Annotated in this window: 109 protein-coding genes, 2 pseudogenes and 1 riboswitch; of the genes and pseudogenes, 32 read left to right on the forward strand and 79 right to left on the reverse strand. The window is 52.7% G+C overall.

Translation table 11 applies throughout. The annotated features are described in order from the left end of the window. The first annotated feature begins 113 nt into the window (after positions 1–113). Entirely contained in the window at positions 114–1,226 is a 1,113-nt protein-coding gene (locus NST23_RS21700) for a GerAB/ArcD/ProY family transporter (RefSeq protein WP_173597619.1), read from the forward strand. A gap of 29 nt (positions 1,227–1,255) precedes the next feature. On the opposite strand, the gene NST23_RS21705 is transcribed toward NST23_RS21700, so the two are convergent. Together NST23_RS21705 and NST23_RS21710 are read right to left on the reverse strand one after the other, a co-directional pair. Next, a complete protein-coding gene (locus tag NST23_RS21705; protein ID WP_173599200.1) occupies positions 1,256–1,948 on the reverse strand; it encodes a copper homeostasis protein CutC in 693 nt (230 codons plus the stop codon). A gap of 72 nt (positions 1,949–2,020) precedes the next feature. Further along, on the reverse strand, positions 2,021–3,028 hold the full coding sequence (locus tag NST23_RS21710; protein ID WP_328139435.1) for an asparaginase: 1,008 nt from the start codon (positions 3,026–3,028) through the stop codon (positions 2,021–2,023). A 279-nt stretch (positions 3,029–3,307) separates the two neighbouring features. Then, positions 3,308–3,351, forward strand: a riboswitch (PreQ1 riboswitch). Positions 3,352–3,447: 96 nt separating this feature from the next. On the opposite strand from NST23_RS21710, the gene queC reads away from it, so the two are divergent. The 4 genes from queC to queF are packed head-to-tail and all read left to right on the forward strand — an operon-like array spanning position 3,448 to position 5,878. After that, positions 3,448–4,116 carry a 7-cyano-7-deazaguanine synthase QueC gene (queC, locus tag NST23_RS21715; protein WP_122964726.1) on the forward strand — a complete coding sequence of 223 codons (669 nt, stop codon included), beginning with the start codon at positions 3,448–3,450 and terminating at the stop codon, positions 4,114–4,116. Then, on the forward strand, positions 4,116–4,604 hold the full coding sequence (gene queD, locus NST23_RS21720; RefSeq protein ID WP_274874226.1) for a 6-carboxytetrahydropterin synthase QueD: 489 nt from the start codon (positions 4,116–4,118) through the stop codon (positions 4,602–4,604). The genes queC and queD overlap by 1 nt, the downstream gene beginning before the upstream one ends. After that, positions 4,601–5,323, forward strand: coding sequence for a 7-carboxy-7-deazaguanine synthase QueE (gene queE, locus NST23_RS21725; RefSeq protein WP_255679159.1), 723 nt, complete (start codon positions 4,601–4,603; stop codon positions 5,321–5,323). Before queD ends, queE begins: the two co-directional genes overlap by 4 nt. Positions 5,324–5,383: 60 nt before the next feature. Continuing rightward, entirely contained in the window at positions 5,384–5,878 is a 495-nt protein-coding gene (gene queF, locus NST23_RS21730) for a preQ(1) synthase (protein ID WP_122964758.1), read from the forward strand. Positions 5,879–6,111: 233 nt separating this feature from the next. Here queF and NST23_RS21735 read toward each other — a convergent pair whose 3' ends face one another. After that, positions 6,112–7,167 (reverse strand): hypothetical protein, encoded by a 1,056-nt coding sequence (locus NST23_RS21735; RefSeq protein ID WP_122964723.1) that lies wholly within the window; start codon positions 7,165–7,167, stop codon positions 6,112–6,114. A 502-nt stretch (positions 7,168–7,669) separates the two neighbouring features. Between NST23_RS21735 and NST23_RS21740 the strand changes: the two genes are divergently transcribed. Both NST23_RS21740 and NST23_RS21745 read left to right on the forward strand, forming a co-directional pair. Next, positions 7,670–8,077 (forward strand): DUF6173 family protein, encoded by a 408-nt coding sequence (locus NST23_RS21740; protein ID WP_122964722.1) that lies wholly within the window; start codon positions 7,670–7,672, stop codon positions 8,075–8,077. A 243-nt stretch (positions 8,078–8,320) separates the two neighbouring features. Continuing rightward, a complete protein-coding gene (locus NST23_RS21745; protein WP_328139437.1) occupies positions 8,321–9,091 on the forward strand; it encodes an ANT(4')-I family aminoglycoside nucleotidyltransferase in 771 nt (256 codons plus the stop codon). A gap of 104 nt (positions 9,092–9,195) precedes the next feature. Here the strand turns inward: NST23_RS21745 and NST23_RS21750 are convergent, their stop codons facing one another. The 5 genes and pseudogenes from NST23_RS21750 to NST23_RS21770 form a co-directional block, all read right to left on the reverse strand. After that, complete coding sequence (locus NST23_RS21750; protein WP_328139439.1) at positions 9,196–10,062, reverse strand: pentapeptide repeat-containing protein; 867 nt, start codon at positions 10,060–10,062, stop codon at positions 9,196–9,198. Positions 10,063–10,389: 327 nt separating this feature from the next. Then, positions 10,390–12,135, reverse strand: coding sequence for a stage II sporulation protein P (gene spoIIP, locus NST23_RS21755; protein WP_309539147.1), 1,746 nt, complete (start codon positions 12,133–12,135; stop codon positions 10,390–10,392). Positions 12,136–12,324: 189 nt separating this feature from the next. After that, a pseudogene (locus NST23_RS21760) lies at positions 12,325–12,876 on the reverse strand (GNAT family N-acetyltransferase); the annotation flags it as partial. A 119-nt stretch (positions 12,877–12,995) separates the two neighbouring features. Then, positions 12,996–13,124 (reverse strand): hypothetical protein, encoded by a 129-nt coding sequence (locus tag NST23_RS21765; protein WP_255679161.1) that lies wholly within the window; start codon positions 13,122–13,124, stop codon positions 12,996–12,998. Positions 13,125–13,242: 118 nt separating this feature from the next. Then, positions 13,243–13,452, reverse strand: a complete 210-nt coding sequence (locus NST23_RS21770; RefSeq protein ID WP_173599208.1) for a hypothetical protein — start codon at positions 13,450–13,452, stop codon at positions 13,243–13,245. A gap of 180 nt (positions 13,453–13,632) precedes the next feature. Between NST23_RS21770 and NST23_RS21775 the strand changes: the two genes are divergently transcribed. Then, a complete protein-coding gene (locus tag NST23_RS21775) occupies positions 13,633–14,151 on the forward strand; it encodes an acyl-CoA thioesterase (RefSeq protein WP_122964716.1) in 519 nt (172 codons plus the stop codon). A 78-nt stretch (positions 14,152–14,229) separates the two neighbouring features. Here NST23_RS21775 and NST23_RS21780 read toward each other — a convergent pair whose 3' ends face one another. Both NST23_RS21780 and NST23_RS21785 read right to left on the reverse strand, forming a co-directional pair. Further along, on the reverse strand, positions 14,230–15,849 hold the full coding sequence (locus NST23_RS21780) for a peptide ABC transporter substrate-binding protein (RefSeq protein WP_340964562.1): 1,620 nt from the start codon (positions 15,847–15,849) through the stop codon (positions 14,230–14,232). Positions 15,850–15,934: 85 nt separating this feature from the next. Next, on the reverse strand, positions 15,935–16,420 hold the full coding sequence (locus tag NST23_RS21785) for a GNAT family N-acetyltransferase (protein WP_173597611.1): 486 nt from the start codon (positions 16,418–16,420) through the stop codon (positions 15,935–15,937). Positions 16,421–16,507: 87 nt separating this feature from the next. Here NST23_RS21785 and NST23_RS21790 point away from each other — a divergent pair, with 87 nt between their 5' ends. Further along, complete coding sequence (locus tag NST23_RS21790) at positions 16,508–16,684, forward strand: hypothetical protein (protein WP_167470308.1); 177 nt, start codon at positions 16,508–16,510, stop codon at positions 16,682–16,684. Positions 16,685–16,762: 78 nt separating this feature from the next. On the opposite strand, the gene NST23_RS21795 is transcribed toward NST23_RS21790, so the two are convergent. Genes NST23_RS21795 through NST23_RS21805 form a run of 3 tightly spaced genes read right to left on the reverse strand, consistent with a single transcriptional unit; the run spans position 16,763 to position 22,195 of the window. After that, positions 16,763–19,681, reverse strand: a complete 2,919-nt coding sequence (locus tag NST23_RS21795) for a WG repeat-containing protein (RefSeq protein WP_340964565.1) — start codon at positions 19,679–19,681, stop codon at positions 16,763–16,765. Positions 19,682–19,733: 52 nt separating this feature from the next. Then, positions 19,734–21,518, reverse strand: a complete 1,785-nt coding sequence (locus NST23_RS21800; protein WP_122964712.1) for a sensor histidine kinase — start codon at positions 21,516–21,518, stop codon at positions 19,734–19,736. Further along, positions 21,515–22,195 carry a response regulator transcription factor gene (locus tag NST23_RS21805; RefSeq protein WP_122964711.1) on the reverse strand — a complete coding sequence of 227 codons (681 nt, stop codon included), beginning with the start codon at positions 22,193–22,195 and terminating at the stop codon, positions 21,515–21,517. The genes NST23_RS21800 and NST23_RS21805 overlap by 4 nt, the downstream gene beginning before the upstream one ends. Before the next feature lie 126 nt (positions 22,196–22,321). Here NST23_RS21805 and NST23_RS21810 point away from each other — a divergent pair, with 126 nt between their 5' ends. Continuing rightward, the gene (locus tag NST23_RS21810) at positions 22,322–23,383 is read left to right on the forward strand and encodes an AI-2E family transporter (RefSeq protein ID WP_063230024.1); all 1,062 of its coding nucleotides are present in this window, start codon (positions 22,322–22,324) and stop codon (positions 23,381–23,383) included. A gap of 66 nt (positions 23,384–23,449) precedes the next feature. On the opposite strand, the gene NST23_RS21815 is transcribed toward NST23_RS21810, so the two are convergent. From NST23_RS21815 to NST23_RS21825, 3 genes are all read right to left on the reverse strand, one after another. Beyond that, positions 23,450–24,334 (reverse strand): NAD(P)-dependent oxidoreductase, encoded by an 885-nt coding sequence (locus NST23_RS21815; protein ID WP_173597606.1) that lies wholly within the window; start codon positions 24,332–24,334, stop codon positions 23,450–23,452. A 94-nt stretch (positions 24,335–24,428) separates the two neighbouring features. Continuing rightward, entirely contained in the window at positions 24,429–25,541 is a 1,113-nt protein-coding gene (locus NST23_RS21820) for an aminopeptidase (RefSeq protein ID WP_122964709.1), read from the reverse strand. Between the two features lie 129 nt (positions 25,542–25,670). Continuing rightward, positions 25,671–26,192 carry an MgtC/SapB family protein gene (locus NST23_RS21825; RefSeq protein ID WP_063230021.1) on the reverse strand — a complete coding sequence of 174 codons (522 nt, stop codon included), beginning with the start codon at positions 26,190–26,192 and terminating at the stop codon, positions 25,671–25,673. 382 nt (positions 26,193–26,574) lie between these two features. Between NST23_RS21825 and NST23_RS21830 the strand changes: the two genes are divergently transcribed. Further along, entirely contained in the window at positions 26,575–27,771 is a 1,197-nt protein-coding gene (locus NST23_RS21830) for a saccharopine dehydrogenase family protein (protein WP_173597604.1), read from the forward strand. Between the two features lie 65 nt (positions 27,772–27,836). On the opposite strand, the gene NST23_RS21835 is transcribed toward NST23_RS21830, so the two are convergent. From NST23_RS21835 to NST23_RS21925, 19 genes are all read right to left on the reverse strand, one after another. After that, a complete protein-coding gene (locus tag NST23_RS21835) occupies positions 27,837–28,703 on the reverse strand; it encodes a DMT family transporter (protein ID WP_122964707.1) in 867 nt (288 codons plus the stop codon). A gap of 70 nt (positions 28,704–28,773) precedes the next feature. Beyond that, entirely contained in the window at positions 28,774–29,049 is a 276-nt protein-coding gene (locus NST23_RS21840) for a EutN/CcmL family microcompartment protein (protein WP_122964706.1), read from the reverse strand. Between the two features lie 12 nt (positions 29,050–29,061). Continuing rightward, positions 29,062–29,871 carry a hypothetical protein gene (locus NST23_RS21845; protein WP_328139456.1) on the reverse strand — a complete coding sequence of 270 codons (810 nt, stop codon included), beginning with the start codon at positions 29,869–29,871 and terminating at the stop codon, positions 29,062–29,064. A gap of 4 nt (positions 29,872–29,875) precedes the next feature. Continuing rightward, the gene (pduL, locus tag NST23_RS21850; RefSeq protein WP_173599213.1) at positions 29,876–30,661 is read right to left on the reverse strand and encodes a phosphate propanoyltransferase; all 786 of its coding nucleotides are present in this window, start codon (positions 30,659–30,661) and stop codon (positions 29,876–29,878) included. Positions 30,662–30,671: 10 nt separating this feature from the next. After that, a complete protein-coding gene (locus tag NST23_RS21855) occupies positions 30,672–30,959 on the reverse strand; it encodes a BMC domain-containing protein (protein WP_122964703.1) in 288 nt (95 codons plus the stop codon). Positions 30,960–30,972: 13 nt separating this feature from the next. Next, a complete protein-coding gene (locus tag NST23_RS21860; protein ID WP_340964567.1) occupies positions 30,973–32,448 on the reverse strand; it encodes an acetaldehyde dehydrogenase (acetylating) in 1,476 nt (491 codons plus the stop codon). A gap of 69 nt (positions 32,449–32,517) precedes the next feature. Beyond that, positions 32,518–32,796, reverse strand: coding sequence for a BMC domain-containing protein (locus NST23_RS21865; protein WP_122964701.1), 279 nt, complete (start codon positions 32,794–32,796; stop codon positions 32,518–32,520). 2 nt (positions 32,797–32,798) lie between these two features. Further along, positions 32,799–33,188 (reverse strand): BMC domain-containing protein, encoded by a 390-nt coding sequence (locus NST23_RS21870; RefSeq protein WP_281869763.1) that lies wholly within the window; start codon positions 33,186–33,188, stop codon positions 32,799–32,801. A gap of 176 nt (positions 33,189–33,364) precedes the next feature. Then, on the reverse strand, positions 33,365–34,150 hold the full coding sequence (locus tag NST23_RS21875) for a DeoR/GlpR family DNA-binding transcription regulator (RefSeq protein ID WP_122964699.1): 786 nt from the start codon (positions 34,148–34,150) through the stop codon (positions 33,365–33,367). Positions 34,151–34,159: 9 nt separating this feature from the next. Continuing rightward, positions 34,160–35,272 (reverse strand): 2-aminoethylphosphonate--pyruvate transaminase, encoded by a 1,113-nt coding sequence (gene phnW / locus NST23_RS21880; RefSeq protein ID WP_122964698.1) that lies wholly within the window; start codon positions 35,270–35,272, stop codon positions 34,160–34,162. A 3-nt stretch (positions 35,273–35,275) separates the two neighbouring features. Next, positions 35,276–36,070, reverse strand: coding sequence for a phosphonoacetaldehyde hydrolase (gene phnX, locus NST23_RS21885; RefSeq protein ID WP_122964697.1), 795 nt, complete (start codon positions 36,068–36,070; stop codon positions 35,276–35,278). Between the two features lie 18 nt (positions 36,071–36,088). Next, entirely contained in the window at positions 36,089–37,789 is a 1,701-nt protein-coding gene (locus NST23_RS21890) for a putative 2-aminoethylphosphonate ABC transporter permease subunit (RefSeq protein WP_122964696.1), read from the reverse strand. Between the two features lies 1 nt (position 37,790). Then, the gene (locus tag NST23_RS21895; RefSeq protein WP_340964570.1) at positions 37,791–38,849 is read right to left on the reverse strand and encodes a putative 2-aminoethylphosphonate ABC transporter ATP-binding protein; all 1,059 of its coding nucleotides are present in this window, start codon (positions 38,847–38,849) and stop codon (positions 37,791–37,793) included. 53 nt (positions 38,850–38,902) lie between these two features. Beyond that, the gene (locus NST23_RS21900) at positions 38,903–39,958 is read right to left on the reverse strand and encodes a putative 2-aminoethylphosphonate ABC transporter substrate-binding protein (protein WP_280648512.1); all 1,056 of its coding nucleotides are present in this window, start codon (positions 39,956–39,958) and stop codon (positions 38,903–38,905) included. A gap of 233 nt (positions 39,959–40,191) precedes the next feature. Further along, a complete protein-coding gene (locus NST23_RS21905; RefSeq protein ID WP_340964572.1) occupies positions 40,192–41,187 on the reverse strand; it encodes a histidinol phosphate phosphatase domain-containing protein in 996 nt (331 codons plus the stop codon). Between the two features lie 249 nt (positions 41,188–41,436). Further along, a complete protein-coding gene (locus tag NST23_RS21910) occupies positions 41,437–42,306 on the reverse strand; it encodes a LysR family transcriptional regulator (protein ID WP_340964574.1) in 870 nt (289 codons plus the stop codon). Between the two features lie 89 nt (positions 42,307–42,395). Then, positions 42,396–43,046 carry a VOC family protein gene (locus tag NST23_RS21915; RefSeq protein WP_281869769.1) on the reverse strand — a complete coding sequence of 217 codons (651 nt, stop codon included), beginning with the start codon at positions 43,044–43,046 and terminating at the stop codon, positions 42,396–42,398. A gap of 191 nt (positions 43,047–43,237) precedes the next feature. Further along, complete coding sequence (locus tag NST23_RS21920) at positions 43,238–44,389, reverse strand: M20 metallopeptidase family protein (protein WP_122964691.1); 1,152 nt, start codon at positions 44,387–44,389, stop codon at positions 43,238–43,240. Positions 44,390–44,404: 15 nt separating this feature from the next. Beyond that, positions 44,405–45,832 carry a YfcC family protein gene (locus NST23_RS21925; protein WP_173597599.1) on the reverse strand — a complete coding sequence of 476 codons (1,428 nt, stop codon included), beginning with the start codon at positions 45,830–45,832 and terminating at the stop codon, positions 44,405–44,407. 100 nt (positions 45,833–45,932) lie between these two features. Here NST23_RS21925 and NST23_RS21930 point away from each other — a divergent pair, with 100 nt between their 5' ends. Together NST23_RS21930 and NST23_RS21935 are read left to right on the forward strand one after the other, a co-directional pair. After that, positions 45,933–46,070 (forward strand): hypothetical protein, encoded by a 138-nt coding sequence (locus NST23_RS21930; RefSeq protein WP_167470307.1) that lies wholly within the window; start codon positions 45,933–45,935, stop codon positions 46,068–46,070. Positions 46,071–46,509: 439 nt separating this feature from the next. Further along, positions 46,510–46,944, forward strand: a complete 435-nt coding sequence (locus NST23_RS21935) for a hypothetical protein (protein WP_173597598.1) — start codon at positions 46,510–46,512, stop codon at positions 46,942–46,944. 545 nt (positions 46,945–47,489) lie between these two features. Here the strand turns inward: NST23_RS21935 and NST23_RS21940 are convergent. From NST23_RS21940 to NST23_RS21960, 5 genes are all read right to left on the reverse strand, one after another. Then, positions 47,490–48,026, reverse strand: coding sequence for a hypothetical protein (locus tag NST23_RS21940; RefSeq protein ID WP_063230010.1), 537 nt, complete (start codon positions 48,024–48,026; stop codon positions 47,490–47,492). 137 nt (positions 48,027–48,163) lie between these two features. Then, positions 48,164–48,856, reverse strand: a complete 693-nt coding sequence (locus NST23_RS21945) for a DUF2306 domain-containing protein (RefSeq protein ID WP_173597597.1) — start codon at positions 48,854–48,856, stop codon at positions 48,164–48,166. A gap of 17 nt (positions 48,857–48,873) precedes the next feature. After that, the gene (locus NST23_RS21950) at positions 48,874–49,464 is read right to left on the reverse strand and encodes a TetR/AcrR family transcriptional regulator (RefSeq protein ID WP_122964689.1); all 591 of its coding nucleotides are present in this window, start codon (positions 49,462–49,464) and stop codon (positions 48,874–48,876) included. 121 nt (positions 49,465–49,585) lie between these two features. Next, complete coding sequence (locus NST23_RS21955; RefSeq protein ID WP_173597596.1) at positions 49,586–50,101, reverse strand: GNAT family N-acetyltransferase; 516 nt, start codon at positions 50,099–50,101, stop codon at positions 49,586–49,588. 134 nt (positions 50,102–50,235) lie between these two features. After that, a complete protein-coding gene (locus NST23_RS21960) occupies positions 50,236–50,628 on the reverse strand; it encodes a hypothetical protein (protein ID WP_122964687.1) in 393 nt (130 codons plus the stop codon). Positions 50,629–50,786: 158 nt separating this feature from the next. Between NST23_RS21960 and NST23_RS21965 the strand changes: the two genes are divergently transcribed. Further along, complete coding sequence (locus tag NST23_RS21965) at positions 50,787–51,755, forward strand: MraY family glycosyltransferase (protein WP_122964686.1); 969 nt, start codon at positions 50,787–50,789, stop codon at positions 51,753–51,755. A 75-nt stretch (positions 51,756–51,830) separates the two neighbouring features. Here NST23_RS21965 and NST23_RS21970 read toward each other — a convergent pair whose 3' ends face one another. From NST23_RS21970 to NST23_RS21980, 3 genes are all read right to left on the reverse strand, one after another. Next, positions 51,831–52,697, reverse strand: a complete 867-nt coding sequence (locus NST23_RS21970) for a GNAT family N-acetyltransferase (RefSeq protein ID WP_217022280.1) — start codon at positions 52,695–52,697, stop codon at positions 51,831–51,833. Between the two features lie 35 nt (positions 52,698–52,732). Continuing rightward, positions 52,733–53,452 carry a 3'-5' exonuclease gene (locus NST23_RS21975; RefSeq protein WP_122964684.1) on the reverse strand — a complete coding sequence of 240 codons (720 nt, stop codon included), beginning with the start codon at positions 53,450–53,452 and terminating at the stop codon, positions 52,733–52,735. A 153-nt stretch (positions 53,453–53,605) separates the two neighbouring features. Continuing rightward, the gene (locus NST23_RS21980; protein ID WP_328139467.1) at positions 53,606–54,265 is read right to left on the reverse strand and encodes a tetratricopeptide repeat protein; all 660 of its coding nucleotides are present in this window, start codon (positions 54,263–54,265) and stop codon (positions 53,606–53,608) included. 198 nt (positions 54,266–54,463) lie between these two features. Here NST23_RS21980 and NST23_RS21985 point away from each other — a divergent pair, with 198 nt between their 5' ends. Both NST23_RS21985 and deoD read left to right on the forward strand, forming a co-directional pair. Beyond that, complete coding sequence (locus tag NST23_RS21985; RefSeq protein ID WP_122964682.1) at positions 54,464–55,636, forward strand: MFS transporter; 1,173 nt, start codon at positions 54,464–54,466, stop codon at positions 55,634–55,636. A gap of 85 nt (positions 55,637–55,721) precedes the next feature. After that, positions 55,722–56,432, forward strand: a complete 711-nt coding sequence (deoD, locus tag NST23_RS21990) for a purine-nucleoside phosphorylase (protein ID WP_122964681.1) — start codon at positions 55,722–55,724, stop codon at positions 56,430–56,432. Between the two features lie 47 nt (positions 56,433–56,479). On the opposite strand, the gene NST23_RS21995 is transcribed toward deoD, so the two are convergent. The 7 genes from NST23_RS21995 to NST23_RS22025 all read right to left on the reverse strand — a co-directional run bounded on the left by NST23_RS21995 (position 56,480) and on the right by NST23_RS22025 (position 64,635). Continuing rightward, positions 56,480–56,716, reverse strand: a complete 237-nt coding sequence (locus tag NST23_RS21995) for a hypothetical protein (RefSeq protein WP_173597593.1) — start codon at positions 56,714–56,716, stop codon at positions 56,480–56,482. After that, complete coding sequence (locus tag NST23_RS22000) at positions 56,700–58,838, reverse strand: sigma 54-interacting transcriptional regulator (RefSeq protein ID WP_445662496.1); 2,139 nt, start codon at positions 58,836–58,838, stop codon at positions 56,700–56,702. Before NST23_RS22000 ends, NST23_RS21995 begins: the two co-directional genes overlap by 17 nt. Before the next feature lie 110 nt (positions 58,839–58,948). Then, positions 58,949–60,337, reverse strand: coding sequence for a putrescine aminotransferase (locus tag NST23_RS22005; RefSeq protein WP_217365725.1), 1,389 nt, complete (start codon positions 60,335–60,337; stop codon positions 58,949–58,951). A gap of 25 nt (positions 60,338–60,362) precedes the next feature. After that, positions 60,363–61,835, reverse strand: a complete 1,473-nt coding sequence (locus tag NST23_RS22010) for an aldehyde dehydrogenase family protein (protein ID WP_173597591.1) — start codon at positions 61,833–61,835, stop codon at positions 60,363–60,365. A gap of 161 nt (positions 61,836–61,996) precedes the next feature. Next, the gene (gene speB, locus NST23_RS22015; protein ID WP_173597590.1) at positions 61,997–62,941 is read right to left on the reverse strand and encodes an agmatinase; all 945 of its coding nucleotides are present in this window, start codon (positions 62,939–62,941) and stop codon (positions 61,997–61,999) included. A gap of 421 nt (positions 62,942–63,362) precedes the next feature. Further along, positions 63,363–63,905 (reverse strand): hypothetical protein, encoded by a 543-nt coding sequence (locus NST23_RS22020; RefSeq protein WP_173597589.1) that lies wholly within the window; start codon positions 63,903–63,905, stop codon positions 63,363–63,365. A gap of 22 nt (positions 63,906–63,927) precedes the next feature. Then, positions 63,928–64,635 carry an amidase domain-containing protein gene (locus tag NST23_RS22025; RefSeq protein ID WP_340964580.1) on the reverse strand — a complete coding sequence of 236 codons (708 nt, stop codon included), beginning with the start codon at positions 64,633–64,635 and terminating at the stop codon, positions 63,928–63,930. A 413-nt stretch (positions 64,636–65,048) separates the two neighbouring features. Here NST23_RS22025 and NST23_RS22030 point away from each other — a divergent pair, with 413 nt between their 5' ends. The 4 genes from NST23_RS22030 (at position 65,049) to NST23_RS22045 (ending at position 68,167) form a co-directional block, all read left to right on the forward strand. Further along, positions 65,049–66,407, forward strand: a complete 1,359-nt coding sequence (locus NST23_RS22030) for an APC family permease (protein ID WP_122964675.1) — start codon at positions 65,049–65,051, stop codon at positions 66,405–66,407. 37 nt (positions 66,408–66,444) lie between these two features. Next, a complete protein-coding gene (locus NST23_RS22035; RefSeq protein WP_173597586.1) occupies positions 66,445–66,738 on the forward strand; it encodes an SAV0927 family protein in 294 nt (97 codons plus the stop codon). A gap of 284 nt (positions 66,739–67,022) precedes the next feature. Then, positions 67,023–67,532 carry a GNAT family N-acetyltransferase gene (locus tag NST23_RS22040; protein WP_287102076.1) on the forward strand — a complete coding sequence of 170 codons (510 nt, stop codon included), beginning with the start codon at positions 67,023–67,025 and terminating at the stop codon, positions 67,530–67,532. 74 nt (positions 67,533–67,606) lie between these two features. Continuing rightward, complete coding sequence (locus NST23_RS22045) at positions 67,607–68,167, forward strand: cupin domain-containing protein (protein ID WP_122964672.1); 561 nt, start codon at positions 67,607–67,609, stop codon at positions 68,165–68,167. A gap of 92 nt (positions 68,168–68,259) precedes the next feature. Here the strand turns inward: NST23_RS22045 and NST23_RS22050 are convergent, their stop codons facing one another. The 9 genes from NST23_RS22050 to NST23_RS22090 all read right to left on the reverse strand — a co-directional run bounded on the left by NST23_RS22050 (position 68,260) and on the right by NST23_RS22090 (position 78,533). Further along, positions 68,260–69,891: an amidohydrolase gene (locus NST23_RS22050; protein ID WP_280648519.1), complete on the reverse strand. Its 1,632-nt coding sequence runs from the start codon at positions 69,889–69,891 to the stop codon at positions 68,260–68,262. A gap of 119 nt (positions 69,892–70,010) precedes the next feature. Next, complete coding sequence (locus NST23_RS22055) at positions 70,011–71,357, reverse strand: APC family permease (protein WP_122964670.1); 1,347 nt, start codon at positions 71,355–71,357, stop codon at positions 70,011–70,013. A 550-nt stretch (positions 71,358–71,907) separates the two neighbouring features. After that, positions 71,908–72,414 (reverse strand): hypothetical protein, encoded by a 507-nt coding sequence (locus NST23_RS22060; RefSeq protein WP_122964668.1) that lies wholly within the window; start codon positions 72,412–72,414, stop codon positions 71,908–71,910. A gap of 15 nt (positions 72,415–72,429) precedes the next feature. After that, positions 72,430–72,909 (reverse strand): hypothetical protein, encoded by a 480-nt coding sequence (locus NST23_RS22065; protein WP_141254237.1) that lies wholly within the window; start codon positions 72,907–72,909, stop codon positions 72,430–72,432. A gap of 284 nt (positions 72,910–73,193) precedes the next feature. Next, a complete protein-coding gene (locus NST23_RS22070; protein ID WP_328139471.1) occupies positions 73,194–75,350 on the reverse strand; it encodes a CocE/NonD family hydrolase in 2,157 nt (718 codons plus the stop codon). A 31-nt stretch (positions 75,351–75,381) separates the two neighbouring features. Beyond that, the gene (locus NST23_RS22075; RefSeq protein WP_122964665.1) at positions 75,382–76,425 is read right to left on the reverse strand and encodes a dipeptidase; all 1,044 of its coding nucleotides are present in this window, start codon (positions 76,423–76,425) and stop codon (positions 75,382–75,384) included. Positions 76,426–76,431: 6 nt separating this feature from the next. Next, positions 76,432–77,085, reverse strand: coding sequence for a helix-turn-helix transcriptional regulator (locus tag NST23_RS22080; protein WP_122964664.1), 654 nt, complete (start codon positions 77,083–77,085; stop codon positions 76,432–76,434). A 37-nt stretch (positions 77,086–77,122) separates the two neighbouring features. After that, positions 77,123–77,584, reverse strand: a complete 462-nt coding sequence (locus NST23_RS22085) for a RidA family protein (protein ID WP_122964663.1) — start codon at positions 77,582–77,584, stop codon at positions 77,123–77,125. A gap of 190 nt (positions 77,585–77,774) precedes the next feature. Then, positions 77,775–78,533 carry a TrmB family transcriptional regulator gene (locus NST23_RS22090; RefSeq protein ID WP_122964662.1) on the reverse strand — a complete coding sequence of 253 codons (759 nt, stop codon included), beginning with the start codon at positions 78,531–78,533 and terminating at the stop codon, positions 77,775–77,777. Positions 78,534–78,794: 261 nt separating this feature from the next. Between NST23_RS22090 and NST23_RS22095 the strand changes: the two genes are divergently transcribed. Beyond that, on the forward strand, positions 78,795–79,979 hold the full coding sequence (locus NST23_RS22095; protein ID WP_173599225.1) for a NupC/NupG family nucleoside CNT transporter: 1,185 nt from the start codon (positions 78,795–78,797) through the stop codon (positions 79,977–79,979). A 267-nt stretch (positions 79,980–80,246) separates the two neighbouring features. Here the strand turns inward: NST23_RS22095 and NST23_RS22100 are convergent, their stop codons facing one another. The 10 genes from NST23_RS22100 to NST23_RS22145 all read right to left on the reverse strand — a co-directional run bounded on the left by NST23_RS22100 (position 80,247) and on the right by NST23_RS22145 (position 89,685). Further along, positions 80,247–80,927, reverse strand: coding sequence for a hypothetical protein (locus NST23_RS22100; protein WP_287102856.1), 681 nt, complete (start codon positions 80,925–80,927; stop codon positions 80,247–80,249). Positions 80,928–81,009: 82 nt separating this feature from the next. Beyond that, on the reverse strand, positions 81,010–81,501 hold the full coding sequence (locus NST23_RS22105; RefSeq protein WP_287102855.1) for a hypothetical protein: 492 nt from the start codon (positions 81,499–81,501) through the stop codon (positions 81,010–81,012). 122 nt (positions 81,502–81,623) lie between these two features. After that, positions 81,624–81,941, reverse strand: coding sequence for a hypothetical protein (locus NST23_RS22110; protein WP_340964582.1), 318 nt, complete (start codon positions 81,939–81,941; stop codon positions 81,624–81,626). A gap of 156 nt (positions 81,942–82,097) precedes the next feature. After that, positions 82,098–83,528 carry a serine hydrolase gene (locus NST23_RS22115; RefSeq protein ID WP_328139474.1) on the reverse strand — a complete coding sequence of 477 codons (1,431 nt, stop codon included), beginning with the start codon at positions 83,526–83,528 and terminating at the stop codon, positions 82,098–82,100. Positions 83,529–83,531: 3 nt separating this feature from the next. Further along, the gene (locus NST23_RS22120) at positions 83,532–84,425 is read right to left on the reverse strand and encodes a serine hydrolase (RefSeq protein WP_122964660.1); all 894 of its coding nucleotides are present in this window, start codon (positions 84,423–84,425) and stop codon (positions 83,532–83,534) included. A gap of 71 nt (positions 84,426–84,496) precedes the next feature. Next, a complete protein-coding gene (locus tag NST23_RS22125; protein ID WP_328139476.1) occupies positions 84,497–86,131 on the reverse strand; it encodes a peptide ABC transporter substrate-binding protein in 1,635 nt (544 codons plus the stop codon). 279 nt (positions 86,132–86,410) lie between these two features. Beyond that, complete coding sequence (locus NST23_RS22130) at positions 86,411–86,692, reverse strand: DUF2325 domain-containing protein (RefSeq protein ID WP_063229985.1); 282 nt, start codon at positions 86,690–86,692, stop codon at positions 86,411–86,413. Positions 86,693–86,747: 55 nt separating this feature from the next. Then, positions 86,748–86,963: a YezD family protein gene (locus NST23_RS22135; protein ID WP_063229984.1), complete on the reverse strand. Its 216-nt coding sequence runs from the start codon at positions 86,961–86,963 to the stop codon at positions 86,748–86,750. A gap of 354 nt (positions 86,964–87,317) precedes the next feature. Next, positions 87,318–88,241: a phosphotransferase family protein gene (locus tag NST23_RS22140; RefSeq protein ID WP_328139478.1), complete on the reverse strand. Its 924-nt coding sequence runs from the start codon at positions 88,239–88,241 to the stop codon at positions 87,318–87,320. Between the two features lie 58 nt (positions 88,242–88,299). Further along, on the reverse strand, positions 88,300–89,685 hold the full coding sequence (locus NST23_RS22145; protein ID WP_328139480.1) for an aminotransferase-like domain-containing protein: 1,386 nt from the start codon (positions 89,683–89,685) through the stop codon (positions 88,300–88,302). Between the two features lie 125 nt (positions 89,686–89,810). Here NST23_RS22145 and NST23_RS22150 point away from each other — a divergent pair, with 125 nt between their 5' ends. Continuing rightward, positions 89,811–90,239 (forward strand): GNAT family N-acetyltransferase, encoded by a 429-nt coding sequence (locus tag NST23_RS22150; protein ID WP_281869736.1) that lies wholly within the window; start codon positions 89,811–89,813, stop codon positions 90,237–90,239. 48 nt (positions 90,240–90,287) lie between these two features. Here the strand turns inward: NST23_RS22150 and NST23_RS22155 are convergent, their stop codons facing one another. Further along, a complete protein-coding gene (locus NST23_RS22155; RefSeq protein WP_281869738.1) occupies positions 90,288–91,361 on the reverse strand; it encodes a CapA family protein in 1,074 nt (357 codons plus the stop codon). Positions 91,362–91,558: 197 nt separating this feature from the next. Here NST23_RS22155 and NST23_RS22160 point away from each other — a divergent pair, with 197 nt between their 5' ends. Further along, the gene (locus NST23_RS22160) at positions 91,559–94,174 is read left to right on the forward strand and encodes a LuxR C-terminal-related transcriptional regulator (protein WP_173597572.1); all 2,616 of its coding nucleotides are present in this window, start codon (positions 91,559–91,561) and stop codon (positions 94,172–94,174) included. A gap of 489 nt (positions 94,175–94,663) precedes the next feature. Here the strand turns inward: NST23_RS22160 and NST23_RS22165 are convergent, their stop codons facing one another. From NST23_RS22165 to NST23_RS22175, 3 genes are all read right to left on the reverse strand, one after another. Then, entirely contained in the window at positions 94,664–95,227 is a 564-nt protein-coding gene (locus NST23_RS22165) for a MarR family winged helix-turn-helix transcriptional regulator (RefSeq protein WP_122964653.1), read from the reverse strand. An 85-nt stretch (positions 95,228–95,312) separates the two neighbouring features. After that, entirely contained in the window at positions 95,313–96,083 is a 771-nt protein-coding gene (locus NST23_RS22170; RefSeq protein ID WP_173597571.1) for an SDR family NAD(P)-dependent oxidoreductase, read from the reverse strand. Between the two features lie 511 nt (positions 96,084–96,594). Then, complete coding sequence (locus NST23_RS22175) at positions 96,595–96,909, reverse strand: hypothetical protein (RefSeq protein ID WP_340964584.1); 315 nt, start codon at positions 96,907–96,909, stop codon at positions 96,595–96,597. A gap of 240 nt (positions 96,910–97,149) precedes the next feature. Between NST23_RS22175 and NST23_RS22180 the strand changes: the two genes are divergently transcribed. From NST23_RS22180 to NST23_RS22190, 3 genes are all read left to right on the forward strand, one after another. Then, a complete protein-coding gene (locus tag NST23_RS22180; protein ID WP_173597569.1) occupies positions 97,150–97,854 on the forward strand; it encodes a Crp/Fnr family transcriptional regulator in 705 nt (234 codons plus the stop codon). Between the two features lie 81 nt (positions 97,855–97,935). Beyond that, positions 97,936–98,604 (forward strand): peroxiredoxin-like family protein, encoded by a 669-nt coding sequence (locus NST23_RS22185; protein WP_173597568.1) that lies wholly within the window; start codon positions 97,936–97,938, stop codon positions 98,602–98,604. A 25-nt stretch (positions 98,605–98,629) separates the two neighbouring features. After that, a complete protein-coding gene (locus tag NST23_RS22190; RefSeq protein ID WP_173597567.1) occupies positions 98,630–99,469 on the forward strand; it encodes a DNA alkylation repair protein in 840 nt (279 codons plus the stop codon). A 1,918-nt stretch (positions 99,470–101,387) separates the two neighbouring features. Here NST23_RS22190 and adhP read toward each other — a convergent pair. Then, positions 101,388–102,401 (reverse strand): alcohol dehydrogenase AdhP, encoded by a 1,014-nt coding sequence (adhP, locus tag NST23_RS22195; protein ID WP_340964586.1) that lies wholly within the window; start codon positions 102,399–102,401, stop codon positions 101,388–101,390. A gap of 267 nt (positions 102,402–102,668) precedes the next feature. On the opposite strand from adhP, the gene NST23_RS22200 reads away from it, so the two are divergent. Genes NST23_RS22200 through NST23_RS22215 form a run of 4 tightly spaced genes read left to right on the forward strand, consistent with a single transcriptional unit; the run spans position 102,669 to position 107,855 of the window. Then, entirely contained in the window at positions 102,669–103,817 is a 1,149-nt protein-coding gene (locus NST23_RS22200) for an iron-containing alcohol dehydrogenase (RefSeq protein ID WP_122964648.1), read from the forward strand. A 9-nt stretch (positions 103,818–103,826) separates the two neighbouring features. Further along, a complete protein-coding gene (locus NST23_RS22205; protein WP_122964647.1) occupies positions 103,827–105,146 on the forward strand; it encodes a sensor histidine kinase in 1,320 nt (439 codons plus the stop codon). Next, complete coding sequence (locus tag NST23_RS22210) at positions 105,115–106,563, forward strand: sigma-54-dependent transcriptional regulator (RefSeq protein ID WP_173597565.1); 1,449 nt, start codon at positions 105,115–105,117, stop codon at positions 106,561–106,563. The genes NST23_RS22205 and NST23_RS22210 overlap by 32 nt, the downstream gene beginning before the upstream one ends. A 38-nt stretch (positions 106,564–106,601) precedes the next feature. Next, the gene (locus NST23_RS22215; protein ID WP_208715208.1) at positions 106,602–107,855 is read left to right on the forward strand and encodes a benzoate/H(+) symporter BenE family transporter; all 1,254 of its coding nucleotides are present in this window, start codon (positions 106,602–106,604) and stop codon (positions 107,853–107,855) included. Positions 107,856–107,992: 137 nt separating this feature from the next. On the opposite strand, the pseudogene NST23_RS22220 reads toward NST23_RS22215, so the two are convergent. Continuing rightward, positions 107,993–108,211, reverse strand: a pseudogene (locus NST23_RS22220) (short-chain dehydrogenase); the annotation flags it as partial. Positions 108,212–108,416: 205 nt separating this feature from the next. Between NST23_RS22220 and NST23_RS22225 the strand changes: the two are divergent. Continuing rightward, positions 108,417–109,397, forward strand: coding sequence for a helix-turn-helix transcriptional regulator (locus NST23_RS22225; RefSeq protein WP_173597564.1), 981 nt, complete (start codon positions 108,417–108,419; stop codon positions 109,395–109,397). Between the two features lie 8 nt (positions 109,398–109,405). Here the strand turns inward: NST23_RS22225 and NST23_RS22230 are convergent, their stop codons facing one another. The 4 genes from NST23_RS22230 to NST23_RS22245 all read right to left on the reverse strand — a co-directional run bounded on the left by NST23_RS22230 (position 109,406) and on the right by NST23_RS22245 (position 114,181). Next, positions 109,406–110,587: an MFS transporter gene (locus NST23_RS22230; protein ID WP_173597563.1), complete on the reverse strand. Its 1,182-nt coding sequence runs from the start codon at positions 110,585–110,587 to the stop codon at positions 109,406–109,408. A 197-nt stretch (positions 110,588–110,784) separates the two neighbouring features. After that, positions 110,785–112,206 (reverse strand): DHA2 family efflux MFS transporter permease subunit, encoded by a 1,422-nt coding sequence (locus NST23_RS22235; protein WP_412679182.1) that lies wholly within the window; start codon positions 112,204–112,206, stop codon positions 110,785–110,787. Positions 112,207–112,395: 189 nt separating this feature from the next. Further along, the gene (locus tag NST23_RS22240) at positions 112,396–113,175 is read right to left on the reverse strand and encodes a helix-turn-helix domain-containing protein (protein ID WP_173597629.1); all 780 of its coding nucleotides are present in this window, start codon (positions 113,173–113,175) and stop codon (positions 112,396–112,398) included. A 151-nt stretch (positions 113,176–113,326) separates the two neighbouring features. Then, positions 113,327–114,181, reverse strand: coding sequence for a LysR family transcriptional regulator (locus tag NST23_RS22245; protein ID WP_173597559.1), 855 nt, complete (start codon positions 114,179–114,181; stop codon positions 113,327–113,329). A gap of 135 nt (positions 114,182–114,316) precedes the next feature. On the opposite strand from NST23_RS22245, the gene NST23_RS22250 reads away from it, so the two are divergent. After that, positions 114,317–115,288: a DMT family transporter gene (locus NST23_RS22250; RefSeq protein ID WP_173597558.1), complete on the forward strand. Its 972-nt coding sequence runs from the start codon at positions 114,317–114,319 to the stop codon at positions 115,286–115,288. Positions 115,289–115,343 lie beyond the last annotated feature (55 nt).

Raw genomic sequence — 115,343 nt, forward strand, 5'->3', positions numbered from 1 at the left:
ACATTCCTTACAAGTTACAAGAACGGGTTCAGCTGATCTTCCGGGACGCGGTCGTTTGTCCCGCTACCCGCTTGGAAATAATAGGGAGATCACTCCACTGAAGGTGAAACCTCATGCAGAAGCCCGGAACGATCGGCACGCGCCAATTCACCATTCTGGTTACCCTGATTACGGTCGGAGATTCGATTCTGATCTTGCCGGCAGCCGTAGCGAAAGAGGCCTCCTACGACAGTTGGCTTTCCAGCATCATTGGTGTATTGGTTGGCCTGGCTGTCATCTATCTGTATTGCATAATCAGCCGTTTGCACCAGGAGCACACGCTGATCGGAAAAAACATACTCATTTTCGGGCGTTGGCTCGGTACGGCTTTATCCATCATGTTCCTTTTCACGCTGCTGATCAACGGCTCTGTTTACGTGCGTGCCATCGGCGATTTCATGACCGCGCAAATTTTGAAGGAAACACCGAGCGTTGCCGTCGTCATCCTTCTCGTGGCGTGCTCCCTGTTCGGTGTGCGCCTCGGCTTGGAGACTTTCGCGCGGACGAGCGAGATTTTTTACCTCTGGTTCGTCTTTACTTTTCTCTCGTTTTTTTTCTTGTTGGTACCACAGTTTTCCCTTCGCAACTTGCAGCCCGTTCTGGAAAACGGGCTTGCCCCAGTCATCAGCGGCTCTTTTTCTGTGATCGCCTACCCGTATACAGAGCTGATCGTCTTTTTAATGATTACCCCTTTCGTCGATGTTCCGCAAAAGCTCACTTCTGCTTTTTTGCGGGGAGCGATCTACGGCGGAATCTGCCTGATCACGATCATTTTGATGACGCTTTTGGTGCTCGGTCCGGTGTTGACTGCTACAGACAATTTCCCCAGTTACTCGCTGGCGAAGCGGGTTCATGTCGGCGAGTTTTTTCAGCGGCAGGAAGCCATGATGGCACTGATGTGGTTCGTCTCGATTTATTTCAAGGTCGTCTTGTACATGTACGGCTTTTGCGTAGGCATTCAGCAGCTTTTGAAACTGAAGGAATACCAGCTACTCACCTATCCTACCTGTCTGTTGTTTGTTGTAGGTGCCATCATCCTTTTGCCGAATGAAACATTTTTGCTTCAAGCCTACACATTTTGGCCGCTCTTTGATTTTTCTGTGGCGGTTGCCTATCCGTTGCTACTCGTCGTCTGGTACCACATCAGGCAGCGACTGCAAAACAAGCCGACTCCTCTGCAAAAGTGAGGGGTCGGCTTGTTTTCATGTCTTTGCTTCTATTCTTTTGGCAGGCATGCTCGCTTGATCGCAGCGACTCGCTCGCTGTCCACATAGCGCAAAGCTTGCCCCTCTTCCCTGGCTGCGGTACCGAAATGAACCTCTCGGACGCCAGTCAGCCCGATCAGCTCAGGCGCATTCGTCGCGGACAGCCCGCTCCCTGCCAAAATGGACAGAGTCGAGTTTTCCGTTTTGCGCACCAGCTCCGCGATGCAATCTGCGCCTTCCATGGCTGTACGTTTTCCCCCGGAAGTCAGGATCGTCTTTACTTGCGGATATTGCAACAAGATGTCCAAAGCTCCAAGCTGGCTCACCGCTTCGTCAAAAGCCCGGTGAAAAGTCACGTTCAGGCCGTTTGCCTCTTCCAGCAACAGCTCCAGTCCGTCACGATCCAATTGCTTGTCTGGCGTCAACATGCCAAAAACAACACCTGCCGCCCCTAGCTCGCGGACGACGCGCACATCTTCTTTCATGACACGCAGCTCGTCTTTGGTATAGCAAAAAGATTGGCTGTGCGGCCGCACCATGACATTGACAGGAATGGAGACAGCCTTGACCGCCGCTTCGATCAAGCCCCAGCTTGGCGTAAGCCCTCCCTCCAAAATGCCGGAAATCAGCTCTAGCCGATCCGCGCCGCCTCGCTCTGCGCGTTTTGCATCCTCCACCGAAGTCGCAATCACTTCCACCAGCATGTGATTTCTCCTCTCGTCCGTAGCTTTTATGGACATTGTACTGAGCGTCGCCACCGTTGCGCAAGTGCGCGCCTAGCATTTTTCCAGAACGAACACGGGCCGCTTTTCCCCGACGACCAACTGGTTATCGTTGACGATTTCTTTCGGGGCCAACGCATGCAACCTGGCAATGGTCTCCTTGTTGTTGTAATCGATCTGCTCCAAAATGTTGGCGATGACGAGCGGCCAAACCAGCTCTGAACCGTCCAGTACCTTCAGCGAGAAGCTGATTCGCTCCTTTTTCAGCGCAAAACCGTATACGCCCATCGCGCCGCCTTTGGCAATAATGTTCGGATCGGTCAGCAGAGCTGTGCAGATGAATTGGTGGCTGGCGATGATTTCCGGGTGGGCCGTCATCCAGCCCGTCACTTTTTCAACCGCCTGGCGATTTTCTTGTTCCGCAATCAGGTCGGGACAGGCCAGCTTCAAATAAGCGATCGCCAAATGCTTGAGTGGCAGGGCATAAACAGGAAAGCCGCAACCGTCGACAGCAAGGCCAATGTGCTCCTGCGGGTACTCGGCGAGACTGGCAAAAGCTGCCAGAGCCTCCTGCTGGGCCGGATGCTCCTGCTTGTAGTAATCGCTGGTCGTATAGCCGCGTTCCTTGGACAACGCCAAAAAGCCCAGATGCTTTCCTGCGCAGTTGTGAAAAAGTCTGCGCTTGGCTACACCTTGGGACAAGCAGGCGAACTTGGGCGCTTCATTTAATGGATACGTCGGGCAGGTTAAAAGTTCGTCTTCGCGAATGCCCGTTTTGGCCAAAATCGATTCCAGTCCTTCCAGATGATAGGCTTCACCGCGATGAGATGCCGCGAACAGCGCCGCTTCCCGACTTGTCAGCCCGAATCTTTCGTCAATTTTTTGCCTCGCTACCGGAATCGCCTGAAACGGTTTGGCAGCGGAACGCAGCAAGACAACATGCATCACTTCTCCTGCCGAATAAATGACCTGGCCGTGCTCATCCACGCCGCAAACGATGCCTGAATGAACATTTTCCAATATACCTCCGCGATACTCTTCTACTAATGGGACATCCCGCATTATTCTCACCCGTTCTGTTCTATTTTTCTAATTATTCCATTCGAAGGATAATTGATTGTAATAAAGGTAAAAATTCATTCATTTAAAGTATTAAAACCAGAATTATCCGTCTTTTTATATGCCGATTTTCTCCATTGGTGTTATTAAAAAATACTAGCAGTGACACCATATTCCGTCAATCGTTTTTTCGTTGCCGATTGCCCACGGCAGGCCAATCTATAGTATAATGGCTCAGGATGGCAGCCGCCATCAATCGCATACGAAATCCGCGCGACTGGCGCGGGAGAGGTTCGCGAACTCCCTCTATAAAAAACTAAGGTGGACAACAGTACCGATCCCTTGGTATTGTTTTGTTTTTTTGCAGGAGCAAGTTCAAGAACTCTCTTTCTTCCATTACGATACTGAAGGAGATGGAGAGCATGAAAAAGGAAAAAGCCGTCGTTGTGTTCAGTGGAGGTCAGGACAGCACCACTTGCCTGTTCTGGGCCAAGCAGCAATTCGGCGAAGTAGAAACGATTACGTTTGACTACGGGCAGCGGCACAAGCTGGAAATCGAGTGTGCCAAAGAGATCGCCCGGGAGTTGGGCGTAGCCAACACCGTATTGGACATGAGCCTGTTGAATCAACTCGCTCCCAATGCACTAACCCGCACAGACATCAACATCACCCAGGAGGAAGGCCAGCTTCCATCCACATTTGTCGATGGGCGCAATCTGTTGTTCCTGTCTTTTGCAGGCGTTTTCGCCAAGCAAAAAGGAGCGCGGCATTTGGTTACTGGCGTTTGCGAAACGGATTTTAGCGGCTATCCCGATTGCCGCGATGCGTTTGTCAAATCGCTCAATGTGACGCTTAACCTGTCCATGGATTATCCGTTTGTGATCCATACGCCGCTCATGTGGCTCGACAAGGCGCAAACGTGGAAGCTGGCGGATGAACTGGGTGCCTTCACCTATATCCGCGAAAAAACCCTCACCTGCTACAACGGCATCAAAGGCGACGGCTGCGGCGAATGCCCTGCCTGCCACCTGCGAAAAGCCGGACTGGACAAGTATCTTTCCGAAAAAACTCAATCCGGGGCCAACGTCTGATGAGCGCAAACTTTGACTTTCGCATCGTCGACCGCATGCAGACACTTGGCACCCATATTCAACAATCGCAGCTGCGCTACCATAACAAGCGCGTGCTGGTGAGCAAGGAGTTTACGTTTGACGCCGCCCACCATCTGCACGCCTACGAAGGCAAATGCAAAAACTTGCACGGACACACGTACCACGTCGTGTTTGGCATCAGCGGCTACCCGGATGAAATCGGGCTGGTCATCGACTTCGGCGACATCAAGCAAATCTGGAAGGAACATATCGAGATTTACTTGGATCACCGCTACCTGAATGAAATGCTGCCGCCGATGAACACCACGGCAGAAAACATGGTCGTCTGGCTGTTTGAACAAATGGAGCAGCAGCTTCAATCTGACGTCTATAGCGACCGCTACCGCGGCGCTCGCGTCGAATTTGTCCGCCTGTTTGAAACGCCGACGAGCTACGCCGAGGCGAGACGGGAGTGGATGATGGAGTGAGCATTCCCGTTCTGGAAATTTTCGGCCCGACGATTCAAGGGGAAGGCATGGTCATCGGGCAAAAGACGATGTTCGTCCGCACCGCTGGCTGCGACTACCGCTGTAGCTGGTGTGACTCCGCCTTTACGTGGGACGGCTCGGCGCGCGATGAAATCAAGCAGTTGTCCGTCGAGGAAGTCTGGGCAGAGCTAACGCGTCTGGGCCAAGACCGTTTTTCCCATGTCACCATCTCTGGCGGCAACCCGGCGCTTCTCGCAGGCATGGGCGAGCTTGTCTCGTTTTTAAAGGAACGCGGCATTCGCACGGCGCTGGAGACACAAGGAAGCCGCTGGCAGGAATGGCTGCCGCTGATCGACGACATCACGATTTCTCCGAAGCCGCCCAGCTCTGGCATGAACACGGATTACGCCGTGCTCGATCGCATCGTGGGCGCTCTGACGGAGCAAAAGCATCCGGGGCTGAGCCTGAAGGTCGTCGTGTTTGACGACGCCGACTTCGCATATGCGCGCGACATCCATCGACGGTATCCGGCGGTTCCTTTTTTCCTCCAGCCGGGAAATAGCGATCTCGTCAGCGCGGACACGCACGAACTGAGAGAAAAGCTATTGGAAAGCTTTGAATGGCTGATCGACCAGGCGATGGCCGCCCCCGATTTGAACGACGCGAAAGTGCTGCCGCAGCTCCACGCCCTGGTTTGGGGAAACAAGCGCGGCGTGTAGGCGTGTAAATGAAAAGCCAGGATTGGATTATAGATGAAAAGAAGCGAGGATGAGAAACCAATGAACGAACAACAACGCGACCTGTCTTCCCTCACCCTGCTGGGCAACCAGGGAACGACCTACAACTATTCATACGACCCGAGTGTACTCGAGTCTTTTGACAACAAGCACCCGTACCGCGACTACTTCGTCAAGTTCAACTGCCCGGAGTTCACCAGTCTGTGTCCGATCACCGGACAGCCGGATTTTGCTACGATCTACATCAGCTACATCCCGGATATCAAAATGGTCGAGAGCAAATCGCTCAAGCTGTACCTGTTCAGCTTCCGCAACCACGGCGATTTTCACGAGGATTGCGTGAACGTGATCATGAACGACCTGATCAAGCTGATGGACCCGAAATACATCGAGGTGTGGGGCAAATTCACTCCGCGCGGCGGCATCTCGATCGACCCGTACTGCAACTACGGCAAGCCGGGCACGAAGTATGAGGAGATGGCCAGCTATCGCTTGATGAATCATGATATGTATCCGGAGAGAGTGGATAATCGGTAGAGGTTGATGTTGGTTAGAGTGAGAAAACCCTTGATATGCAAGGGTTTTTCTTTGACCGTCGCTGCCGAGGTATATATTTAGATAGAAAATGCCCCAAGCAGTGAGGACTATTTTTAGTTTTGACTAGGTAAGACAACTACAAAAAATCCCTACTAAATAGTAGGGATTCCGTTATAACTAAGTCAAATCGTCATCAAATAAATGTAGCACTAATATCCTTCTAGCAAATTTTCTTATAAATCTGTCAAAATCAATTCAATGGTCCCACTGTTTAGTTTCGCTTGAGAATCAAGATTTCTATAATAATTAATATAATGGTTATGTCTAAAAACTATTCCTGCATCGTTATTGGTCACACGAACACCTGGTTCATAAACATAGTTTTTCTTTGCAGTCTGAGTACCTAAAGCAAAATCAACAACCCACTTAGTATAGTGAGATGAAAGGCTTGATTCATCAATAATATTTGCTGATTTCCTGTTGAAAGTCCAACTCACCGAGGGAACTAACCCTGACAATCCAACAATAACCGAAGTGTCTGTGTCAGTGGTATATGGTCCATATGAGCGGATTGTTTGTTCGTCAATTTCATCACCAAGATGTCTGTATCTCATTGCTAATTCACGAGTTTGATAATCATTCATAGGCTCTGTTTGATTGAAAAACTTAACATCCCAAACAGATACTTTCTTGCCACTTAATGTTGATATACCTCTTCTTGTATAATCTACGTTGCTAGTATAAACACCCGCTAATGTGTTTCGGTTATTATCTCTCACTCTGTATGTGTAAGAATCGGAATAAGTATCATCATCAGAACTTGCTGAGGCTTTTAATGAATTCATATTCCTTGCGCCTTTATTTTCAGCAAGTTCAACTTTTTCTTGAATTTCTTCACGAATTTCTTCTAAAGGGACTTCATCTAGTTGATCAAAGATATAATCAACGTGTCTAGTACCATCTTGTTTATAGACACCTACCCCCATCAGTTTTGGTGGCACTCCTTCATCTTCAGACGAACGATTTATTTTGAGTTCAGTCTTAATATAATCCTTTATATCTTTGGGATCTATTTCTTCACCTTCATTATGGATGAAGTAATAAGTTTCTTCGCTATCATTATTACTTAATGTTTTTAACGATTTTGAGGAACGAGACTCATCTAATGAGATTTCAACTATATCCATCTTTTTTTGTCGTTCTTTTGCTAATAGGTTGTCACTAAATCCAGGAGTTAACACTAATGTCGTAGCCAAACAGACACACAAAAAAGATGATAACTTTTTCATATTAATACCACCTTTTACCTTTTAATTTTTCTATGTTATTATATACATAAAATCCAAAAAAAGGAATAAAAACAAAAATGTTCAAATTATTAGAAGTTTTGATAATTATAGTTTTGGGATTTTTTACTGGGTTATTCTTTGGAGGAGATAGCAATATATTACTTGGAGGTATATTTTGGGCTTTAATATTTATTTTACTTAAACTATATGACAAATGAATCAATTGCCCTCCCCGGACGCATAGTCCATAAAAAAAGCGGCAACCAAGTTTCGTCAACAATCCGTCAACAATCCGTCAACAACTCACGTTTCGACAAGTACGAAACCCTTATACATCACTGGTTTAAGGCATATAGTTTGTAACCGGAAAAAGTCGACAATCGCTAGAATCGAGGGAAACTCCTTTCCTGACAAGGAGTTTCCCTTTTTTTATCCGAGCAAAATTTAATCTTTTTCAAATTATTTTCATAGATTATAATGTTTGTAAAAAGGGGGTATTGCTATGGCAGCCAACGAGTATAGCTTACCTACATCCCCAAATGCTGTGAAAACGAAAGAGCTTCCTGTATTTGAGGTACAGCCCGATCAAAATCTTGCGAGCGAATTTCACAAGCGCTTAATTCAAATGATTGCCGAATTTGAGATATCCCTGGATGAACAGCATGAAGTCGGGATGCGGCTGGTATCGTTCGGCCAAAATATCACCTTGCGCGTAGAAGGGATCGGCTATTTCAATCCCAGTCTGATTCGTTTTTTCGGAACAACAGAAGCAGGCGCCCCAGTCGAACTCATCCAGCACATCTCGCAAATCAGTTTTCTCTTGATGGCAGTCAACAAAGCAGACCCGGCAAACCCGCCCAAGCGGATCGGGTTCAGCGCTTCCGAAGAAACAAAAGAAGAAGACGTGTAACAACGTCTTCTTTTTGCATGGTCAGGGCATTCGGTCTTTGCTGGATGCGCCTGGGCAAAATATATTGTAAAAACATGGTAACCAAGTTAAAGTAGCGTATAAATAGGAACCTACCTTTTCTGTTGTTGGAGGAGATTGCTCATGCATCCCAAAAACATCCCTCGTTAAGCCCGCGGCCCTCCATTCGTGAGCATTTGTCCCATTCCCCCCAATTAAACTTAAACTCAAGGGAGATGCATACAAATGAGCATGAATGGACCAGTAAAAATATCTCGCACCGAAAGACTGCAAACCTGCAAGGAAATTGCCGCCCGATTGCACGAGGTTTACGGCGAAAAAGTCTTGGCGATCGGCGTCTATGGCTCGGTATCGCGCGGAACGGACGGCCCGTTCTCTGATATAGAGATGTTGTGCGTCCTGGAAGAGTCAGGCGAAGAAACGGATTTCAGCCACGAATGGTCTGCCGGACCATGGAAAGCCGAAGTGAATGTCATCAGTGCACATGTGCTTTTGGACATGGCTGCTACTGTCGAAGATGACTGGCCGCTGACCCATGGCCCTTTTTTCGCCCCGCTGAGTCTGTATGATCCGAAAGGCTTTTTTCAAACGTTGAAAGAAGCGGCGCACTCTCTTGCCAAAGAAGCGTTCACGCAGGCAATCAACAGCGTGCTTGTAGGTGAAATGTACGAGTTCATCGGGAAGCTGAGGAATATCAGCCTGGAAGGCCCCCGCACTTACCTCCCTTACCTGGCCATGCAATTTGCCCAATACGGCGCTATGCTGATCGGGCTGCACCAGCAGACGTTCTATTCGACAGGAGCCAAGGTACTGCCTGAATCGTTGGAACTGCCTGATCGTCCGGATGGCTACGACCAGATAGCGACAATGGTGATGGCTGGAGATTTGGCGGATTCGGGCAAAATCGTCGCGGTCTGCGAGCGGTTTTGGAACGGACTCCACGCATGGGCAGTCAAGCATCAGTATGTGATTCACACAGAACGAATCCCATTTTAATGCAAGCAACAATCGGTTTATTGCCAGTTTGCCTGTTTGGAAAAAGCCTCGCTGTATGCGGGGCTTTTCTCCTTCTCCTGCAATCATGAAGTTGTGCCAGAAGCTTACGCCCAATGCTCAGGCCGCGTAAACGAGAGCGGTATTTTCGTGGCAGCATCGCCCTTCGCTGCGTTGAGCTGGGCCTGGGTGAGAAACAGGCTGTCCGTCAGATCGGCGCCGCGCAAATCGGTATCGCGCAGATCAGCGCCAATCAGGTCGGCCCATCTCAAGTTTGCGCCGCGCAAATCAGCCGCGATCAAGTAGGCTCCGCGCAGGTTCGCTCCCAGCAAATCGGCTCCTTTGAGCTTCGCGCCAATCAGATCGGCTCCCCGCCCCACATTTCTCGCTTTGGTGCGTGCGCCTTTCTGCTTGCGACAGGCTTCCGTCCGCACCAGTTCGCTCGCCTCCCGCAACAACTCGCCTACTTCTGCCCGATGTGCAGGTACATCTACCCGCAAAAGCTCTGCCGGAGCAAGCTCCGTGAACCGCTTCGTCTCCTGCAACACATCGTCCAGCTTCGCGTGAAGGGAACGGGCAACATGAAAAGTCAGCGCTTCCGTCAAATACCAAAGCAGCTCATGCAACTGCCACATGATCGGAAAAACTCCGTACATCTGGCTTGCCAGCTCAGGCGCTCGTCTCCAGTCACGCCCTCCGTATGTCTCTTGGGAAAGCTTTTGCCCTGCGCCGAAGCAATCGTAGACTGTACAGCCGCGAAAGCCGATCTGCCGCAAGCTTTGATGAACCCCGCAGCGAAAATCGGCCTGCAAGTTGCGACAGGGGGTACCTGCGTCTTTGTTGATTGCAAAATCCGAAGAAGCGGCAAAAGGCAGCGCCACACAGCACAGTCCGAAACATTTTTCACAGTCCGCTCGCAAATCATCGCGCAACCTCGCCAGGCTCGGCGCATGATTGCCCTGCTGATCATCCATACTTATCCTCCTGAAAAATAGCCGCTTCGTCGTATCAGCACTCAACTGTCAAAAGAGGCGATAAGGTCAAGCGGGCTAACAAATAATTACCATCGTAGTACGCCGACCGTATCTCGTCAATCCATTGTCGCTTCCTGCCTGATTGTCTCTGTTCTGTCGCACAAAAAAGCACGATCCGCCTTGCGCCGCTGGCAAAAGGATCGTGCTTGCTTTTTGTGAAATGGGAAACAAGTATCGGCGCTTTTGCGAAAACGGATGTGCCTGCTTCCCGCCAACCTTTCTGCCGCAGTAAGCGAAAAACGGCGCGACCATTTGGTTTCTTGCAAGTTACTTGAAGGCGACTTGCGACTCCAGCATGTAGTTGACCAGCACATCGGCAAAAGCCTCTGCCGTATTGTAGCATTCTTCCAGCGTATTGTTCGTTCCGCCAAACTCCAGAAGCAGACTTCCCGTCGAGACGGACTGGTTGTACACGCCGTTTCCTTCGTTTTTGCTTTTTAAAATGACGCCGCGCGACAGGCCGGGATAGTATGCTTCCAGGCGTGCATGAAGGGCATCGGCCAGCTTTTTGTTCTCCAGATAGCTCGGGTTGGCTGACCCGATGACAAACAGCATGCGCGAATACGTTTTGCCGTTGATCGTGATGGCGACTTTGCTGCGCGGCTCGTCGCTATCCCGGTGAATGTCGAAAATGTACTTGAGATTCGGGCTGGTCGTCGCCGCTGCCGCAACCGCTTTGTACGATTCGGTGTAGGACATCGAGTAGCTCTTTTTCTGCTCCGCCAGTTTTTGCGCGAAGTCGTCCTGGTTGACCATCGACGGGATGCCTTTTCCTTGCAGGATTTCGCCCAGTCGCTTGCCTACCAGCGTAATGTTGATCTCAGGATCGTCCACAGAGCTGCCCTGTGTATTGCGCGCTACATTTCTCCATGACTCGCGGTTGTGCGTGTGGTAAATGTAGACCGTTTCATTGCCGATCATGCCTTGATTGTAGCCTACTCCCGTTGTCGGTCCTGTGGAGCCTGGCGTCGGTGTTCCCGTCCCCGCAGCTGGAATCAGATCGACAATCCAGCCGGCGATGTAAGCAACCGAGTTGTCTGGCAGGCGAATGGCGTACCATTGCCCTACGGTTTGCACGATTGGAAAAGTTTGACCAGGCTGGACGTTGCCCACGACATCGTATTCTGTACCGGGGCCGCTGCGCAGGTTGGTGTCGGCGTTTTTCACGCGAACCGTCGCTTCTGCCGGAACCGGAGCAACTACTGGCGGCTGTGTCGTCTGACCCGTTCCACCTTGCACGACTGGTTTGAAAATATAGGCGTAGGTGCCGTAGTAGTCGATCGTGTACCACCCGTCCGCATAACCGTATTGCGTAATCGTGGTGCCGCCATTGACTTGTCCAATCACCGTTCCCAAAATATCAGGAGCTGCGTACACCTCGTAGCTCTCGTTCAGAACGAGCGGCCCTGCTCCCAATCCGCCAGGTGTTTCTGGTACGGTCGGCACGGGGGTCGGCTGCGGAACGGGAACCGGGACAGGCGTCGGGGTTGGCACTGGCGTCGGTGTCGGAACAGGAGTTGGCGCTGGTTTCGGTGCTGGCGCCGTCGTTTCTACCAAAAAGCGTGCGTTCACCCAACCGCTCGCTTGGTCGGACAGCTTGAGTTGCGCCCACTCGCCCTGCTTTTTCATTTGCAGGAAAACTCCGTTCTTGTCAATAATTTGCACAATTTGCGAGGTGGCGTTTGGCTCTGTACGCACATTCAGCATATCCACATTGCTTTTTACGTATTTGATTTGGGGAATTTCAAGCATTTTCACATACTTGTTGTTGACCCAGCCAGTCTTGCCATTGGTGAGCTTCACTTGCGTCCAGTCTTTTGTTCCCTGCACGATGGGCAGACGTGTTGCTTTGGATATCGTGCCGACGATCTGGGTCGTCGTTCCCGGGGTATCGCGAATATTCAACTGATCAACCGTTACCTCGACATGTGTGGCTGCTTCCGCGAGGGAAGCCGGCAGCAGGAAAATCAGGCAGCAGGCAGCAATAACACTGTTTTTTACGCGTGCAAGCAAGATTCTTGTTCTCCTTTTGTGTAGAGATCGTTAGCGAGATTGGTAAATCTAGCCTGATAGTAAAATTCGTGATTCGCCTGCATTTTCCTTCATCTTCCGACATCTTTTCGGCGCGCTTTCCGCGATTGCTGACAAAATGACGCAGCGATTCGTCCGCTCCCCAGACGAATGGCTCAGCACTTATGGCTCGATCGACTCTTCCGGCTCCTCCCTGACGATCGCAAGCGTCTGGTGATCCTCCCAGCGCCCGTTGATTTTCACGTTTTTGCGGGCGAGCCCTTCCTTGTGAAAGCCCGATTTGAGCAGCACCTTGATCGAACCCAGATTGTGCGGCATCACCCCTGCTTCCAGCCGATGCAAGTCCAATGTCTCAAACGCATAACGGACAACGAGCTTGACCGCCTCCGTCATAAAGCCTTTTCCGTTGTGCTCCTGATCGAGGAAATAGCCGATCCAGCCGCTTTGCAGATTGTAGCGCACCACCTCGGAAAGCATCACTTCCCCGATCACCTGATCCGTCTGCGGCAAACACACGAGGAAAACGTACCCGCGATCCTCCGCGCATAAGGTCATGTACTGGCGAATGCGTTCGAGCTGTCCTTGCAACGTATAAAAGTGTTCGTCCCGCTTTCCGGTAAAAAGCTGAAAAAATTCGCGGTTTCGCACCTCAAGCTCCAAAAGCGCTTGCGCGTCCGACTCTTTGACCAGGCGGACGTAAATGTTGCCTCCATGCATGTGCATCGTGCTCTTCTCTCCCTTGTAGGGCTGGTTTGCCCCAGCTATTTTTTTGCATAAAAAAACACCACAGGTTCATCCCCTGTGGTGTGGCATTTGCTCCGCTGCCAGCTGCAAAAGCGCGATTAACTCACAGGCTCCCCGTTCGTATATCCGTTTTTGGACAGACTTCTCCCGCAGTTAACCGCAGCAAAGAAAACAGCGGTGGAGTAGCCGATGCCTTTGGCCAAAGACTGCAACGATCTTTTTTTCATCTGGACTCTCTCCCTTCCGCTGGTTTCTGGAAAATATACGACACTTGCGCATCCGACTGATCCTGATTTTGCCAGAAGTATACGCTATCGCTGCCACCTTTGGCAAGCTTGTTGTCCGCTACTTGTTCTTTTTTGCCTGCCTCCACAGCATGTAGACATTCGCAAGCGAAGTAACGACCAGACACCCCAAGAGGACATTGGTCACGATTAGCGTGTTCGTCAAGCCGCGAATCGGAGCCTGCATCACGGCAAGCACCCCTGCCAGCTTGTCGGGAAGCTCGTAGATCGCAGCGAGGAAAGCATTGACATCCTGTAGGTACTTATCCATAGCAACCGCTCCCTTGTATCGATCACCCACGTTTTTCCTGCCCAGTTGCTATCGTTTGCAGGAAAGGCGCTCGTCATGCTCATTTTGCTATGGATAAAACCATCCTACTTGTGGAACAATAGATATGAGAATATTACAATGATTCATAATTGCAGGGACAAAAAGAAAGGAAGTTTTCTCATGACGATCGAGCGCTTTGTCCGGGAGTCCCGAACTTTTAAAGCCAGCCACGTTCTGCCTCCCGATACGAACAACCACAATACGCTGTTTGGCGGACGGCTGATGGCGCATATTGATGATGTCGCCGCCATTTCCGCGATGAAGCACGCCCGCGGACCAGTCGTGACCGCTTCTACCGATTCCGTCGATTTTTTGCATCCGATCCGCGTGGACAACGAAGTTTCGCTCGAAGCGTTCGTCACCTGGACACACCAGACGTCCATGGAAGTATTCGTCAAAGTCGTTGCCGAAGACCTTTTGAGCGGAAAACGCACCGTCTGTGCCACCTCGTTTCTCACCTTCGTCGCCATCGGCCCTGACGGACGCCCGACCCCTGTGCCCAAAGTCGTAGCGGAAACCCAGGAGGAGATTTTTCTGCACGACGGAGCCGCCGAAAGAGCCGAAGCACGCCAACAACGCCGCAAGCGCAGCAAGCACCTCGCTGATTTGCTCGGCACAAGACGTCCGTGGGAGCCGTAAAAAATGCATGGCGAACCACAGCAAAAAGTCCCCTTTTCCTGTCGGCGGAAAGGGGACTTGCTGTTTTCCTTCGTGATTTTATTCCTTCGAGGCCCATTTGAAATCGATGTAGCCAAGGTCATCCATAACGATGCCCTTCACCTTTTTATCCTGCACCCAGTTGTTTGTGTAAAAATAAATCGGGATGACGGGCATTTCATCCATCAGGAGCTTCTCGGCCTGCGCGAGCAGTTGCTGGCGTTTGGCTGGATCGGCTTGGCTCGCCGCCTGCTGAAGCAGCGACTGATACGTTTTGCTTTCCCATTTCGTATCATTCAGACCGCCGTCTTTCTCCTTGTACAGCTCCAAAAAATTCGCCGGATCGGCATAGTCCGCAAACCAACCGGAACGCCCGATCTGGTAGTCGCCGTTATGCAAGTTTTCCAGAAAAACTTTCCACTCCAACTCTTGCAGCTGGACTTCCACACCTAGCGTCTGTTTCCACTGACGCTGAATCTCGACAGCGACCTTTTGGTGAACGGGAGATTGGTTCAGCGATATCGTAATCGGCGGCAGCTTGGTCAGGCCCAGCTCTTTCATGCCTTCTGCGAGCAACGTTTTCGCCAACTTCTGGTCGTTGTCCTTGAAATACGCTGGCTGTTTGTTTTTGTCGCTGACAGGTACTGCCGTCAAAGCTGGCTCCTGGTTTCCTTTGAGCACCGTATCGACGATCGCCTGACGATTCAATGCGTAGGCGAACGCTTTGCGAATTTTCGCATTGGTAAAAGGCGCTTGCTCTGTATTGAACTTGTACCAGTAAACGGCTGCGAGCGGCTTCGTATGCAGGAGTCCTTTTTCTTGCAAGATCGGCAAAGCATGCAGTGGCAGCTCGCCAAACGGGGCACCCGCCATGTCCACCTCGCCTGCATCAAACTTGGCCAGCGCTTGATCCTCACCTCTGCTGATGGAAAAGTCGAGCTTGTCCAGCTTGACTGCCGCCTGATCCCAATAGCCCGCGTTTTTGCTCAAGGTCAGCTTGTCGTCACGATTCCAGGAAGCGAGCTTGTACGGGCCGTTTCCGACATGTGTCGAAGCTTCCTCTGCCCAGGCCGGGTTGGCAGCCACTACTTTTTGATTGACCGGATAAAAGACGGGAAAAGCAGTCAGCTCCGCGAAGTAAGGAGTAGGCTGCTCCAAAATGACGCGCAATGTTTTCGCGTCTACCGCTTTTACCCCTACCGCATCCAGCTTCTCCTTGCCGCTGTTGGCCTTTTCCGCATTCAAGATCGGAAAGAGCTGGTAGGCGTAGCTGCTTTCCGTGTTCGGATCGAGCACGCGCTTCCAGGCGTATTCAAAATCGTGGGCGGTGACAGGATCGCCGTTGCTCCATTTTGCCTCGCGCAAATGGAAGGTGTACGTCTTCAAATCAGCAGACACGTCCATTTTATCAGCCAGCGAAAGCTGCAACTTCCCATCGGGACCAATCCGAACCAGTCCGTCAAACAAGGCCCGCGCCAAAGTGAGCGAATGCTGATCATCTGCCACTGCCGGATCAATCGACATCGGCTCATCCGACAGATTCAGCCGCAAAACTTTCGCGGAATCGGCTGGACTGACGGCCTGTGTCTTCGCCTCACTCGCTCCAGCATGCGCTGCGCTTGCGGCAACCACTCCCGTAGCTACTAACACCGTCAAAGCCCTTTTGCTTCGTAGCTTCATTGTCCTTCTCCTTTTATTCCTGATTATTCAAACATTACATATAATACCAAAACATCCAATCAGAAACAAACCGCTGAGTTTAAACCTACAGCGTCCAATGATAGTGCAAAAAGCCTTGTGCATCAGCCTGCTGAAAGACAAAGCCGTTTTTTAGCAGCACTTTTTGCGAAGCGATATTGTCCGCAGTTGTCTTGGCGTGCACTTCCCGGATGCCAAGCTGCTGCACGTACTCGCCCAGCAAAAGCCCGAGTGCCGAAGAAGCAACGCCTTTGCCTGCGGCCTCTTCGCCGACGCGATAGCCCAGCTCCGCGCTCGCTCGCTTTTGATCGATGTCTACCAAATTCATTCTGCCTAAAATAATGCCTTGCTCACTTTTGATCAGCGAAAAGAACGCTGTCCCTTCCGCTTGTTCTGCGAGCAAAGCCTGCAAGCTTTCTAGAAAATGCTCGTCCTGATAGTACGCTTCGCCACGGCTGGGCACTGTCCGTTCAAAAAACTCCCTGTTCTTGCTCTCGAACGCCAAAAGCGCGCGGGCATCCTCCTGCTTTAACGCTTCGATCAAGACCTTCATCTCTAACACTCCTTTGAAAAAACGTCCCTTCTCCTCATCTGGCAGCGAAATCGGCTACAATAGAGGAAGATAGGGGGAATCACACTTATGGCTTATTTGGAAGAGGGAACTTTTGTTGCCTATCTCGCCTTTTCGATTTTCTTCCTGGTCGCCTACAAGCTCGATCAGATTTCGTTTGTTGCTTTCGTTGTTTCTCTCGTGGTGACAGCCTTGGTGCATGCCGCCTTTTACTTGCTCGTCCTGAAGTATTGGCCGATTTTTTAGCTGAATGGAACCGGACCAGCAAAATGGCACGGGTGATTGCAGAGACTCCCCGTGCCGCTTTCCATCGACTATGTTCGTTTACTTCCCGACTTGCTTTTCATAGGCAGCGAGCAGTTGGGCCGCCTGCTTCTGGTAAGCTGTCAAAAACGGTTGGACGCCCTGTTCCCACTCTGCTTGCGGCAATGGCATCGGCAATTGCTCCGCAGGACGTCCGTTGACCAAAAGCATCGATTCGATCATTTTCTTTTGGGCAAAGGACAGCTCCCCTTGTTTCAGCACCTTGGGCTTCGCCACCTTTTTTCCTGCCAAGGAACGCAGCAGTTCAGAAAAAAACATCTGGTGGTACTCCCGGTACAAATCCATCGTCTGATAGTATTGGTTTCCCCCGCGCTGCAGAACAATTCCCCGCTGTTCGGCCCACCGTGTCAGCTGCTCCGCTGTCATGGACAAGCTGCTTTTTCCCGTCGCCATATAGTAGACGAGGCTGTACATGTCTTCGTCACTCACGTCTGAACGGCCCTCATCCGGCTTGATGATCGCTTTGCCTGTCAGCGCCGCGAGCACTTCGCTCTTGCCCGCGCCTTGCGGAAGTTCCAGATACAACGCCAGATTCGCGTAGAACTTGCCCTCGCTGCTTCCGCCCTCTGGCCAGCTGTACGGCTTGCCGAAGTCGATCAGCTCCAGCGGGTTTTGCTTCATCAGTTCGCTATACGCCGGAAAGCTCGGCAACTGGAGCGGAAGATAGCTGATCGCGGGCTTTTTCGTCAGAAGTTTGCTGGCAAACAACTCTTTGCCCTCCCGATCGAGGTAGCCGAACTGGTCTTTTTTGCTGAACGCAAAAGGCGGCTGTCCTTCCGCCGCAGACCACAAACCGGGAAATGCTTCACTGGACAGCCGGATCGACTCGTACTGAGGAGCGGTCAACTGCTTCCCGTCCTGGGTCAACAATCCGTACAAGCCCGTCGCTTTATCCCGATAGACGATGGCTTTCGCTCCTTTGTCGCTTAGCCCGAGCAGCTTCAATGCCTGATAGCCCCCTGTCGTCAATCGTTGCAGCGACGACGAGTACACATGCCAGCCATCGCTTTCCGCAATCAGCAGACCGCCAAAGTAAGAATCCGCCTGATATTCGCTTGCGCCCGCCACCTTTTTCACCAACTGGTTGCCTTCTTCGCCCCAAAAGTCCAGCGTGCCGTCCGTTCGCATCGTCACGGCGACTTTTTTCTCTCCCACGACTTTGTACACTGCTTCCCGATACACCAAATCGCTTGCGGCCTGCAGCTCCCCATCCGCAATGGTGAGCAGTGCCAGCTTGCTCGTGCCTTCCTTGCCTCCCCACGTGTAAAAGGAATCGCCCACCTGGATGAAAGTGACGGGCGGAGCATCGCTTCTTTCACGCATAAAGGCAATCTTCAGCTGCGTGGTGAGCAGCTTGCCATCGGGAGTGTACAGGTCAGCCATCTGTCCGTCTGCTGCCACGATCAGTTTGGACACGTCATCCAGGTAAACTTGTTGATACAGCTTGCTGATCGGCTGATTGGTCGTACGGTTGACAATCACGGTTCCTTTGCCCGCTTCGTATACCCCATTCAACTGTTCAGACAAAGTCTGGACATGTTGCCCGCTCTCCGGCTTGCCGCTAATCCCGCCGAATCGCAGCACTTTCCCGTCCGGCTCGGTCACTACGATATGCCCCGTAGCTTCCTCATAACGAAAACGGCGGTTCTCGACAGGCGACAAAATCAGACCTTCATTTTCCGAATACAGGCCGATTTTACTTCCGTCCTTGATCAGTTGCATACTGTAGCTGCCGCCGATTGGCGCGGCGGAGTCAAACCAAAAGTCAAGCTCTTTGATCGGCTTTCCCCAAGCGGGCAACATCGCCTTTTTCCCATCGCTGCGCACAAGCTGTCGAGCAGCCGGCGGCCCTTCCACTTTCGGATAGACAAACGGGATCACTGCTTCCCCGCCGACCTGGAGCACGCCGTACATGCCTGTCTTCGGGTCTTGCCCCAGCACGTAGCTGTCGTGCAAATAGGTCGCGCCCTGTTTCAACGCATGCTCTGTTCCCTTGGCGATGGAATGATAGGTGACGATCCCTTTGTCCAGCGTCCAGTACAAATCGGGGTTATTGTACTCAAAGCCGACCTCTTGATAGAGCGGTTCCGCCAAAAATCGTCCGTCCTTCCACAAGCCCGTGCCTTTTGGCGCGAGCACCTGAAAATATCCCTCGTTCCACGTGTAGATCGCCTTGTACTTCGCTGGCAAAACGTATTTCCCGTTTACGTCCACCAAGCCTTCCATGCCGCCTGACCTCACCTTGAGGTAAGCAGTCTTCGGCCCGCCCTCATTCGGAATCAGCTGCGTATTCGCCAACGAAAATCTCGGCTTGAACGAAGCGGCATCATACAGTGTGATCCCTTTGGCAGTCGAAGCCACCAAGTAACGCGTTTCTTTTGCCTCCCGATCTCCCGTCGCTTCCGGGGGAATCAGCGAAACGACAGAGAGCTTGCCGGCAAACGGCGGTATGAGCACTTTGCCTGTACTGTCCAAAAGCATGGACGTCTGCCCGACAAACACGATCGCGTCAGCGTAATCCGCGGACAAGGAGTACGTGTGCGCTCCCGCGAATTTGGCAGCAGACAGCTTTTTCGTCGTCAGATCGATGTATTGAAACCAGCCGCCCTTTTGGACGATCGCCACATTGTTGCGCCCGGGAATTTCTATCTGATCCCAGCTGGCAGGCGTGATTTCTTGTCCCGTGCGGGCGTCGAGCAATCCTTTTTTCCCGGCTTTCGTCACAATCACCGCTTGCCCGGCGTACTCAAACTCATCGTACTGGGCTTTGGTCAACAGAGCATGCCCGTCAGTAAACCCAACCTTGTAATCAGTCAAGTAAGGCTGAACCGTAGTAAACGTTGCTGCTTGCACAGGCGCCACCCATGTGCTGGTCAAAAGCATCGCAGCCGTCAGCAGGCTAATCCTTACGCGCTTCATTTGTTTCTTGCCTCCCTGCGTCGTTTTCTTCTGCTAAAAGTCAGACGCTTTATCAGGCAAATGGTTTCATTTTCCCATAACTGGGCAATGAAAAATAAAAAGCGACGCCTGTCTTCGTATTGCGCACTCCGTATGCTGCCTCGTGCAGTTCCAGGATGTGCCGCACGATGGCAAGCCCGAGTCCCGTCCCGCCTGTCTTGCGGTTGCGCGAGCGTTCGATCCGGTAAAAGCGATCCCAGACGAAGCCAAGCTGCTCCTCGGGGATTGGCTCGCCTTCATTTTCAATCGTGACGCGCTGGGCGTGCTGCTCGCCTTCGATCCGCACGGTAATTTCACTGCCGGGATTGGCGTAGCGGATGGCATTGACCAGGATGTTGAACAGCACTTGCTCGATTTTTTCCTGGTCGGCAAACTGCGCTTCCTCATTCGCCAAAATCGTGACGATTCGAAGCTCTTTGTCGCGCAGATGGTGCATGAGCCGCTCTCCGATCTCTTCCGTCAGCTCGCTCAGGAAAAACCAGCTTTTTTTCAGCTTGGTCGTCTTCGCCTCCAGCTTCGCCAGCTCCAGCAAGTCGCGGACAAGCTCCTCCATTTTTTCCGTCTCGTCGAGGATGACTTCGATGTACCGCTCCCGCTTGTTCTCCCCTACGCCGTCCCGCAGCCCTTCCGCAAAGCTTTTGACGATGCTCAGCGGCGTCTTCAGCTCATGCGAGGCATTCGAGACAAAATCTTTCTGAATCAGCTCCATCCGCTGCTTGTGATCCATCTCCTGACGCAGTTGCTCATTGGCTTGCTGCAACTCCCGCAAGGTCACATCCAGCTTTTCCGACATCGTATTCAGGCTGCGCGCGAGGCTGCCGAACTCGTCGTTGCGGGCAAGCGGCGACTTGACGGAAAAATCCAGCCTCGCCATGCGCAGGGCGCTTTTGTTCAAAGACAGCAGCGGCTTGGTGACGATTTTGGAAAAGAGCAAGGAAAGCACGAGAATGAGCGCAAAGCCGCCGATTCCGATGTAGATGTAAAACAGCCGCAAAGCATCGTTTGCCTCGCTGATTTGTTGCAAGGAAGTCAGGGCGACGATCAGCTCGCTCAGCTGCCCGTTTCGGATCACGGGATGAATCGCGACCAGGCTGCGCACGCCGCTCCACGGTTCCACCCACTCTTCCTCCAGCACCTTGCCGTGTTCCAGCGCCCGTTTCCGTTCCTCCGACAGCGGGAACAAGTCTTTTAACACATGAAACAAAATGCCTTGCCGCAAATTCCACTGGTTGGGCGCAGGCAAAAACAAATCGGTAATTTCACCGCTGACGCTGACCAAAGACGGGGCGGTGTCGCTTGCTTTCAGGCTGCCGATGTCGGCTGCACCCGCTTTTCTGATCACGCGGGGATAAAACATCTCCTGGAGCAGTCCTTCCTCGAAGACGCCAATCGCCTCGATCCGGTCGCCTTTTTGCAAATTCGCGCTCAACAGGGCACTCCGCTCCTCCTCCGGGAACAGCGACAAAGAGATTTTTACACTTTTTCCAGCCTGATCGCGGATGACGATGCGAAACGGATTGTCGTACTTGACCTGCCCGTTCGTGCTGACAATCGCCAGCTGCGTCTTGTTGCGGCTGATGAACGCCGACAGCTCCCGGGCCATGCTTTCGGCGTCCCACTCCCGCGATACATACTGTTGGGAAAAGGCTTCGAGCTTCTTTTCCAGATCGTTCAGCTTTTTGGATTGATAAAATTGCTCGAAAAAAAGTAACTGACCGATCATAATAATCGTATAAAACAACAGGAAAAACGATGCGGTAATGGCAAACAGCTTGAGTGTCACGCCCCATTTTTTCATCGCTCTTCCTCGAACGTGTAGCCTGCCTTGATGACAGTCCGTATGTGTCTGGCTTCGCTGCCGAGCTTGCTGCGCAGCTTCTTGATGTGGGTATCGACTACGCGCAAGTCGCCGAAGTAATCGAAGCCCCATACGTGATCCATAATCGTTTCTCGCGACAGCACGATCCCGGCGTTTTTGATCAGATAGACCAAAAGCTCGTACTCTTTTGGCGCGAGGTCGATCTCTTCTCCCTTGATCTTCATGCGCCGGGCATGCCGATTGATGACGACTTCGCCAAAGCGAAGCAAATGGTCAGTTCCCCGAACGGTGCCTTCGACCCGCTTCATCAGCGAAGTCGCCTTGGCTACCAAGACTCGCGGACTGAACGGCTTGGTGACATAGTCGTCCGCGCCAAGCTCAAAGCCTTGCATCTTGTCATCCTCTTCCGATTTGGCGGTGAGAATGATGATCGGCACGTCGGAGTTTGCCCGGATTTCCTTGCAGACGGTCCACCCGTCCATTTCCGGCATCATGATGTCGAGGATGACCAGATCGACCCGGAGCTTTTCCATCATCTGTATGGCTTGCTTGCCGTTTTCTGCTTCATGCACAATCCATTGCTCTTGCTCGAAGTAGTCCGCGACGATTTCGCGGATGCGACTCTCATCTTCGACAAGCAGCACTTGACGCTTCATGCTGAGTGCCCTCCTTGGTACGTGTTATTTACAGCATTCGCCAAAAAAAGACACAGGAAATACACATCGTTGCGGTAAGCTTATGGAAGAAAAATAGCGCGTCTCGAAATTGGAAAGGATGTTCCCATGAATTTGCCCACCTTCTTGCAAAATAAGGATTTCAGACGTTTCGGTATATTGGCGTTGTTTTGCCTCCTGCTTTATTCGCTCGGAAGCATGATCAACGTTGTTTTGCTAACTTTTCTCGTCACATTCCTGATGGATCGATTGCATCAGTTTCTCACCAAATCCATTCACAAGCTTGTGCCTGTAAGTCCCAAGCTGACTCTCATTTTCCTGTACTTGCTGCTCGCTGTTTTGCTCGTATGGGGCGGGATTCGCGCCTTTCCGGCCTTGATTCACGAAACCGGGCAACTGATTCATCTGATCGAACAAGTCGTGCGGGCGAACCAGCACTCCGAATTTGCCCCGTATGTCATGTCTACCTTAGACAAGCTTGACATGAAAGGTCTGGTCAAGAGCAGTCTTGACTTTTTGACCGTCGTGAAAAATATGGGCTTCAATCTGTTTTTGGCCCTTTTGCTCAGTCTGTTTTTCTTGCTGGGAAAAGACAATGTCGTCCAGTTCACGTCCCAATTCCGCACCAGCAAGCTGTCCTGGCTGTATAGCGAAATTGAATACTTCAGCCAAAAGTTTATTCTGACCTTCGGGAAAGTAATCGAAACCCAGCTGCTGATCGCCTTGTTCAACACCGTGTTTACGTTGATCGGCTTGTGGATTCTCGGCTTCCCCAACTTGTTCGGACTGTCGCTGATGGTGTTCGTGCTTGGGCTGATCCCGGTTGCCGGCGTGATCATCTCCTTGATTCCGCTCAGCGTGATCGCTTTTAGCATCGGTGGGCTACCTACCGTCATATACTTGCTTTTGTTTATCATGCTGATTCACGCGATGGAAGCGTACGTCCTGAATCCGCGCCTGATGGCGTCGAAGACCCATCTGCCGATTTTTTACACGTTCGTCGTCCTGATCTTCTCCGAGCATTTCTTCGGGGTGTGGGGATTGATCGTCGGCATTCCGTCGTTCGTGTTCTTGCTCGACATTTTGGAAGTGAAAAAGATGGGAACGCCACAACCTAAAAACAAACCTGTACCCAGCGAAGCTTTGGACGTTCGGGTCAATGCAAAATAACAAAGGAGCCCGTCTCAAGCGGGCTCCTTTTCTTGCGTCTGGCGCTCGGCCAAGCGGCTCACTTCCTTATTGGCGATCAAACCATTTGATCAAAGCCTGTGTCCCGCTGTCCGCTTCGCCTTTTTCCGCCAACTCCTCGTAGAGCGATTTCGACAAGGCAAGCCCGGGAGTCAACAGCCCCATTTCCTCGGCCGCTTCCAAAGCAATCCCCATGTCTTTGATAAAGTGCTTGATGTAAAAGCCTGGCGCGAAATTTTCGGCTATCATGCGCGGAGCCAGATTGGACAGCGACCAGCTTCCGGCCGCTCCCGCTTCGATGCTGGTCAGCACGCGCGCAGGGTCCAGTCCCGCTTTTTTCGCATAGGCAATCGCTTCGCACACGCCGATCATATTCGTTGCAATGCAAATTTGATTGCACATTTTCGTATGCTGCCCCGCACCTGGTCCCCCTTGGAGAACCACGTTTTTGCCCATGATCGCAAGCAGCGGCTCGACCGCTTCAAACGCTTCCTGATCGCCGCCGACCATGATCGTCAGACGCGCCTCCCGCGCTCCTACGTCGCCGCCGGATACAGGGGCATCCAGCGAATGGAGCGAATGCTGTTTCGCTTCCTCGTAAATTTTTTGCGCGAGGGACGGCTTCGATGTCGTCATATCTACCAAATAAGTACCCGGCTTCGCATGAGCAATGATCCCATCGACGCCGAGGTACACCTCTTCCACATCAGACGGGTATCCGACCATCGTAATGATGACATCAGCCTGTGCGGCAAGCTCGCTTACCTGTTCCTTCCAGACGGCTCCCGCATCCAGCAGCTCCTGTGCTTTTGCCTTCGTGCGCGTGTAAATCAGCACGCTATACCCTGCCTGCAAAAAGTGCTTCGCCATGCTTTTGCCCATGACGCCCGTTCCCACAAAACCGACGACGGTTTCTTCTGCACGTAAAGTCACGCTACCAGCTCCTCGTTCTCTCTATGCTATCACCGCCTATACTTCTTGAAAGAGGCGGAATATTCCTGCTGTCAAATCAAGGAGCGGCTCCTCCTTACCGCATCAACTGCTCCGGATTCAATCCAAGCAAAGCTTCATGCACGAACTTCCCGTCTTTGCGAATCAATGCATCGTCAAACCAAATTTCGCCCCCGCCGTAATCCGGTCTTTGGATGGAGATCAAATCCCAGTGAATCGTGCTGCGATTGCCGTTGTCGGCTGAATCGTACGCCCGCCCCGGGGTCAGGTGGAAGCTGCCGGCAATTTTTTCGTCGAACAGCGTATCTCCCATCGGATGCAAAATGTGCGGATGAAACGCAATCGCAAATTCGCCGAAGTAACGCGCCCCCGCGTCCGTATCCAAAATTTCATTCAGCTTTTGCGCATGGTTGGCCGTTGCCTCGACAATTTTGCCTTCGCGCACGGTAAAGGTGACGTTGTCAAAAGTCGTTCCTTTGTAATGGCTCGGGGTATTGTAGCTGATCGTCCCATGCGCCGAACTCCGCACAGGCGATGTGTACACTTCCCCATCCGGCATGTTCCGCTTGCCGACCGCCAGTTGCGTGCCAATTCCTTTGATCGAAAAAGAAATGTCGGTTCCCGGCCCCAAAATCCGCACGCGATCGGTCTTGTCCATCAGCTCATACAATGGCTGGCTCGCCTGCGCCATTTTCCGGTAATCAAAAGAGCAGACATCGAAGTAAAAGTCTTCGAAAGCGTCCGTGCTCATGTTCGCCTTCTGGGCGAGAGCAGCCGTCGGAAAATTGATGCGAATGCCTTTTGTTTGATTGTCGATGTAGTGGGCAATATCCTGAAACGCTTCGGCAAACAAACGCTGCTTTTCTTCAGGCACGCCTTTCAGCTCACTGTCATTCGTCTCGCCATGAATGCCGATGTACCCGTGCATTCCCTTCCACAGATCGTTTTCCCACGCCATCACCTGTGCTACGTGCTCTTTGGTCAGACCCAGCAGCCACTCCCGCTCCAGCTTGGGTCTGACGAAGCGCAGGTGCGGATAAGCCCCTTTTGCATACAGACGCTTGACCAGTTCCGCCGCCAGCGGCTCGCCCTCGTCTACTACCCGGATCATGATATGCTCGCCTGCCTGAACATCCAGACTGTACGAAATCAGGTTGTCTGCGATTTTGCCGATTCGCTCATCTCTCATCGTGTAACACTCCTTCAAATCGTTTTGTTTTTTACAGCGTAACGGATGTTTGTCAGAGGAATATCAGCGGGAGGACGCATCCGCAAAAAGAAAAAAGCGATACAGGCATTGCCCGCACCGCTTTTCGTTCTATCCCACGCCTTGCTGCTTCATCGCGCTTGTTTTTTCACTGTTTTCCGAGCGTTTGTGTGTGACCTCTTCGAATCGCTGGCTGACTCGGGCCAGCGCGAAGGCCACCATAACGGAGAAAATGACAATCCCGTAAAAGCCCGCTCCGATTCCGATGCCGATTCCGCCCGCGAAAAAAATCATCGCGGCAGAGGTCAAGCCTTTGACCTGCAAGCCGTCTTTCAAAATGACGCCCGCTCCCAGAAAGCCAAGTCCCGTCACGATCTGGGCTGCCAGCCGCATCGGGTCCATCATCGTTCCGCTGTTCGGCGAGCTGTAGAGCTTTGTGCTGTAAATCGAAACCAGCGTGATCAGCGTGCAGGCGACAGAGACGTACATGTACGTCTTCAGCCCGGCAGGCTTGTTTTTGTGTGAGCGATCCCAACCGATGAACATCCCCAGCACAGCGCTCACGATTACCCGCAAGTACATTTCCAGGTTCATGATCACATGCTGCTCGTAAAACACATTCAGAGTTTCCATCCCATCCACCTTCTTTTAGCGATAGAGACATGATATGTGCCGACACGCGATTTAGACCCTTTCTTTTTGCTTTCCCCAATCCCCCCAGATGGCCGATGGAACTGCTTGCGTTTGGCCGCGCTTTTATTAAATGAAATATTCTTAATTTTTATTTTATTATAACACTTCATATTGATTTTTTGTTGTTTTAATTTGTTTTTTATTTTCATATCCAACAAAATTGTGCTTTTAGTTGTGTTAATGTTTGTTTAATAAGTAATTCAAACTAAAAACACAATTAATTTACAACAAAACACAAGACAAAGCACAAAGCTTGTGATATATTCAGTAATAGAAGTGCTGAATTTTTAGACAATTCAAAAGATCAAAAGGAGGCTTCATCATGAAAGTTCTTTGTCTTGGCGGCGCGGGCCGGATTTGCCGGGAGTCGATTCTCGATTTGGTGCAGTATTCCAGCTTCGAGAAAATTACGGTAGCCGACTTCAATGAAACAGAAGGCCGCAAAATCGTGGAATCTTTGCAAGACCCTCGCGTCGACTTCATCCAGATCAACGTGCACGATCACGAGGATACGGTCAACAAGATGCGTGGATACGACATCGTCATGGACGGCACCACGATTACTTTGAACGGGCTTTCCACTGCCTGCATCGCGGAAGCCGGCTGCCACGGCGTCAATCTGAACGGCTTTGGCGCTGAAGAAGCCTCCGACCACATTTTCAAGCAAAACGGCAAAACATGCGTGCCTGGCTTCGGAATGACCCCCGGCGTCACGCAAATGATGGCGATGCATGCCGCGAATCAGCTGGATCGCGTGGAGTCCGTGCGCGTCAGCCACGGCGCTTTTCGCCCGATCGCTTTTTCCCGTTCGATCACCGAGACGACTACGTACGAATACGATCCGCTCCTGCCTGGCCGTGTCGTCTTTGAAAACGGCGAGTTCATCCAGGTGCCTCCGTTTGCCCGCCCTCGTGAAATCCAGCTGCCTGAGCCATATGGCCAAACCGTTCAGTACATCATCCCGCACGCGGAGACAAAAACATTGGCAACTGCGCTCGCCGACAAGCACGTACAGCTCATCGAAGTGCGCGGCACGTGGCCCGCGAAAAATATGCAGCTCGTTCGCGCCCTCTACGACTGGGGCTTCATGCGCAACGACAAGATCAACGTCAACGGCAAAGAAATCGGGATTCTCGATTGCATCAGCGAGTATTTGTTTCATTCGACAGAAGGGCAGGAAACCGAGCTGTACGGCTATTCGCTGCATGTGGAAGTCATCGGGGAAAAAGACGGGCAGCGCGTGCAACACGTTCTTTACCACACGCATCCCGCTTCCGACGGCTCCGTAGAAGGCTGGGAAAAACTGCGTGCCTACACGCGAAACGTAGGCATCCCGATGGCCATCGCAACCGAGATGATCGCCAAAGGCATGGTGAAAAAGACAGGCGTGCTCATCCCGGAGGACGCGTTTGACCCGGCTGAAGTGTTCGCCGAACTGGAAAAGCGCGGCATCTATATTCACGAGGAAATCACTCAGCTGGATGCGCAAACGAGCGAGTCTGTACAAGCTTCCCGCTAGGCTTTTGCATCCATGCTTGCAACGAGAAGAGGGGCCTTCCGTTTTTATGCGGAGGCCCCTCTTTTTCAGCTTAGTTTAATAATGACCACACCCGCGAGGATCAGTCCAATCGAGATCCATTTGACCAGGCTGACCTGCTCCTTGAGCCAGACAATGCCGATCAAGGTGGCGAAGACGATGCTGATTTCACGTACGGATGCCACATAGGTGACAGGCGTTGTTTGCATGGCGTAAACAGCGAGCGAGTTGGAAATAAACACAAAAATTCCCCCGGCCAGCGTATGCCACGGATACTTTTTCAACAAGGCGAGATAAGACACTTTCCTCGCCGCCCTGCGATCAATCAGCCACTTCCCTGCAAACATCCCGAAAAACACGACGTATTTGAACAAAAGCCCGGACATCATCGCTGCGCCCATGCCGTCTACTACACTGCTGCAAGCCGAAAAGCTTCCGGCCAGAAACACCCACTTCATATTGCCCCAGTCTTTGACGATGCTCCCCAGCTCGCGCAGCGAAAACGTCCGCTGATTCATGAACACAACGCCTGCGACAATGACGAGAATGCCCAAATACCCCGTCCAGGCGATCGTCGTTCCGATCACTACGATACTGATGAGCGTTGTCACGATGGGAGCCGTTCCCCGCAAGATCGGGTAAGCATAGCTCAAATGATTTTTCTCGTATGCTTTGCCCAGAGCGACGAAGTACAGCACTTCCGAGCACGTGCTGAGCAACAGCCACTTGATCGCCCCCGGCGGAAAAGACGACGTCTGCCACAAGTAAAGGGCCAAAGGAAAGTACAGGATGACGGAAGCTCCCAAAATCAGCGTAAAAAAAGCGTCCCGCTCCTCGATTTTTTTGGAGAGGGCATTCCAGACCGCATGACAGACAGCCGCAAACAGCAAAATCAGCAAGATCGTGGTCGACATGTTTTTCCCAGCTCTCTTTTCTAAATGGCAAAAGGTGCAGTCTATCCGCAGACTACACCCGTTTTGTTGCTTATTGTTCTCGCGTTACTTCATAAGAATCGACAATTCCTACGATGACAGCATCAATCGGAACCTGTCTGTTCTGAAAAACGATCCGCGCAGGCGTACCGCCGGAAACGATGACCTTTTCGCCGATTCCCGCACCGATGCGGTCTGCGGCAATCACCGTTTGTCCACCTTCCCTGTCTTTCCAGTCAATGGGCTGGACGATCAGCAATTTCAAATTTTCCATGCCCGCTTCTTTTTGTGTGGACCAGACGCTGCCGATCACTTTTCCCAAAAACATGAGGCTCCCCCTTTATCGAACGTAGTGCACGACAATTCCTTTTTCTTTGAGCAAATCCGTCGCCAGAGGAGAAACGATCGTTCCTTCGCGCACCACAAGCTGCTGGTCGGGAAAATCGGCTTGTGCCCGAACCCATTCCGCGGTCAACAGCTTGGCAGAAACAATCGTCTGTGCATCAGCACCTGCACCTGACTGTTCACCTGTTTGCGCTTGCGTCTGAGCTTTTGCCCTGCTTTTGCGAATCGCCGCTTCTGCAAGCGACTTTTGCGGGTAAAACTCGACACCAATCTCCTTCATGGCGCCGATGTGCCGCAAAAACAGCTTCTGGTACGCTGGTGGCAACGTCAGCGTCTTCAGGCATCGCCGATCCGAGCGCTTGAGTCCCGGCACATCTTCCCCGATCAAGACAGGCTTGCCGAGGACCAGTGCGGAAAAGACGATCTCTGCCTTGATCGTTCCCTTCAACCCTGCCGCCACTCTCGCCGCGTTGTCGAGGTCGATTTCCGGAATGATGACGCCGTCGTACTCCTTCGGCACCTCCAGCGGAAGCGGTGCGTACTCGTCTGCCGTGATGATTTTGCCCGCTCCGCCGCATTCGATGCGATGCATGCCGAGCCAGGACGACGTTTCCCCGTCCAAAAACAGAATGTCGTGACAAACTCCGTTATTTTGCAGTGCGATGAACTGGTCGTCAAACGACTCATGTGCGCGACTGTCACAGAAGATATACAACCATTTGGGCTTGTTCTCCTGCCTGGGGGACTGAATCATCGATTGCAAAAGCTCGCGAGTAATGGACTCGATCATTTGCCGCACGTCCATGTCCTCACCTCCCTGCCGTTCCATCAAGCTTTCCGTTTTTTCCGATGACGAGCACCTGATCATTCGTCTTCAAGCTGGCCGCGTTGGCTTCATCCAGATCGAGATGAAAATCGAGGGCGTACCTCGGGTTGATCCTGACTGTCACTTCCGGAAAAATGACAGGGCGTTCGCCCGTTGTTTGCAGCATCAGCGTATCTTGGTCGCTCACCTGAAAACGCCTGCCATCCTCTGGCGACATGTGCACATGGCTCTTCGCTACGATGACCCCCTTTTCCAGAACGACGCAGCCAGCAGGGCCGATCAGCGTAATGCCCGGCGTCTCCTCCAGCATCCCCGACAACCGCACAGGCGGATGCAGCCCGAGCTGGAAGCCGTCCGTGCGGGAGATTTCCACCTGGCTCACTCCCCGAGCAGGGCCGAGGATGCGCACGCCTTTCATCAATCCCTTCGGCCCGAGCAGCGTGAGCGTTTCCACAGCGGCAAACTGTCCCGGCTGGGAAAGAGGGCGCAGCGGCGCCAGCTGATAGCCTTTGCCGAACAATTTTTCTACATCTTCCATCGACAGATGAATGTGGCGGTTCGATACACCGACGGGGATTGACTTCTGCTCGCCCCCGCTCGCCCGTTGCGAATGAATCTCCTGCGCCTTCAAGACCTCCACGCGGATTCCTCTCCCCTTCAAAAAGTCGGATGCAGCCGGGGTGAATTTATCGTTGACGTGAACGGAAAACGGATTGGGGATTCCCGTTCTCAGCATGGCCCTCAGCGTCGTTTCCGTGATCAAGGCCATCCGTTAGCGACTATCCTTCCAGCTTGGGAAGAATCGACTCGATATCGGAGTGCGGTCGAGGAATGACGTGCACCGATTTCAGCTCCCCCACCTTTTGCGCTGCTTCTGCGCCTGCATCCGTCGACGCTTTTACCGCTCCTACATCGCCGCGCACCATGACCGTGACGAGTCCCCCGCCAACATGCACTTTCCCGATCAGCTTCACGTTCGCCGCCTTGACCATGGCGTCCGCAGCTTCCACCGCGCCAATCAAGCCTTTTGTCTCAACCATGCCGAGTGCTGCCATTTCTCCTGCCATCTAGTACGCCTCCTTACCTGCCGGAAGATTGCAGTTCCAACAGGACGCTTTTAATAATTTCCGCGATCTCATCCCTGCTGATGGCAGGCGCAGCAGCAGCCACCGCCACTGGCATCGCCGCTTCTGTTTGCGCAAGCTGCATGTCCCGCAAGCCGAACGCTACCCGCTTGATGTTGAACAAATGCTGCGGACCGATGTTGTCAGACGTTACGTTGTTTCCTAGCGAACCGCAACCGAGTGTCAGGGAAGGCGCGATGCCTGTAGTGGCTCCGATGCCGCCAAAGGTCGTCCCGCTGTTGACCACGATGCGCGACGCTGGCTTGTCGACGACGAACGATTCGATGACGTGCTGATCGTGACAATGAATGCCGAGCGTATGCCCCAGCCCGCCAAAAGCAAGCAGCTTGCTGCAAAGCGTGCTCGCCTCCCGGGTGTCTGCCACGGTGTACAGCGCAAGAATCGGGGCGAGCTTTTCCACGGAAAACGGATAGTCCAGCCCGACGCCTGTTTCTTCCGCGACCAGCAGTGTCGCGTCTTCCGGGACGAGTATGCCTGCCAGCTCAGCCAGCGCCTGCGGCGACTTGCCTACAATCGCCGGATTGAGGCTTTTCCCCGCCAAAATGACCGCCGCGACCCGCCGCGTCTCATGGTCATCCAAAAAGTACGCCCCTTGCCGCTTCAACTCCGCCACGACTTTGCGCTTGATGGATTGATCGACGACGAGAGACTGCTCCGATGCGCAAATCGTTCCGTAGTCAAACGTTTTGCTCTGGACCACTTGCCTGATCGCCGTCGGGATGTCCGCGCTGGCATGCACATAGACGGGCACATTCCCCGGCCCGACTCCATAGGCGGGCTTGCCGGAGCTGTAGGCAGCCTTCACCATCGCTGTCCCGCCTGTCGCCAAAATCAGGTCGGTCAAGGAGTGGTGCATCAGCTCCCGGGAGGCGGCCAAAGTCGGCTGCGTGAGGCAAGAGATCAGTCCGGCGGGCGCACCTGCGCGCTCTGCTGCCGCCTGGACGACTCTCGCCGCTTCTTTCGTACACTTTGCTGCCTGCGGATGCGGGCTGAACACAATCGCATTTCCTGCCTTCACACTGATCAACGCTTTGAAAATGACCGTCGAGGTAGGATTGGTTGAAGGAACGATTCCGGCGATCACGCCTACCGCCTGGGCAACCTCCCACACGCGGTTTTGCTCATCGCGATTAATAATCCCGACCGTCTTCATGTTTTGGATCGATTGATGGACGTCCTGGGCGGCAAACAAATTTTTCGCCGTCTTGTCCGCCGCCTTGCCGTATCCCGTTTCTTCTACTGCCATTGCTGCCAGGCGTCCTGCCTCTTGTCTCGCTGCTTCCGCCATGCTCTGGACGATTTGGTCGATCTGGGCCTGGCTCATCCCGGCAAGCCGCTTTTGCGCTTCCTTGGCGGTTTGCAAACACTGTCGCACTTCCTGCACGGATTGCAAATCTGCATCTAGCATCACGATAACGCCACCTCATTTCAGCCGATTGCGATTCATCTGATTGTTTCGTACAGCAACAAACCGTTGCGACTACGACTCCAGCTTTGGCAAAATCAGTTCAATATCCGAGTGCGGCCGCGGAATGACGTGTACCGAAACCAGCTCGCCCACTTTTTCCGCCGCCGCTGCTCCCGCATCCGTAGACGCCTTGACTGCCCCGACGTCTCCGCGAACCATTACCGTAACCAAACCGCCCCCGACATGCACCTTGCCTACGAGCTTCACATTCGCCGCCTTGACCATCGCATCAGCAGCTTCTACCGCTCCGATCAGTCCTTTTGTTTCTACCATTCCCAATGCATCACCCATGACTATTCCTCCTTACTGGTTGGTGTAGCTGTTTTTGCCGCATCGTTTTTTTGCTTGTCAGTCGCCTGTTTTCCCGCTGGCTTTGGCGGGTCTTTGGCCTTTTGCTTTTCCAGCTGTTGCAAGACCATCTGCATCACACTGCGGTCTGGCCGGGGGATGACGCGGGAGTGGCGAAGCTGGCCCACTCTTCTTGCCTCCGCTTCGCCTACCGCCACCGCAGCCGTAACAGAAGCGACATCCCCGACGATATAGATGGTGACAATCCCCGCATCCGCACCCTGATAGGTCACGCAGCGGACGTCTGCGGCTTTCGCAGCCGCATCGGTCGCCGCAACAAGGGCGGGAAAACCCACGGTTTCAATCATTCCCAGAGCGTAGCCGTTTTCTAGCATCTGGATCGCACTCTCCCTCGCAATCGAGTCAAAACTGTCTGAATAAGGCTGTTCTTTTTGAAAATACACGCAAAAGCAAATGTAATCAAGCTAATATTCTGTATTTACGTTTTTTTAATTGATTTTAGTTGTGACTATGTCCAAAAAATAGAGAGCACTCCGTGTATGCCCCTGCTTCAATCTGCCACGATCCAGTTGACCCCTTTTGCGTCCAACTCGTGCAGCCACTCGTGTGGAGCCGCAACATTGCTGATGACCGTATCGATTTGCTTCAAATCCGCGACCTTGTAAAAGGTGCTTACCCCGATTTTGGAATGATCGGTGAGCACGATGTTTTCCTTGGCGTTCTCGATGATCCGCTTGGCAATCATCGCTTTTTCGCAGTCATAGCTGGAGATTCCGTGCTGGGCCAGTATGCCGTCAATCGAGATAAACGCTTTGTCGACGAAAAAGCCTTGCATCATGTTTTCAGCCAGCGTGCCTGCCGTTCGGAAATGCTTCGGCTGTACCCTGCCGCCGATGAAGTAGATTTCCCCGCTGAACATCTCCTTGTTGTGGTACTCCATCATCAAGTTAAGGGCGGGAACGGAAATCGTGATCAGCTTCAAATTTTTGCGATTGACCAGAAAATGCAGCATGTGCAGCGTCGTCGTTCCGTCGTCTATGACAATGATATCGTTGTCCTGCACGAGGCTTGCCGCCGCTCGGCCGATGCGCCTTTTCTCGTCTGCATGCGATACTTCGCGCATCAGGTGAGACGGCTCCTCGCGGTCGTAGTTGATTTTGATCGCTCCGCCGTACACGCGCTTGAGCTGATTTTCATTTTCCAGCTCTTCGAGATACCTTCTGATCGTTTCCGACGATACTTGCAACTTCTCCACCAGCTCGTTGGTCCGCACTTTGCCGGCGTAGTTCAGCATGTTCAGGATCGTGTCCTTGCGCTCTTCCCCTATGAGAGACATGACCTGCTCCTACCAGAACATGTTTCGTTCAATCGCCTGTACCAGATGCTTCATGTCGTGCGGGTAGACCTCCCCGATATTGCCGATCCGAAACGTATCTGCTACCGAAATTTTGCCCGGATAAATCACGTAGCCTTCCTGTTTCAGTCGCTCGTAAAAAGCGGCAAACGTAAACTGCGGGCTGTCCGGGAAGTAGAACGAAGTGATGATCGGTGACTGTAGCTCGCGGCGCAGCAGCGTGCGGAAGCCAAGCGCTTCCATGCCTTCTACAAGTGTCCGCTGATTTTCCCGATAGCGGACTTGCCGCTTTTCCACGCCGCCTTCTTCCTCCAGCTCCAACAGAGCCTGATAAAAGGCGCGCACCACATGCGTCGGCGAAGTGTAGCGCCATTTGCCGTTGTGCTTTTCCATCGTCTCCCACTGATCGTACAAGTCGAGCGAGAGCGAACGCGCCTGCCCCTTGCACTTTTTCAGCTCCTCGGTTTTCGCCAGAATAAAGCCGAAACCGGGCACTCCCTGGATGCACTTGTTCGCGCTGCTGATCAAAAAGTCGATTTGCAAATCAGCTACGTCCATCGCGACTCCGCCAAAGCTGCTCATCGCATCGACGATGAAGACCTTTCCGTACTCCTTCGCGACCTTGCCGACCTCGGCAATCGGGTTCAACATGCCAGTCGTCGTCTCGCAATGCACCACGGCTACGTGCGTGACGTCTGTATCCTGCTCCAGCAGTTCCCGCAGCTTGTGCGGCTGGGCTTCGTCCACTTCCCCGAAGTCGATGACGATTGTGTTGACCTTGAGCACCTGGGCCATTTGCGCCAAACGGTTTCCATAGGCACCGTTCGTCAGCACGACGAGTTTGCCGTCTGCCGGAACGGCGGAGCCTACGACCGATTCCACGGAAAAGCTGCCGCTGCCCTGCATCAGCACCGCTGTATAGTCGTCGTGGTTGTTGCCGGACAAGCGCACCAGCTTTTTGCGAATGTCCTGCACCAGATCGTTGTATTCGTTGTCCCATGTGCACCAGTCGCGCAGCATGGCAGCTTTTACGCTCTTGGACGTGGACAGCGGTCCGGGAGTCAAGAGCAGATACGGGTTATCTGGCAATTGTGTGAGTTTCATCGCTTATCTCTCCTTTTGCGCGAGGCGCAAGTTGATTTTCGGAATCAGCTTATCGAGTTCGCCAATGCTGTCGATGACGTAGTCGGCACCGACAGACTTGAAGCGCTTGGCTACCGCCTCCATTTTGTCAGCCAGTTCGTCCGGGTCGCACTGATTCACCTGCTGCTCGGTCATCCCCAGCTCGCTGCTGCCCTTGATCACGCCGACAGCCCATGCTCCCGCTGCCACTGCCTCTTTTATATCGCTGGTCGTATCGCCGACTTTGATGATGTGCTTCATCGGGTGAACGTCCAGATTGATCGCATTTTGATAGCACATCCACGGCAACGGACGTCCGGCAGGCATCTCGCTCGGCGTCACCATGGAGTCGGGCCAGTAGCCTTTCTTCTTTGCCTCTGGGGCCACGACCGCCATCATTTCGGCTGTGTAGCCCGTCGTCGAACCGATTTTGATTCCTGCCGCCCGCAGCCGCGCCACCAGTTCCAGCACACCGGGGATCGGGGTCGTGTAATTTTTCAGGATGGAAAACAGCATCGGCTCGAAGTCGGCGTACAGCATGTCGACATCTTTTTTCTCCGGCAGTCTGCCGTACTTGGCTCTCCACAGCTCCGCGACCCGGTCCATTTTCAGCATCGTGTCGATATGGTCCCATTTGAGCATCCCCATCGGCTCGCGAGCTTCTGCATGCGTAACCTCGATCCCCCGCTTCTTGAATACTTCCAGGAAAACGTCCAGCGGCGCGAAGCATCCGTAGTCGACGGTCGTTCCGGCCCAGTCAAAGATTACTGCTTGAATCATGTCTCTTCTCCCACCTTTTTATCTTTTTTGCCAAGCCCCCGTTTTCTCCCTCAGCTTCTTCGTTCCGATCTCGTAAATGATCCGCACCAGCACGTTGGTCAGTACGATCAAGACAGACATGGCGGCAGCGGGAGCAACATCGCCCGCGTCATCCATGTTGACAATCGAGACGGAGGCCAGCTTGAAATCGGCTGAGTAGAGAAAGACGACGGCAGAAATCGTAACCATGGAGTTGATGAAGTAGTAGACGGCGTTTTCCAAGATAGCAGGCAGGGACATGGGAACCGTCACCCGCCAGAAGGTGACGTAGAACGGAACACCCATCGACTCGGAGGCAAGCTCAAATTCCTTGTCCAGTTTTTTCAGCGCCGTCGTGGCGGAAATAAACGGCACCGCGTAAAAGTGAATCACGTTCGCCAAAATCAGGATGACGATGGAGCCGTACATCCAGTTAAGCGGATTGTCGGGATGGTTGAAGAAAAAGATGTAGGCAAGACCGATGACCAGCCCGGGCAAAGCAAGCGGCAAGATGGACAGGAAGTAGCCGACCTGCCGCATTCCTTTCATGAAGCGCGTCTTTTCGATCAGGTACGCATTGATGAAGGTGACGACCGTCCCTGCCACCGCGCTGTAAAAGGCAACGAGCACACTGTTCCAGAACGGCTGCATCCCTTCCCCGGCTACCTTGGAAAAGTCGTAGTGCGTGACCGTCATCGTCAGGTCGTACGGCCAAACCTTGACGAGCGAGGCAAGAATCACCGTGATGAGCATCAGAAAAATCGTCGCGGTAATCAGCGAGCAATAGACGAAAAAAGCGTTGTCGCGTCCGCGCTGCGGCACGATTTTGTACGGCGTGGACTTCGCATTTACGGACGAGTTTTGCTTCCGCTCCACGATCCGGTCCACGATGAAGGCGAGAATCGCCGGAAGAATCAAAATAATTCCGACCGTAGCCCCCATGGTCGTATTTTGTTGACCGATCACTTGCTTGTAGATGTCTGTCGCCAAAACGTTGAATTGTCCGCCGACCACTTTTGGCGCCCCGAAATCGGTAAAGCTGAGCGTAAAGCAGACGAAAATCGCGCTGACCAGACCGTATTTCACGTTGGGGAGCGTCACGGTCAAAAACTTGCACAGCTTGCTTGCCCCCATCGTCTCCGCCGCTTCGTACAGGTTGTAGTCGGCAAAAGCAAGCGACACCGCGAGGATCAAATACGCCTGCGGGAAGGTGTAGAACAACTCGGACAAAATGATCCCGAGCGGCCCGTACAGCTCCACCTCAAATCCGGGAAAGACTCCGAAAAACCCGGTCGTAATGATTCCCTGATTCCCGAACAAATACGTCAGGGCAATCCCGTGCATCATCGTCGGCGCAAACAGCGGCAGCAATGCCACATAACGGAAAAATACTTTCCCTCTCATATTCGTCCGCGTCAGGGCAAAGGCGTACAAAAAGGCGAGCGTAACAGACAGGATCGTGGTGACGCCGGAAACGTACATCGTATTGACAAAAGACTGCACCAAGGCCGGAGTCTCAAAATATTTGATAAAGTTGGCCAGACCGATGTACTCGCCTGTTTCATTGATGAACGCTTTGCTGAACAAATCGCCAAGCGGCATCAACACGGTGATGAACAGCACGAGGACGATGCATGCAATCAACAGCCGCTGCAACCACTCATCCCGGCCCATTTTTTGTCTGACGGTTCGCGTGCTCATGTCAATCACTCCCCGTCTTCTTCGCCACCGCCGCCTGGTCAAACGAGATCAGATTTTCCAGCGGCAGCTCAAACGCTACCTGCTTGTCGCGCCTAAGTCCAAGGCGATGCGTCTGGGATACGGGCAAATCAATCGTCACCAGCTGCGGATGCAGTCCCTTTTGCTGATTGATCAACTGCATCGTCACACGGTAAAAGGAACCGCGAAACTCCATGTCGGAGACGACCGCTCTCAGGCTGTAGTCGGCTGGCGGCTCCATCAGGTTAATGTTTTCCGGCCGAATCGCAAACAGCCGATCTTGCCCGAGCGCACTGCCGCTGACGACGGATTCCTCCAAAAAATTGATCGCGCCCACAAAGTCCGCCACAAACGGGCTGTTCGGTTTTTCGTAGATTTCCTGCGGCGTGCCTACCTGAACGATCTCCGCGTTGTTCATCACTACAATCCGGTCAGCCATCGTCAGCGCCTCGTCCTGATCGTGCGTCACCATGATGGTCGTGATCCCGATCTTTTCGTGCAGGCTTCTCAGCTCGCGGCGCAGCTTCAACCGCACCTTCGCATCGAGAGCGGACAACTGCTCATCCAGAAGCAAAAAGTCGGGGGACAAGGCAATCGCGCGAGCCAGGGCGACACGCTGCTGTTGTCCGCCAGAGAGCTGGGACGGGTATTTGTCGCGGATGTGCTCCAGATCGATCAGCGCCAAAACTTCTCGAACCTTCGCATCCACCTCTTTTTTAGACATTTTTTTCGCCTGGAGGCCATATGCGATGTTCTGTCCCGCCGTCAAATTCGGAAACAGGGCGTACGATTGGAACATCATCCCGAAGTTGCGCTTTGCTGGCGGCAACGTGGTAATGTCCCGATCATTGACGAGAATTTTTCCGCCCGTTGGCTGTTCCAATCCCGCCAGTATGCGCAGCAAAGTCGTTTTCCCGCAGCCGCTTGGGCCGAGCAAGCAAATAAATTCGTTCTTTTGGATGTCAATATCGATCGATGTGAGAGCTACAAACTTGCCAAACGTCTTTCGGATGCCTTGGATGCTCAAATATGGCTTTGTCATACGCTCCTCCTTTCGCCTGTTGTCGGAAATGGGCTGTTGCATGTACGCCTTCATCAGCTTTTCGGCTCGCTCTTGGTGCTGTATCGTTTGTTCCATTCTTCCAAAATCGCCGGACGCGCTTTTGCCGTCTCGTTCAGGTCGTTGTGGATCAGTTGGGATAGCGGATCTTTCGTGTAGCCCTCTGGCAGTGTCGTGCTTGCGTTGTTGACCGTGATGATCGCGAAGTTTTTGTTGTACTCCTTCATCGCCTCATCGGAGATCGCCCAATCCAAAAACAGCTTCGCTTCCGGTTTGATCTCGGCTTTTTTCACGAGTGCATTGGCTTCTACGTCCCAGCCTGCCCCCTCTGGCGGGAAGACGATTTCCAGCGGTGCGCCCTTCTTCTTCTCGGTAATCCCCCGGTAGCCAAACGAGATGCCGATCGGATACTCTCCCGCCGCTGCCATCTTCGCAGGCTTGGAGCCGGAGTGCGTGTACAGCGCGATGTTGTCGTGCAGCTTATCCATATAGCCCCACGCTTCTTTGTCTCCGTACAGCTCGATCCAGGCGGCAACCGTGAAAAATCCGGTTCCTGACGACGCAGGGTTTGGCATGACGATCAGCCCTTTGTATTCAGGCTTGGTCAAATCAGCGTATGATTTCGGGATGGGCAGATTGCGCTTCTCCAGCTCTTTTGTGTTGACGACAAAAGCGGTTTCAAATGCATCGATGCCTACCCAATGGGCGGGGTCTTTGGAATCTTTGAACTCCGGCGAAATGCGCTCGATTCCTTTTGGCGTATAACCTTCCAGCACGCCTTGAAACTCTGCGCCCAAAAGCTCTGTCGCCGCGGTTCCCCAGACGACGTCGGCTTTCGGATTGTCTTTTTCCGCAATCAGCTTGGCGACGATGACACCAGTAGAGTCTCTGACGATGTTCAACTTGATTTCAGGGTGTGCGCGATTGAAGGCTTCCACATACGCTTTCAGCTGGTCATCCTCCAGAGCGGTATAGACAGTCAGCTCGGACGAACCTGACTTTGCCCCTGTCGAACCTCCGGATTGTCCACATCCTGCCAGCAAAGCAGCCGCTAGAATCCCCACTACCATAGAGCCAATCCACTTTTTCATCCTGAATCCTCCCCTTTGTTTCTGATCCATGCTCCCCTTCCAAGCTGCCTGACGGTAAAGACAAGACTAATTCCATGTGTGATTAGTTTGTTTTCCCGTTTTTTAGTTGTTTTTGTTTTTATTATATATGTAATGTTCTTAAAATTTCAAATATTTTTTGAAAAAGAAAAATCGAGCCAAAAAGCCCGATTTTGCGCGATTCTTTTATATGCATCCTTGCCTGCTCTGCTTGTCTACAAGGAAACTAGCGTCCTTTTTCGTTGCTCAAAGGTTGCGATATGTTGGTATCCTGACTGTTTCAGTGTATTTCTTGCCTGTTCCAGATAGCTGCCCAGGTGGTCGGGAAAGTGCGAATCGGACGAAGTCGTAATCGGCACGTCATGCTCTCGCAAAATGCGCAAAAAGCTTTCGCTTGGGCACATTTCCTTTACCGGATAGCGATAGTACAGCCCTGTGTTGATCTCCGTTGCGACATCGTGCTGTTTCAAAAGCCCGGCGATCCGCCTGTAGAGCGGAACAAGCTCGGCTTCTGGCGGCCGATGACCGAACACTTTCAAGTTGTCCAAATGCGCCACGATGTCAAAAAGTCCGCTGGCTACCGCCTGCCCAACCACCGCAAACGTCTCCTCGTACAAATCAAACAAAGACATCGCAAAGAAACGCTCCTGCGTCTGCGGGTTGTCGAAGCCCCAGCCGCTGGCAAAATGAATCGAGCCAATCACATGATCCCACGGATAGTTGGCAACGAGCGGAGCGAGCACCTCTTCTCCCCCGGAAAAGTAGTCGGCCTCGATGCCAAGGCGCAGAGCGATCCCGTCCTCCGCCCAGACTGGTTGCTGGGAGAGAATAAACGAGACAAACTCGTCGATCGAGGTGGTGCACACCTGATCGAGCCACTCGCGCTGCAATCGGCCCAGCTCGTCATCTGCGAGATGCATGTGCTGCTCGAAGTACGGCTTGAACTCTCGAAAACGATACAGGTGATCGACCACGCCGACTTCCTGCAAGCCGAGCTGCTTGGCCCGCACGCGATACAAATCCAGCCACTCGCGGGAGAACGCGCCTTGCGCGACTCTTTTGCCCATTCTCGCTGCCATTTCCTCCATCCAGGCAAGCGAATGTCTGGGAGAGTCCGGCTGCTGAAAAAATAGCAACGCCTCTGCTGTGCGGGTGAGCCACCTCAAAGAATACGGCCCTTCTTCCAGATGGACGTGATAATCGACTTTCATTTGGCTTCCTCCCCGGGAACTTTGCGTCTCGAACTGCTCCAAGCTTGCCACGCAAGCTGCTGCTGGCGCTTTGGTGAAAGTTCCGCCTTTGTTGTTTTTGTTTGTTTTTATTTTGAAAAGTAGTTTTTTTGTGCTTTTTCATTGATTTTCTTTATTATAAAATCTGCCCCGCTGCCATACAATTGTTTTCGCGTAAAATGCTGGGCAAACAAAAAACCGGAAAGCTCCCATGGCGTTCCGGTTGCGTTGCTACGTTTTCGGGTCATCCCACATCTCCTGCGTCATGGCGACAAACGCCCGAATCGCTGCTTCCTGATTGCGTTCCTTCAAATAGATCAAAGACGTGCGCAGTTTTTTGGCAAAACGGTGGAGAACGACCAGCTTGCCAGCCGCAATTTCTTCTTCGACAATCGCCTCGCCCAATACACAGCACCCGGTCTGGCTCAGAGCGGCTTGCTTGATCCCTGCTTCGCTGCCGAACTCGATAATCGTAGTCGGCTTGAAGTCGATTTCGGCATACAGATTGCCGCCGATCTTTTCGACCATCCCGTCTTTGAGGAACGGAACGGTGTGGAGCAGCGTTTGCTTATCGCGCCCTGCAAGCAGTTCAGGCGCTGCCAGCAGCACAAAATCTTCCTCTCCGATCGGGACGACTTCCAGATCGGGGTTGAGGCAGTCGCCCGCTATAATTCCCACATCCGCCTGATGGGCACAAACCAGCTTCGTCGTCTCCACACTGTTGCAGGAGATCATTTGCAAGCGAACTTGCGGGTAGTCTTTCAAGTAGCGCCCAATAATGCCGGGCATGTAACGCGTACAGTAAAACTCCGGGCTGGAGACGACCAGCGGGCCATACGGGATATCCAGCTTCCGCAAGTCGTCATCCAGCTCCCCCATGACGGCGAGCAGACGATCCGCATGATGCTTCAGCAGCTTTCCCGCGGGCGTGAGGTAGTTTTGCCTGCCCACCCGTGTGAACAACGGTAGGCCGATCTCTTTTTCCAGTGCCTTGATTTGCAGCGTGATTCCTGGTTGACTGTACCCGAGCTGCTCAGCCGCTTTCGTCAGATTCAACTGCTCGGCTGCCACCTGGAACGTTCGGAGGTGACGCAATTCCATCTGTCCAACACACTTTCTTGAAAAAGATTTTCCTCATCGTACCACAGCGCCGCTCTCCTGTCTTTTGGAACGAATCGACCAGTCAGCACTCAGCAGGTGATTCGGTAAGGAAGCTGCGGGTGCGACTGAAAATGTCTTGGCTGACCTGGATCGCTTGCCGCCTCCACCGAGATCGGATGAATGGAAGCTCCCCTGTCTGTCGGGAACCATGGACGGCTTTCTTTGACAAGCACGAGAACCCCTTCCTGGTCGCCATAGAAGCGAAAAGTGGTTGATTCCGGCTCGAATGCATTCGGAATGGGTATTGATTGTAAAAAAGCTGTGTACGTCGGAACATCAGGTACAGGCATCCCGATTTCCTGGATCGACAGCCAGCTAGTTTTCGCTTCGCTCGGAAAAGCCAGCATTTCCAGGATGTTGCCCTCAGGGTCCAAAAAGTAGAGCTGTTTGCCTTTCCATGTGTAGGACTGCATGATCTCTTGCCCGTCTTTGCCGCGCAAAACAAGCCCGCGCTGCTGGATCACTTTGGCTAAAGCGTCAAAGGCCGCCTCGGCAATCCCGCAGGCAAAGTGGTAAAACGGCTTTTCCGCTACCTGTTCAAAAACGAGCAGAGCGGCGCCCACCCGTACAGAAAAGGAGTGCTCCGAACGCTCGGAAAGCGGCATTTGCAAGACGCTTGTATAAAAGGCCAGCATCTCTCCCAGCATGGTTGTCGTTAGCGTGACTTTTTGCCATTTCACTGTCAGCTCACTTCCTTTCCCTTCCATATTAGCATGCCGGATAAAAGCCACGGCAAGCATTAGAAAACTTGGCTGCGCCAAGCCTTGGTTGCACTTGCACTGGATAAGCATCTTATACATTCTTATCTGTATAAAAAAGCAAGCTATCCAAACGAGAATAGCTTGCCTTGCCGCATATGTGCTTTGTCGCCTCAGGCGAATCGCTTCACCAAGTTCAGGAACAGGTCGATGGCCGTCCCGATTTCTTCTTCATCAATGTCGAACTCGGGATGATGATGGGGAAAAGCGCTCTTTGCGCCGCCCATTCCGACCAGCAAATACGCACTCGGCTTGCTCAGCGCGTAAAACGCAAAATCTTCCGCCCCCATAACTGGCTCTACTTTCGTCGCCACTTCGTCTCCATACACTTCGCGAATCACTTTTTCCGCAAACAAACCGAGGTTTTTATCATTGATGAGCGGCGGCGTTCCCAAAATGTAGTCGACTTCTCCCGCTCCCCCGAACGTCAGGCACATTCCTTCTACCAGCTTTTTCATTTCCCGGAAAATGTACTGCCTCGTCTCTTCGGAAAACGTGCGAATCGTGCCTGTGATCACCGCTTCATTCGGGATGATGTTGTAGTTCGATCCGGCGGTCACTTGTCCGACTGAAATGACAGCAGGTTCTACCGGATTGATTTTCCGGCTGACAATCGATTGCAGACCAATCAACAAATGCCCTGCGATATACGTCGGATCGACTGTTTCGTGCGGGGATGAGCCGTGCCCGCCTTGCCCCTTGATCGTGATGCGAAAATCATCGGAGGAAGCGAGCATCGCGCCATGCGAATAACCGAGCTTCCCTTTTGGCAGAGCTGACATCAAATGCAGGCCAAATACGGCATCCGCCGACTCGATCGCGCCTTGCTCAACCAAGGCCTTTGCCCCGCTCGGAGACATCTCCTCTGACGATTGGAACAAGAAAAGAATATTCGCCTTGACCGCGTCCCGGTTTTCCGCCATCCACTTTGCTACAGCAAGCAAAATAGCCGTGTGTCCGTCATGTCCGCAAACGTGCGCCACTCCAGGCACTGTCGACAAATACGGCTTGTCTCCTTCTTCGTCAATCGGCAATGCGTCAATATCGGCACGCAGAGCAATCGTCTTGTGCCCATCTGTCCCTTTCAAATAGCCGACCAGATTCGGCGGCTGAAAATCGAGAATCTCGATGCCCAGTTCTTCCAACACGCCCCGGATATAGGCGCAAGTCTGATACTCTTCCCCAGACAGCTCAGGATAAGCATGCAAATGGCGTCTGTGAGCGACAGCCCACTCGGTAAGATTTGTTTCCACAATTGTCCGCATATGTTTCACTCCTCCTTAAAATGGTCCATAGCCAATCGCGTGCGCCAATATGACGGCGACGACTGCAATGCCGTATTGCATGAGCAAAAGCGGGAACAGCCATCTGATCCAGCTCAAGTAAGAAATGCCCGCCATCCCGACTCCCGCTACTGCAATGCCAGGAATCACGATATTGGAAATGCCGTCTCCGAACTGGAAAGCCAGCACAGCGGTCTGACGAGTGATGCCTACCAACTCGGACAACGGAGTCATGATCGGCATGGTGAGAGCAGCCATTCCGCTTCCCGATGGGATAATAAAGCTCAAAACTGTTTGGAAACCCAGCATACCAACAGCTGTCAAGGAAGGCGGCAGGTCCTGGATGACCGCTGCCGAATAGTACAGGATCGTGTCCATGATCTGCCCGTCGTTCAGCACGACGACAATCGCTCTCGCCACGCCGATAATCATCGCCCCCGCGAGCAAGGACGATGCACCTTTCATGAAAGCGTCCACCATTTCATTGGCGCTCAGACGGCCAATCAATCCGACGATGACCCCGAGCAGGATGAACAAGCCGGCAATTTCCGTGATGTACCAGCCAAACTCGATCACGCCTACGGCAATCGTGACGAGATTGAGCAAAAAGCAAGCCAGGATCAGCTTGTGGCGCTGCTCAAAAACCACATTTCCGCCAAACATGTCGCGGACACTCTCACGGTTGTAGAAACCGTAAATGCCAAGCTCCGGATTCTTTTTCACTTTCATCGCGTGGCGGTAGACAAAAATAACTGCCACCACATACATGACCACAAACACTCCGATGCGAAAGCCGATCCCCGAAAAAGGCGGCAGCTCGGCAATTCCTTGCGCGATCCCGATCGTAAACGGATTCATGATAGCGGAAGTAAAACCTACCGAAGCCCCCACCAGCACAATGGCAGCACCTGTCATCGCATCGAATCCGAGCGCCACACAGAGCGGAACCAAAATGGCGATGTACGGCAGCGTCTCTTCAAACATCCCGATCAACGAGCCACCTGCGGCAAAAAACAGCATCATCGATGGGATCAGCCATTTTTCCTTGTTGCCAAGCTTTTTCGTCAAGGAATAAATGAACGCCTCCATCGCCCCTGTCGCACTGAGAATGCCGTACGAACCGCCGATAATCAGCACGAAAAACATGATGCTGGCGGAATCAACCATTCCGGTATGAATGCTGTTCAAAAAGCCCATGAAGCCAATCGGCGATGATGCGGTGTACTGAAAAGAATCCGCCTGAACGACGCTGCGTCCATTCACGTCGATTCGGGCATATTCGCCTGCGGGGATCAAATAGGTAAAAAGAACACAGACAGCCAAAATTCCTAGCAACAGCACGAATACATTGATTTCCGTCAATCGGCTTAACGCTTTTTGCTTCAAGACAACTCGCCCCCTTGTCCTCTCTTTGTCTCTTGCCATGGTGTATTCGTTTTCATAGTAGCACCATTTGAAATAATGAAAAAATTACAAAGTCATATGTATGGCATTTCAAATCATTATGGAAGGAGACGGGGCGAGAGTGAATGAAGTGCTTGGGTGGCGCTTTGCAGATTGCTTCATCGGTACTTTTGAAGCGGGTTTCAAGGAAAGTGTCAAAGGCAAGTACATAAAAGCTGGCTTGGGTAGCGCTTTGCAGTTTACGTCATCGATACTTTAGATGTGGCGAGGAAAGAGACGAATCGCTGTAGCTTCTTGGGATACCCCCTGTGGGCCTAGACTGCACGGCTCCGGGGGAAAAGCGAAACCGCGTCAAAAGCAGCGGACTCAGAGAAGCGGACTCACGTTGACGCTTAAAACCATGTTTCGCTTTTTCCTCGGAACCTCGGTCGGTATCCCAAAGAGCTTTCGCGCATTTCGTCTCTTTCCTCGTCAGGGGCTGGTTGTGGTCAGCGCGAGTTTCAAAGAAAAATACCAATACCAAAAAGCTGGCTTGGGCTGGCGCTTTGTAGTTTTGCGTCAACGGTACTTTAGGCGTGGCGAGGAAAGAGACGAATCGCTGTAGCTTCTTGGGATACCTCCTGTGGGTCTAGACGGCACGGCTCCGGGGAAAAAGCGAAACCGCGTCAAAAGCAGTAGTTCACAGAAGCAGACGCACGTTGACGCTTAAAACCGTGTTTCACTTTTTCCTCGGAGCCTCGGTCGGTATCCCAAAGAGCTTTCGCGGATTTCGTCTCTTTCCTCGTCAGGAGCTGGCGGTGGTCGGCGTGAGTTTCAAAGAAAATGCCAAGTGCGGAAAAGCCTACTTGGGTAGCGCTTTGCAGTTTGCTTCATCGGCACTTTTCCTGTGGCGAGGCAAGGGGCTGATAGTAATGATCGAGAGTTTCAAAAAGCACAGAAACATGACTAAGAGTCTTCTTGAAAACGGTTGCTTCATGCAACCCGTTCATGGAAAAACTTGTTTAATTTCTGCTCTGGATTTTTCGTCCCTGATCAACCACACAAAAGCAATGTCCGACCAAAGCTTACCGTTGGCCGAGGAAACAGGAGAAACAAGCGAAAGGGCTTTGGGACTCCTTCCGAGACGGAGGTGAAAAAGGAAAACACGCTTTTAAGCGGCAACGTGCGTACGCTTCTTCGATCTCGCTGCTTTTGACGCGGTTTTCCTTTTTCGCCGGAGACGGGCAGTCTAGCTTCCTCGCTAGAGGCCCACGTCCCTGCAGCGGTTTCTCCTGTTTCCTCCCTCCACCACAGCCGCGATCAACAGGCCAAACCTGTTACATCTCCTTATCTAACAAAAAAACCTCCTTGGCACACAACACAAGAAGGTCTCATCATGGCGAAAATTCACAGGAAACGGGACGAGAAAGGAGAGTACGGTGTTCGCGGTTGTCCAGCCGTATAGAACGAGTAATCGAGCAGGCGAATAGCCGTCTGGCGATTGGTTCAGTCTCTCATAGTTTTTGTAGGTATGCTCTGTCATACATTTCTATGAGCAGCATGCACTGCTCACAGGGGTCCTTGTCTCGCACAAGGATAAGCGTTTGTCCGCGATTTCCTGTGGCTGAGCTGTACTCAGCTTACAAAACATAGCCCCAAGCTTTCTACGTTTTCTAAGCTAAGCACATGAACCATGCGCCTAGTCTTCCAAATCAATGTACTTCTCGGCTTGCGGAAACTCCAGAAAAATTTTGTGGCACTCGTCTTCGATCAGCTGGGACAGACGCTTGACCTTTCGTTCGAGCTGCAACCCGTTCTCGCGCGCTTTTTCGATATCGTACATGGCGCGGGTAATGGTCTGTTCGCCGCCGTTGTAAAACCTGCCTGTATTCAGCTCTTCTTTTTTCATCGAGCCGTATCTTTTGAGCGAAGCCGCTTCCTTGCGCATATGCTTGGCGGTTTGCATCGCGGTAAACAAGCTGATCTCCTGCTTGTTCCACAAAATATGATGCGCGAGGTTGGCCCCGTGAATCAGCTCGTCAATCTGGCGAAAGTCTTCGCGGGCTTCCTCCAGTTCTTCCGTGATCAGCGTAAACGACCGGGACGGCTCCTCGGCTTTGTCGCCTTTTATATAGACACAGAAAGCGTTATTTTCACGTTCCTGATCCAACTCCGTAACTTTGTGGGCAATATCTGAACGCAACGGAACGAGGGCAGCAAGAGACAATTTTGCCATTCACAACCTTCCTTTCTCACGGGAAAATCTGTACAAGTGTAAAGACGGCCCAAGATATGGAAAGTTACGCTATCCAGCAAAATTTTCTGATGCTGCGAGCAGGCGCACAGCATTTTGTTGCACGCCATGCGCTCCGCTCAAACGCTTTTCGACTGATTGAATTTCTTTTGATAGTAGCGCGAAAAAACGATGATACAGGGAACGAGTACGATTGTCGGCATGAACCAGACAAGCGGGTGAACCGAGCTAAGCCCCAACAGACGCGGTGCGCCAAATACGGTAAAAGCCGTAATCGTCGCAATACAGCAGCCGAGCATCCCGCCCAAGTGCTCGAACCACCAGTGAAGCTTGCGCCCCGGCGCGCGCAGCCAGTACCAAAGCTGCGAAGCACCGAGGAAAATCCCGATGAACGGAAACCAGGTCAAGAGCGTAAAACCGATGGACGCTCCATACAGGCTCATGGCGCCTCCCGAAAGCAGCAGCAGGGCAGGAAACAGCAAGTCGATCGCGTGGCGGTGCGCGGCTTTGCGATTTTTGTAGCGGAGCACGCGAATCCCGTACCAGGCCGTTGCTGAGCTCAGTATGGCGATAAAAATGAGGAACCAGGCAAAAGCAACCGACTCTCCTGTTTTTTGCGGATCAAAGCCAATTCGCCAAATGCCCATGACCAAAGCCGAGATCGCTACCGCTCCCATCGCCCAGACATACACCCAGCCCGAGCGAACATGTGCCTTTCCGCCTTTTTTGGTGACGACAGGAATCCAGAACACAAGCAAAGCGGTAAATCCGGCGATGATATGGAGCACTTTGAAGATCGAAAAAATGAGCATGGCACAACTCCCCCCTGCTAGTTTTTTGTCAGCGTTTGATGCATGATTTGATGCACTTCATCGACGGACAATCCTTTGGCTTCCGGTGCGATTTGCGTCTTCATTCTGATACCGTACGTGATCATCGTAAAAAGAATGGCGATCTTCTCGGCATCGAGGCTTTCCGGGATCACTCCGGCTTTTTGCCCCACCTCGATCCATTCCTTTGAGGTTTGTATGCTCTCCGCATGCAGTCGGGAAAGCATGTCGCCAATGACTGGATCTTCCCGTTTGCTCAGCAAGTAAATCAGGATCAGGTTCGTCACATCGCGCGGGTCGTGAACATGACTCAAGCTCTGCGAAATAGTCCCCAACGCTTCCGCCAATTCCCCTCCCCCTTCCCTCACAGTCTGGTAAAACCGCTGGCTGATCGCAGCAAATCGCCTCTGTAGCAGCAAGCCCAAAAGCTCATCCTTGCTTTTTACATAATGGTAAATAGCTCCTTTGGACAATCCCGAACGCTTCATGATGTCCTGCAACGTCGTTTGCTGGCACCCTTTTTCCAGAATCAATTCCTCCGTGGCTGTAAGCAGCAATTGAAAGCTCGGATTTTGATGGATCGATGACATAGTCTCCTCCTGTGAACATGAATGATGGAAGTCCATTTCCTTTCTTTTACTATACAAACCGTCGGTCGGTTTGTCAACTGAATCAAGAAAAGCGGACTCCTGTCGTCCGCCTGGCCTTTCGCTATTCGCCGATTTGTTTATAGTAAATCACCGTGTCGTGCAGTTCTCCGTCCGCCGATTTTGCATACTGGGGAATGCGCCCGGCTTCCTTGTAGCCCATCGCCTGATACAACTGGTTTGACGGATCGCCCGCCCGCGTATCCAATACGAGCAGGCTGCGGTTCTCCGCCATCGCCCGCGCCTCTGCGAGCAGCATCAGCGTGCGGCCAATTCCTTGGCGCTGTGCCGAAGGATGCACCATCAGCTTGACGATCTCGGCCCGATGCAGTCCGTTCGGCCGATCCGACAACTGAAGCTGGATCGTTCCGACGATGCCTGTTTCCTTTTCTGCTACCCAGACAACAACCTGTTCGCGCGGGACCAAAGTCCAATACTTGTACGCTTCTTCCTCCGTCAAAGGCGGCAAAAACCCGATGGAAGCCCCGTCCGCCACGACGTCCACCAACAACCGGGCCAATTCGCGCAGCTCCGCTTCCGAAGGCTGGGTCACTTCTCGATACGACAATCCTGGCGTCATGCTTTGAACCCTCCGTTTCATGAGGTATCTTGCAGGTTCCTCTCCACTCCATCATAGCGGACGAACGGAGAAAAGTCAGTGAACAAATCACATTTTATGTAAGAAAATCTAACACGAATTAAAACTGTTATTCACTACGGACGATACCCGTACATGCTAAAGATAAACAGCAGACACATATACACAACAGCTGCCGGGATGAGGGAAAGCGCAACGAGCAGCTTTTTCTTCGTTCCCGAAACGGCCATGAACCAAAGGAAGTAGTTATACACCAGCAGCAGCAAGAAAGGAACAAAGAAAAAGCCCGTCATGAACCCGACCCATTCCGAATTGGTGTCCCAAAACTGTTTCGGAACCGGCAGCGCATGATACTCCTGGTAAATCTCTTCTTTTCGCGCAATAAATACATATGACAAAACCGCGTAATAGACGATCACAGCGAGCTTGCTCCAGCCATTCATTCTTTTCGTCGCCCACGTCAGCATAAAAATGATGCCCAAGATGAACCATAAGCCCATATATTCCATGTTGATCCCTCCTAGAAGGGATTATATTTTTTCGTTGTCTATGAAATAAGTACCAACTTTTTTTGGTACCTCCCCACGCTTCGTCAGCAAGAGTCGACAAAATTTGGAATCCTTCCTATAATAGACTTGTCTAAAAAAATGCTGTCTTTTCGTAGGAGATGGTCATGATTACATACGCGATTTCGTTTGTACTGTCGTTCGCTATCGTCATGGTGCTGATTCCACCGCTGGCCAAACTGGCATTTCGCCTTGATTTTGTGGACAAGCCCCGGAAAGACGTCGAGCGCAAGATTCACCGCGAGCCGATTCCGCTCACGGCCAGCTATGCCATCTTTGTCGGATTCGCCGCATCTTTTCTGTTGTTTTCCAAAGAGTCGCCGGAACAGACTGTCGCCGTATTGATCGGCTCGCTGCTCCTTCTTACCATCGGCACCATCGACGATTGGTACAAAACCCAGGGCAAAGATTTCTCAGCCCTGCCCAAACTGATCGTCCAACTGTCGGCCGCTGTGATTGTGTACATGTCGGGGATCACCTTCTCCGGGTTCTACAATCCGCTTAGCGGCGAGTACATTTTGTTGCCGGAATGGCTTCAATTCGTTCTCACGATCCTCTGGATATTCGGAGTAACTACTGTCATCAACTTTTCGGACGGAATGGACGGCCTCGCAGGAGGACTTTCCGCCATTTCTGCCGGCACCCTGTTTGTTGTGGCTCTCGTCAAAGGCCAGAACACTTCCGCAATCATGGCGATCAGCCTGGTCGGAGTCGCTCTCGCCTACCTTCGCTACAACAAGCCGCCCGCGAAAATTTTCATGGGGGATGCAGGGGCGACTTTTCTCGGGTTCATCCTCGCCGTGATCGCGCTGGATGGAGCGTTCAAACAGGCAACCGTCCTGTCCTTGTTCATCCCGATTTTGGCGCTGGGCGTCCCGATCTTCGACAATTTGTTTGTCGTGATGAAACGCTTCATGCAAGGCAAGCCGATCTACCAGGCTGATGCGAGCCAGGTTCATTACCGCCTGTTGCGTACGGGACTCAATCCGAAGCAGGTCGTGGCTTTCCTTTGCCTGATCAGCGTCTGTTTCTCGCTCACCTCGATCATCCTGCTGTTGCTTGGAGTCTAACGCAAGCGCATAAAAAATGCCGCTCCGGTCGCTATCAATCGTGACCGTGCGGCTTTTTTATTGGCAAAAATGGTTTCAGGACAACGGACGTCTTGCCGTCAGCATCGTCTGGCAAGTCTGAAAGCCTGTCCGTTCATACAAGGCAATCGCCGGCTTGTTGTGCGTTCCGGTCAGCAAATACGGCTGCAATCCTTTTTCCAGCGTCCGGTTTACAAAAAATGCGGCGAGCTGCTTGCCGTAGCCTTTTCCTTGATGCAGCGGATCGACAAACACATCGTAAGCCTCGCCGTGCGGGGTGACGATCAGCGAACCGACGAACGCTCCCGCTTCGTCATAAAACATGTGAATATCGTCTTTCATCTCCGTCAGCAGCCACTTTTTCCACGACTCCATCGTTTGCTCGGAGTAATCTGTCAATCGGTACGGCTTCAGGTCGATGCCTTTGCGCACTTCGTAGTAGGCATCACTCTGGGACTGGATGTAGCGCTCCAGATCACCCTCGGCAAAAGGCTTGATCGCAAGCGTCGGCTCAGCGAGCATGCCGCCGCTGTATTGCATCAGATGCTGTCCCCACAAAGGCACAAAGCCTCTCCCGGCAAAAAACGCTTCCGCTTCCCCTTCGTCGACACGATAAGTAGCGGCTACAGCCGTCACCCTTTTCTCCTGCTGTTCCAGCTGCCGAAAAAGCTGGTCGAACAGACTGGAACCGATCCCTTGGTTTCGCCACTCAGGGCGCGTATAGACATAAATTTCAGCCGTTCCTTCTTCGCCAAAGGAAGTGACATCATACATGCCGCAGGCAACAATCTCCCCTTGCTGTTCGTACAGGAACACGGTAGCGGACTTCAAAATCGCGGCAATCTCCAGCGCGCGCCACTGCACCCCGCGTTGCAGCATCGCCACAACCGCTTTCATGTCGCCATCGTGCATGTCTCGAATCATGTTCTCTTCTCCCTCTATTGCGCACAGTCTGCTTGTTAGTGATTCGGTGCCCCCGTCGTTTCGGTTGCTTGCTCCAGCTGTTTTTTATGCTGCAAGCATGCCTGGCACCTTCTGCTTTTCCGGCCGAAAGCCGTGTAGTATTTCTGCTTTTTGCAGGAGCGGCACGTCATGTACAGCGGGCTGGACAAATTATAGTTCTCTTCGGGCGTGTTTTGCGACAGGTGAACCGTCTTGTTGTACTTGATCAACAGGTGAGCAGTATGTATCGCATCAACCAGCGCGGAATGCAGCCTTCCTTCCTGGACAATTCCGGCACAATCGATCGCATCCTTGAGACTCATCTGCTTGCGGTCGGCGAGCAGCATGCTGATCGCGGGCTGAATATCGTTGTAATTGCGCATCCAGCTGAAATCCAGCCCAAAGCGAGCGCAATGCTCGATCATCAGCCGCTTGTCATCCTGGCCCCACGAGCACAGGTAGTAGTCCGAATCGGTTCCAATCCACTCCAAAAAGGAATGGAAGCCTTTGCGAAACGGAATAAACGTCGGCATATTTTCCTTGTCCAAACCGACGAACTTGCGGGTGCGCTCCGAAATTCTGCGCTCGATGGCCGGAAACGTATAGCTCTGGAAGGTGTCTACCTCCACGCCGTTTGGTCCGGGAACAATTTTTGCCGCTCCGATCTCGATGATTTCCGGAATCTTGTCTTTTTGATGAGTCAGTGTCGTTTCCAGGTCATATACAATGATTTGCAAGCGTGATCACATCCTGAATGTATTGCTTCTATTATGAACGCTTATGGGTATGGATTGCAAAAGCATCGGCAAAAGATTTGCTTTTTTTATGGAGGAATGGTCTTGAAGCGGTGACTGACCACAAAGAAAAATGGCTGCCGGAAATGGCAACCATCAGATCGTTTTTCGCAGCCAGGCCAGGAACGCCCAGCGTCTTTCCGTTCGGCGCTTGTAGGAGGGCAGCCCCCGGTAGACTTCCACAGCTTCCTGAAAGGACGCTTTCGCCTTGTCTTTTTGCTGCAATTCGCCGTACACCACGCCGAGTTTGAAGTATACCTCGCACGATGACATGTTCATCTTCGCCAGCTCGCCCAAATATTCCAGCGCTTTTGCCTGTTGTTTGCGCTTCGCATATTCTTCCCCGACGATGAGGTATGGCTCTCCGTACCGGACGCGCGGATTCAGTTGCAAAGCCTTGCCGATCAGCTCCAGTCCTTCTTCCATCCGTCCGACCTTGAACAAGCAAATTCCTTTGTCGCACAAATATTCAGCCGAATCTTGCATCGCGATAGAAATACCGTCCAGATAGGTCAAAGCTTCTGTGTACTGCCGTTTTTCCATGAGCAGCCGGGCAGCCTCAAGCTTGGCAGGCGTATCGTGCGGATTTAGCCTAAGCTGGCTGTTCAGGGCGGACAGTCGCCTCCAGCGCCGATACGGCTTCGTGATGTCAGGCAGCAGCCGGACAAAGCGCAAATCGAGAAAGTACAGGACGAGCAAAATGACGAGCAGCGCAATAAACGGATTACCTGTCAGCCACCATAAAAATGAGAACAAGAACAATTTCCCCAAAAGCTTCCCCTCAATCCTCTATTTTTTTCCTTTTTTACTATATGAGTCTAGCAAGTCTATTGTCAAATATTGTTACAGGGACAAAAAGGTTACTACTACAAGGGGTTGTTATCGCGAAAATTATAGGTTACTATATCTGTGGTAACTTCATTCTTTTATCCAAAAGGAGGTTTGCTCGTCACCGTGAACATGAAAGTATACATTCTGGCCATCGCTGCCTTTGTTGTCGGTACGGTAGAGTTGATCATCGGCGGCATTTTGGACATCATCGCGGAGGATTTGCAAGTCTCCATCAGCACAGCCGGCTGGCTGATTACGATGTTTTCCATTATTTTCGCGCTATCCGCTCCGATTCTTTTGACCGTGACGGCGAAAGCCGAGCGGAAGTCTTTGTACGTCTGGGCGCTAGTTGTGTTTTTGCTCGGCAACGTGATCTCTTTCCTCAGTCCTACTTATTTCGTTTTGATGCTTGGGCGGATTTTTTCCGCAGCGAGCGGCTCGTTGATCATCGTCCTGTCCATCACCATCGCTTCTTCCATTGTCAAAGAAGCGTACCGGGCCAGAGCGATCGGCGTCATTTTCATGGGAGTCAGCGGCTCGCTCGTCCTCGGAGTTCCGCTTGGTCTTGTCATCGGCAATTCGTTTGGCTGGCGCGCTCCGTTCCTGCTCATCTCGGTTTTGACGCTCGCTGCCATCGTCGGCATTTACGCCTTTTTGCCCAAAATTCCGGCAAGACCCACGATTCCGCTGAAAGAACAGCTCGCGACGCTGAAAAGACCGAAGATCATCAGCGCTCAACTGACATCCGTCTTGATGTTGACCGGGCATTTGACCCTGTACGCTTACTTCACTCCGTTTTTAAAAACGGCTTTGCAGCTTTCCTCGGGCTGGGTGAGCATCGTCTACTTCATTTTCGGCATCTCAGCCGTATTCGGCGGCGGGATTGGCGGCTGGGCAGCAGACAAGCTTGGCTCGACGAAAAGCATTCTCGTCATCATCGCTTCGTTTGCCATCGTGATGTTTCTCATTCCGGCCGTCACGTTTTCGCTCTACCTGTTCTTAGTCGTGATGATTGCCTGGAGCATGCTGAGTTGGGCGATTACACCAGCCCAGCAAAACTACCTGATCGAAACCGCGCCGGAGTCGTACGAAATCCAGCAAAGCCTGAACACTTCCGCCCTGCACATCGGCATCGCGCTCGGCTCGGCTGTCGGCGGCTTCGTGATTGAGCATTACTCCGTCGTGGACACGGCTTGGGTAGGCGGCATCTTCGTGCTTCTGGCCTTTGTCTGCGCTGTTTTTTCCGTCACAAGACCTGCTTCCGCCAAAAGGCTCGGTCAATCTATTCCCGTTTAACCCATTCAAGGAGGTGAACGCCGCTGTGTGAGGAATGAGAACGAAAGTGGTCCATGCTCTCGCTCGCCCACACAACGGCCTTATCATGAGCACACATATTCAAGCCAAACCAGGTGAAATCGCAGAAAGCATCCTGTTGCCAGGCGATCCGCTGCGCGCCAAATACATCGCGGAAACGTTTCTCGGCGATGTGACCTGCTACAATCAAGTTCGCGGCATGCTCGGCTTTACTGGCACGTACCGCGGAAAACGGGTATCTGTCCAAGGCACAGGCATGGGCGTCCCGTCGATTTCGATTTACGTCAACGAACTGATCCGCGATTACGGCGTGAAAAATTTGATTCGCGTCGGCACATGCGGCGGCATTCAGAAAGATGTCAACGTCCGTGACGTGATCATCGCCATGACAGCGTGCACCGATTCGAACATGAATCGCCTGACGTTCCCTGGTTTTGACTACGCGCCATGCGCCAACTTCGACTTGCTGAAAAAGGCGTACGATGCCGGAGTCGCCAAAGGGTTGTCTGTACGGGTCGGCAACGTGCTGACAGCCGACGTGTTTTATCGGGAAAGCATGGAGCCGGTGAAAAAGCTCGGCGATTACGGCGTGCTGGCTGTGGAAATGGAAACGACCGCGCTTTATACGCTCGCTTCGAAATACGGCGTCAACGGCCTGTCGATCCTGACCGTCAGCGATCACATTTTCACTGGCGAGGAAACGACTGCCGAAGAACGGCAAACGACGTTCAACGACATGATCGTCATGGCACTGGAAGCGATCGCAAGCGAATCGTAAACATACAAAAAGGGATCGGCCCGCTTCGGCTAATCCCTTTTTTCTATTTATCCTTCTTGACGCAGCACGATCGAAGCCAAAATCATCCCCGCAATGACTGGCTCCCCGCTCTCGACTTCAATCGCCTCTACGCTGCCCGTGACCGGAGAGAGAATGTCCATTCGCCTGCTCCCCTCTGCCAATGTGAACAGCAATTCCCCCTCCTGCACCGAATCGCTCAATTGAAAAAAGATTCGCTCAATGGTTCCGGCAAACGGCGATACCACGTCATACTTTAAACCCAATCGGCTCACCTCGACTTATCTTTTCTTGGATTTCCTGATACTTGCGACTGATCGTGGACTGGCTGACGCCAAGCACTTTGGCAGCCATGGAGGTCGTCTTGAACTCATCCATCGCCATCTTGATCAGTTGCTCCTCCATCGCTCTCGTCGCTTCCTTCAACGGCATGATTTTGGTCAGACGCTGGCGCAAATACTGCTTCTTTTTCGTTTTCAAAAGCGGTGTGATATGGTGCGCCTCAATCAAATCCTCGTCTGCGGTGACCACAATCCGTTCGATGATGTTTTGCAGCTCGCGCACGTTGCCCGGCCAGGAATACGATTCGAGCAAGTCGAGAGCGTCCTGGGACAATTGCGTGGAGCGCGCGTATTTTTCATTGAACGTCTGCAAAAAGTGCAAACTGATCAGCGGGATGTCTTCCGGGCGATCCCGCAGCGGCGGAATGACGACAGGGATGACGTTCAGCCGATAGTACAAGTCTTCGCGGAACGTGCCTTCCTCGACCATTTTTTCGAGATTTTTGTTGGTCGCGGCAATGATTTGCACGTCGACCTCGACGATCTCGGAGCCGCCTACGGGAATAATTTCCCGCTCCTGGAGCACGCGCAGCAGCTTGACCTGCAAATTCAGCGGCATTTCGCCGATCTCGTCGAGGAACAGCACGCCTTTGTGCGCCATCCGGAAGTACCCCGGCTTCCCGTTCGAGTTTGCACCTGTGAATGCGCCCTTTTCGTAGCCAAACAACTCGCTTTCCAGCAGCGTCTCCGGGATCGCCCCGCAGTTGACTTTGACGAACGGTTGGCTGTAGCGCGGTCCCAGCTCGTAAATCGTGCGGGCAAACACTTCTTTGCCGACGCCTGATTCCCCGGTGAACAGCACCGTAGAGGACGTGTTGGCGATCTTGTGGATGTATTTCATCACTTTTTCCATCGGTTCGCTGGCGTAGATCAGCTGGCGGTTTTTCGCATACTGCTTCTGGTCGCGCAAATGCTCCAGCTCTTTTTTGTACTTTTCCGATATTTTTTTGACTTGCAGCAGCTCTTCCTTCAGCATGACTGTCTCCGTCACGTCGCGCAAAGCGATGACGATCCGCTCCAGCTTTCCGTTGTCAGCGAAAATCGGGTTGCCGACAGCCAGCACGTTTTTGCCCGAGCGGCTTTCCTGTGTGACAGACACCTTGCGCTTGCGCTCCATCACCATGCGGACAATCGCCGAGAAAAATAAGCCCTCCTGTTCCAGCTCCATCAGATTGATGCCGAGCAGCTGCTCCTTGTTGATTTCCCAAAAGTCTTCGATCAGGTTGCCGCTGTAGCGCAGCAGCACGCCTTTTTCATCGAGGACGAGAATTTCGTCGTAGATCGAGGAGAGAATCCCTTGCAAGTCGGTGTTGAGGTTTTTGACGTACTCCATTTCCATCGCCATTCGCTCGATAAAAGGCAAATCTTGCAGGACGATCGTCGCTCCGGTCACCGTGCCATCGTGGCTGTGGATCGGGCAAAAGTCGGCGAGCACGCCGATTCGTTCGTTGACGATGATGTAATTGAGCACCTTTTCCCCGTTTTCAATCACTCGCTGAAAAACGCCCGGGTCCAGCAATTCGCCTACCCGTTGCTGTCGCAACTCTTCTGGCGTCACGCGAACCATCCGCAACACTTCGGAGCTGAAGTTTTCGATCTGCCCCTTTTTGTCCACGATCAAAATGCCCATCGGAATTGAGTTAAGCAAAGATCGCATCCAATCCGGGTGGCCGGACTGATTGGTCAAAATGTAGTACAAAACATCCTCGCGGCGCAAATACCCTTCGTCTTGCCCCGCCGGATCGCGGACGACCACGACTTCCTCCCCAAACACCTTGAAGTAGTCGGGTACGCTGATTCCTTGCTGATAATAGGCGAGGTTGGTCTGGTACGGAAGCTCCCGAACGGGCTTGTCCATCCAGCCCGGCTCGGTCAAGAGCGGCAGCATATCCGTATTTCGTATATAAGCAACATACTTGTTTTCGCTTTTGGGATCGGTAACAAACACATAACGCTCGTTGAACCGAGTCATGATGTCCCACACTTCATTCGCAGAAGATTCAAACGATACTGGATACGTTTTTCGTACAAAACAATTGGAAACCATAGGTCCTCCCAATATAGCTTGGCATGTGACTACTATTATACTCAGGGCTCCCATGGAGAAGAAAGGGAAAAGAAGACTGGGGTGGGCAGTCTTCTTTTCCTGTCTATCGGTTAGATTTGGACTTGCGGCAGCACTTTTTGGAAAGTCTCGATGACTTTGTCTGCTTCTTCGTACGTAATCGTGAGGGGCGGTTCGATGCGGATCGTCTTGGCATTGATCAGCGTTCCGGCTACCAGAACGCCGTTGTCAAACAAGCCTTTGGACACCTCGTAACCGATCTCGTCGTTATGGAACTCGATTCCGATCAGCAGCCCTTTGCCGCGCACTTCCTGCACTTTGTCACTGTGAGCCGCTGCTGCGGCGCGCAGCCCTTGCAGCATGTACTCGCCCATTTCCACGCAGCGGTCCAGCAAGTTTTCCTCGATCAGCACGTTGAAGGTCGCAATCGCTGCGGCGCACGCCAGCGGATTTCCGCCAAAAGTCGTCGTCTGCACAAACGGGTTCGGGAAAAAGCTTTTGAATACTTCCTCCGTCGCGACCACCGCTCCTGCTGGCATGATGCCCCCGCCAAACGCTTTTGCCAGGCACAAAATGTCCGGCACCACATCGTAATGCTCGCAGCAAAACATTTTTCCGGTGCGGCCCATTCCCGTCTGCACTTCGTCCAAGATGAGCAGGGCACCGTACTGGTCGCACAGCTCGCGCACTTGCTTCAAGTAGTTTTCCGGCGGCAGGTTCACTCCGCCTTCGCCCTGGATCGGTTCGAGGATCACCCCGGCAATTTCTTCCCCGACGAGCGCGCACGCCTCGAATGTTTTGCGCAACATGTCGATATCGCCAAAATGCACATGGCGGAAGCCGGGAATCATTGGCAAAAACGGTTTGCGGAATACGCCTTTGGCCGTAGCGGACAAAGCTCCCAGGCTTTTGCCGTGGAACGCTTTTGTCGTAGCGATAAACGTAGTGCGCCCTGTGTGCATTTTCGCCAGCTTGATCGCCGCTTCTACCGTCTCCGTACCGCTGTTGGCAAAATAGGCGTACTTCAGCTCGCCCGGCGTCACGTCAGCCAAAATTTTGGCGAGCATGGCGCGCAGCGGATCGAGCAAATCCTGGCTGTGCAGCGGTTGACGGTTGAGCTGGTTAATGACGGCCTCTACTACTTTTGGATGGCGATGCCCGACGTTGTAAATGCCAAAGCCGCCGAGACAATCGATGTATTCTTTTCCGTTTACATCCATAAAGGAGTTCGGGCCTGCGTCCTTCCATTCCACGGCGGCGAACTGTCCGTCTTTCGTAACCGACTTGCGGTAGCCGAGAAAGCCGGGATTTACGTGGTCGCGGAAGTTCTCGACCGTCTGGCGCGTTACCCACTCTGCCTCGTCTTTTGTAATGTCGGTTTTGGCGATCAGATCGAGAATCTGGCTCGTATAGGCGTAGACGTCTTTGTACTGTTCTTGTACTTGTATGTTCTGCTGTTTGCTCTCCACGGTTTTGCTCATCTCGCTGTCCTCCTGATTGGTTGGATTAGTTTTCAAACCAGCCGGTTGGCTGAACTTGCAGGTTGATGTTGATTTGCTTCACTTCCGTGTACTCCTCGAAGCCAAACGTGCCCAGGCCGCGGCCGATGCCGCTTTGCTTGTAGCCGCCCCAAGGCGCTTCGTTGTAGGTCGGATGGTAACAGTTGATCCACGTAATTCCGGCGCGCAGCTTTTTGATGACGCGCATCGCTTTGGCGCCATCCTGGGTGAACACGCCGCCCGCCAGTCCGTACACGGTATCGTTGGCGAGACGCACGGCATCTGCCTCGTCTTTAAAGCGTTGAATCGCCAGCACTGGCCCGAAAATTTCTTCCTGAACAATTTTCATGGACGGGGTCGTATCGGTGAAAATCGTCGGCTCGATGAAATAGCCTTTTTCCAGACCGTTTGTCGTCAGTCGGTTTCCTCCGCACAAGAGGCGTGCCCCTTCTGCTTTGCCCAGCTCGATGTAATGGAGAATTTTTTCCATGTGAGCCTGGCTGACGACCGGACCCATCTCCGTAGCAGGATCGTCGCCACGGCCTACGCGTATTTTTTGGGCGCGCTCCACCAGTCGCTCGACGAAGCGGTCGTGAATGCTATCTTCGAGCAGCAGGCGCGACCCCGCCGAGCAAACCTGCCCTTGATTCGTGAAAATTCCGAATAGCGCGTAATCAACAGCCGTATCGAAGTCTGCATCTGCGAAAACGATGTTCGGCGATTTGCCGCCCAGTTCGAGGGAGATTTTTTTGATGTTGCCGACAGCAGCCCGCATGATGCTGCGCCCGGTGGCCGTACCGCCTGTAAAAGAAATTTTGTCGACCAGATGGCTCTCGGCAAGCTCGTTTCCGACCGTTGCTCCCGCTCCGAGCACCATGTTGGCTACGCCTTTGGGAATGCCGACTTCCTCGATGATTTCAAACAGCTTTTGGGCGGTAACCGGAGTGACCTCTGACGGCTTGAACACGATCGTATTCCCGGCGGCGAGCGCAGGCGCAATTTTCCACACACCCATGAGCAGCGGATAGTTCCACGGCACGATCAGGCCGCACACACCGACAGGCTCGCGCACGACCATGGCTTGCACCGGGTCGGCCACGTGATACGTCTGTCCGTCCGGCTTGGTAGCCAGCCCCGCGTAGTAGCGGAAGCAAGCAGCCGCATCTGCGACGTCAAAAGCTGTCTCGCGCAATGGCTTTCCGTTGTCCAGCGTCTCCAGCCTGCCGATTTCTTCCGCACGCTCCTCCAGCTTGTCGGCAATCGCCAGCAAGTAGCGGGCGCGCTCCGCTGCCGGAAGTTCCGACCAGATGCCGCTATCGAACGCATCGCGGGCGATCTGAATGGCATGGCGGGCGTCTTCCACATCCCCTTCTGCCGAGAGCGCAATCACTTCCCCTGTAGCGGGATTCAAGATTTCGCGGGTCTTCTTGCTTTGCGCATCCACCCATTCCCCGTTGATGTACATCTTCAGGTTTATCATGCAATCCATCCTCTCCTTCCGCTGTGTCCCTTCTCAGTGTCATTCCTTAAAGCAACTCCCGTGCCAATCAAGGAAGCACGACTACCATTGGTGTAAGCCTGGGCACTTGTACGACTGATTTATGCAAAAAATCATCGATTATGCAAAAATGAATAGATTTCTTATTGGCTCGCCAGCTGATTTTGCCGGAGGGCAACCAGGGCGGCAAAGTCGTGAATCAATGTCGCTGCCAACAGCGAAGTAATTTGCGTCGGATCGTACGGAGGCAACACTTCCACGAGGTCAAACCCGATGTAGTTCAGGCCTGTCAGGGAGCGTATGATTTGCAGCGCCTCGTGACTGGTGAAGCCGCCTACCTCAAGCGTTCCGGTGCCGGGTGCGAAGGCGGGATCGATAAAGTCGATGTCAAAAGTGAGGAAGCAAGGAGTTTCTCCAATCTGCGCTTTGATTTGCGCAATGACATCCGCAAATCCGCGGCTGCGCAGCTCTTGTGTCGTGATCACGTTGTACCCCAGCTCGTAGCTGGCCTCGATGTCGCCCGGATGGTTCAGCGTCCCGCGAATCCCGACCTGAAGTACTTTGTCCGGCTGCAAAAGTCCTTCCTCGTGCGCCCGGATGAACGGGGAACCGTGCCAATATTTTTCGTCGTAGTACGTGTCCCACGTGTCTGTATGCGAATCAAACTGGATCATCGCTACCTGTCCGTATACTTTTTTAGCAGCGCGCAAGGACGCTAATGTAATTGAATGATCGCCGCCCAGCCCAATAGGCACGATGCCTTTTTTCATCAGGTCGAGCATGGCTTCTTCCATCAGCTCATAGCTGCGGTGGATGTTGTGCGGAATGACCGAAACATCCCCGACATCAATCGCTTGCGTATCCTCGAACGGGTATACTTTGTGCGTCGGATGATACGGAAACAGCGTCATGGAAGCCTGGCGAATCGCTTGCGGAGCAAACCGCGCCCCTACGCGAAACGAAGCGGCCGTGTCGAACGGCTGTCCGATAATCGCTACTTTGGCGTTTTCTCTTGCCGACGGTAACCGCATGAACGTGCCTGTCGTGCAAAACTCCGGTTTTACGTCTGGGGAAAGTGGATATTGCATAGGTTGAAGTCCTCCGTTTGTAGATAGTGTGTAGGAGACGGCTGCATTTTGTTCTACGGCGTTGGACTTTTGGTTTGGCTATCTGGTGTCTATCCCTCTGCTCCTGTCCAACGCTGCCTGTATTCGTTTGCCATGTAATGGCGAAGCGGCAAAAGAATCATCGACAGCAGGACGGCAATGAGGAAAAGCTTGTTTCGCATCGCTCGTAACCACTCCTTGTTTCCTTCCTTGCTTGTTCGCGGAATAATTATTGCAAATATTATGCCAATTTACTTTTCCAGCGAACACTTGCAGCAAGGGGGGCGGCTTATGCGGTTTTGCATAATCTATGCGTTTTTGAATCATCGTTTTTGCATGGACTGGTCATGAAAAGGGCGCTGCTCTGGTGAGCAACGCCTTTGATTTTTGCACATTTAGTTTATTACTCGCTTTGTATACTGAGAGCTTCTTTCTCCTGTTGAAATTCCGTCAGCAACTGTTCTGCTTCTTCTTTGGCCTCTTCAGACTGCTTTGCCTTTTTAGCTCTCTTTTTTAAAGAAGCCAATTTCTCTTCAAATTTTGCAACCAGTTTTTTTCGCTGTTCGATTTGCTCTACAATCTCGGTTACTTTTGGGTCATTGGCATCTGCATCGCTGTCTTTGTAGCTTGATTCATGAATGAGTGTCATCTCTTTGAAAACAGCTAACTTACGTGTTAATACATCCTCGGGGTTTTCGGGGTTCAGTTCTTTTTCGAGCTTTCCTACTTCCCACCCCAAGTCTTTGATTTTTTGCCTTTCTTCGCTCGGCGCATTAGGATCATCTTGATCGGCCAATTTTTTATACTCTTCTTTCATTTGCTCAAGCATTTCCGTTTTGGACGAATCATCGGCATAAGCTTGGTAGCCAAGAAAACTTCCAGCGCTTAAAATAGCAAGACTGCCTAATGTTAAAGCGAGAAGTTTTTTTGTTCGATGTACAAACATGATTTCATCCCCTTTTAGCGGATTATTTCTTGATTTTTATTGTCACAACATATGCCCCGCCATAATCGAGCCATTCACTTAATGGCAGGTCTGTCCCCCAAGTATAATCACTGTCATTTACCGAATGTTGAGCCATATACACTTCTCCATCCTTAAAGCGATGAACTACTTGCGAATGAATGGTTCTTCCTGAAGCATCAACATACTGAACAATATCGCCTTCGTACAAATCATTGTAAATGTCTCTAAAATTCTTTATTGCATCTTTGACTGAGTACTTTTTGGCTTGATACGCAAATTCCCCTCCTGAACCATTAACTACTGCCCAGTGTTCTCTAAATTGATGAGCACCAGTCCAAGAAGATGTGCGAGATTTTTTATCATTTGTATTTTCCGGAACATTGCGACCGTAATAGTACCAATCTTTGGTGTTCCTGTTGTAACCAGCCTTCCCATGAAAATCCAGACCCCCACCTTCATGTAATACTTGAGAGACAAAGTTCGTGCAGTCACCGCCATCGCCATTACTTCCATAATTTTTGTTCCCCGGTCGTTCAGCATACTTTTCAGCGTATTTTTTGGCACCTTTTCGATCAAAATTATTGTTTATTTGGGAATCCGTATTTGTAAACATAGTTTCTGGTGCTGCAAATGCTTGTCCAATTAGTAATGTTGATCCTAAGCATGTTAGTACCAATGATTTTTTTAACATCGTCTTCAAGTTTTCCATCTCCTTGCATTTTAACTTTTTAAAAATAAAGCTCAAATCAATTTACATTAAATCAAAATATTGGAAAATATTCAATTTATTTCTATTAAGAGCAGAAGCAAGCGCGACCGTTTTGTATGCATTTTTGGGTAATCCATGAATTTTTGCATGAATAGGAACGCGCACGCTGACTCCTCCCGCAGCAAAAAGCGGGATAGATGGCGCCCTTTCGCGTTTGGCATATCACTTGCTTACATGGCTGAGAGAAATAGTCGCATCATGTACACCACAGTTTGGGGAAGCAAGGGGGGCAAACGGCATGAGGAAAAACGATGCGACCAGACTCCGCAGCCGGGCGGCCGGGGGTTTGGATCGAATAGAAGCTGACCGCGAAATGTTAACCGCTTTCATTTTACAAACAAAGGGGATTGGTCATGGAAAAAAGCCTGAATCATTCAACTGCACCCACGTTAAAAAGAAGCTTGAAACTGTGGCAGGTTATCGTTTTGGGACTGGGCTATTTAACGCCTCTGACTGTTTTTGATACGTACGGCATCGTCAGCCAGGAAACAGGCGGGCATGTTCCGACTGCCTATATTTTGGCGCTGGCTGCCATGCTGTTTACCGCATCCAGCTACGGGAAAATGGTGCGGGTATTTCCCGTAGCCGGGTCTGCCTACTCCTACGCCCGTCAGGCGATTAACCCGCACATCGGCTTTCTCGTCGGCTGGGTATCACTCCTCGACTACGTATTTCTGCCTGTCATTAATGTACTCCTCGGCAAAATTTACTTGTCTGCCGCCTTTCCGATGGTTCCGGGCTGGATATTGGGCATCCTCCTGGCTGCGGTCACTACTTACATCAATTTTCGCGGTATTCAGTCTACGGCCAACTTCAATACATTGCTGGTCGTGTTTCAGGTCATCGTTGTCGTCGTTTTCGTCTGCCTAAGCATTTCGCACATTGCTTCTGCCGCCAACGGTGCGCCTGCTTTTACAGCCCAGCCTTTTTACGGGGAAGCGATCTCGCTGCCGACGCTGCTCACCGGGGCTGCGATTCTCTGCTTTTCGTTTCTCGGCTTCGATGCCGTCACCACGTATACGGAAGAAGCGGTTGACCCGCTGAAAACGATCCCGCGCGGCATTTTTCTCGTAGCGTTGATCGGGGGCGTCATCTTCATCACGACTTCCTACTTCACTCAGCTTGCTTTTCCGGCGGTGGACCATTTCCAAAATCCGGAGTCGCCTTCACCCGAAATGTCGATGATTCTCGGACAAGATCTGTTTTACGCGATCTTCGTAGCGGGCAGCATAACCGCTGCGCTTGCTTCCGGGATCGCTTCCCATACGAGCGCTTCCCGCCTGCTGTACGTGATGGGCAGAGAAAACGTCCTGCCGAAAAAGCTGTTCGGCCACCTGCACCCTGTCAAAGGCATTCCGGCGCGCAACGTCTTTTTTGTCGGAGCCATCTCCCTGGCCGCTTTGTTTCTCGACCTGGAAACGGCGCTTGCCTTCATTAATTTTGGCGCATTGACCGCTTTTACTGCCGTTAACGCCTCTGTGATCGCCCATTACTATATTCGCAATCAACAGCGTTCTGTGCGCGATGTCGTTCACTACCTGCTCTCGCCGTTGATCGGCACCAGCTTTGTCGCTTTTCTCTGGTACAACCTGGACAGCCACGCGCTGACCCTTGGACTCACCTGGTCGTTGGTCGGCATCAGCTACTTGCTGTTCAGCACCAAATTTTTCACCAAAAAGCCTCCGGTCATCGACTTCGAGGAAGCCATTTAAAGCTCGGCCCCAAATCAAGCACAGGAGTGAGTCGACAATGAAGTTTGAATATTTGTACGATCAATCGGAAAATTTGCTGTCCCGCTTCGTCACTTTTGCCACCGAGCAGCGCCGCTATGATTTCGCCTTTTTCTACTCCCGGCATTTCGATGGAAAAAGTATCGTCATGTCGCTGCAAAACATGCGCGCCGCCTTGCTGTGCTCCGACGATGTCGGCCACGATCACAACTGGGTTCATTCGTTGGCTGTGCATGCGGAAGACGAAGAGGTCGTTTCCAGTTTCCTTGCGAAAGCGCTCTCTTCCTTGTTCAAACACGACGATCTCGATTAATGAAAGAAACTTTCACGAGCTGGTGCCTGTTTGCGGCATCGGCTTTTTTGCGCTGTGACGCCCGGCGATCCTTGATCGTCATGATCGGCGAACAAACAACCTTTTCCGTCTCCGCACAAGCTGCTTGCCGTTCCCGGAAAGGAAACCGTATCGACCGCTTTCACAGTAGCAGGTATCCGGAAAATCGGAACCTTTTCGCATGGCGGCAGGAAAATGCATGCGCAGCCAGTAAAATAACAAACAGCCCGCTTATTCTCAAACGGCTAACAAGGAGGATAACAACCATGTCCCACGATTGGCACATCCAGCTTGCTACGCCACACGATACGCTGGCTGTCATCAGTCTGCTGAAGCAGGTCGCGCAATGGCTGAAAGAGTCAGGGATCAGGCAATGGGCGTTTCTTTTGGAAGGCGGAGACGACGAGGAGATTGCACAAGCGATTGTGGATCAGCACACGTATCTCGTACGGAAAGGGCCGGAGCTGATCGGCACCTTTACCGTCGCAGCCAGCCAAACGGAATGGGACCGCCATATTTGGGGAGAAGATGCTTCCGAAAACAGCCTCTATCTTCACAGGCTCGCCCTGCGTCCTGCTACGATGCGAAAAGGACTCGGAGCCGATCTGTTGACCTGGATCACGCAGCATGCAGCAAGCGAGCAGAAGAACCTGAGACTGGATTGTGTAGCGGACAATCCGCAGCTGAACCAGTTTTATCAGCGCAACGGCTTCCACCTGCTCGGGACAACAGACGGACATCACAAATGGCAAAAGAGCGTGGAACCCCGCGCTTAGCGAATTTGGGCTTTCGCCTTCATAGGCAACTGCATACGGTAATAGGGACAGCAACTGGAGAGAGGAGCAATTCAATGTATCCGTCGCACTATGGTTATCCATGGCATCCCCCTGTCACGCCTGTGAACTGGGACTGGGACCAAACGTCTTGGGGACACCACTGGTATCCAGCCTATTATCCTTGGTACAGCAACTGGGAGAGCAGTTGGAATCGGGTCGAGCTGAAAGATTACGGCCCCCACCCGCTGGCGATCAATATCGATGAAGCGACAAAGCAAAACAACTATTACCGCACCGCCTTGTGGACGGGGAAGCATTTGCAAGTCACCTTGATGAGCATTCCGGTAGGTGGAGACATCGGTTTGGAAATACATCCGGACACCGATCAGTTCTTCCGCATTGAGGACGGACACGGGCTTGTGCAAATGGGAGCGAGAAAAGACCGGCTGGACTACCAGGCAAGACTCAATGACGATTACGCCGTGATGGTTCCCGCAGGCACGTGGCACAACATCATCAACACCGGAAACGAGCCGCTGAAGCTGTACTCGATCTACGCGCCGCCCCACCATCCGCACGGAACGGTCCACCGAACAAAGGCGGCTGCCATGGCAGAAGAACGGCATCACTCCTGATGAGCCATTTGACTTCAAGCAAAAAAAAGCAAAAATCCCGACTGACCCTGCGTGCAGGAGTCGGGATTTTTTCATGGCAAATGCTCAATTGCTCAGCTTTCGACGAGTGCTTGCGTATGCTCAAAAACCACTTTTCCATCCACGATTGTCAGCACTGCTTTCGTATCCGGGATTTCCTCGACTGGCACCGCGAAAAGATTGCGCGCAAGCACGACGATGTCTGCCAGCTTGCCCGCCTCCAGCGTGCCCAGCTCCTGTTCCCGGAACGAGCCGTAAGCAGACCCGGCTGTGTACGCCCGCAGTGCCTCGGCCAGCGTAATTCGCTCGTGCGGATGCCAGACATCTGCGCCGCCGCTGTCGATCCTGGTGACAGCCCGGTACACCTGGAGCAACGGATTCAGCAGATCGATCGGGAAGTCTGTCCCGAACGCCAGCCTTGCCCCGGCCTTTTGCAGCGTGTTGATCGAGAAGACATGCTTCTCCCGCTCCGCCCCGATCCGGTCCGTATAGACGCCGCGTTCGGACATGGCAAAATGGTCGGGCTGCATCGAAGCGGTGACATCCAGCTCCCGGAACCGGGGAATATCATCCGGGTGGATGACCTCCACATGCTCGATCGAGTGGCGGGCATCGCGCTTGCCGTTTGCTTTTTGCGCTGCTTCGTAGGCGTCAAAGGCAAGCCGGATCGCTCCGTCTCCGATGGCGTGGAAGCGGATCGCGAAGCCTTCCTTGTCGGCATCCACCACCCATTGTTTGATCGTCTCCGGCGGGAATGACGTCTCGCCCCGCGTGTCGGGCTGATCGGCATACGGCTCAAGCAAATACGCTGTGCGCGCTGTAATGACGCCATCGATAAACTGTTTCAGCCCCGATACGCGCAGCATGTCTGACTGGTACGTCTCGCGAAGCTGTTTGGCTCGCTCCAAATCGCCATCCAGAGCAGGCCAGAGATGAATCCGCATCGTCAGCTCATCTGCCGCCTCAAACTCGTGGAATACGTCATAGTCCGTCAAGATCGCCATCGATTCCGTCGCAAACAGGTCGTGAACCGCCGTGACGCCCAAGCTCGCCGCATACGCGAGGAAGTTGCGGAACAGCTCGCGTCTTTTTTCGCGGGAAAAGTGATACGCGTGCTGGACGACGGCTCCCATCGCCTTTTCATACAAAAGGCCGTTCGGCTCCCCCTCCTCGTCTTTGCCGATGATCCCGAAAGCAGGGTCTTCCGTATCCCTGTCGATTCCGGCCAGTTCCAGCGCTTTGGAGTTGACCCAGGCGTAATGCCCTTCCGCGTGAAACATGAGCGCTGGCCGATCCGGCACAGCCTGATCCAGCGCATAGCGATTCGGCAATTGCTGCGTGTCCCAATAAGCCGCATCCCAGACGTTGCCAATGACCCACGGCTCATCCGGTTTTGCCTGGGCAAACTCGCGCATCATCTCCAGCGCCTCTCTTTGCGATCGGGCGGAAAACAAGTTGACGCATTCCATCGCCACGGCCCCGTGCATGATGTGCAGGTGAAAATCGTGGAATCCCGGCATGATCAGCTGGTCGACAAACGAATACACTTTCGTCTCTTCCCCGGCATAAGCGCTGATCTCTTCTTTTGTGCCGACCGCGATGATTTTGTTGTTGGCAATCGCAATCGCCGCTGGCTCCGGCTTCTCGGAAAGCCCGGTAAAAACGGCATTGCTTGATATGATCAAATCCGCTATTTGTTTTCCCATTGTTTGTCTCATCCTCTCATTTTTCGCTGGAAACGAGTTAAGTTGCCTTCAGCAATGACCGCTGTTAGCCCATCTCGCATCACCCTTTCCTCTCTGCTGGAATGCTCGATTTCGCCCCATTAGTGCACTTCGTCAACCGTCAGCATCGGCGGCGGCTGTCTGAACATTTTCGTCAGTCCAACGAGATAAATAAAGCCAAGCAGGAGCCAACTGCCGCCCAACAACAGGGAATGCTTGTCGAGCTTGATGAAAAACAGGCCGATGAGCGCAGCGCCGATCAAAGGTAGAATCAGGTACAAAATCGTCCCTTTGAACGACCGCTGTTTCTCGCGGATGTAATAATGGGCAACGACCGCCAGATTGACGAAGAAAAAGGCAAACAGCGCTCCAAAATTAATAAACGACACAGCGGTCAGCAAATCGAGAAACAGCGCACTCAACGCGACCAGACCAATGATGGCAATATTGAAAACAGGGGTCCGATACTTGGGCGACAAATAGCCAAACACTTTTTTCGGCAGCACATTTTCCCTGCCCATCGCGTATAAAATGCGCGAGGCGCTCGTCCCGGACGCTACCGCCGACGCGAATCCGGCTGTCAAACCGACTGCGATCACGATGCCGGTGAACACTGTCCCGCCAATGTCCATCGCGATTTCCAGATAGGCGGAGTCGGGGTTTTGAAAAGACTGAAACTGCGGATAAATGAGTTGGGAAAAATAAGACCCGGCAATAAACAACAGTCCGCCGATCAGCGTGATCAAATAAATCGCTTTCGGCAAGCTTTTCGTCGCGTCTTTCGTCTCCTCCGACAGCGTCGTCACCGCATCGAAGCCAAGGAAGCTGAAACAGAGCAGCGGAACGACGGACAACAGCGTCGGGATGCTGATTTGGGCATCGTAAAAAGGCACGGTCGAAAACAGCGTCCCTTCTCCTTTGCCACTCTGCAAGCCGTAGATCGCCAAAATGAAAAAGAGCAGAAAAACAAGCAGTTGCAGCAGAAGCATGTACGTGTTGAATTGCGCTGCCAGCTTGATGCCGAGAATGTTGACCGCCGTAATGATGGCGATAAAGGACACAATCCAGACGAACATCGGAATCGAAGGGAAAAAGGCCGACAGCGAGATGCCGATGAGCAAGGAACTGATCATCGGGCTGAACATGTAGTCGATAATGATCGTCCAGCCGACAATAAAACCGACGTGCGGGCTAAGTGTCTTCTGGGTAAACGTGTAGGCCGCCCCAGCATTCGGGAACGCTTTGACCAGCTGCGCGTAGCTGTACGCGGTAAACAGCATGACAATCATGGCGATGGCGTAAGCCGTGGGCATCATTCCGTTCGTACTATGTACGGCGACACCATACGTCGAGAAAAACGTTTGCGGAGCCATAAAAGCAAGCCCGAAAAAGACGATGTGCCTAAGAGTTAGCGAGCGCTTCAGCGTTGGTGCAGACGGATGCTCCATTGATCAATCCCCCAGTTCTTTTGTTTAGCTACTCTCTTGTTCAAGAAGTTGTCCTCTGCATATTTTGTACCAAGTCAGATAATTTAGCAAATTCCGTTTATTTTACTGCCAGGTCTAATTCTGCTGCCGCCGAAATGTATGCAATGGTGCATCGGCTATCCATTTTTGCATACTTACTGACGAACGGGCGTAAGCATTTTCCGCGCTGTTTGGGAAGAAAGGTGGTGGCATTTGCTTTTCCGGAAAAATATCGCGGCGTTTTTCGGACACAAAAAAGACTGCCAAGCCATTTGGCAGCCGCTGTCTTCTGTAACTTACTTGTGCACGTTTTGTATGAAACTATTGTCACTCGTTTTGTTTGTGCAGCTTTTGCTTGAAAAGCCATCCGGGCCTTTATTGATAGATCCGCTGAACCCTAAGGTGTATTTTTATGATGAAAAAGAGGCACACATTCAGAAGTTATTCTCACGAGTGAAAGGTAGGGGCGCACTTCATTTTCCAGAGAGGATGTTTTCTTAGCTAACACGACACAGTCGATACGAGAAACGAATCACTTTGCTCTTTTCGTGACAATCCATTCTTGATTGTCCTCGTCCAATTTAAATTCAGCAAGAATTAGCTTTCCTTCTCCTTCTTCTTGCAAATATGCCATTTTTCCAAGTGTAAGGTCCTCGTTAAGCAAGAGTACGGGTATTGTATCTCCTACTTGAATAATGGGATCCAAGATTTTTTCCTGAACATCAATAAATGACGTCGCTACTTTTTTAGAGTATTTTTCTTCTAACTGCTCTTCAATCAAATTGCTGTGCAGATACGAGACATAGGTCCACTCATTCCCCTGAGCATCTTTTACTGTATCCAGTACGGGAAGCTCAGAAGCACTTCCTCCCTTGAACGTATTATTGTTCAATTGTACGCCCAGCTTCTCTAACGTCATGCTTTGATACTTTTGCGATGAATCAGTCAACTGCTGAACTTCTTTGTCAGCTAACACACTCTGGCCAACAACAGCCATGACAGCGAGCCCAACGCATACAGGTATTAATTTCTTCAGCATATGATTACCCCACCTTTATTTTTTCCAAACCTTGCCAGTCGTCTTGGATATATAGGAATTATCCAGCGTGTATGCCTTGTGAACTGTTTTCACTTCAGCTTCCTTTGTACCTGGCCCTGTATAGTACGATGTTTGTGCCCATGCACCTTCGCCGGAGGAATCTTTTTTAGTCTTATCGGTAATAAATGTTCCGTTTTTATAAAATTTGGAAGTCGTGCTTACGCCTTTTAAATCTGGCCCCTCGCCTTTTGTGTAACCGCTTAGAAACACATTTCCCGGTTCGGCTTTCTGGTCAACCGCGTATGAGTAGTAATCCTCAAACCCCCAAACATAGTCTGGTCTAGCAAAAGTAGTTCCGCCACCAACAACCAATCCGCTTGCAATTGTGAACAAAAAAACAAATCCACTTATTTTCCTCACAACAAAATCACCTCCGTAATAAGCAATATCATTACACAAATGCGCTAGATTGTCAAATATTGGTAATTCATTCACTTTTCTATCTCAAGCGAAATCACCCCACATATATAGGCGGGAAAATAGCTTCATCTATTGGTCTGCACACCAAAGCTGTGTACATAACCGTTTATATCCTTGATTAGCCACAAGTTTTCCGAATCCCCAGTCGAACCGAGCGTTTTGTTGAGCGCAAGCGGTCACATCCCATTTCATGGAAAACGTCGAGCCGTTGTTCACAAAAAAAGACTGCCAAACGAATTTGGCAGCCGCTGTCTTCTGGATGTGCTTGTGCTAGTTTTGCTTGAATCCCACGCGAGCCTTTATTGATTCACAGGCAGCAAAGGCAGACGAATGTGGCTCGGATGCCGTTCATCATGGTAAATGTGCTGCGTGGCGACCACCGTCTCGGTTTCCGTCGCCAGGTTCCCTCCCGTGTTTGGATTCGGGAACGAGAAGTTTTCCGCACCGGATGTGACCGCGACCCGGATTCTGTGGCCCTTTTGAAAAATGTTGGCGATTTTGCCCATGCGGATTTCGTAGCGTTCGATCTGCCCCGGTTCGAGCAGCTGCGGTTCGGAAAACGAATGGCGGTAGCGGGCGCAAATGATTCCATCCGACAGGCGAATCGAGTTGCCCGCTTCGTCCACGTCGCTCAGTCGCACGAGCCAATCCGTATCGCGGGCCGAGCTGGCTGCGTACAGGACGGCAGAGATTTCCCCGGCAATGGCGACCGCTTCCTGCAAAGGCTCCGATGTGTAGACAAGCACGTCTTGACGTTTCTCTACCTCGGCGTAGTTTTCCGGCACGCAGTTTTCGTTCTCGGACAAATCAAGCAAGTACGGCGCGGCATCTAGCGGATCGAACAAGTACGTATCCGCTGGCTGCTCGCCGGGAGTCGCAAGCGTCAGGGCACCATCTCCCGCACTCGTATTCGCCTGTCCATGGCTGCTCAAATAAAACGCCGTTTGCTGCGCCTCTGCTGGCGGCCACGCCGAGGACGTCTTCCATTCGTTTTCGCCGACCATGTAATACTGGACGCGCGGCTCGTGTTCCACGCCGTTTTCGATGCCTTTCAAATAGCGGTCAAACCAGCGCAGCTGCGTCACGTCCAGATCGTAGCGAATCGCGTTGTTTCCAAATGGCACGTGGTGAATCTCGCGCGTCGTATTGGCTTTGTGGTACCACGGGCCGAGAATCATCCGGGTGTGCTCTGGCATGTTCTGGGACACGACCTCCCACGCCTCGCTTGTGCCCATTCCGTTGTCGTCGTACCAGCCGGATACGAGAAACGCAGGCACTTTTACTTGATCGGCAAACTGCTTCCAGTCGGAACGCGCCCAAAAATCGTCGCCATCGGGATGCTCCATCCATTTTGTCCAGAACGGGATTTCTTTCCCGAGCACTTTTTGCGGAATTTCCTTGATCGGGCGGACTTTCAGCACTTCGCTCCAGTCATCCCGGCTGAGGGCAGCGACATTTCGGCGCTTTTCGGCCATCATGAAAATCCACGATAGCCCCGTGAGAATCGTCCCGCCTTTTCGCGGAATGTCGATGTACGGCGTGCCGACGGTTACGTAGCTGAAAATCGCCTTCAAGTGCGGGTTGCCGCTCGCTGCTGCCGCCCATTGCACGTAGCCTACGTACGAACCTCCGAGCATGCCGATCGCCCCGTCCGACCATGGTTGTGCGGCGATCCAGTTGAGCGTGTCGTCTCCGTCTTCGCGCTCATGCACCAGCGGAATCCATTCGCCCTCGGAGTCTTCCCGCCCTCGCGTGTCCTGTACGACCAATGCGTAGCCGCGCGCGACGAATGGCAGACGGCGAAAAATCGCGTCCATCCGTCCGTATGGCGTCCGCAGCAAAATGGTCGGCACCCGTTCGTCCGGCTGCAATCCGGCTGGAATCCACACTTCTGTCGCCAGCTTGATGCCATCGCGCATGGCTACGTCGTGCCTGCCCAGATGCTTGACGCCGTAGCGCGCGGCAGAAAGCTGCGCATCTTGCCACAGCACAAGCGGCGTCATGCTTTCCCAGCCTTCCTGCACGAGTACCACACTGTCTCCCCTGCCCGTCAAGACGAATGCGATGACCTCGTTGTCGCACACGATCAGGTCGATCGGCATCGCTCCGCCGCGCAGCGCCCACACCCACGCCTGCTTGTGCTCCTGCTCGCCAGAGAGCGTCCCTTCGACTCGCTCATGCCGCTGGTAGCAGCCGCCACCAGGCGGATGCATCTCCTCGACAGCCGACCAGTCGAGCGCATTCCACTCGCCAAGCCTGCGGCTCAGCTCGTACACAGGCAGCTCGTAGACCGCTTTGTCTTCGGCGAGCAGTTCGAAGCTTCTCTCTGCCTTTTCTTCCGACTCCCAATCTGTAGGCCGATGCCACACTCGCTCTTTTCCCAAAAGCAAATCGGCGATGTGAACACCTGATTGATAATAGCCAAAAACTTGTCCAGACGGCTGCTTGTTCTCCATCGTAGCTCTCCTCTTTTCTACAAAATGGAATTTATCTCCACACTTCCTGATAGACGCGCAAATAGTTTTTGCCGAGAATGTCCTCAATCTCTTCGTCCTTGTAGCCCCTAATCATCAGCTCGCGCGTAATCAGCGGAATCGACGCGTGGCCTTTTACGACGTCAAAAGGCATCTCTGTCGTTTTCGCGATGCGGTCGAGCGGAATGTACTTGGTCAAATCGTCGCACAGGTCAAGTCCGATGCCGATATGCTTGCTGCCGACGAGCTTCTTCATATGGTCGACGTGGTCGATCAGCCGCTCAAGCGTCGCTTCGGCTCCGCTGTTTGCCGTAAACATGCTGAACGCATTCAAGCCGATCAACCCGCCCTTTTCGGCAATCGCCGTGATCTGTTCGTCCGTCAGGTTGCGCATGGTCGGCACCAGGCTGCGGCAGTTGGAATGAGAAGCAATGATCGGCTTGCGGGCCACTTCGATCACGTCCCAAAATCCTTCGTCGTTCAAATGGCTGACGTCGATGAGGACGCCCAAGCGCTCCGCCTCTTCAATCAGGGCAACGCCAAAGTCAGTCAGACCGCCTTTTCTCCCTTCACGCACAGGGGCAAAAAAGCTGCCATCTGCGGCAAAATTTCGCCGACTCCAGGTAAGTCCCATCATCCGTACGCCCAGCTCGTAAAAAATGCGCAGCATGCTCAGATCGTTGTACAGCGGCTCGGCGCCCTCCAGGGAGAGAACAAACGAAACTTTTCCTTCCTGCCTTGCCGCGAGCAAGTCTTGTCCGTTTTTGGCGATGACCAAATAGTCCGGAGATTCCGCCACTTCCGCGTGCAAGGCACTCACCTGATTGAGCGCTTTGCGCAACGCCATTTCCGGCACAAACGCATCTTCCACAAAGACGGCCGCCACGACGGAATGCACCCCGCCTGCCTGAAACCGCGGCAAGTATTCTGTCTCGATCAGCTTCGTCCGGCCGTAGCCGCGCTGAATTTCTACATCCATCAGCAAGTCAAAATGTCCGTCCAGCACATGGACGCCATCGTGAAAGCTGCGTGCCTGCTGCAAAGTCGCATCTGCCATTCCCGCTCATCTCCCGTCTTTTTTGTCCAAATAGTTGTAGATCGTGTACTTGGTGACATCCAGCAAATCCGCCACGTGCTGCACGGCTCCCTTGATCAAAAACAGCCCTACTTCGTCGAGCAAATGGATGAATTGAATCTTCTCTTCCTTTTGCATCAGGGCAATCGGTTTTCCGGTCTTTTTCAGGCAATCGTCGATCATTTGCTCCATCAGACTGGTGACCGTCGGCGCGAACTTTTCCGCGGCCCGCCCTTCCTCGGCTTTGTCCGCGAACGCCATCATGTCGTTTAAGGCCGCCTGCGCGATGGCAATGTGCGTCAAGTCCATATTCAGGCACAGGCTGCCGATAATTTGCCCGGTTTCGTCCTTGATGTACAGCGAGCTGGACTTGATCTGCTTTCCCTTGATCGTGTCGTTGCGGTAGTTGAGATCGTAGTCCTCCTGGCTCGTCTTGGCTGTGCGCAAAGCTTGCAGCGCCAGATTGGTGACCGGGGAGCCGACCTCCCTCCCGCTGACATGGCCGTTGTAGATCGCAATGATCGAAGAAGATATGTCTGTCAAATCGTGCAGCACGACTTCACAATGCTGCCCCAACGTCTTCGCCAAGCCTTCCGCGACAGGAATATAGCTGGCTAAAATCGGATGAATGTGTCTCGTCATGAACAGAGCCTCGTTTCTTTCTGCTGTGTTGCTTGTGTCAGCTGACTTCGACAATCAGCTCAATCTCTATCGGATTATTGAAAGGAAGCACAGAAGTTCCGGCAGCTGCCCGCGCATGCTGGCCTGCCTCGCCCAACACTTCGATGAAAAAATCGGACGCGCCATTAATCACTTGCGGTTGCTCGTAAAAATCCGGGGCGCTACTCACCAGCGCAAACAGCTTGACAATCCGCGTGATCCGGTCCAGATCGCCCAGCTCGGATTTGAGCAAGGCGAGCAAATTGAGCGCCGTAATTTTCGCGGCTTCGTATCCTTGCTCGATCGTCACGTCTGTTCCCAGTCTGCCCAAATAAAGCGGCTTGCCGTCCACGTAGCACCCCGCTCCCGAGGTGTACACCAGATTGCCCGTCTGCACACACGAGACGTAATTCGCCATCCGCGGTGGCGGTGGCGGCAATGTGTAGCCCAATTCCTTCAACCGCTGTTCGATCCTCGACATGTCCTCACCCCTTGAATGAATGAAAAGTCAGCAAGACCTGTTGCTGCTTTAACCATACTATTCTGACCACTTTGATTTCAATAATTTTTTAGAAGTTGATTAATTTTTTAAAAGAAAGACACAAAAAACAGCCAGACACACTTTTTTCCAAGCGTGTCCGGCTCGCAAGTCGTCGTATCGTGAAAATCAGTCAATAGCGCAGTTGCATCAGGATGCTTCTGATCTCTTCGTCATTCATCATCAGGTCGTAGTGCTTCCTGCTGATTTTCGCCAGCGCGAGATCGTGGTAGAAAAATTCCGTAAACACTTTGACAAAAGGCTTCGCCATCGTCTTGATCGCTTGCCAGGACTGGTTTTCCTCACAGGCAAAAATCACTTCGCGCTCGTCGATGATCAACAGGCGAAACCGCTCCAATGTATGATGCTCGTCCGCCGGAATCAAGGTGTGCACCTTGGCAATGTTCGGCTTCAGCGATCCGACGACAAGCACTTCTACGTCCACGCCCTCTGCTTCCTTTTCCTCCAGGATCGGCAAATACTCGACGAGATCGTCTTTCCATGCCGAGATGCGGATCGAGCTTTTCGCTTCTTTGATAAGTTGCTTGCTCTGCACCCGAATCGAGCTGTCGACTTTCAGGCTCCAGACGAGATCCTCGGAGTAAGCTTTTTTCCTGGACTGAATTTTCAATTGCTTGATGTTGTCCTGAAATTCTGCTGTCAGCTTTTCAATCGCAAGCGCAAGAGGCAGTGCGCTGTACAGCTTTTTCTTTTCGGAAACCGAATCGAGCACCATGCCTTTTTCAATCATGCGCGACAGCACTTCGTATATTTTCGCCTTGGGCACGCCGGAAATTCGGACGATTTTCGTGGCGTCAAGCGGCTCCTCGCTCGAAACCAGCGCTTCAAAAACTTTGCTTTCATACTGCGAAAAACCAAATTTTTGTAACATGCTTCCTCCTGCCCGTATCATCTGGTTATTTATTTCCTATGATAAAGCATAGAAGCAAGCAAATCCAATGACCATCCCTGAATTGACAGGCGCTTGGCTTCCATGTAATCTGTAACAGGTTACAAGTTACTCCATAGGTAGTAACTAAAATTCACAATCGTTGCACTTCTCTTGCAAAGCGTTTGGAACGCCGCTTGTGAAAGGGACATGCACCTCGGGCAGCATGAGAGACTAGGTAGTAATGGGAGGCAGAAAGTAGCAATGAATGTCGTTTTTTTGTTCACAGGATTTTTGTTCGTAGCAGGCTTGGGCTATGCGTTCAGTCACAATCGCAAAGCGATCCGGCTTCGGCCGATCATCGCCATGATGATCGCCCAGCTGGTGTTGGCCTTCCTCTTGCTGAATACCGGCGTCGGGATTGAGCTGATTTTGTTTATCTCCAAAGTGTTTGATACGCTGATGAAGCTCGGTATCAGCGGAGTCGACTTCGTCTTCGGCGGACTGGAAAACGCCGGAATGTCCACGTTCTTTCTCGATGTGCTGCTCCCGATCATTTTCATCTCGGTATTGATCGGGATTTTGAACCACTTTAAAATCTTGCCGCTGTTGATCCGCTTCACAGGATTTGTCCTCAGCAAGCTGAACGGCATGGGCCGACTGGAAAACTACATCGCTGTTTCCTCGGCTTTTCTCGGACAATCGGAAGTGTTTTTGACGACGAAAAAGCAGCTCGGCCTCGTGTCCAGCAAACGGCTCTATACGCTGTGCACCTCTGCCATGAGCGCGGTGAGCATCGCCATCGTCGGCGCCTACATGACCATGCTGGAACCGAAATACGTCGTCGTCGCCATCGTCGTCAACATTTTGTCGGCGCTGATCGTCGCCAATATTATCAACCCGTACACTTTGACGAAAGAGGAAGATTTGATCGAGCCTGTGGAGGAAGCCGAAAAACCTGCGTTCTTCCAGATGATCAGCGAAAGCATTGTCGACGGCCTGAAAATCGCGGTCATCGTCGGCGCGATGCTGATTGGCTTCATCGCCCTGATGAATCTGGTCAACGAGCTGTTCTTGCTCATCTTCCGGATTTCTTTCCAGGAAGTTCTCGGCTACATATTCGCTCCGGTTGCTTTTTTGATGGGCGTTCCCCAGGCGGAGATCGTTTCGGCGGGAAGCATCATGGCGACCAAAATCGTGACCAACGAGTTCGTCGCGATGCTGAACTTCAAGGAAATCGCCAGCAGCCTGTCGCCCAAAACGGTTGGCATCGTCTCGGTCTTTCTCGTCAGCTTCGCCAACTTCGGCTCTATCGGCATCATCACCGGATCGGTGCGGGCACTCAACGAAAAGCAGGGCGACCTCGTAGCCAAGTTCGGCTTGAAGCTTTTGCTCGGCTCGACGCTGGCATCTGTGTTGTCGGCAACGATCATTGGTGTTTTTCTGTAAACGATCGCTGTTGGTTAGTTTACGCTACTGGAAGACGATAACTGAATACAAAAAACCAAAAAGTCGGTAATCCTGAGAATAGGAAAACCGACTTTTGTTTTGGTAAAAACCGTATTAGCTCGGGGTTTACGTTATTTGACTGGCGATACCCCTAGTTGAAAAACGTTTAGTAGAGAACACAATTCCCATTTGGTACATAGTACAAATTAGAACATATTGGGCGCAACTGGGCAATAATTGGTTACGTCGAACAGTTGTGTGCCCTGATTACTCTTTAAATGAAACCATAGTAACATTCCGATCTTTTTCGCTCACCGTTAAAACAACCTCACTCGCATAGCGAGAGAGAAATACGAGAAAGGGGGATTCTAGCAGGCCGTCACTGAGCACCCAGTTCATGGGGGATATGGTGACCTCGTCACTCGTTTTGAATGGTTTATTAATAAAGTCCCAGAGCTTTTTGTGATCCGGTTGGGCACGGTAGGTAGTCTGCTCGATAAAGGAAGTGCTATCTATTTGGAACAGCTTTACTTTTAGCTGGTTACTACGCTCACATTCTCTCCGCAGATAAAAATCCCTTACCAGAGGATCAATCTTACTTGTATTTATGACCGATTCGATAAAAGATCTTTTTATGTTTGGCTTTAAGTCCTCCAGCCTGATTTCCTCCAGCTTTCCTTTCGTGTATATTCCACGAACTTTAGTAAACAGGCTTGTGAAATTGACGGAAGCATACTCTTCTATCTCGGGATCGTCATGGGCCGGAATTCGATAAGCAGTATGCTCATGAACAACAAAAGGGGCGATGGCCCATTGCAGGACGATATCATGGATAAAATCGGGAGGTTCCTGGAGCCCACTTGACTCCAATTTCTTGAATGAAAAGTCGACGTTTGTTTCTACCCGATTCTCTCTAGTGGGGAACGGTATCTCTATCAGCCAATCCATATATTATGCCCTCCTTATTGGTAAGAGAAGCAAAAGGCAACCTAGATCAGATTGACCGATCTAAACTGCCCCTGTTTCTTTATTAAAGCGGTATTTTAAACGATGCCGATTTAACTGGTGCGATCACGAAACCAGATGATACACCCGCAACGGTCCCATGCACTGTTGCAGTATATGTACCCGGGGAAAGTCCTTGGAAGTCTATTTGGTCGTGATATTTTGAATAGAGAGTACCCGTCAGCTTTTTAGCAATTGGTTCCTGATGTACCAGCTTGCCGTTACTATCATTAATAGTGATGTACACGCTAAAACCTGAGATAACGTCGCCGCTTTTGGATATGTCCAAGGTCCAATTACAATACGCCAGGCCAGGACCAACCAGCTCAGGATAACATTTAATTGTTCCGAAACCGCCTATTCCTCCGGCTTTGGCTTGTGGTACACCTTCCAAGGGCTGCTGAATTAGGTTAAATTGACCCGGCGTGCTGATAATTTCCTCCTCAACAGCAAATGCCGAAAACGGCATTACGGTCATTATAACCAGAGTGAATAAAGCAAGCAATAATCTTTTCATATAATTTTAACCTCCATTTACAAATATTTACAATTTTAATTATAGTTCATTTACCATATTATTCAAGTTGCAAATTTTATATTGGTACCACGTGCTGTAGGTAACTTTGCACTTCCATATGGTTATAAGTCTTTTAAACTGTAAAGCTTTAGCTTCGAGCAGCACTTCCCCCTGGCCCATCTGGCCCATCTCTCGCCCCATATGTACGACTCCCTGGACAGTGCTTGCAAATACTTGGAATCCTCGCCTTCCTTCGCGAACAAGTGGTCAACCGCTTCTGTGAGCAAACCGTGAATCCCCATAACGCTGATGCTCTTGATACTGCTGTAATAGCCGAATACTGGCTCTCCAAAAGAAAGCATGTCTCCATATGCAGCTCCACGATTTCCCCGATAGCCGCACCAAGCGGCGACAGCCATCTCTCCCTGACCGAAACCCACTCTTCGTCACTCATTGCGTCCACCTTGCATTTACCCATATTTTTTCCAACAAAAAGAAAATTTCGCTAAATGTATTTCCCCTTTTTTACAGACGAAAATATTGGACAAAGACAAAAAAGACAGGCAGCCCGCTCGGCATGCCTAACTTTCGCTCGCCTATTTTTCTCCCTCTGCTTTGTCGGAAGCTTTCGTCAATTGGCGCAAGGCGTAGCTCATTCTTACGACCTTGCCTGCCTGATCGCGGAAAAAGTCGATCCAGACGGTAGAATCCCGCCTTTTGAAAACGAAGCTGTCCTTGTCAACCGGAGTGAGCGGATAAGCAAGACCGTCCACCAAAAGTTGCAGCTTCCCTTCCCGCTCCTCGATCACGGTGTTCAGCCATTCCGCAGATCGATAGCTCCCGACGTACTCGGACAGCTGCTCGCTTGCCAGTTCATACGGGGCATACGTGTACAGCGGAGCCGCTGGCGGTCTTTGCGCAAGCGTATTCAAGAGCGCCACGACCAGTTCGCGGACAGATACGCCATCGAGGTTGGCCAGCACTACTCCAGTCAGTTCCATCGACGGAACGGAAAAAATGTGCGAGCTGATCCCTTTGAGCGAACCACCGTGCTCCAGCATCAAGCCTTCGGGAAAAGCCGGAGATACCATCAAACCGTAGCCGTAAGAGCGATGCCCATCACAGCGGGCGTATGGCGCGAGCATTTGCCGGATACTGTCCGAAGACAAAATGTTCGCACGATTGCCCTCGGCATCCGGGCGAAAAATTTGCAGGTAACGCAGCAAATCGTTTACGGTCGATTTGAGAAAGCCTGCGGCGCGCATGGCGGGAGCGTCATGCCAGTACGGGGCGGCGATCACCTCGTTGTTTCCGTCGACTTTTTTGTTCGTGTACAAAACGGTCACGTCGTCCTTGTCCGCAAGCTCCTCCACGGCAAAAACCGTCCGCTGCATGCCAAGCGGCTGCAAAATGTGCTGCTTCACATACTGCTCGTAAGTCTGGCCGCTCGTCCGCTCGATGATCGCCCCAAGCAAGCCGTAGGCGTCGTTGTTGTAGCTGAACGCTTCTCCCGGTTCGCTGAGCGGCTTTCCTTCAAACCCGGCGATCGCTTGCAATACTTCTTCATACGTATCCAGATAGGGCACGGTCTTCAGCTCTTCTTCCGCTTCTGTCCCGATGATCGCAGGGTCTTGCTCCATGCTGCGCTTCATCGCTCCGTCCAAATAAGGCATCGGCGCCATCCCAGGCGTGTGCGTCATGAAATGATGGATGGTAATTCGCTTGGTCAACTCGTCATCGCCCGTGCGAAACTCCGGCAAATAGCGGATGACCGGATCGTGGACGGACAGTTTGCCTGCCTCTTGCAACTGCATGATCGCCACACACGTAAACGACTTCGTAATCGAGGCGATGCCAAACACGGTATCGAGCGAAAGCGGCAGCTGTTCCTCCCTGTTGCGGTAGCCGAACGTCTTTTGGTACAACAGCTTTCCTCCGCGCGCGACCCCGATCGCCGCCCCTGGCGCCTGCGCTTCTTCAAGCAGCAGCCTGGCGTACTCCTCAAACATTTTCATCTGTTCGTCCACTTTTCATCTGCCTCCCAGCGCCTGGTCGTAAATCGCCCGTGCGATGCGGGCAATCGCCAGCTCTGCCGCCGGCTTTTCCGTCACAGCCCGCGACAATACCGTAATCGCGATTGCTCCTTTATCCTCAGGCAAGTAAATGATTCCCGCGTCATTGACCACCGCATTGACTGTTCCGGTTTTGTGTGCGACCTTCGTTCCTTCCGGCAGCAAATACGGCAGGCGGCTGTTGAACTGTTGGCGGCGCAAAATGTCCAGCATGAGCTCACAGGAGGCAGGCGTCAAAATTTCTTTTCGTGCGATCATCGCAAGCAAGCGGTTGAGGTCGCGCGGCGTAGCCACGTTGTTGTCCCGCGTCGGCAGGGAGACATCGTGAACGATTTCATAATCGCCTGTCTCTTCCCGGCGCTCGTATTCGTCGTAGCCAGCCGCAGACGGAGCAGGCTCATTCATCCCGACACAGTGGTTGAGCAATTGCCAGCAAGTGTGCCGCAAATGAATCTGTTCCAGCCCCAGCTCATGCATATGGGCCTCTACCTTGTCGATGCCGCCGATCAGCTCGATGACCAAATCTGTCGCGTAGTTGTCGCTGACAATCGTCATCAAGGTCGCCAAGTCTTTTACGGTCAGGGCTGCGCCTGCGTCCAGCTCCTGCAAAATGCCCGAGCCTGGCACGCGGTTTTCTTTTTGCGAGGCGATCCGCTGGTCGAGCGCGACCCGTCCCGCTTCGACTTCGCGCATCAAGGTGACGAGAATCGGGATTTTGAATGCGCTCGCCAGCTGAAACAGCTCGTCATCCAGATGCCCGGCCTCCTCTTTCGTCTCCACGTGCAATGCCGCTACCCCAAACACTCCTGGCGCATCCTTGAGCGCTTCATCCAATGCCTGTTGCCAAGCCATAAGCATGCCTCCTCCTTTTTATGGAAACAGCCAACACACATGCATGCGGGTGTCGGCCATCTCTGTCTGTCCTATTGCTCTTTGTAGCCCCATTTGAAGTCGATGTAGCCTAGCGGGTCCACCGTGATGCCTTTGACCTTGTCATTTTGTACCCAGGAGTTGACGCTGCTGTACACGCCCGTGACTGGCATTTCTTCCATCAAAATGCTCTCCGCCTCGATCAAATATTGATTGCGCTTCGCTTCATCCGGCTCGGCGTACGCCTTTTTCACCAACTCTACGTAGCGCTCGTTGTGCCAAAAGGTCGAGTTGTTGGAGCTGTACTTTTCCATCATCAGCTCCAAAAAGTTGACGGAGTCGTTGTAGTCGCCTGTCCAGCCTGTGCGGGAAATCATGTATTTGCCGTGCTCCTGATCGTCGAACATGACCTTCAACTCTTTGTTGAGCAGCTTGACGTCCACGCCGAGCACCTGCTTCCATTGGGCTTGCAGTGCTTCGGCAATCTTTTTGTTGAGGTCGGATGTGTTGTACAAATATGTGATCTCTGGCAGCTTGGCGAGGTTCAGTTCCCGCATGCCTTCTGCCAATAACTGTTTCGCCGTCTCCCCGTCATTATCCTTGAAGTAGCCGTCCGGTTTCAGCGAGGCGGAGAGCGGCACAAAGCCCATCAACGGCGTCTGTCCGGCCTGGCCGATGTTGTCGGCAATATCTTTTCGGTTGATCGCGTAGGCAAACGCCTTGCGAATCTTCGCGTTCGTGAACGGCGGCTTTTCAGTCTGGAACAGCAAGTAGTAGTTGGTGGCGCGTTCCATCGTTTGCAGCTTGCCTTCATCGCGCAACGGTCCGATGGCGTCCGCAGGCAATCCGCTGATCGGGCCGCCCGCCCAGTCCAGCTCCCCGCTGTTGAACAGCTCCAGCTCTGTATTCGTATCTTCAATCATGGAAAACTCGATTTCGTCCAGCTTCACGACGTCCTTGTCCCAATACTGGTCGTTTTTCGCCAGCTCGATCTTGTTTTTATGCTCCCAGTTCGCCAGCTTGAACGGCCCGTTCGTGACGATGGTTTCCGGCTTTTTTGCCCAGTCGGGATTGGCCTCGACGACTTTCTGGTTGACCGGATAGTAAAAGGTGGCGAGCGTCAGAAAATACGGCGTCGGATTTTCCAGAGTGACTTGCAATGTCTTTTCATCCAGCACCTTGATGCCTACGTCCTCCGCCTTTGCCTTTCCTTCGAAAAAAGCGCGGGCGTTTTTGATCGGATAGTATTTGTAAGCGGAGCCGCTCGCCGTCTTCGGGTTGAGCACGCGCAGCCAGGCGAAGGCAAAGTCGTTCGCTGTCACCGGATCGCCGTTGCTCCACTTGCTTGCGCGCAACGTGAATGTATACACTTTTTTGTCATCCGACAGCTTGATGTCCGAGGCGACAGAATTGACTGGCTTGCCATCCTTGTCCAGCCTGACGAGCGAGTCGTACAGCGAGCGGATAAAAGCGCCGGAGATCACGTCATTCGACATGCCGGAGTCCAACGTCTCCGGTTCTGAGGCGTTCATGTACAAAATTTGGGTGGCGGCCGGCTGCGACGGCGCTGGCTGGGACTGTTGCGTGGAATCGGCAGCAGGCTGATTCGTGCTGTCACTGTTGCTGCAACCTGCGAACAATCCCGAGAGCAAAACCAAGAGACTTGTAATGACGACTGGTCGTTTCATGCTTACCCCCATCTTTGTTCAGTTCAGTTCACTTCTAACTTCTGTATAAATATTCTGCAAATTGTGTGCCAGCTGTTTCTGCCAAGCTTGATCCAGCCTGCTTATTCACTGCTGCATACATGGGCCTTCGACTCATCCTGACAAAATGCTGCATAAAGCTGTCCAGCAGCAAAAAGATGGCTCACACGATCAGCCTGCCCATTTTTTCGCCTGATGAACACGCAAAAAAGAAGTATTCAACGTTGAATACTTCTATTCACTCACGAATATTCATTTTGCCTAGCCAATCGCTGGCTGATACATGGCGACGGCATCACACGATCTCCGGCAAAAAACGATCGGCACGTGCTTTTGCTTCGCCAGCTTTTTAATATTTTTGCTGAGACTGTGACTGACAAAGTTGATAAAGACGAGAACCAGCTCCGTATCGGCAGGAATCGTCGCCTTCACGTCCGACTTTTTTCGTCCAGATACGTGATATACATTCCGAAATCCTTTATCCTGCAACAAGCTCTCGATTTCTCCTACCCGATCTCCTCCAACTACAAGAACGCCTGCCATATGAAAGCTCCTCCTCTCTAATCTCCCATTCTCGTCTGTTTTGTCAGTCCGTCGCCTAGCCGTGCGTCCGATTCAACAACGGTCTGTTCTGAGTTGTCTGTCCTTCTTCTTTCTCTTTTTTGGCAGGGAGTCGGTATTTTTCCGTCCGCTCGATCTGAACCACCTGCGAATCGTGAACCACGATATGGATGGAACCAAATTCCAAACTGTCCAAGGCTCGCTCGATTTTCTCCCACAGTTGTTCATTCAGGGCATTCTCTTTTTTCGCCATTCGCTCACGCCTCCCTGGTTATGTTGTGAAAAACTAAATGTTTATTATTCCTACCTATTTAGTATGTTTTATGACCTAATGTTACCTCTCGAAAGCCTTCTGTTGTCCAGCAGCGACGACACCGACTTTTCGAGAGGTCATGTCCTTTTGGAATAATAGCAGCGTTACCCTCCTCCTGTTCATATAGCGAAAGGCTCCCGACGATGCCGACATGGTCTTGTCTGCGCGGGAGCTTTCGGAAGTCCGATCAGCTATTCACTAAAATCCGATGTATTTACTTATGATTAGAGATTATCACAGACCCATTCCATCGGTCAATGCCCCAATGTTCTGATTTCGTCTGCGCAAGCCAGATTAAATGTGCCGCCGTTCCGTAGCTTGCTGTACAAACTGTTTGTGCCGCTCACGCATCCTTTGCTCTGTCGCTTGATCCAGTCCCCAATTGCCAAGGCTGGAAGCTGGCCGCAGCGCTGCGTACAAATCCCAGTACGCCAAGTCCGTATAGTCGAGATCAGGCATCCTCTCCCGATAAAATGCTGTAAAGGTGTCCATCGCTTCGCTGCCAAACGACCAAAGCAGCTCCAGCCGGGCATTGCCCACATCTGCGAGCGGATCGCCCACAGCCGCATCTTCCCAGTCGAGTACGGCAGTCAGACGGCCATCCAGCCACATTGTATTGCCTGGCCAAAAATCTCCGTGCAACAAGACATCGCGATTTTTTTGCGCCAAGGGCCAGACAGTGCCCAGCAGCTCGCGAATCAGCCCCTCGTCCAGCGAGTCGTCCAGCTTTTCCGGTGTTTTGCGAAGCGTATCCGCTACCCAATCGGTCTGACGCGGCAAAAAGGTACTGGCTTTTTGTTCAGGGTCGATCCGGTGGATACGGGCAAGCACCTCTGCCAGTTGGGACAAATAAGCGGACAAATTGGCTGGTTGGAAGTCTGTCTGTCCCTCGACGAATGTCGTGACAAGGCACGGCGAGGCAAAAATAGTTGCCGATGCTTCCAGATGGAGCGGCTTCGGCGCAGGAATATGCGCTTCCTGCAACAGTTGCAGCAGCTTGTATTCGTCGGAGGCGATCTGTGGATTGCGCTCGCGATCTGCTGCGCCGTGTTGCCGCACAACCATTTTTTTGCGCGTCCCGTCCGCACACTCCAGCTCTAGCGCTGTCACCGTCGCCGAGACGCCGCCGACAAGCTCCCAGGCGCGAAGCAGCTTCCCGCAAGGTTCGATTTTTCCTGCCAGCTCTCCCCATTTGTCCAGCTTGTTTGCTTGAGTCATGTTTGGTTCGTCCTCCTGTCCGCTCTTCCGAAAAAGAGCCATCTAGTGTCGCTGTCAATCAGTCTGGCCGTATCCGCCAGGCTACTTCCTGCTTGCGCTTTTGCAAAAGCTTGTGGCACGCCTCGGCCATCAGCGCTATTCCTTGCTCGATCTTGTCTGTGTCTGTCTGGATGATGCTAAGGCGTAATCCGTTGTCCCGGCCAAAGCCTGGCAAATAGTTTTGGTCCGTCGAGCGCACAGAGACGTGCTGCTGGTGCAAAGCAGCGATCACGTCGTGGGCATCCAGCTCTTTTGGCAGAACGATTGTGGTAAAAATTCCGCCGTGGGCAGCCGGACACTGAATGCTTGGGTCCAGGTGGCGGCGGCAAGCTGCGGCAAGTGCTTCCATCCTCGTCCGATAGCGCTCTCTGACCATCGCGGCATGATGATCGTACATCCCCGAGTTCAAATACAGCTCCAGAGCAGCCTGGGACAAAACGGACGTGCTGGAGTCCGCCGAAGCTTTATGCAGGCGAAATGTCTCCATGACCGCTGGCGGCAAGACGACAGCAGCCAGGCGCAGTCCGGGCAACATGATTTTGGAAAAGCTTTTCACGTAAATGACATGCCCTGACAGATCGTAGCTGTAGAGCGGATCGGCCTTCGCGCTCGTCTCCATATCCGCCAAATAGTCATCCTCCACCACAAATACCCCGTAGCGCTCCGCCAGCCTGGCGATTTGCCTTTTCTCCTCGGCTCCGTAGCTTGTCCCTAGCGGATTGTGAAAGCGCGGCATCGTATAAAAAAATTTGATCGGCTTGCTGCGAAACTGCTGCTCCAGCTCGTCCAGATCGATGCCTGCCGTCGTCCGCCCGATGCCGTATGTCGTGACACCAAGCAGTTGCAAGGTGCGAACCATGCCGTGAAAAGTAGGCTGCTCGACCAGGACGGCGCTTTTTCCATTGGGAAAAGGCATGGACGACAAGAGGTGCAGCGCTTGCTGCGAGCCGGAAACGACGCAAATCATGGACGGCTGCGCGAAAACTTGCGAATGGGCCAGATGCTTCTCCAGCTCCCGGCGCAAAGAGTAAAAGCCTTGCGGATCGCAATAAGTGAACAGCTGATCCTCGTACAGCTCAATCGCCCGGTTCAGGCAATGCTGGAAGTCTTTATACGGCATGACTTCCGGGTCTGGACTGGCCGCGGAAAAATCGATTTGTCCCTGTCCCGCTCCCGTTCGCGTGACGGCCTGCGGGCGCAGCACCGCGTAATAGCCGCTTTTTTGCACTGCGTACACGAGATGCTCTTTTTCCAGCTCCTGATACGCCCGGATCGCTGTATTCGTACTGCAATTCCACCGCTCGGAGGCTGTACGGATCGACGGCAGCTTTTCTCCGGGGCGTATTTTGCCCGTCAGCAACTGTTGTTTGAGCTGTTGCTTGAGCGCCTCGTATTTTTTCTCCACCCTTGTCCACCCGCTCTCCATCTGTGTGGGTACAGATGCCCTTTTTCCTCGTTTCTCCCTGGTTGTTCCTTACAGTATAGTGAATCGTAAGTCAGTCAGTAAACAGGAGAAAGGATGAGCAACAGATGGAATGGAAGCACCCCGAATTGCCTTACACAATCAGTGATGATCCGAAGCTGCTCGACGAAGAGCAAATTTTTGCCTGGCTGTCTACGACCTACTGGGCTGGCGAGCGTCCGAGAGAAATGATCGTCAAAGCCATTTCGCAATCGCTCTGTTTCGGAGTGTATCACGAGAGCGGACAGGCCGGGTTTGTCCGGGTCGTCACCGATTACGCGACTTTTGCCTGGGTGTGCGACGTCTTCATCGATCCCGCCCACCGCGGAAAAGGGCTGGGCAAATGGCTGATGGAGGTCATGGTGCAGCACCCGGCTATTCGCCATACAAACATGACGCTGGCAACGCGGGATGCCCATGGGCTGTACGAAAAATACGGCTTCGTCCGCAAAGAGATGATGCGTAGAATGGCAGAAGTACCGATGCCGCTCTCGTAATGGCAAAAGCATGTTCCGCCAACAAAAAAATCCGTGGGGATATGCTCCTCAACGGATTTTTGCCGTTTGCCTGACTTGACCGTCCCGTTCAATGCTTGCCCCGTACGAAATCCGGTTCAGCTTGTCGATCATGCGCTGTTTGCCTTGACTGTCCTGCTCGGCAGGCTGTCCATTCACGATTTTCACAGGAATGACGCGGGAGCTGGTTTCTTTCTCTTTAAAAGCAAGCTCTACCATCATCGCTTCGCGTCCTTTCGGATTGTACGAGGTCGTAAACACAAAGTTGCCGACGCTGTAGTAGATCGGGACTTGCTTGTAAAATTCGACGCCCATCACGGAATGGCTGTGTGAGCCGACGATCGCGTCCACGCCGCTGTCGATCAGCTTTTTCGCCAGTTCGCGCGCATACGGCTCAGGCGTGTCCTTGTACTCCAGGTTCCAGTGCATCACCGCAATCGTAATATCCGACTGGGCAACCGCCTGCTTCACATAGGACAGCATCGGTTCGTAGGAGTAGGCGTGAGCAAGTCCCGGCTTGTTTTTGCCCGCGTACCAGCGATAATTGGGCAGCACGTGGCTCAGGCCGATCACTGCCACTCGCTTGCCCTTGATCGTCTGGATCTGCGGCGCAAATGCTTCCGCTTCGTTTTTGCCTGCGCCCACGTAGCCGATTTGCTGCTTGTCCAAATGTCCGAATGTGTCCAGCAAAGCGTCTACGCCGTAATCGAGCGTGTGGTTGTTAGCCAGATTGACTACGTCGATGCCGGCATTTTTCAGTCCGTTCAGTGCGCTGGGCTGGGCGCGATACGTAAATTCTTTTTTCTCCGGCTTGCCGCGTGTGCTGACAGGCGTCTCCAGATTGGCGATGGCGAGATCAGCTTGTCGCAGAAACTCCCCTGTTTTTTGAAACGGATAGTCTACCCCGTGCCGTCCGATTTGCACCCCCACGCTTTTATCCAAAATGATGTCTCCCACAAACGCAATCCGGATTTCCTCCGCCGTCTCCTCTTGCTTCGCGTCCGCACCTGTCGCATGGATGGGCGGCGGACTTGCACTGCTGACCGCGAGCACCAACGCAGCAACGGCCACAGCAGCCGCACCGCTCCAACGAACAATCCCCATCCGCCTCACACGCCCTCTTGCTTTTTTATGCTCATTGTAGAAGGCTTGGGGCAAAAAGAGTGTTGAAGCGTGTCTTCGGACTTGCCATCATTTCTCGCCCTCATTTGACGAGACTTTTTTCCATGTCGAAGCGTGCTGTTTTCGCTAGTATAATAAGGACATACCTTTTACGCTGCAAAGAATGGAAAGGAGGAAAAATGGGTCAACCATCCGTTATGTTGAAAACGAAAACAGCGGTCCCTGCCTATCGCTTCGACAGTGTAAAGAGAAGTCATCTGCTGGAACAAATGAACAATGGGCTACAGTGCCGGCTCACGTTTGTAAACGCACCGGCGGGCTACGGAAAGACAACGCTGCTTTGCCAATGGGCGCACGATTTCAGCGGGCAGCTGGCGTGGCTTTCGCTCGATGAGAAAGACAACGATCTCGTCCGGTTTTGGCGCTATATCGTGCATATGCTGACAAATGCCTCTTCCCCGCATCTGGCGGAGAACATGGAAAACTCCATGAAGGCAACCTCTCATACTTCGATTTTTTCGTTTATAGACTCGCTGCTCAATGAGCTGGCGACAACGATTCACCAGCCGCTGGCGATCATTCTCGATGACTACCATGTGATTTCGGAAAGCGCGATCCACGACAGTCTCGCTTACTTTATTGAATATTTGCCAGGCAACTGCCATGTGTACATCGCCAGCCGCAGTGCCTTGCCCTTTTCAACGGCAAAATGGCGTCTTCGGAGCGAGCTTGTTCATCTGACGCCACAGCAGCTGTTGTTCGATCAAGCCGAGGCGTTCAGCTTTTGTCAGCAGGTGCATGGCTTGCTGCTTTCCGAGGAGCAAATCGCCAGTCTCGTCGCCAGCACAGAAGGCTGGGTCGCCGGGCTGCAACTCGCTGCGATTTCGCTTTCCACCTCCGGGAACCACGAGCGGTTTTTTGCCAAATTTACGGGGGCACACCGCGACATCTCCGACTATTTGTTTCACGAAGTGCTGGTGCAGCTGCCCCAATCGACGCGCGATTTCCTGTTGCTGACCTCCGTGCTGTCGCGGCTGGACGCCCACGTATGCAACGCGCTGGTCGGCATGACGGGCAGTCAGCAAGTTTTGGCTGAGCTGTACAGACAAAATATATTTTTGTTTCCCCTCGACGACGATCAGACTTGGTATCGCTACCATCATTTGTTTGCCGATTTTTTGCGCAGCCAACTGGAGCTGACTTACCCTGGCAAAGCTTACGAGCTGCACAAGCTTGCCAGCGAGAGCTTTGCTGCGCGCGGATTTCTGGACGAAGCCATCGAGCATGCGATTTGCGCTTGCGATTACCCGCTCGCCGTGCAGTTGCTTGCGCAGCACTTCCCGACGTGGCTTTCGCGCGGCGAATTTTTCACCTTGCTGCGCGCGCTTACGAGCATCCCGGATCACGGGCAAAATATGCCGCCGCTGCTCAGGCTGCTCTACGTCTTTTTGCTAATCGCTTGCGATCAGACCAGTCTTGCCCAAGCCGAGCTTGACCTGCTGGAAAAAGACTGCCAGAGCATGCCCCCATCCGCGGAGCGCGAGCAGTTTGCCAGCGGCCTGTTTTTTGTCCGGGCCAATCTCGTCTTTGCCAACGGCGATTTCGCAAGCTGGGTAGCCAGCTCGTCCCAATTGCAGGAGGACTTGCCGCAAAACCCGTTGTTTTATCATCTGAACTACAACACGACCGAGCCGTTCATCCGCAGGACGCGATTCGGCTTGAAAGGGATGCTGTCCGAGGAAACGGAGCTGGTCGGCAAGCAGTTTTCCGCTATTCTGGAGGCGCACGGCTGGCAGGACTCCTTGATCAACAAATACGTCGTCCAGGCGCTGGCGGAAGGGCTTTACGAGGAGAACAAGCTCGAAGAAAGCTTCGCGTTTTTGCAAAAAATCGCGCCTGTAGCGCTGCAGCAAAAAATTCCCGGACTTTATGTTCCGTATGTACTGACTCATGCCCGGCACTTGCTGGCGAACCAGGATTTCAAGGAAGCGCGAAGGCTTGTCCAGGAAGCGATGGAGATTGTCACGGGGTGGTCGCAGCTGTACTGGATCAGTCCGTTGCGCGCTTTTCAGGCGTACATCGCACTCAGGGAAGGAGATGTGGCCTGGGCCGAGGCAGAGCTTGCCAAGCTGCCCCGCTCCACTTTTCACAAACCCAGTATTCATAAAGAGCTGGAGCAGTTGGCCTATGTCCGGCTGCTGCTCGCCAAACAGCAAGAGGCAGATGCGCTCAAGATTCTTGCCCCTTTGAAGCAAATTGGCGTCAGGGAGGGACTGTTAGGCAGCCAGGTAGAAATCGCCAATCTGCAAGCGATGGCGCTCCAGCAGCAAGGCAACAAGCGCGAGGCGTTGGCACATCTGCACGAGGCCCTTGTCATCGGGGCGAAAAACTTGTATGTACGCAGTTTTTTGGATGAGGGGCTGGCTATGCACAGCTTGCTCAGCGCTTACCAGCAGCGGGAAAACTCCAGGACGGAGCAAGCTCCTCCGGTCATTTCTCCCGACTATGTGCAGCAGTTGCTTGAGCTTTTCCCGAAAAAGCGGGCAAGAGCGCATGGCAGCTCATTCTCGCCGCTTCCAGAGCCGTTGACAGGCAAGGAAATGATCATTTTGTCCATGCTCGGCCAAGGGGCGTCCAACAAGCAAATTGCCGAAGAGCTGGGCAACACGGTCGGTACGGTCAAAGTGTACCTGCACCGGATTTACGGGAAACTCGGTGTGGAAAACCGTACCCAAGCGCTGCTCCGGGCACAGGAAATCTCGCTTTTGGAGGCGCCGACAAGCACTATGTTATAAAGCTGAGCTTTAGGATGAGAAAAGGCTTCGCCACGGTTTTGTGGGCGGGGTCTTTTTTCTTTTGGGGATAGTCGGGAGTTTCAAGGAAATTACTGATTGCATGAAAGCCTGTTTGAGTGTCGCTTTGTCGGGTGCGAGTGATCCAGCCATCTTCCGCCCCTTTCGCGAGCAGCCATAATCCAACGAGCAAAGCCGCGAGGGCGAGGTACCCCCGCTTGTGGTCAGCGCTCCGATCTGCAAGCCTTTATCTGCTGTGGCGAGCCAGCCATCCCGCCATGACTGCCGGAGACAAATACGCCATCATGACTTCCCGCCACAGCACAAACGATTTCGCCTTGCCTTGGGGCGACCCGTCCTCGTCTCAGCGACGGCCGCTGTCTTTGCCCGATGATTCACTCCCATGAATGAACTTCTTCCTTGTTTTTTGAATGTATAATTAGGCTCCTAACCATATATCCGTGAAAATGGGCTAGTTTTCCTAGCCCGTCTTTACCTTTTCTTGCTGTTTGCTTGCACGTCTTTCTTTTCATCTGTCAGTGCCGAGATGCCTTCTGTCACGCGACCAAGCAGGGACAGAAATACGCTGCGCTCCTCCAGCGAAAGGGAACTGACCATCGCTTCCAGCCGCATGAAATGCTCAGGCGCCATGTCCCTCAGCTTGCTCGCACCCGCTTCGGTCAAAACAACCGCTTTTTGGCGTCCATCCTGCATGCTTTTTCGCCGGGAGACGAGTCCATCGCGCTCCAGCACGTCAATCAGGCCCGTCACCGTAGCGCGGGTGACGCCGAGATTGTCTGCCAATTGCGAAGGCAGCAGCTCTCCGTCGTTGGTTTCCAGCTCCGCCAAAAGCCGATAGCGCCCGGTTGACAAGCCGAAGCGGCCAAAGTGAATCTCCGCTGCGCTGCCGAGTTTCGCTCCCGCCTCCATCAGTCGCGCGGCTACAAGAACTGCCTGTGCGTCTACGTCCAGACTGTAGCGCGCAAGCTGTCGCCTCGCCTGGTCAAGCGAAGGAGCAGAGTCGAAGTCATGCTTGTTTTTCGGTTCGTTGTTCATGCACGTAGTATGGTGCCTAACTACTTTTCGTGTCAACCAAATTTTCCAAACTCATTTTTCAGTAGACCAGACAGGCTCGATCGGCTTATTTCGGTTGCATCCGAATCGCCCCGTCCAGCCGGATTGTCTCTCCATTCAGCATCGGGTTCGTAATGATGCTGTTCACCAGCTTGGCGTACTCGTCGGGCTGACCCAATCTCGGTGGAAAAGGCACGGTCGCTCCCAACACGTCTTTTATGGCGCGGGGCAGCTTGTCGTACATCGGCGTGTCAAACAAACCAGGAGCGATCGTCATCACCCTGATTCCATACGGAGCCAAGTCCCTCGCCAACGGCAAGGTCATGCCGACAATCCCGCCCTTTGCAGCGCTGTAGGCCACTTGTCCGACCTGCCCGTCAAAAGCAGCGATAGACGCTGTATTGACGATCACGCCGCGTTCGCCCGTTTTGGCTGGCTCGTTGCCTGCCATCTGCTCGACTGCCATTCGCACGACATTAAACGTGCCGATCAGGTTCACTTGCACGACTTTGCTGAATGTCTCCAAGGAATGAGGGCCGTTTCTGGACAGCGTCTTTTGCCCCAGAACCATTCCTGCGCAATTGACTGCGGCGTGAATCGTGCCGAAAGCTCCCGCCGTGCGCTCGATCGCCTCCCGCACGCTCGCTTCGCTCGTCACATCCGTCTGTACGAACAGGACGTGATCGCGTCCCAGCTCATTTGCCAGGGCGTACCCCCGTTCGAGGTCCTGATCAAGAATGGCTACTCTTCCTCCGTGCTCTACCACATTCCTCACAGTGGCTTCCCCCAACCCGGAAGCTCCACCCGTTACAATGGCAACCACATCCCGAATGTCCACGCCATTCTCCCCCTTCCTGCAAATCGACATTCAGGATAAATAAATGCAAGTTGAGTACCAGCCGCGAAAAGCGCTGCCAGCCCTTACTTCGGGTTACCGAAACTGTCCTTGTGTCCAAGCCGTTCGGACACTCGTGAGACAGTTTTCGTCCGATAAATGGACACAATGGACAAACCGCCCGCTGCCTTCCGCACAGGCTTGCAGCTGTGGTCATTGAAGTGCAGCAAAGTGACTGGAAAAAACACAGGCTATCTTTCGCGGTGTCGTCAAAACCATTCAGAAGAAAGCTGCGGAAGTGTTGCCCATGCCCAAGCAACGCTTTGTCTGGCCTTATCTATTTGGGACACGCTCAGCGAACTGAATCAGCGAAGAGTCAAATAAACAGGATGCACAAATAACCCCGCAAAAGGCGACTGCCCTTTCTTCGGGGTTTTGTTTGTTCTTGGCCAAAACAATGCCGTGACTCGGCTTCCAGCAGACTGTAGTTGGCGGGCACTGTCAAGCTGCCGAATTACGGCGCAATTTGCTCAACGAGATGAACGATGGCTTGCGCGACCTTTGCTTCGTAGCTCTCTTGGCGGCACAGTTCATCCCATAGTTGCTCATGCTCTTTTTCACCGGGCACATCAGCAGTTTTATGCTCTGCCTGCCCGTCTCCGCCAGCCGCGGCGGCCACCTCGGCATTTAGCGCACGATTGCGGACCAGCTCGTGTACCATGAGCAAGCTCATCAGCTTGTCCATATTCGCCTGATGACGAATCAGGTGCGGCTCCATCCGTCTGGCCATCTCCCACAGCTTCTCTGTTTGATCTTGTGCGGTCAGCATTTCCCTCTCAAACCTCCACACGGAACATAACTAAACAACATTAATTATATCTAATTATAATCAAATATAGAAAGATAAGAAATCAATCCGCGCTATTTTCCTGGACAGGCTGACGGAGATGCTGTGTGGAATCAGGAGAAAGTAGTCCGACCCTATTTTGTTGTATGATGGGCATATGCACGAACTGCTCGTTGGCCGCAAAAGTGTGCCCAACGCTATTTTTTCAACCCGGGAGGAACTATGGATCGCATTCAATATTTGTCGCAGTTCAATTTGTTGCGTTCCCTTTCCAGCGAAGACCTGATCGAAATGGACGAGCTGACCTCGATTACGACTTTTCCGAAATATACATTCATTCAAACGCCCGACACGTTCACGGAAGGGTTGTACTTTGTGAAGCGAGGGAAAGTTCGTTTGTATCGGCTCAATGAGGAAGGCAAGCAATTTACTTTAGATATTTTGCGCGAGGGGAACATCTTTGGCGAGATGGGGGATATTTCGCTAGGGACGCGCGGCCTGTTTATCGAGACGGTCGAGGAAAGCGATATTTGCGTGATGGACAAGGAGCGCTTCGAGGGTTATCTTCTTCGTCGGCCACGTTTCATGCTGAATATGATCAAAGTAATGAGTGAGCGCTTGTCGCACATGAGCAGTCTCGCGCAAAGCCTTGCTCTCGGAAAGCTGCACGACAAAATTATCCACGTTCTGGCGGAGCTTTCCGAACGGTTCGGGGTTCAGGACGATGGCGACGATTACAGCCGAATCGACATGCCCCTCTCCCATCAGGAAATTGCCCACCTGGTAGGAGCTTCAAGAGAAGCCGTGTCTGTAGCGTTGAAAGAGCTTGCGGAGGCGGGCATGCTCCGCACCAGGTTCCGTACAGTGACCGTCCACCGCGACATTCTCCGGGCGGCACAAAAACTCGCTCAGGACGACAGCTTGTGAACTGCATTACATCTTTTCCATTCGTGCTTCTCTTATGATGAAGAAGAGTTGAATGACAGGACGAAATGGAGAGAGAACGAGATGGAAAACAGGCCACTGGCTTCTTTGCAAACAGAATTGGATCGTGCTACCGCGCAGATGGAGCAAAACTTGCCCGCTGAAATGGTCAAGATGTTCGAGCAGTCAATCCAGCAAGTAAAGGCATCCGCTGGTGCTGCTGGCTTGAAGGCCGGAGCGCAGGCACCAGACTTTTCGCTGACGGATCAAAACGGTGCCAGCATGACTTTGTCTGAACTGACGGCCAATGGCCCCGTCGTTCTTTTGTTTTATCGCGGCGTCTGGTGCCCGTTTTGCAATATTGCGTTGCGGGCTTATCAACAAGCGTCAGCACTTTTTGCGGAGGCAGGAGCGCAACTTGTGGCGATCAGTCCGCAAACGCCGACCTATTCAGCCAGCATGAAGGCAAATAACGAACTTGGATTTCCGCTTTTGAGCGATCCTCGCAATGAAGTCGCAGCCCGCTACCATCTCGTATTCGAGCTTCCGGAAGCGCTACGGGGAAGTTACCAGTCTCTTGGCATTTCTCTCGACGAGTATCATGGCGATTCTTCGTGGAAGTTGCCTGTGCCCGCGACATATGTGATCGACCGTGAGAACATGATTCGTCTGGCTCACGTCGAAGCTGACTACAAGCAGAGGCTGGAGCCTTCCCACGTATTGGATTTGCTGACTTCACGAAACGATTGGTAATCACGATTACGGAGGCGGCTATGCTATGACATTCGACGAAATGGCTTCGATTTCAGAAAGGGTGCTGAATCGGAAAGGAGCCAGAAAAGCTGGCGACATTCTCCCGGATGTGCTCGTTTTATTGAATGGCGGACGAATCGAGAGTGTCAATTTGACAGAGTGGTTGGCAGTCGATCATTTGCAACTGCTTAGGCACATCCTGGCTGAGCTTCAGTTGCAGCGGCATGCTGACGCGATGTTATCCGCGCTGGAACGGATCGCAGGGCAGCCGACGATGAAAGTCATCCCCGCCATTGCGGTCAAATGGCTAGAGGTGTTCCGTCAAAAGACTGGCGACGAGCGTACACAACTGTTCCAACGCTTGGCGGCGCATCCGTCAGATAGCGTGCGCTGTTGGGCAGCTTACATCGTGGGGTTGGATCAGTTGGAACTGGAGCAAAAACTGGCGCTCATTCGCCCGTTTGCCGCCGATAGCCACTTCGGCGTCCGCGAAATCGCATGGATGGCTGTCCGGGACTCTGCTTCCCAACAATTGAAACTAGCCATCCGCCTGCTGGGCGCTTGGGTACAGGAACCGAATGCCAATCTCCGCCGTTTCGCCGTTGAATTGACCCGTCCGCGCGGCGTTTGGGCCAAGCATATTGCGGAGTTGAAGGAGAATCCCGAATGGGGGCTTCCCCTTTTGGCGCCGTTGAAAGCCGATCCATCCAAGTATGTCCAGGATTCGGTTGCCAATTGGTTAAATGACGCAGCCAAGTCGCAGCCGGATTGGGTCGTTCAAGTATGCCGCGCGTGGCTGGATGCATCCGATGAGAAAGCGACCAAGCGGATCGTGGCGAGGGCGCAAAGAAGTATGAAGGGCTAGGATGGGGGATGCTTTGTAGATTGCGTCATCGGTAGTTTCAAAAAATACCAATGCAAAAAGCTTGTTTGGGGTAATGCTTTGTAGGTTACGTCATCGGTACTTCAGGTGAAGCGAGAAAAGAGACGAATCGCTGTAGCTTCTTGGGATACCCCCTGTGGGCTTAGGCTGCACGGCTCCGGGGAAAAAGCGAAACCGCGTCAAAAGCAGCGGACTCAGGGAAGCGGACGCACGTTGACGCTTAAAACCGTGTTTCGCTTTTTCCTCAGAGCCTCGGTCGGTATCCCAAAGAGCTTTCGCGGATTCGTCTCTTTCCTCGTCAGGGGCTGGGTGTGGTCATCGGAAGTTTCAAGGAAAAATGCCAATGCATAAAAGCTTGTTTGGGGTAATGCTTTGTAGATTGCGTCATCGGTACTTCAGGTGAAGCGAGGAAAGAGACGAATCGCTGTAGCTTCTTGGGATACCCCCTGGGGGCTTAGACTGCACGGCTCCGGGGAAAAAGCGAAACCGCGTCAAAAGCAGTAGTTCACAGAAGCAGGAGCACGTTGACGCTTAAAACCGTGTTTCGCTTTTTCCTCGGAACCTCGGTCGGTATCCCAAAGAGCTTTCGCGCATTTCGTCTCTTTCCTCGTCCGGGGCTGATTGTTGTCATCGGGAGTTTCAAGGAGAAATGCCAATGCAAAAAACTTGGTTGGGCTGACGCTTTGTAGTCTGCGTCATCGGTACCTCAAGTGAAGCGAGGAAAGAGACGAATCGCTGTAGCTTCTTGGGATACCCCCTGGGGGCTTAGACTGCACGGCTCCGGGGAAAAAGCGAAACCGCGTCAAAAGCAGCTCGCTCACAGATGCAGATTCACGTTGACGCTTAAAACCGTGTTTCGCTTTTTCCTCGGAACCTCGGTCGGTATCCCAAAGAGCTTTCGCGGATTTCGTCTCTTTCCTCGTCAGCGGCTGGGTGTGGTCATCGGGAGCTTCAAGGAAAAATGCCAATGCCAAAAAGCTTGCTTGGGCTGACATTTTGTAGTCTGCATCATCGATACTTTAGGTGGTGGTGATCGGGGATTTCAAAAAAGTACAGAGACATGAGTAAGAGTCTTCTTCAAGACGGTGCTTCATGCAATTTGTTCACGAAAAACTTGTTCAATTTCTGCCCTGGATTTTCCGCCCTTGAGCAACCTCCAAAAAACAATATCCGACCAAAGCTTACCGTTGGCCGAGGAAACAGGAGAAACAAGCGAAAGGGCTTTGGGACTCCTTCCGAGGCGCAGGCGAAAAAGGAAAACACGCTTTTAAGCGGCAACGTGCGTCCGCTTCTTCGAGTCCGCTGCTTTTGACGCGGTTTTCCTTTTTCGCCGGAGACGGGCAGTCTAGCTTCCTCGCTAGAGGCCCAAGTCCCTACAGCGGTTTCTCCTGTTTCCTCCCTCCACTACAGCCACGATCAACAGCCGCACTAAATATTTTCATCCCTGATCAACTCTCAAAAAATCACGATCCGACCAAAGCCTAACGTCGGCCGAGGAAACAGGAGAAACAAGCGAAAGGGCTTTGGGACTCCTTCCGAGGCGCAGGCGAAAAAGGAAAACACGCTTTTAAGCGGCAACGTGCGTCCGCTTCTTCGATCTCGCTGCTTTTGACGCGGTTTTCCTTTTTCGCCGGAGACGGGCAGTCCACCCTTCCCCGCTAGAGGCCCACGTCCCTACAGCGGTTTCTCCTGTTTCCTCCCTCCACTACAGCCGCGATCAACAGCTGCACTTAAATTTTTCATCCCTGATCCCCTCTCAAAAAATCACGATCCAACCAATGCTTACCATTGGCCGAGAAAACAGTGACCCCCGCCCATTTCCTCCCCATTCAAAAAAACTGCCACCCAGCAGTCTCCAAGCGACTACCAGGCAGCAGTTGTCTTTTCCCTAAAACGATCATTACTCCATCGTCAACACGACGCGGCCGTTAATTTGGCCTTTTTCCATCCGTTCCAGCACCTCGTTGATTTTATCCAGCGGCTGTGTCTCGATGATCGCGCGAACCTTGCCGCGAGCCGCGAAGTCGAGTGCTTCCTGCATGTCTTTGCGCGTTCCTACGATCGAGCCTTTGACCGTTACACCGTTGAGCACCGTATCGAAAATCGGGATAGGCAGCTCGGCATTCGGCAATCCAACCACCACGAGCGAGCCGCCGCGGCGAACCGATTTGTACGCCTGCTCAAACGCTTTTTTCGTTACAGCCACACTAATCGCTCCGTGCACGCCACCGACCTGCTCGGTGATCGCCGCCACAGGATCGACCTCGCTGCTGTTGACCGTCACGTCAGCACCCAATTCTTTTGCCAGTTCGAGCTTCTCGTTGTGAATGTCTACCGCGACGACGTTGTAACCCATTGCTTTCGCATATTGCAGGGCTACGTGGCCCAGTCCGCCGATCCCGAAAATTGCCACCCAGTCGCCCGGCTTCACATTGGCGACCTTCAGCGCTTTGTAAGTAGTCACGCCCGCGCACAAGATCGGAGCAGCCTCCACGTCTCCCAGTTCATCCGGGATACGCGCCACATAAGCCGCTGGCGCCACGCAATACTCCGCGTAAGCTCCGTCTGCGGAATAACCGCCATTCAATTGCTTCTGGCACAAAGTCTCCCAACCCGTGAGGCAATAGTCGCACTCGCCGCACGCGGAGAACAGCCACGGGATGCCTACCCGGTCGCCCAGCTTCAAGGAAGTGACGCCTTCGCCCAGCTTTTCCACGACCCCTACCCCTTCATGGCCCGGAATCAAAGGCAGCTTCGGCTTGACCGGCCAGTCTCCATGCGCTGCATGCAAATCTGTATGGCAAACGCCGCACGTCTTGATTTTGACCAACACTTCCCCGTAACCCACCTCTGGAACCGCTACTTCCTTTACCTCCAGCTTTTGATGGAACTCGTTGACCACTGCTGCTTTCATCTCGACCTTCCTCCTCTTTTCCCCCACGGGCACCTGTTTGTGTGCCGAATGAGCGTTTATGTATTTTCGCTCCTATATATTTGCAAGCAGCATGCCAAATTGTAAGCGCTTTATCTTTCGCGCTTTTTCGCCTTGTCTCGCCTTCGGACTGGCCGATTTTTCGGCCCATCAGCCAAAAAAACGGCACGCGAGCCAAGCTTTTGGCCAAAAAAGGGATTCGACCCTGTCTGCGGTATTAACTACATAGGGAAAAAGGGGGTAAGCAGCATGCAAATATCCAAATTTATGACACCGGAGATCATCTTCGGCAACCAATCCATCGGCCAAGTCGGGGAAAGCCTTCGCCGTCTGGGAGCATCCCGCGTTTTTCTCGTCAGCGATCCCGGTGTCGTAAGCGCAGGCTGGGCCGAGCGAATCATCCACTACTTGCAGCAGCAAAAGCTCGACTATCATTTGTGGACCAACGTGACGGCCAATCCGAAAGATTACGAGATTCACGCCGGAATCGCGGCGTACCGTGCTGCCGAGTGCAACGCGATTCTCGGAGTCGGCGGCGGCAGCGCGATCGACGCAGCCAAAGCCATCGCCCTGCTCGCCACCAACGAAGGAAGCATTGTGCAGTATGAAGGAGTCGATCAGATTCAGCATCCGCTCCCGCCGATGGTCATGGTGCCGACTACGGCTGGCTCCGGCTCCGAAGTCTCGCAGTTTTCGATTATCGTAGACAGCGCGCGCAAAGTAAAAATGGCGATCATCTCCAAATCGCTCATCCCGGATATCGCCATCATCGATCCGCAAACCTTGATGACCAAAGACCGACAACTCACTGCCAATACAGGCATGGATGTCCTGACCCATGCCATCGAGTCGTATATTTCGCTCGCTGCGACGCCGCTTACCGAGGTTCACTCCTTGCAAGCCATGCGCCTGATCGCCGAACATCTGCGTCCATCCGCCGCCAGCCAGTACAACGCCTCCGCCAAGCAAGCGATGGCAATGGCGAGCTTGCAGGCCGGAATCGCTTTTTCCAACGCCATACTCGGAGCCGTCCACGCCATGTCCCATCAACTGGGCGGCTTCCTCGACGCCCCGCACGGGGAAGTAAACGCCATCCTGCTGCCGCACGTTCTCGAATACAACTATATCGCCGCTCCCGAAAAATACAGGCAAATCGCCGAATGTCTGGGCGAAAACACTTCGGGTCTGAGCACGCACGACGCCTCTCGTCTCGCCATGAAAGCCGTGACGAATCTGGCAAAAGACCTGGACGTGCCGCAATCGCTGTCTGCCATCGGGCTGCACCCTGACCAGATCGAACTGCTCAGCTCACTCGCCTTGCTCGATGTGTGCATGACAACCAATCCGCGCGACATGAGCGTCCAAGACGTCGCTTCTCTCTTTCGCCAAGCTCTATAGGAGGCCGCCATGCAAAGCAAACAGGAGATACTCGAAAAGCTCACCGGAATATCTTCCTCGCGAAAAAGCTACTACAGCGAGCTTGTCTATCTCGTCGAAGAAATGAAAAAGAAAAACCGCCAGCTCGCGGTCATCAACCAACTGACGCACATCCAGATCGACGCAACCTGGCAGCAAACGAGCAGCTACATAGCCCAGCAGCTATCGCAAATTCTCGCCTTCGAGCACTTTACGTTGACGATTGTCAAAGGAGGCACGCCGACGTCGTACTTGTGCATGCGGACAGACACGGACTGGCAGTGCCACACGTTGACTCATCCGCACTGCCCTGACACGGCAAACTTTCCCGAGCAGCTTCATCACAAGCTGGCGCAAACGTTGCCGCAGCACTATGCGACTTCGGTGTCGCTGCGCAATCCATTGAACCAGACTTTCGGCTACTTGACGCTTTTGCGAGAGGAACAGCGCCCAGCCGATCCCGAAGAAGCCGAGTTGATCCAGCTCGTTGCCCGGCACGTAGGCGTCATCGTGGAAAACAGTCTGCTGTTTCAGGACGTGAACGAAAAAATCAAGATCGAGGCCCAACTGATCCAGTCGGCAAAAATGGCTGCCATCGGGGAAATGGCCGCTGGAATCGCCCACGAGCTGAACAGTCCGCTGACCGCGATTCTCGGCAATTCCCAACTGCTTTTGCGCGAAACAGCCGATGCTCCGACCGCGCCGCTCATGCGCGACATTTATCAGTGCGGCGTCCGCTGCAAAAAAATTATTCAAAACCTGCTGACCTTCTCCCGGCAAGAGGAGTATTTGTTTGAGACTGTCTCCATTGACGAAGTCGTGGAGGATGTGCTCGGGCTGATCGGCTACCAGCTGTCTGTCTGCGGCCTGACCATAACCCGGGAAATGAACGAGCCGAGCCTGCTGTTTCACGGCAGCCGCCATCAGATCGAGCAAGTCGTCATCAACTTGCTCTTGAACGCCAGGGATGCCTTGTCCGAGCAGGAAGCGCCGCGGATTCTCATCCGTTCCTTTCCCGTCGAAGAAGACGGCGTCCGCTACGCAGGCTTGTCCGTTTACGACAACGGGACGGGCATTCCAGCCGAACAGCTCTCACAAATTTTCCAGCCTTTTTTCTCGACCAAAGAACGGACAAAAGGGACAGGGCTGGGCTTGTCCGTCAGCCTTGGCATCGCCGAAGCGCACGGCGGCAAGCTGTATGCGCAAAGCGAAGAAAATCGCTACAGCGAATTTACGCTGCTTTTGCCACTGCTGATCAAAGAGGAGGAACATCAACATCATGGAGCAGAAACGGATATTGATTGTGGATGATGAGACGGAGGTCACTACGTTTTTCACCTATTTTCTCCGGCGCAAAAATTGCGAGGTAGTCGTCGCCAACACGGGCAAGGACGTCCAATGGCTTTTGCAAAACGATTCCCGCGGCTTTCAGGCTGCTCTCGTCGATCTCAAGCTGCCTGACGCGGACGGGCTGGAGCTGCTGCGCAAGATCAAAGCCGTTTTTCCCGCGTGCGAAGTGTTGATCATGACTGGCTACAGCACCATCAAGTCGGCCGTCACAGCGATGCAGTGGGGGGCCAAAGACTATTTGGAAAAGCCGTTCGACAATCTGGACAGTCTGGAACACATCATTGATTCTGTCCTCTCTGCTTCGGCGAACCAAAAAGATGACCTATCCCAAGAAGCCGCGCAATATGGTATCGTGTATTCAGCAGAAAGCCCGATGAGCAAAATGATCGCCATTGCCAAAAAATTAGCAAAAAAGGCGATCCACATCTTGATAGAAGGAGAGACCGGAACAGGCAAGGAGCTGATGGCCCGTTTTCTCCACGGAGCGAGCAACCGCGCCCAGCAGCCTTTCGTCGCGTTCAACTGCGGTGCCGTCCCGGAATCGTTGCTGGAAAGCGAACTGTTCGGGTACGAAAAAGGCGCGTTTACCGGAGCGGTCAAATCGCGAAAAGGGTTGTTTGAGCTTGCTCACAACGGCACGCTGTTTCTCGACGAGATTGGCGAAGCCCCGCTGTCGATCCAGGTCAAGCTGCTGCGCACGCTGGAAACGGGAGAATTTATGCGGGTCGGGGGCGAACAGGTCGGTCAGAGCAATATTCGCTTCATCTCCGCCACAAACCGCAACCTGGAGCACGAGGTCGAGATGAACCGTTTCCGCAGCGACCTGCTGTATCGTCTCGAAGGAATCAAGCTGGCAATTCCTCCCCTGCGGGAACGTGCTGGCGACATCCCGGCAATCGCGCATTCCTACTTGCAAAAGCGCAGCGGCGCTCCGTGCGAGATCGAGCCTGATGCCATGGAGCTTTTGCAACGCTATGACTGGCCCGGCAATGTCAGACAGCTCCTGAATGTCCTGAATCAAACGATCGCCCTGCACGAATGCGAAAAACTGCGCGCCGAGCACCTGCCTGACCAGTTGCGGCAAAAGACGCTGCAAACGAAGCTGCCAGGTCAATCCCACCCCGAACCGAGCAGCGTCGAGCAAGCGATTGAGCGGGAGTGCGAGCGGTTTGTAGAATCGCTCACCCGCGTGCTCCCTTCCATCGAAGGCGTCGATTTCGATTACTTGCAAAAAAGAATCAAGCTGTTGGAAGGGGAAGTCGGACGGGCGATCATCGAAAAAGGTTTGAGCGAAACAAAGGGAGACAGGCAGCTTCTGAGCAAGAAGCTGAACATCACCAAGCGGACGATCCGCTACATTCTCAACGAAAAGGGGTAATGCCTCGCCTGCGCTGCGCTAATCCCCTGTAGGAGGCAATGATTGTGGTACCCCAAAAACAACAGCACTGGTCGATTTCGCATCTCAAAAGCATTCCTGGCGATTTTTCCATCTCGGCCGTCGTCGTCGGCCTGATTGCCACCATCGTGTCTTATGCCGGCCCGCTCCTGATCGTCTTTCAGGCGGCGCAGAGCGCGGGACTCAGCGAAGCAGAGCTTTCCTCCTGGATTTGGGCGATCTCCATCGGCAGCGGCTTGACGGCGATTATTTTAAGCATCTGGTTCAAGACGCCAGTCATTACCGCCTGGTCGACGCCAGGTGCCGTCCTCTTGGTATCCAGCCTGACCACCTATCCTTACAGCGACGCGATTGGCGCGTATCTGTTTTCCGCAGCCGTCATCACGCTGCTCGGCGTCTCCGGCCTGTTTTCCATCCTGATGAAATACGTGCCGCAGTCGATCACGACCGCGATGCTCGCCGGGATTTTGTTGGCTTTTGGCGTCGAAGTTTTCGTCTCGATGCAGCATTTGCCTGCGCTTGCCTTGCCGATGATCTTCTGCTACCTGTTCGCCAAACGGTTGTTTCCGCGCTACGCCGTCGTGCTGACGCTTTTGGTCGGACTTGCCATCGCTTTTGGCATGGGGCGCTTGCAGCTTGATTCTGTGCAAATGACATTGGTGAACCCTGTGTTTACGATGCCAAACTTTTCGCTCGATGCGATTGTCGGGCTGGGGATTCCCCTGTGCATCGTCACGATGGCTTCGCAAAACGCGCCGGGAATCGGCGTGCTGAAAGCAGACGGCTACGACACGCCTGCCAGTCCGCTCGTGGCGACGACCGGGATTGCCTCGCTGCTCCTGGCTCCGTTCGGCTCGCACGGAATTAACCTGGCGGCGATTACCGCAGCCATCTGCACCGGAAAAGAAGCGCACCAGGATCGTTCCAAGCGCTATATCGCCGGAATCGCCTGCGGTGCCTTTTATCTCGTGTTCGGCATGTTTGGCGCCACGATTACGTCTGTCTTTTTCGGCTTGCCCAAGGAACTGATCGCCGTCATCGCTGGCCTGGCCCTGTTCGCTTCGCTTAGCTCCAGCCTCGCCCAAGCGATGAGCGATATGAAGGAACGGGAAGCCGCTCTGGTCACCTTCCTCGTGACGATTTCCGGCATTTCGATCGGCGGAATCGGTGCCGCGTTCTGGGGGCTGATCGCAGGCGTCGTCACCAATCTGATTTTGAACGGAAACGTCCGCAACTGGTTGACTCGCAAAAAAAATACACAGCCGCTCGCTTAGGGAAATCGCTATACGAGATGCAAAAGGGGCTGTCTCCAAAGTCGGTGTTTCGACTCGGAGACGCCCCTTTTTCCTTTCAAAAACGTTGATCAATCAATGCTTTCCGTTGTTGTTTGACGTCAGCTAAATTGCCCTGTTTGGACAGCAATCCCGACTCCGCCACTTTCCGTTACCAGCTCGGCTGTCTCCTCGATTGTTTCCGGACGCGCCATGTCGGATGGCTGTCCGCGCACGCTTCGGCCTGTCACGTAGACGGTCGCCCCGGCTTCCCCAAGCCCGATGGCGATTCCTCGCCCCGCCCCTCTCGTTCCTCCCGCCACGACTGCTACTTTTCCCTGCAATGCTTTCCCTGTCATACATGCGCCTCCTTTTTGTGCGAACCAGCCATTCACGCTGTGCGCTGCGTCAAAAGAGCTAGATCGCTTGCCGTCAGCCAAACGGACATGACTGTTTGGTTTTGGTTGATAGGAACAGTGTAACCTCACCAATATGACACCATCTGTCATATTGGATAAGATAAAATGAAGCTACTACGAAGTCGTTTTTCAGGAGGGATTTTCTATGCGTGCTGATCGGTTGCTCTCGATTTTGCTGCATCTGCAAAACTGCGGGCGGATGACCACCAGACAATTAGCCGAGAAGCTGGAGGTGTCTGAACGGACGATTCATCGGGACATGGAAGCTTTGAGCGCGTCTGGAGTGCCCGTCTACGCGGAACGCGGCTCGGCTGGCGGCTGGGTTCTCGCGGAAGGCTATCGCACCAGTCTGACCGGATTGAAAATCGATGAGCTGCAATCGCTCATGCTTTCCTCACCTTCCCGCGTGCTGAACGACCTCGGTCTGGCCGAAGGGTACGAGCGTGCTTTTTGGAAGCTGCTGTCCGCCTTGCCGCAACCTGTTCAGCAGGATGCCTGGCAAGTACGTGAGCGCCTGCATATCGATGGAGCGGGCTGGCATGAATCAGATGAAACGTTTCCTTTGCTCGCCACTATCCAGGACGCCGTCTGGCTCAGCCGCAAGCTTTGGGTTCGCTACCAGCGCGAAGATACGCTTGTCGAGCGGACGCTGCTTCCGCTTGGACTTGTCGCCAAAAGAAGCACCTGGTATTTGGTCGCGCAGATCGATGCGGACTTGCGCACGTACCGCATCTCCCGGTTCACGGAAGCTCGCGTGCTGGAAGAAGCTTTTGTCCGGCCGGAAAGCTTTGACCTCGCCAGCTACTGGGAGGAGTCGACGACACAGTTCAAGGCGAGCCTTCCCCGCTATCCGGCAGTCATCCGCTTTCGCGAAGAGGCGTGGCCCCGGCTCAAACAGGAGCGCTACATGAAAATAGCCTCCACCCATGCCGCCAAAAGCAGTTGGATCGAGGCCGAGGTTGAATTTCATACGCTGGATTCCGCCTGTGCGCTAGTGCTCGGCTACGCCTCGCTCATCGAGGTGCGGGAACCTGCGGAGCTGCGAGCGGAAGTCATCTCCCGCGCTCGCAGTATCCTGCACCTGTACGAAAACGCAACTCGCAGCACACCGGATGCAGCCCAGTGAAGCTGTCATCAATTGGCGCGCGCCGCACTTGCTACTCTTGTTTCTTTGCCATAAATCAGCAAAATCGCCGTACCAATGAACAAGACGATTGTAAAAATGCTAAAAATAAACGTGTAGCTGTAATGCAAGGATGAATAATAGCCGACGAGATACGGGGCAATGATGCTGCCGATTCGCCCGATGCCGGAAGCAACGCCTGCGCCTGTGGCGCGAAGCGGCGTCGGGTAGTTTTCCGGGGTGTACGCGTACAGCGCCCCCCACGCTCCCAGGTTGAAGAAGGACAAAAGGGCACCCGTTACCAGCAATTCCGTCGTCCCGCTGCTTTGTCCGAAAGCGAACGCCATGATCGCTGTCATGAACAAAAAGCTGGCCAGCGTCTTTTTGCGGCCCCAATTTTCCACGAGATAGGCGGCGGCAAAATAGCCGGGCAGTTGCGCCAAAGTCATGATCAGGACGTACTGGAAGCTTTTGATCATGGTGAAGCCTTTGTCTACCAGCACAGACGGCATCCACAGGAACATGCCGTAATACGAGAAGGCAATGGCAAACCAGACAGCCCACAGAGCAATCGTCTCCCGCTGATGCGAGGTCAGCAGCTTTTGCACAGGTACTTGCTCCTGGCGTTGCTGGAACTGGGGCGATTCAGGGATCGTGCGTCTCGCGTACCAGGCGTACACGATTGGCAGTGCCCCGATGATGACCGCGACTCTCCAGCCGTAATCCGGGATGATGAAATACGATATGACCGCCGCCGCAATCCAGCCGACCGCCCAAAAGCTTTCCAGCAAAACAACGGTGCTCCCCCGTTTTTCCGCAGGAGCAAACTCGTTGACCAGCGTGGAAGCAACAGGCAGCTCGGCGCCAAGTCCGAGTCCCATCAGGAAGCGGAACAGCAGCATGGTGAAAAAGCCTGTGGCAAACGCACTGGCGAAGCTCGCTGCCCCAAACAGAAGCAGTGTGAGCAGGAAGACGGGCTTTCGTCCGATCCGGTCTGCCATATATCCGCCCACGATCGCTCCGATCGCCATTCCTACCAGATTGCCGGTCCCGAGAAGGCCCGCTTCTTGTGCAGTCAGTCCCCACTCTTGCCTGAGCGCCACCATAATGAATGATAAAAGGGCAACATCCATCGCGTCGAACATCCAGCCAAAGCCGGCTGCCCAAAACACTTTTTTGTAAGGTGCTGACATGTGTGATTCCCTGCTTTCTTGTCATCTGCGTGTAGCACGCCTTGTAATCATTTCGCGTCTCGTCGCATTTTCCTGCCCGGAAATAAAAGTTCGACGATTTGCAGCTAGTTTTTCCTATGGGGAGGAAAGTAAACACGCTCCGTTACACAAAAAACAAGCCAGCCCAAACCTGCGTTTGGACTGACCTGCTCCTGCGATCAATGCGCGGATGCGCCCTGACCTTCCCATTCTTCTTTTTTTGGCGGAACCGCCCGCTTGAGGAACATAGATATGATCCAGGCAAGCACGACCAGAGCGAAAGCCAGGAGGAACGCGCTTTTCATTCCTGCCATCATGGCGAGCACCTTTTGGGCTGGGGCGGCTTCTGCTCCCCCGAACTGGGCCAAATACTTGCTCGTGCCGTTCGTCATGATCGTGACGAGCAGCGCCGTCCCGACGGCTCCGGCTACTTGCTGCAACGTACTGATGATCGCTGTGCCGTGCGGATACAGCTTCGGCGGCAGCTCGTTCAAGGCGTTGGTCATGACTGGCATCATCAGCATGGAGATGCCGAGCATCAACAGCGTGTTCCAAACCATGATCGTGAGGTAGGAAGTAGACACGGTAATAAAGGCAAATTGCCACAGCGTATTGCCGACCAGCCCAAGTCCGATGAGCGCCAGCCACTTGGCCCCGAAGCGGTCAAAGAGCCGTCCTGTAATCGGCGACATAATCCCCATGACGATCCCGCCCGGCAGCATGATTAGCCCCGCATGAAACGGGCTGTAGCCCAAAGCGTTCTGAAGGAAAATCGGCAGCAGCATCATTGCCGAAAACATCGCCATCATGACGATCATCATAATAATCGTGGACATCCGAAAAACTTTGTACGTAAAAGCGCGCAAATCGAGCAGCGGCTCATCCAGACGCAGCTGCCGCCAGATGAACAGGATCAGGGCGATCACTCCGATCGTAATCGGAACGAGCACTTCATTGCTGCCCCAGCCTCCATGCCCTTCTCCGGCGCTGCTGAAACCAAACACAATCCCGCCGAACCCACAGGTGGACAAAAGCAGGGAAAGCACATCTACTCGCGGGCGGGATGTTTCTGTTACGTTTTTCAAGCGGAAATAGGCGAAAGCGATGACGAACAAGGCAATCGGCAGCACTCCGTAAAACAGGGCGCGCCAGCTGAAATGCTCGACGATAATGCCGGACAGCGTCGGCCCAATGGCTGGGGCAAAGGTGATCACGATTCCGATCGTGCCCATGGCCGATCCCCTTTTTTCAATCGCAACGACAGACAAGACGACATTGGTCAGTAGCGGGAACAACAGCCCCGTTCCCGAAGCTTGCAGCACCCTGCCGATCAGAAGCAGCTCGAAGCCCGGCGCAAGCGCTGCTGCCAGCGTTCCCAAAGTAAACAGCCCCATCGCTGACAAAAACAAGGCTCTCGTTGTAAACCGCTGAATGAGAAAGGCCGTCACCGGAATCAAGACGCCAATGACGAGCAAATAGCCAGTCGCCAGCCATTGGGCTGTGCTTGGAGAGATTCCGATATCATCCATGATTTTTGACAAGGCAACGTTCAGCAGCGTCTCATTGAGAATCGCAACAAAAACCCCCAGGATCATCACCATGACCACGAGAAAGTTGCTTTTGCTCCCGAAAGTGCCTTCATTATGCTTTTCCTCTTGCTGATTTTTCACTTGGTTTCTCCTTTCATAATCCAGCTGTAAAGTTCCCACTCCATCTCTTTACGTTAATCAGTAAGCTATCCTAGCCTACCACGAATCATAGGTTATGATTTCTTTTCGATTGCTATGATGTTACTTCGCCACCCGGTTGATGAAATGATCCATCAAGAGCGGCAAGGAAATCAAAATAGGCGGGTCGTCGGGATGAGGCTCGTAGAGGGTAACTTGCTGATGTGGAACGGTATTGTTCGGTGTGACGATGATCGGTTTTTTCGATCGGGTGCGCAACGTGGAATGCGGCAAAAGAAAATCGATCGCCTGCGTGCCCCAATCGACAGAAGTAGCCATCAAATAATACGTGCCAGGCGCGACGCCCGTAAAACAAAAATCGCCAAGGGACGGCAGAAGTGTCCCGTACAAGGGCAGCCCTTCCGGAATCGGCTTGGCAAACAAGCCAATCAAAATGACGCCGTGAAAAGGAGCCGCAGCCGTAACAGTCCCGCTGATCCGCAATTTCGTCTCCGCAAACGACCTCGCCATGCTCCAGTCGGAAAGCAGCTGCAAAGTGCGCAGTTGGTCGTCTGCCCGATGCGCTGACTCGCGGAACTCGCTTGGCGATATGCCTACTTTTTCCGTAAACCGGGTAGAAAACGTCCCGAGGCTTTGCTGCCCGATTTCCAGGCCGATATCGCGGACACTCATGTTGGTGCGCAACAAAAGATCCTTAGCCTTTTGCAAACGCATCGAGGATACGTAGTACAGCGGTGACAAGCCGATTCTTTCCTTGAAAATGCGCGCAAAATGATACTGGCTGTAGGCGACATGACTGGCCAAACGGGAAAGTGGCAGAGGCTCATCGAGATGTCGATGAATATAAGAAATGACCTCGTCAATTTCGGTGTATCGGTCAATCACAGAAGCTCCACCTTCCTTCCACCTGTCATCGTTTACGAATCGAATCAGAACACTTGTTCGCTATATAAATTTACCACAATTTTCTCTTATAGAAAAGGACGAATTTCAAAATTTTACATAAAATTATCAGTTTAATCCATAGGTCTCGTTACCCGCTATGTCGTCCGATTTCAGCCAAAAACGATTGCAGCGTGCTGGTCATGGCCGCATCTTTTCGGCGTATGAACATCGTCGTCACATCCCGGTATGGCTTTGGCACCGGATGCATATGGATTTGCCCGCTTTCCGCGAGCTGCCGTACCGCCGACTTGGGCAAGATCGTCATGCCGATGCCTGCTGTGACACCTCCGATGATCGTCTCATACGTCCCGAACTCCATCACTTTTCTGGGAATAACCCCTTCCAGCTTCATCCAGCCCTCCAGCCTCTCGCGAAACCCGCAACCTTTGTTGTATAAAAGCAGCGCCTTCCCTGGCATGTCATCCATGGTGAAGGAGCTTCCTTTGCTGACCAGCACCAGCTCTTCGCTAAACACCTGCCTCTGCTCGATCAACGGATGGCTGATCGGACCTGTGACGAACGCCCCGTCCAGCTCCACATCCAGAACCATCCGCAGCAAATGCTCGGTCACGCCTGCCGTAAGCGACAAGTCCACTTGCGGAAAGCGGCTGCAATAGGCAGACAAAAGCTCAGGCAGCCGATTGATTGTCTCCACCATCCCGATGGACAGCACACCGGAAGGCTCCGAGCTTTGATGAAAAAATCGGTGCATGTCATCCAGCTTCGTCAAAATGTCGCGCGAATATTCCAGCAATCTTCGTCCTTCTGTATTTAATGTCATTCCCCGCTTGTGCCGGTAAAACAGCGGCGTTCCCAGCTCTTTTTCCAACAGCTTGATTCTGGCCGTCACATTGGACTGCACATAGCTCAACTCCGCTGCGGCCTTGCTCACGCTGCCCAGTGTCGCTACCATGTGAAAAATTTTTAAATCGTTCAGCTCCACCCTTGCTCTCTCCCCATCTGTTTCCTGTATCCATCATTGAAAATGATATATTCCTTGATTATCAATCATTATACTAACAGATTTTCATCCCGTATGATGTGGAAGATGCTTCAGATGGAAAGGAAGAGTTTTCACATGAACAACAAGTCACTCCTTGCAGGAACCGTGTTATGCGCACTTGCCAGCGCGTCGTGGGGAGCGATGTTTCCCGTCGCCCATATCGCCCTGCAAAAAATCGATCCGGTTACGTTCGCGTTTTTGCGCTATTTATTGGTCAGTATGCTGCTGTGCGGCTTGCTTTTGGCAAAAGAAGGACGGTCCGCCTTTCGTCTGGAGGGGCGCGGCGGCGCGTTGACCTTCTTCGGCACGATGGCTTTTACGGTGTACAACATGGGTGTTTTTATGGGGCAAAAGCTGATGGGAGAGACGGGAACGATTGCGGCGGCGATCATGGAAGTGCTGATGCCGATGATCTCCATCGTCCTGATCTCGCTCAAGACGAAAAAGCTGCCGCCTGCTTACAGCGTCACCAGCATCGCGATTGCTCTGGCCGGAGCGCTTTTGGTCATCACAAACGGAAGCCTCGCATTTTTCATCACGGCAAGCGAGCAAATTTTCCCGCTGCTGCTCATCTTCGCAGGCGTTGTCGGGTGGGTCGTCTACTCCATGGGCGGCGCGCGCTTCGTTGGCTGGTCGACGCTGCGCTACTCGACCTTGACGTGTCTCTTGGGTACGTGCGTTTCTTTTGGCGTGATTGCGGCCGCCATTTTGTTGCAGTGGATGCCCGCGCCGAGCTGGGAAAGCGTGGTTGCGATCAAATATGAGATGGCCTTTATGGTGCTTTTGCCGGGACTGGTTGCCCTGTTAAGCTGGAACGAAGGAATCAAACGGCTTACTCCGCTCAATGGAATCTTGTTCATCAATCTCGTCCCGATCACAACGTTCGCCTTGATGGCGATGCAAGGCTATGAAATCAGCATGTTCGAGTTTTACGGCACTTTGCTCGTCATTTTTGCCCTGATCCGCAACAACCATTTTCAGCGCAAACAGCTCGGATATCGGAAAAAACAGCAAAAGGCGAACCGTGCCAGGGTGCCGAGTGTCTGATTGCCGTTTCCAGCCTCAAACGAACTTGCCGGAAACAAAAAAGGATTCGCGGGAG

This window comes from Brevibacillus sp. FSL K6-0770, from assembly GCF_038000275.1.
Classification (GTDB): domain Bacteria; phylum Bacillota; class Bacilli; order Brevibacillales; family Brevibacillaceae; genus Brevibacillus; species Brevibacillus parabrevis.

Coding starts and splice junctions, on each gene's coding strand:
- NST23_RS22045 (WP_122964672.1), top strand. CDS start 67,607: ATGTATCCGTCGCACTATGGTTATCCATGGCATCCCCCTGTCACGCCT.
- NST23_RS22190 (WP_173597567.1), top strand. CDS start 98,630: ATGACATTCGACGAAATGGCTTCGATTTCAGAAAGGGTGCTGAATCGG.
- NST23_RS21820 (WP_122964709.1), bottom strand. CDS start 25,541: ATGAGAGATGAGCGAATCGGCAAAATCGCAGACAACCTGATTTCGTAC.
- NST23_RS21790 (WP_167470308.1), top strand. CDS start 16,508: ATGGCTTATTTGGAAGAGGGAACTTTTGTTGCCTATCTCGCCTTTTCG.
- NST23_RS21875 (WP_122964699.1), bottom strand. CDS start 34,150: ATGTCTCTCATAGGGGAAGAGCGCAAGGACACGATCCTGAACATGCTG.
- NST23_RS21710 (WP_328139435.1), bottom strand. CDS start 3,028: ATGCGGGATGTCCCATTAGTAGAAGAGTATCGCGGAGGTATATTGGAA.
- NST23_RS21775 (WP_122964716.1), top strand. CDS start 13,633: ATGACGATCGAGCGCTTTGTCCGGGAGTCCCGAACTTTTAAAGCCAGC.
- NST23_RS21865 (WP_122964701.1), bottom strand. CDS start 32,796: ATGGGTGATGCATTGGGAATGGTAGAAACAAAAGGACTGATCGGAGCG.
- NST23_RS22130 (WP_063229985.1), bottom strand. CDS start 86,692: ATGGCAGGCGTTCTTGTAGTTGGAGGAGATCGGGTAGGAGAAATCGAG.
- NST23_RS22165 (WP_122964653.1), bottom strand. CDS start 95,227: ATGAACAACGAACCGAAAAACAAGCATGACTTCGACTCTGCTCCTTCG.
- NST23_RS22050 (WP_280648519.1), bottom strand. CDS start 69,891: ATGGGAAAACAAATAGCGGATTTGATCATATCAAGCAATGCCGTTTTT.
- NST23_RS21805 (WP_122964711.1), bottom strand. CDS start 22,195: ATGAAGCGTCAAGTGCTGCTTGTCGAAGATGAGAGTCGCATCCGCGAA.
- NST23_RS22185 (WP_173597568.1), top strand. CDS start 97,936: ATGGAAAACAGGCCACTGGCTTCTTTGCAAACAGAATTGGATCGTGCT.
- NST23_RS22225 (WP_173597564.1), top strand. CDS start 108,417: ATGCGTGCTGATCGGTTGCTCTCGATTTTGCTGCATCTGCAAAACTGC.
- NST23_RS21950 (WP_122964689.1), bottom strand. CDS start 49,464: ATGTCATCGATCCATCAAAATCCGAGCTTTCAATTGCTGCTTACAGCC.
- NST23_RS21890 (WP_122964696.1), bottom strand. CDS start 37,789: ATGAGCACGCGAACCGTCAGACAAAAAATGGGCCGGGATGAGTGGTTG.
- speB (WP_173597590.1), bottom strand. CDS start 62,941: ATGCAATATCCACTTTCCCCAGACGTAAAACCGGAGTTTTGCACGACA.
- NST23_RS21795 (WP_340964565.1), bottom strand. CDS start 19,681: ATGAAGCGCGTAAGGATTAGCCTGCTGACGGCTGCGATGCTTTTGACC.
- queD (WP_274874226.1), top strand. CDS start 4,116: ATGAGCGCAAACTTTGACTTTCGCATCGTCGACCGCATGCAGACACTT.
- NST23_RS22070 (WP_328139471.1), bottom strand. CDS start 75,350: ATGGAGAACAAGCAGCCGTCTGGACAAGTTTTTGGCTATTATCAATCA.
- NST23_RS21750 (WP_328139439.1), bottom strand. CDS start 10,062: ATGGATGATCAGCAGGGCAATCATGCGCCGAGCCTGGCGAGGTTGCGC.
- NST23_RS21835 (WP_122964707.1), bottom strand. CDS start 28,703: ATGTCGACCACGATCTTGCTGATTTTGCTGTTTGCGGCTGTCTGTCAT.
- pduL (WP_173599213.1), bottom strand. CDS start 30,661: ATGGCCTTGATCACGGAAACGACGCTGAGGGCCATGCTGAGAACGGGA.
- NST23_RS22215 (WP_208715208.1), top strand. CDS start 106,602: ATGATTGTGGTACCCCAAAAACAACAGCACTGGTCGATTTCGCATCTC.
- NST23_RS21970 (WP_217022280.1), bottom strand. CDS start 52,697: ATGATTCGAGACATGCACGATGGCGACATGAAAGCGGTTGTGGCGATG.
- NST23_RS22025 (WP_340964580.1), bottom strand. CDS start 64,635: ATGGAAAACTTGAAGACGATGTTAAAAAAATCATTGGTACTAACATGC.
- NST23_RS21905 (WP_340964572.1), bottom strand. CDS start 41,187: ATGAAAGTCGATTATCACGTCCATCTGGAAGAAGGGCCGTATTCTTTG.
- NST23_RS21770 (WP_173599208.1), bottom strand. CDS start 13,452: ATGGATAAGTACCTACAGGATGTCAATGCTTTCCTCGCTGCGATCTAC.
- NST23_RS22080 (WP_122964664.1), bottom strand. CDS start 77,085: ATGACGAGACACATTCATCCGATTTTAGCCAGCTATATTCCTGTCGCG.
- NST23_RS22210 (WP_173597565.1), top strand. CDS start 105,115: ATGGAGCAGAAACGGATATTGATTGTGGATGATGAGACGGAGGTCACT.
- NST23_RS22250 (WP_173597558.1), top strand. CDS start 114,317: ATGAACAACAAGTCACTCCTTGCAGGAACCGTGTTATGCGCACTTGCC.
- NST23_RS22205 (WP_122964647.1), top strand. CDS start 103,827: ATGCAAAGCAAACAGGAGATACTCGAAAAGCTCACCGGAATATCTTCC.
- NST23_RS22075 (WP_122964665.1), bottom strand. CDS start 76,425: ATGGCAGATGCGACTTTGCAGCAGGCACGCAGCTTTCACGATGGCGTC.
- NST23_RS21735 (WP_122964723.1), bottom strand. CDS start 7,167: ATGAAAAAGTTATCATCTTTTTTGTGTGTCTGTTTGGCTACGACATTA.
- NST23_RS21845 (WP_328139456.1), bottom strand. CDS start 29,871: ATGGACGTGCGGCAAATGATCGAGTCCATTACTCGCGAGCTTTTGCAA.
- NST23_RS21740 (WP_122964722.1), top strand. CDS start 7,670: ATGGCAGCCAACGAGTATAGCTTACCTACATCCCCAAATGCTGTGAAA.
- NST23_RS21785 (WP_173597611.1), bottom strand. CDS start 16,420: ATGAAGGTCTTGATCGAAGCGTTAAAGCAGGAGGATGCCCGCGCGCTT.
- NST23_RS22095 (WP_173599225.1), top strand. CDS start 78,795: ATGAATGTCGTTTTTTTGTTCACAGGATTTTTGTTCGTAGCAGGCTTG.
- queC (WP_122964726.1), top strand. CDS start 3,448: ATGAAAAAGGAAAAAGCCGTCGTTGTGTTCAGTGGAGGTCAGGACAGC.
- phnW (WP_122964698.1), bottom strand. CDS start 35,272: ATGAAACTCACACAATTGCCAGATAACCCGTATCTGCTCTTGACTCCC.
- adhP (WP_340964586.1), bottom strand. CDS start 102,401: ATGAAAGCAGCAGTGGTCAACGAGTTCCATCAAAAGCTGGAGGTAAAG.
- NST23_RS22120 (WP_122964660.1), bottom strand. CDS start 84,425: ATGGCTTGGCAACAGGCATTGGATGAAGCGCTCAAGGATGCGCCAGGA.
- NST23_RS22055 (WP_122964670.1), bottom strand. CDS start 71,357: ATGGAGCATCCGTCTGCACCAACGCTGAAGCGCTCGCTAACTCTTAGG.
- NST23_RS22085 (WP_122964663.1), bottom strand. CDS start 77,584: ATGTCGAGGATCGAACAGCGGTTGAAGGAATTGGGCTACACATTGCCG.
- NST23_RS21745 (WP_328139437.1), top strand. CDS start 8,321: ATGAGCATGAATGGACCAGTAAAAATATCTCGCACCGAAAGACTGCAA.
- NST23_RS21965 (WP_122964686.1), top strand. CDS start 50,787: ATGGTCATGATTACATACGCGATTTCGTTTGTACTGTCGTTCGCTATC.
- NST23_RS21945 (WP_173597597.1), bottom strand. CDS start 48,856: ATGCTCATTTTTTCGATCTTCAAAGTGCTCCATATCATCGCCGGATTT.
- NST23_RS21910 (WP_340964574.1), bottom strand. CDS start 42,306: ATGGAATTGCGTCACCTCCGAACGTTCCAGGTGGCAGCCGAGCAGTTG.
- NST23_RS21955 (WP_173597596.1), bottom strand. CDS start 50,101: ATGACGCCAGGATTGTCGTATCGAGAAGTGACCCAGCCTTCGGAAGCG.
- NST23_RS22000 (WP_445662496.1), bottom strand. CDS start 58,838: ATGGTTTCCAATTGTTTTGTACGAAAAACGTATCCAGTATCGTTTGAA.
- NST23_RS21765 (WP_255679161.1), bottom strand. CDS start 13,124: ATGAAAAAAAGATCGTTGCAGTCTTTGGCCAAAGGCATCGGCTACTCC.
- NST23_RS22035 (WP_173597586.1), top strand. CDS start 66,445: ATGAAGTTTGAATATTTGTACGATCAATCGGAAAATTTGCTGTCCCGC.
- NST23_RS22175 (WP_340964584.1), bottom strand. CDS start 96,909: ATGCTGACCGCACAAGATCAAACAGAGAAGCTGTGGGAGATGGCCAGA.
- NST23_RS22200 (WP_122964648.1), top strand. CDS start 102,669: ATGCAAATATCCAAATTTATGACACCGGAGATCATCTTCGGCAACCAA.
- NST23_RS21705 (WP_173599200.1), bottom strand. CDS start 1,948: ATGCTGGTGGAAGTGATTGCGACTTCGGTGGAGGATGCAAAACGCGCA.
- deoD (WP_122964681.1), top strand. CDS start 55,722: ATGAGCACACATATTCAAGCCAAACCAGGTGAAATCGCAGAAAGCATC.
- NST23_RS21900 (WP_280648512.1), bottom strand. CDS start 39,958: ATGAAAAAGTGGATTGGCTCTATGGTAGTGGGGATTCTAGCGGCTGCT.
- NST23_RS22020 (WP_173597589.1), bottom strand. CDS start 63,905: ATGTTTGTACATCGAACAAAAAAACTTCTCGCTTTAACATTAGGCAGT.
- NST23_RS21960 (WP_122964687.1), bottom strand. CDS start 50,628: ATGGAATATATGGGCTTATGGTTCATCTTGGGCATCATTTTTATGCTG.
- NST23_RS22060 (WP_122964668.1), bottom strand. CDS start 72,414: ATGCTGAAGAAATTAATACCTGTATGCGTTGGGCTCGCTGTCATGGCT.
- NST23_RS22150 (WP_281869736.1), top strand. CDS start 89,811: ATGGAATGGAAGCACCCCGAATTGCCTTACACAATCAGTGATGATCCG.
- NST23_RS22030 (WP_122964675.1), top strand. CDS start 65,049: ATGGAAAAAAGCCTGAATCATTCAACTGCACCCACGTTAAAAAGAAGC.
- NST23_RS22040 (WP_287102076.1), top strand. CDS start 67,023: ATGTCCCACGATTGGCACATCCAGCTTGCTACGCCACACGATACGCTG.
- NST23_RS22125 (WP_328139476.1), bottom strand. CDS start 86,131: ATGAAACGACCAGTCGTCATTACAAGTCTCTTGGTTTTGCTCTCGGGA.
- NST23_RS22235 (WP_412679182.1), bottom strand. CDS start 112,206: ATGGTGATGATCCTGGGGGTTTTTGTTGCGATTCTCAATGAGACGCTG.
- NST23_RS22155 (WP_281869738.1), bottom strand. CDS start 91,361: ATGGGGATTGTTCGTTGGAGCGGTGCGGCTGCTGTGGCCGTTGCTGCG.
- NST23_RS21840 (WP_122964706.1), bottom strand. CDS start 29,049: ATGTTTTTGGGAAAAGTGATCGGCAGCGTCTGGTCCACACAAAAAGAA.
- NST23_RS21830 (WP_173597604.1), top strand. CDS start 26,575: ATGAAAGTTCTTTGTCTTGGCGGCGCGGGCCGGATTTGCCGGGAGTCG.
- NST23_RS21855 (WP_122964703.1), bottom strand. CDS start 30,959: ATGGCAGGAGAAATGGCAGCACTCGGCATGGTTGAGACAAAAGGCTTG.
- NST23_RS21895 (WP_340964570.1), bottom strand. CDS start 38,849: ATGACAAAGCCATATTTGAGCATCCAAGGCATCCGAAAGACGTTTGGC.
- NST23_RS22180 (WP_173597569.1), top strand. CDS start 97,150: ATGGATCGCATTCAATATTTGTCGCAGTTCAATTTGTTGCGTTCCCTT.
- NST23_RS21780 (WP_340964562.1), bottom strand. CDS start 15,849: ATGAAGCTACGAAGCAAAAGGGCTTTGACGGTGTTAGTAGCTACGGGA.
- queF (WP_122964758.1), top strand. CDS start 5,384: ATGAACGAACAACAACGCGACCTGTCTTCCCTCACCCTGCTGGGCAAC.
- NST23_RS22135 (WP_063229984.1), bottom strand. CDS start 86,963: ATGGCGAAAAAAGAGAATGCCCTGAATGAACAACTGTGGGAGAAAATC.
- NST23_RS21920 (WP_122964691.1), bottom strand. CDS start 44,389: ATGCGGACAATTGTGGAAACAAATCTTACCGAGTGGGCTGTCGCTCAC.
- NST23_RS22230 (WP_173597563.1), bottom strand. CDS start 110,587: ATGTCAGCACCTTACAAAAAAGTGTTTTGGGCAGCCGGCTTTGGCTGG.
- NST23_RS22090 (WP_122964662.1), bottom strand. CDS start 78,533: ATGTTACAAAAATTTGGTTTTTCGCAGTATGAAAGCAAAGTTTTTGAA.
- NST23_RS21810 (WP_063230024.1), top strand. CDS start 22,322: ATGAATTTGCCCACCTTCTTGCAAAATAAGGATTTCAGACGTTTCGGT.
- NST23_RS21940 (WP_063230010.1), bottom strand. CDS start 48,026: ATGGCAAAATTGTCTCTTGCTGCCCTCGTTCCGTTGCGTTCAGATATT.
- NST23_RS21870 (WP_281869763.1), bottom strand. CDS start 33,188: ATGCTAGAAAACGGCTACGCTCTGGGAATGATTGAAACCGTGGGTTTT.
- NST23_RS22160 (WP_173597572.1), top strand. CDS start 91,559: ATGGGTCAACCATCCGTTATGTTGAAAACGAAAACAGCGGTCCCTGCC.
- NST23_RS21825 (WP_063230021.1), bottom strand. CDS start 26,192: ATGGAAACTCTGAATGTGTTTTACGAGCAGCATGTGATCATGAACCTG.
- NST23_RS22140 (WP_328139478.1), bottom strand. CDS start 88,241: ATGACTCAAGCAAACAAGCTGGACAAATGGGGAGAGCTGGCAGGAAAA.
- NST23_RS21700 (WP_173597619.1), top strand. CDS start 114: ATGCAGAAGCCCGGAACGATCGGCACGCGCCAATTCACCATTCTGGTT.
- phnX (WP_122964697.1), bottom strand. CDS start 36,070: ATGATTCAAGCAGTAATCTTTGACTGGGCCGGAACGACCGTCGACTAC.
- NST23_RS22005 (WP_217365725.1), bottom strand. CDS start 60,337: ATGAGCAAAACCGTGGAGAGCAAACAGCAGAACATACAAGTACAAGAA.
- NST23_RS21800 (WP_122964712.1), bottom strand. CDS start 21,518: ATGAAAAAATGGGGCGTGACACTCAAGCTGTTTGCCATTACCGCATCG.
- NST23_RS22100 (WP_287102856.1), bottom strand. CDS start 80,927: ATGGATTGGCTGATAGAGATACCGTTCCCCACTAGAGAGAATCGGGTA.
- NST23_RS22010 (WP_173597591.1), bottom strand. CDS start 61,835: ATGATAAACCTGAAGATGTACATCAACGGGGAATGGGTGGATGCGCAA.
- NST23_RS21925 (WP_173597599.1), bottom strand. CDS start 45,832: ATGGCAAGAGACAAAGAGAGGACAAGGGGGCGAGTTGTCTTGAAGCAA.
- NST23_RS22105 (WP_287102855.1), bottom strand. CDS start 81,501: ATGAAAAGATTATTGCTTGCTTTATTCACTCTGGTTATAATGACCGTA.